At 36.3% G+C, this 91,569-nt stretch carries 82 protein-coding genes, 6 tRNA genes and 1 riboswitch (1 of these 89 cut by a window edge); of the genes, 70 read left to right on the forward strand and 18 right to left on the reverse strand.

The genetic code is table 11. From position 1 onward, the window contains the following. The 23 genes from alr to adhP all read left to right on the forward strand — a co-directional run. Nucleotides 1–688 carry the 3' portion of an alanine racemase gene (gene alr / locus ESZ47_RS07525; RefSeq protein ID WP_148606233.1) on the forward strand. 425 nt of this gene lie to the left of the window's left edge, so the window shows 688 of its 1,113 coding nt (coding positions 426–1,113); its start codon lies off the left edge, out of view; it ends in the stop codon at nucleotides 686–688. A 9-nt stretch (nucleotides 689–697) separates the two neighbouring features. Then, the gene (locus ESZ47_RS07530) at nucleotides 698–1,792 is read left to right on the forward strand and encodes an aspartate-semialdehyde dehydrogenase (protein WP_148606235.1); all 1,095 of its coding nucleotides are present in this window, start codon (nucleotides 698–700) and stop codon (nucleotides 1,790–1,792) included. An 87-nt stretch (nucleotides 1,793–1,879) separates the two neighbouring features. Continuing rightward, complete coding sequence (locus ESZ47_RS07535; protein ID WP_148606237.1) at nucleotides 1,880–2,890, forward strand: YdcF family protein; 1,011 nt, start codon at nucleotides 1,880–1,882, stop codon at nucleotides 2,888–2,890. 84 nt (nucleotides 2,891–2,974) lie between these two features. Continuing rightward, nucleotides 2,975–4,756 (forward strand): ABC transporter ATP-binding protein, encoded by a 1,782-nt coding sequence (locus tag ESZ47_RS07540; RefSeq protein WP_148606239.1) that lies wholly within the window; start codon nucleotides 2,975–2,977, stop codon nucleotides 4,754–4,756. Beyond that, nucleotides 4,740–6,539, forward strand: a complete 1,800-nt coding sequence (locus ESZ47_RS07545) for an ABC transporter ATP-binding protein (protein ID WP_148606240.1) — start codon at nucleotides 4,740–4,742, stop codon at nucleotides 6,537–6,539. The genes ESZ47_RS07540 and ESZ47_RS07545 overlap by 17 nt, the downstream gene beginning before the upstream one ends. 189 nt (nucleotides 6,540–6,728) lie before the next feature. Then, a complete protein-coding gene (locus ESZ47_RS07550) occupies nucleotides 6,729–7,466 on the forward strand; it encodes an amino acid ABC transporter ATP-binding protein (protein ID WP_148606242.1) in 738 nt (245 codons plus the stop codon). Nucleotides 7,467–7,552: 86 nt separating this feature from the next. Further along, the gene (locus ESZ47_RS07555) at nucleotides 7,553–8,419 is read left to right on the forward strand and encodes a transporter substrate-binding domain-containing protein (RefSeq protein ID WP_148606244.1); all 867 of its coding nucleotides are present in this window, start codon (nucleotides 7,553–7,555) and stop codon (nucleotides 8,417–8,419) included. Continuing rightward, nucleotides 8,419–9,060, forward strand: coding sequence for an amino acid ABC transporter permease (locus tag ESZ47_RS07560; RefSeq protein ID WP_148606246.1), 642 nt, complete (start codon nucleotides 8,419–8,421; stop codon nucleotides 9,058–9,060). Before ESZ47_RS07555 ends, ESZ47_RS07560 begins: the two co-directional genes overlap by 1 nt. A gap of 10 nt (nucleotides 9,061–9,070) precedes the next feature. Continuing rightward, entirely contained in the window at nucleotides 9,071–9,730 is a 660-nt protein-coding gene (locus ESZ47_RS07565) for an amino acid ABC transporter permease (protein WP_148606248.1), read from the forward strand. A gap of 351 nt (nucleotides 9,731–10,081) precedes the next feature. After that, on the forward strand, nucleotides 10,082–11,719 hold the full coding sequence (locus ESZ47_RS07570) for a peptide ABC transporter substrate-binding protein (RefSeq protein ID WP_148606249.1): 1,638 nt from the start codon (nucleotides 10,082–10,084) through the stop codon (nucleotides 11,717–11,719). Nucleotides 11,720–11,802: 83 nt separating this feature from the next. Beyond that, nucleotides 11,803–12,720 carry an ABC transporter permease gene (locus ESZ47_RS07575; RefSeq protein ID WP_148606251.1) on the forward strand — a complete coding sequence of 306 codons (918 nt, stop codon included), beginning with the start codon at nucleotides 11,803–11,805 and terminating at the stop codon, nucleotides 12,718–12,720. 11 nt (nucleotides 12,721–12,731) lie between these two features. Then, nucleotides 12,732–13,757, forward strand: a complete 1,026-nt coding sequence (locus ESZ47_RS07580) for an ABC transporter permease (protein ID WP_148606253.1) — start codon at nucleotides 12,732–12,734, stop codon at nucleotides 13,755–13,757. 15 nt (nucleotides 13,758–13,772) lie between these two features. Continuing rightward, entirely contained in the window at nucleotides 13,773–14,822 is a 1,050-nt protein-coding gene (locus tag ESZ47_RS07585) for an ABC transporter ATP-binding protein (RefSeq protein ID WP_148606255.1), read from the forward strand. Nucleotides 14,823–14,824: 2 nt separating this feature from the next. Further along, the gene (locus ESZ47_RS07590; protein ID WP_148606257.1) at nucleotides 14,825–15,760 is read left to right on the forward strand and encodes an ABC transporter ATP-binding protein; all 936 of its coding nucleotides are present in this window, start codon (nucleotides 14,825–14,827) and stop codon (nucleotides 15,758–15,760) included. A 101-nt stretch (nucleotides 15,761–15,861) separates the two neighbouring features. Then, nucleotides 15,862–17,754: a M13-type metalloendopeptidase gene (locus tag ESZ47_RS07595; RefSeq protein WP_148606259.1), complete on the forward strand. Its 1,893-nt coding sequence runs from the start codon at nucleotides 15,862–15,864 to the stop codon at nucleotides 17,752–17,754. 89 nt (nucleotides 17,755–17,843) lie between these two features. Continuing rightward, nucleotides 17,844–18,725, forward strand: a complete 882-nt coding sequence (locus ESZ47_RS07600) for a sulfite exporter TauE/SafE family protein (RefSeq protein ID WP_148606261.1) — start codon at nucleotides 17,844–17,846, stop codon at nucleotides 18,723–18,725. A gap of 67 nt (nucleotides 18,726–18,792) precedes the next feature. Then, a tRNA-Tyr gene (locus ESZ47_RS07605) sits at nucleotides 18,793–18,875 on the forward strand. A 37-nt stretch (nucleotides 18,876–18,912) separates the two neighbouring features. After that, nucleotides 18,913–18,984, forward strand: a tRNA-Gln gene (locus ESZ47_RS07610). 77 nt (nucleotides 18,985–19,061) lie between these two features. Next, nucleotides 19,062–20,513, forward strand: a complete 1,452-nt coding sequence (locus ESZ47_RS07615) for a glycosyltransferase (RefSeq protein ID WP_148606262.1) — start codon at nucleotides 19,062–19,064, stop codon at nucleotides 20,511–20,513. Next, entirely contained in the window at nucleotides 20,510–21,340 is an 831-nt protein-coding gene (locus ESZ47_RS07620; RefSeq protein WP_148606264.1) for a glycosyltransferase, read from the forward strand. The genes ESZ47_RS07615 and ESZ47_RS07620 overlap by 4 nt, the downstream gene beginning before the upstream one ends. Nucleotides 21,341–21,425: 85 nt before the next feature. Further along, nucleotides 21,426–22,643 (forward strand): phosphoglycerate kinase, encoded by a 1,218-nt coding sequence (locus tag ESZ47_RS07625; protein WP_148606266.1) that lies wholly within the window; start codon nucleotides 21,426–21,428, stop codon nucleotides 22,641–22,643. A gap of 106 nt (nucleotides 22,644–22,749) precedes the next feature. Next, nucleotides 22,750–24,057, forward strand: coding sequence for an MFS transporter (locus ESZ47_RS07630; RefSeq protein WP_280114213.1), 1,308 nt, complete (start codon nucleotides 22,750–22,752; stop codon nucleotides 24,055–24,057). 172 nt (nucleotides 24,058–24,229) lie between these two features. Next, nucleotides 24,230–25,282, forward strand: coding sequence for an alcohol dehydrogenase AdhP (gene adhP, locus ESZ47_RS07635; RefSeq protein ID WP_148606270.1), 1,053 nt, complete (start codon nucleotides 24,230–24,232; stop codon nucleotides 25,280–25,282). A 47-nt stretch (nucleotides 25,283–25,329) separates the two neighbouring features. Here the strand turns inward: adhP and ESZ47_RS07640 are convergent, their stop codons facing one another. Next, on the reverse strand, nucleotides 25,330–25,662 hold the full coding sequence (locus tag ESZ47_RS07640) for a VOC family protein (RefSeq protein ID WP_148606272.1): 333 nt from the start codon (nucleotides 25,660–25,662) through the stop codon (nucleotides 25,330–25,332). Between the two features lie 93 nt (nucleotides 25,663–25,755). Here ESZ47_RS07640 and ESZ47_RS07645 point away from each other — a divergent pair, with 93 nt between their 5' ends. From ESZ47_RS07645 to ESZ47_RS07665, 5 genes are all read left to right on the forward strand, one after another. Beyond that, entirely contained in the window at nucleotides 25,756–27,312 is a 1,557-nt protein-coding gene (locus ESZ47_RS07645) for an ABC-F family ATP-binding cassette domain-containing protein (protein ID WP_148606274.1), read from the forward strand. Nucleotides 27,313–27,422: 110 nt separating this feature from the next. Beyond that, nucleotides 27,423–27,510: transfer RNA gene (locus ESZ47_RS07650), tRNA-Ser, on the forward strand. A 209-nt stretch (nucleotides 27,511–27,719) separates the two neighbouring features. Next, entirely contained in the window at nucleotides 27,720–28,682 is a 963-nt protein-coding gene (locus ESZ47_RS07655) for a cation:proton antiporter (protein WP_148606276.1), read from the forward strand. 286 nt (nucleotides 28,683–28,968) lie between these two features. Further along, nucleotides 28,969–29,541: a uracil-DNA glycosylase family protein gene (locus tag ESZ47_RS07660; protein WP_148606278.1), complete on the forward strand. Its 573-nt coding sequence runs from the start codon at nucleotides 28,969–28,971 to the stop codon at nucleotides 29,539–29,541. 119 nt (nucleotides 29,542–29,660) lie between these two features. After that, the gene (locus tag ESZ47_RS07665) at nucleotides 29,661–30,830 is read left to right on the forward strand and encodes a DUF2075 domain-containing protein (protein ID WP_148606280.1); all 1,170 of its coding nucleotides are present in this window, start codon (nucleotides 29,661–29,663) and stop codon (nucleotides 30,828–30,830) included. Nucleotides 30,831–30,887: 57 nt separating this feature from the next. Here ESZ47_RS07665 and ESZ47_RS07670 read toward each other — a convergent pair whose 3' ends face one another. Beyond that, nucleotides 30,888–31,433 carry a GNAT family N-acetyltransferase gene (locus tag ESZ47_RS07670; RefSeq protein WP_148606282.1) on the reverse strand — a complete coding sequence of 182 codons (546 nt, stop codon included), beginning with the start codon at nucleotides 31,431–31,433 and terminating at the stop codon, nucleotides 30,888–30,890. Between the two features lie 356 nt (nucleotides 31,434–31,789). On the opposite strand from ESZ47_RS07670, the gene ESZ47_RS07675 reads away from it, so the two are divergent. Beyond that, on the forward strand, nucleotides 31,790–33,424 hold the full coding sequence (locus ESZ47_RS07675; RefSeq protein ID WP_244307575.1) for a leucine-rich repeat protein: 1,635 nt from the start codon (nucleotides 31,790–31,792) through the stop codon (nucleotides 33,422–33,424). A 41-nt stretch (nucleotides 33,425–33,465) separates the two neighbouring features. On the opposite strand, the gene ESZ47_RS07680 is transcribed toward ESZ47_RS07675, so the two are convergent. Beyond that, on the reverse strand, nucleotides 33,466–34,083 hold the full coding sequence (locus ESZ47_RS07680) for a TetR/AcrR family transcriptional regulator (protein WP_148606284.1): 618 nt from the start codon (nucleotides 34,081–34,083) through the stop codon (nucleotides 33,466–33,468). 127 nt (nucleotides 34,084–34,210) lie between these two features. On the opposite strand from ESZ47_RS07680, the gene ESZ47_RS07685 reads away from it, so the two are divergent. Then, on the forward strand, nucleotides 34,211–36,955 hold the full coding sequence (locus tag ESZ47_RS07685) for a YhgE/Pip domain-containing protein (protein WP_148606286.1): 2,745 nt from the start codon (nucleotides 34,211–34,213) through the stop codon (nucleotides 36,953–36,955). 67 nt (nucleotides 36,956–37,022) lie between these two features. Here the strand turns inward: ESZ47_RS07685 and ESZ47_RS07690 are convergent, their stop codons facing one another. After that, on the reverse strand, nucleotides 37,023–37,913 hold the full coding sequence (locus ESZ47_RS07690) for a LysR family transcriptional regulator (RefSeq protein ID WP_148606288.1): 891 nt from the start codon (nucleotides 37,911–37,913) through the stop codon (nucleotides 37,023–37,025). Between the two features lie 122 nt (nucleotides 37,914–38,035). On the opposite strand from ESZ47_RS07690, the gene ESZ47_RS07695 reads away from it, so the two are divergent. From ESZ47_RS07695 to ESZ47_RS07710, 4 genes are all read left to right on the forward strand, one after another. Beyond that, nucleotides 38,036–38,971, forward strand: a complete 936-nt coding sequence (locus ESZ47_RS07695; protein ID WP_148606290.1) for a DMT family transporter — start codon at nucleotides 38,036–38,038, stop codon at nucleotides 38,969–38,971. A 142-nt stretch (nucleotides 38,972–39,113) separates the two neighbouring features. After that, nucleotides 39,114–39,869 carry a helix-turn-helix domain-containing protein gene (locus ESZ47_RS07700; RefSeq protein WP_148606292.1) on the forward strand — a complete coding sequence of 252 codons (756 nt, stop codon included), beginning with the start codon at nucleotides 39,114–39,116 and terminating at the stop codon, nucleotides 39,867–39,869. A gap of 115 nt (nucleotides 39,870–39,984) precedes the next feature. Next, nucleotides 39,985–40,425 carry a hypothetical protein gene (locus tag ESZ47_RS07705; RefSeq protein WP_148606294.1) on the forward strand — a complete coding sequence of 147 codons (441 nt, stop codon included), beginning with the start codon at nucleotides 39,985–39,987 and terminating at the stop codon, nucleotides 40,423–40,425. Nucleotides 40,426–40,591: 166 nt separating this feature from the next. Then, nucleotides 40,592–40,996, forward strand: coding sequence for a helix-turn-helix transcriptional regulator (locus ESZ47_RS07710; protein ID WP_148606296.1), 405 nt, complete (start codon nucleotides 40,592–40,594; stop codon nucleotides 40,994–40,996). Between the two features lie 66 nt (nucleotides 40,997–41,062). Here the strand turns inward: ESZ47_RS07710 and ESZ47_RS07715 are convergent, their stop codons facing one another. The 5 genes from ESZ47_RS07715 to ESZ47_RS07735 all read right to left on the reverse strand — a co-directional run bounded on the left by ESZ47_RS07715 (nucleotide 41,063) and on the right by ESZ47_RS07735 (nucleotide 44,794). Next, nucleotides 41,063–42,070, reverse strand: coding sequence for an anti sigma factor C-terminal domain-containing protein (locus ESZ47_RS07715; protein ID WP_148606298.1), 1,008 nt, complete (start codon nucleotides 42,068–42,070; stop codon nucleotides 41,063–41,065). Beyond that, nucleotides 42,063–42,554 (reverse strand): RNA polymerase sigma factor, encoded by a 492-nt coding sequence (locus ESZ47_RS07720; protein ID WP_148606299.1) that lies wholly within the window; start codon nucleotides 42,552–42,554, stop codon nucleotides 42,063–42,065. Before ESZ47_RS07720 ends, ESZ47_RS07715 begins: the two co-directional genes overlap by 8 nt. A gap of 184 nt (nucleotides 42,555–42,738) precedes the next feature. Beyond that, nucleotides 42,739–43,041 carry a bacteriocin immunity protein gene (locus ESZ47_RS07725; protein ID WP_148606301.1) on the reverse strand — a complete coding sequence of 101 codons (303 nt, stop codon included), beginning with the start codon at nucleotides 43,039–43,041 and terminating at the stop codon, nucleotides 42,739–42,741. Nucleotides 43,042–43,194: 153 nt separating this feature from the next. Beyond that, the gene (locus tag ESZ47_RS07730) at nucleotides 43,195–44,184 is read right to left on the reverse strand and encodes a phosphatase PAP2 family protein (protein WP_148606303.1); all 990 of its coding nucleotides are present in this window, start codon (nucleotides 44,182–44,184) and stop codon (nucleotides 43,195–43,197) included. Between the two features lie 190 nt (nucleotides 44,185–44,374). Then, nucleotides 44,375–44,794 carry a MarR family winged helix-turn-helix transcriptional regulator gene (locus ESZ47_RS07735; RefSeq protein WP_148606305.1) on the reverse strand — a complete coding sequence of 140 codons (420 nt, stop codon included), beginning with the start codon at nucleotides 44,792–44,794 and terminating at the stop codon, nucleotides 44,375–44,377. Nucleotides 44,795–44,998: 204 nt separating this feature from the next. On the opposite strand from ESZ47_RS07735, the gene helD reads away from it, so the two are divergent. The 23 genes from helD to ESZ47_RS07850 all read left to right on the forward strand — a co-directional run bounded on the left by helD (nucleotide 44,999) and on the right by ESZ47_RS07850 (nucleotide 67,634). Next, the gene (gene helD, locus ESZ47_RS07740; protein WP_148606307.1) at nucleotides 44,999–47,365 is read left to right on the forward strand and encodes an RNA polymerase recycling motor HelD; all 2,367 of its coding nucleotides are present in this window, start codon (nucleotides 44,999–45,001) and stop codon (nucleotides 47,363–47,365) included. After that, entirely contained in the window at nucleotides 47,362–48,051 is a 690-nt protein-coding gene (locus tag ESZ47_RS07745; RefSeq protein WP_148606308.1) for a nucleoside/nucleotide kinase family protein, read from the forward strand. The genes helD and ESZ47_RS07745 overlap by 4 nt, the downstream gene beginning before the upstream one ends. A 116-nt stretch (nucleotides 48,052–48,167) precedes the next feature. Next, complete coding sequence (locus ESZ47_RS07750; protein ID WP_148606310.1) at nucleotides 48,168–49,679, forward strand: MDR family MFS transporter; 1,512 nt, start codon at nucleotides 48,168–48,170, stop codon at nucleotides 49,677–49,679. Beyond that, nucleotides 49,676–50,359: a DUF4811 domain-containing protein gene (locus ESZ47_RS07755; RefSeq protein ID WP_148606312.1), complete on the forward strand. Its 684-nt coding sequence runs from the start codon at nucleotides 49,676–49,678 to the stop codon at nucleotides 50,357–50,359. Before ESZ47_RS07750 ends, ESZ47_RS07755 begins: the two co-directional genes overlap by 4 nt. A gap of 172 nt (nucleotides 50,360–50,531) precedes the next feature. Next, nucleotides 50,532–50,732: a cold-shock protein gene (locus ESZ47_RS07760; RefSeq protein WP_148606314.1), complete on the forward strand. Its 201-nt coding sequence runs from the start codon at nucleotides 50,532–50,534 to the stop codon at nucleotides 50,730–50,732. Between the two features lie 103 nt (nucleotides 50,733–50,835). Then, on the forward strand, nucleotides 50,836–51,549 hold the full coding sequence (gene gpmA, locus ESZ47_RS07765) for a 2,3-diphosphoglycerate-dependent phosphoglycerate mutase (RefSeq protein ID WP_148606316.1): 714 nt from the start codon (nucleotides 50,836–50,838) through the stop codon (nucleotides 51,547–51,549). 121 nt (nucleotides 51,550–51,670) lie between these two features. After that, the gene (locus ESZ47_RS07770) at nucleotides 51,671–52,942 is read left to right on the forward strand and encodes a uracil-xanthine permease family protein (RefSeq protein WP_148606318.1); all 1,272 of its coding nucleotides are present in this window, start codon (nucleotides 51,671–51,673) and stop codon (nucleotides 52,940–52,942) included. A gap of 333 nt (nucleotides 52,943–53,275) precedes the next feature. Continuing rightward, complete coding sequence (gene atpB / locus ESZ47_RS07775; RefSeq protein ID WP_148606319.1) at nucleotides 53,276–54,001, forward strand: F0F1 ATP synthase subunit A; 726 nt, start codon at nucleotides 53,276–53,278, stop codon at nucleotides 53,999–54,001. 167 nt (nucleotides 54,002–54,168) lie between these two features. Further along, complete coding sequence (gene atpE, locus ESZ47_RS07780) at nucleotides 54,169–54,396, forward strand: F0F1 ATP synthase subunit C (protein WP_002815630.1); 228 nt, start codon at nucleotides 54,169–54,171, stop codon at nucleotides 54,394–54,396. Nucleotides 54,397–54,422: 26 nt separating this feature from the next. Next, nucleotides 54,423–54,926 carry a F0F1 ATP synthase subunit B gene (gene atpF, locus ESZ47_RS07785; RefSeq protein WP_148606321.1) on the forward strand — a complete coding sequence of 168 codons (504 nt, stop codon included), beginning with the start codon at nucleotides 54,423–54,425 and terminating at the stop codon, nucleotides 54,924–54,926. Nucleotides 54,927–54,937: 11 nt separating this feature from the next. Next, on the forward strand, nucleotides 54,938–55,480 hold the full coding sequence (atpH, locus tag ESZ47_RS07790) for an ATP synthase F1 subunit delta (protein ID WP_148606323.1): 543 nt from the start codon (nucleotides 54,938–54,940) through the stop codon (nucleotides 55,478–55,480). 12 nt (nucleotides 55,481–55,492) lie between these two features. Beyond that, nucleotides 55,493–57,010: a F0F1 ATP synthase subunit alpha gene (gene atpA, locus ESZ47_RS07795; protein ID WP_148606325.1), complete on the forward strand. Its 1,518-nt coding sequence runs from the start codon at nucleotides 55,493–55,495 to the stop codon at nucleotides 57,008–57,010. Nucleotides 57,011–57,024: 14 nt separating this feature from the next. Continuing rightward, nucleotides 57,025–57,933, forward strand: coding sequence for a F0F1 ATP synthase subunit gamma (locus ESZ47_RS07800; protein WP_148606327.1), 909 nt, complete (start codon nucleotides 57,025–57,027; stop codon nucleotides 57,931–57,933). A gap of 147 nt (nucleotides 57,934–58,080) precedes the next feature. Then, on the forward strand, nucleotides 58,081–59,481 hold the full coding sequence (gene atpD, locus ESZ47_RS07805) for a F0F1 ATP synthase subunit beta (RefSeq protein WP_148606329.1): 1,401 nt from the start codon (nucleotides 58,081–58,083) through the stop codon (nucleotides 59,479–59,481). 14 nt (nucleotides 59,482–59,495) lie between these two features. Then, nucleotides 59,496–59,942, forward strand: coding sequence for a F0F1 ATP synthase subunit epsilon (locus ESZ47_RS07810; protein ID WP_148606331.1), 447 nt, complete (start codon nucleotides 59,496–59,498; stop codon nucleotides 59,940–59,942). Nucleotides 59,943–60,286: 344 nt separating this feature from the next. Continuing rightward, nucleotides 60,287–61,330, forward strand: coding sequence for a phosphate/phosphite/phosphonate ABC transporter substrate-binding protein (locus ESZ47_RS07815; protein ID WP_148606333.1), 1,044 nt, complete (start codon nucleotides 60,287–60,289; stop codon nucleotides 61,328–61,330). 84 nt (nucleotides 61,331–61,414) lie between these two features. Then, nucleotides 61,415–62,176, forward strand: coding sequence for a phosphonate ABC transporter ATP-binding protein (gene phnC, locus ESZ47_RS07820; protein WP_148606335.1), 762 nt, complete (start codon nucleotides 61,415–61,417; stop codon nucleotides 62,174–62,176). Next, complete coding sequence (gene phnE, locus ESZ47_RS07825) at nucleotides 62,163–62,984, forward strand: phosphonate ABC transporter, permease protein PhnE (protein WP_148606337.1); 822 nt, start codon at nucleotides 62,163–62,165, stop codon at nucleotides 62,982–62,984. Before phnC ends, phnE (ESZ47_RS07825) begins: the two co-directional genes overlap by 14 nt. A gap of 10 nt (nucleotides 62,985–62,994) precedes the next feature. Beyond that, the gene (gene phnE / locus ESZ47_RS07830; protein ID WP_148606339.1) at nucleotides 62,995–63,804 is read left to right on the forward strand and encodes a phosphonate ABC transporter, permease protein PhnE; all 810 of its coding nucleotides are present in this window, start codon (nucleotides 62,995–62,997) and stop codon (nucleotides 63,802–63,804) included. Between the two features lie 55 nt (nucleotides 63,805–63,859). Then, on the forward strand, nucleotides 63,860–65,365 hold the full coding sequence (locus ESZ47_RS07835) for a bifunctional metallophosphatase/5'-nucleotidase (protein WP_148606340.1): 1,506 nt from the start codon (nucleotides 63,860–63,862) through the stop codon (nucleotides 65,363–65,365). Between the two features lie 203 nt (nucleotides 65,366–65,568). After that, nucleotides 65,569–66,201: a LysM peptidoglycan-binding domain-containing protein gene (locus ESZ47_RS07840; protein WP_148606342.1), complete on the forward strand. Its 633-nt coding sequence runs from the start codon at nucleotides 65,569–65,571 to the stop codon at nucleotides 66,199–66,201. Nucleotides 66,202–66,262: 61 nt separating this feature from the next. Continuing rightward, nucleotides 66,263–67,507, forward strand: coding sequence for an NADH-dependent flavin oxidoreductase (locus ESZ47_RS07845; protein WP_148606343.1), 1,245 nt, complete (start codon nucleotides 66,263–66,265; stop codon nucleotides 67,505–67,507). A gap of 55 nt (nucleotides 67,508–67,562) precedes the next feature. Beyond that, nucleotides 67,563–67,634, forward strand: a tRNA-Glu gene (locus tag ESZ47_RS07850). Between the two features lie 584 nt (nucleotides 67,635–68,218). Here ESZ47_RS07850 and ESZ47_RS07855 read toward each other — a convergent pair. After that, a complete protein-coding gene (locus ESZ47_RS07855; protein ID WP_148606345.1) occupies nucleotides 68,219–69,616 on the reverse strand; it encodes an MDR family MFS transporter in 1,398 nt (465 codons plus the stop codon). A gap of 84 nt (nucleotides 69,617–69,700) precedes the next feature. Next, the gene (locus ESZ47_RS09395; RefSeq protein ID WP_002815612.1) at nucleotides 69,701–69,844 is read right to left on the reverse strand and encodes a hypothetical protein; all 144 of its coding nucleotides are present in this window, start codon (nucleotides 69,842–69,844) and stop codon (nucleotides 69,701–69,703) included. 88 nt (nucleotides 69,845–69,932) lie between these two features. On the opposite strand from ESZ47_RS09395, the gene mutY reads away from it, so the two are divergent. The 4 genes from mutY (at nucleotide 69,933) to ESZ47_RS07875 (ending at nucleotide 72,375) form a co-directional block, all read left to right on the forward strand. Further along, nucleotides 69,933–70,958 carry an A/G-specific adenine glycosylase gene (mutY, locus tag ESZ47_RS07860; protein WP_148606347.1) on the forward strand — a complete coding sequence of 342 codons (1,026 nt, stop codon included), beginning with the start codon at nucleotides 69,933–69,935 and terminating at the stop codon, nucleotides 70,956–70,958. After that, nucleotides 70,945–72,054: an AI-2E family transporter gene (locus tag ESZ47_RS07865; protein WP_148606349.1), complete on the forward strand. Its 1,110-nt coding sequence runs from the start codon at nucleotides 70,945–70,947 to the stop codon at nucleotides 72,052–72,054. The genes mutY and ESZ47_RS07865 overlap by 14 nt, the downstream gene beginning before the upstream one ends. Nucleotides 72,055–72,145: 91 nt before the next feature. After that, a tRNA-Leu gene (locus ESZ47_RS07870) sits at nucleotides 72,146–72,227 on the forward strand. A 75-nt stretch (nucleotides 72,228–72,302) separates the two neighbouring features. Then, nucleotides 72,303–72,375: transfer RNA gene (locus ESZ47_RS07875), tRNA-Thr, on the forward strand. A 66-nt stretch (nucleotides 72,376–72,441) separates the two neighbouring features. On the opposite strand, the gene hflX is transcribed toward ESZ47_RS07875, so the two are convergent. Next, the gene (hflX, locus tag ESZ47_RS07880; RefSeq protein WP_148606351.1) at nucleotides 72,442–73,743 is read right to left on the reverse strand and encodes a GTPase HflX; all 1,302 of its coding nucleotides are present in this window, start codon (nucleotides 73,741–73,743) and stop codon (nucleotides 72,442–72,444) included. Between the two features lie 292 nt (nucleotides 73,744–74,035). Between hflX and trpS the strand changes: the two genes are divergently transcribed. Together trpS and ESZ47_RS07890 are read left to right on the forward strand one after the other, a co-directional pair. Next, the gene (gene trpS / locus ESZ47_RS07885; RefSeq protein WP_148606352.1) at nucleotides 74,036–75,055 is read left to right on the forward strand and encodes a tryptophan--tRNA ligase; all 1,020 of its coding nucleotides are present in this window, start codon (nucleotides 74,036–74,038) and stop codon (nucleotides 75,053–75,055) included. Nucleotides 75,056–75,150: 95 nt separating this feature from the next. Then, a complete protein-coding gene (locus ESZ47_RS07890) occupies nucleotides 75,151–76,479 on the forward strand; it encodes an APC family permease (protein WP_148606354.1) in 1,329 nt (442 codons plus the stop codon). 115 nt (nucleotides 76,480–76,594) lie between these two features. Here ESZ47_RS07890 and ESZ47_RS07895 read toward each other — a convergent pair whose 3' ends face one another. After that, nucleotides 76,595–77,776, reverse strand: a complete 1,182-nt coding sequence (locus ESZ47_RS07895) for an LCP family protein (protein ID WP_148606356.1) — start codon at nucleotides 77,774–77,776, stop codon at nucleotides 76,595–76,597. 357 nt (nucleotides 77,777–78,133) lie between these two features. Between ESZ47_RS07895 and ESZ47_RS07900 the strand changes: the two genes are divergently transcribed. Next, a complete protein-coding gene (locus tag ESZ47_RS07900; RefSeq protein ID WP_244307576.1) occupies nucleotides 78,134–78,817 on the forward strand; it encodes a phospholipid phosphatase in 684 nt (227 codons plus the stop codon). A 17-nt stretch (nucleotides 78,818–78,834) separates the two neighbouring features. Beyond that, a riboswitch (Lysine riboswitch) is annotated at nucleotides 78,835–79,002 on the forward strand. A 72-nt stretch (nucleotides 79,003–79,074) separates the two neighbouring features. Next, on the forward strand, nucleotides 79,075–80,514 hold the full coding sequence (locus tag ESZ47_RS07905; RefSeq protein WP_148606358.1) for an amino acid permease: 1,440 nt from the start codon (nucleotides 79,075–79,077) through the stop codon (nucleotides 80,512–80,514). 50 nt (nucleotides 80,515–80,564) lie between these two features. Here the strand turns inward: ESZ47_RS07905 and ESZ47_RS07910 are convergent, their stop codons facing one another. The 4 genes from ESZ47_RS07910 to rpsD all read right to left on the reverse strand — a co-directional run bounded on the left by ESZ47_RS07910 (nucleotide 80,565) and on the right by rpsD (nucleotide 83,804). Beyond that, on the reverse strand, nucleotides 80,565–81,008 hold the full coding sequence (locus tag ESZ47_RS07910) for a universal stress protein (RefSeq protein WP_148606360.1): 444 nt from the start codon (nucleotides 81,006–81,008) through the stop codon (nucleotides 80,565–80,567). A gap of 386 nt (nucleotides 81,009–81,394) precedes the next feature. Beyond that, nucleotides 81,395–82,681 carry a replication-associated recombination protein A gene (locus ESZ47_RS07920; protein ID WP_148606363.1) on the reverse strand — a complete coding sequence of 429 codons (1,287 nt, stop codon included), beginning with the start codon at nucleotides 82,679–82,681 and terminating at the stop codon, nucleotides 81,395–81,397. 4 nt (nucleotides 82,682–82,685) lie between these two features. Next, a complete protein-coding gene (locus ESZ47_RS07925) occupies nucleotides 82,686–83,060 on the reverse strand; it encodes a YueI family protein (RefSeq protein ID WP_148606364.1) in 375 nt (124 codons plus the stop codon). A 132-nt stretch (nucleotides 83,061–83,192) separates the two neighbouring features. After that, nucleotides 83,193–83,804, reverse strand: a complete 612-nt coding sequence (gene rpsD, locus ESZ47_RS07930; protein WP_148606366.1) for a 30S ribosomal protein S4 — start codon at nucleotides 83,802–83,804, stop codon at nucleotides 83,193–83,195. A 303-nt stretch (nucleotides 83,805–84,107) separates the two neighbouring features. On the opposite strand from rpsD, the gene ezrA reads away from it, so the two are divergent. Then, entirely contained in the window at nucleotides 84,108–85,823 is a 1,716-nt protein-coding gene (ezrA, locus tag ESZ47_RS07935; protein ID WP_148606368.1) for a septation ring formation regulator EzrA, read from the forward strand. A 39-nt stretch (nucleotides 85,824–85,862) separates the two neighbouring features. Here ezrA and ESZ47_RS07940 read toward each other — a convergent pair whose 3' ends face one another. Then, the gene (locus ESZ47_RS07940; protein ID WP_148606370.1) at nucleotides 85,863–87,263 is read right to left on the reverse strand and encodes an APC family permease; all 1,401 of its coding nucleotides are present in this window, start codon (nucleotides 87,261–87,263) and stop codon (nucleotides 85,863–85,865) included. 117 nt (nucleotides 87,264–87,380) lie between these two features. Here ESZ47_RS07940 and ESZ47_RS07945 point away from each other — a divergent pair, with 117 nt between their 5' ends. The 4 genes from ESZ47_RS07945 to ESZ47_RS07960 all read left to right on the forward strand — a co-directional run bounded on the left by ESZ47_RS07945 (nucleotide 87,381) and on the right by ESZ47_RS07960 (nucleotide 91,522). Then, the gene (locus tag ESZ47_RS07945) at nucleotides 87,381–87,971 is read left to right on the forward strand and encodes a nucleoside/nucleotide kinase family protein (protein WP_148606372.1); all 591 of its coding nucleotides are present in this window, start codon (nucleotides 87,381–87,383) and stop codon (nucleotides 87,969–87,971) included. Between the two features lie 274 nt (nucleotides 87,972–88,245). Continuing rightward, nucleotides 88,246–89,439: an aminotransferase class I/II-fold pyridoxal phosphate-dependent enzyme gene (locus ESZ47_RS07950; RefSeq protein ID WP_148606374.1), complete on the forward strand. Its 1,194-nt coding sequence runs from the start codon at nucleotides 88,246–88,248 to the stop codon at nucleotides 89,437–89,439. Then, the gene (locus tag ESZ47_RS07955; RefSeq protein ID WP_148606376.1) at nucleotides 89,436–90,425 is read left to right on the forward strand and encodes a D-2-hydroxyacid dehydrogenase; all 990 of its coding nucleotides are present in this window, start codon (nucleotides 89,436–89,438) and stop codon (nucleotides 90,423–90,425) included. The genes ESZ47_RS07950 and ESZ47_RS07955 overlap by 4 nt, the downstream gene beginning before the upstream one ends. A gap of 32 nt (nucleotides 90,426–90,457) precedes the next feature. Further along, nucleotides 90,458–91,522 carry a PTS sugar transporter subunit IIC gene (locus ESZ47_RS07960; RefSeq protein ID WP_148606378.1) on the forward strand — a complete coding sequence of 355 codons (1,065 nt, stop codon included), beginning with the start codon at nucleotides 90,458–90,460 and terminating at the stop codon, nucleotides 91,520–91,522. Nucleotides 91,523–91,569 lie beyond the last annotated feature (47 nt).

Genomic DNA, 91,569 nt, shown 5'->3' on the forward strand with positions numbered 1-91,569 from the left:
AGATACTTTGGCTGAAGCTATCCAATTTGTTCGTAATCACAATGATAAGTTTGAGTACGTTGGTTTGTCTACACATTTTGCTGAATCAGATTCAGCAGATACACGATATTTTGAAATGCAACTAGAACGCTGGCATCAATTAACCGACGGATTACCTAAGCCTAAGTATTATCATGTGGCTAATTCCGGTGCTACGATGTACCATGCGACTGAAGTACCGCATGAAGTTGTTCGTGTTGGAACTGTTATTTATGGCGTTGAACCTTCTCGTGGTGAATTAGCTGATGGCAAAAATTTGCGACCAGTTATGGCGTTGCGTAGTGAAATTAACTTTGTTAAACGATTGCCTGCAGGCGAGGGAATTAGTTACTCACACAAATATACTACCAGTACAGATGAATGGATAGGAACTGTCCCAATTGGGTATGGCGATGGTTGGGTACGGAAATTGATGGGCTTCAATGTCATTATAGATGGTCAGTATGCGCCGATTGTCGGACAAGTAGCAATGGATCAACTAATGATACGTTTACCTCATGAATATCCAGAAGGAACGACTGTCACCTTGATTGGGAAAGATGGTGGCTTAGAAAACACCATCGAAGATGTTGCACAACATGCGGATTTAGCACCATGGGAAGTGACAACAGGATTACAAGCAAGAATACATCGTGTTTTAGTAAATTAGGAGAAAATAATGACTAAAGAATACATTGTCGCCATTCTTGGCGCAACTGGTGCCGTTGGTACACGACTTATTGAGCAATTGGAACAATCAACAATTCCTGTCAAAAGTATTAAATTGCTAGCTTCATCACGATCGGCCGGGAAAATACTACAATTTCAAGGCCAGAATGTAGTTGTTGAAGAGGCAACGCCAGAAAGCTTTACTGGTGTAGACTTGGTGTTAGCTAGTGGTGGTGGCTCAGTTTCTGCTCGATTTGCCCCTGAAGCAATCAAGCGTGGTGCAGTAGTTGTTGATAATTCTAGTCAGTGGCGTATGAATGACAATGTGCCCTTAGTAGTACCTGAGGTCAATGAGGAAGCGCTAAAAAATCATCAAGGAATTATTGCTAATCCTAATTGTTCGACAATCCAAATGGTGGTTGCTTTAGCACCGATTAAAGCCAAATATGGCTTAACTCGTGTGATTGTTTCAACTTATCAGGCTGCTTCTGGCGCAGGGCAATCCGCTTGGGAAGAATTAGTGGCAGAAACAACTGCACATAATGCAGGGCAAGAAATGCATGCGAATATTCTGCCAGTTAAGAATGCTGAGCATCATTACCCATTGGCGTATAATTTATTACCACAGATTGATGTATTCGAAGATGATGGTTACACGCACGAAGAGTGGAAAATGATTCATGAAACGAAAAAGATTATGTTTGGCGATAAAAATTCTAAAGCCGTAAAGGTTACAGGAACTGCGGTTCGTGTACCTGTACCAATTGGTCATGGAGAAGCAGTATATTTTGAAACAGAGGCAGGCACAGGGGCTACTTCTGGCGACATCCAGTCGATTTTAAGTAAAGCACCGGGTGTTGTTTTGGAAGATAACCCCAAGGAACAGTTGTATCCACAACCAATCAACGCTGAAGGGAAGAGAGAGACATTTGTTGGTCGTGTACGCCCCGATTTGGAAAATGATGATAGTTTCCATATGTGGGTTGTTTCAGACAACTTACTTAAGGGGGCAGCTTGGAATACCGTTCAAATTGCTGAGCGTTTAGTAGCCTTGAATTTAGTCCGTGTGCCAGAAAGTGCAGTAAACAATTTTTCTGAGGATTAGATATATGGAAGAGCGCTATGCGCTTTTTTTGTATAGTGAGAAGTGCTCATATCAGATAGTTGAAATATATCATGTTACAATATCCGTATGATAGCAATTATATTAGTTTTACTCTTAACGATGAGTATAGTGGCGCTTATGTTTTGGCGCCAAATAAAAATAAATCCGGCAAGTTTACGTTTGGGATTATATATGGTGGCACTAGTTATTTTATTGTTTTTGAGTGTGTTGATTATTTTGTACCCTCAAACAGCAGTAGGAACCATCATATATCGGAATACTATGTGGTGCCTTGTACTTAGTAATGTGATGGGATTAATTCTTGTATTGAATTTATCTTACTATAGTTATCATAGTTGGCAGAAATGGCATCATGCCAAATCAAAATTAATATTGTCAGCGATGTTGATTTTATATGTGGCTACTGATTTGGTCGTATTAATTGCAAAAGTATTTTGGTTACCCTCGATAGTACTTGTATCTTTTGTGATTTCTGGTTTAGCAAGCTATGTTTTTTGTCAGTTTTTATGTTTTGTGATTAGTAGCTTGTTTTATGGTCTTGTTATCAAGAAGCCGGCTCGAGGACCACTCGTAGTTTTAGGTGGTGGATTAGTGGATGGCCGTTTTGTAGGTCGTATTGTCGGTAATCGTATCAAAGCAGCTATTGAAGATGCGAATAGCATGGTAGAGTATCCCTTGATTATTTTCTCTGGAGGCCAAGGTCCGGATGAAAAAGTGACCGAAGCCCAAGCTATGCGCGACTTTGCTGTCCAAAAGTATCAAGTGCCGTTGGAGAAAACACTACTAGAAGACCAATCAAGAAATACGTATGAGAATTTAAGGAACACAGATAAATTAATTAATAAATCTTTCACATTTTATACCAGCGAATACCATGTTTTACGTGGTGCCTTGCTTACAAAAAAATTGGGTATTAGTGCACAAGGTCGTGGTGGTCATACGCGATTATCCTATCGGACGGTAGCTTTTATAAGAGAGTTTGCCGGTGTTATGAGTTTATATCAACGAGAACATGTCATTTTCGCTACTATATGGGCTTTAATTAGTTTATTGGTTGTTTTGATTAAATTTATATGAATAAAATAAAAAAACTTATCTAAATATGGTATATTATTTAGATAGATTTAATCTTTTTTGTAATGATATTGTTTGGGAGAAGTTATGACTATTTTTGGAAAATTGATGTGGTTCTTTAAAGAGCATAAGAAGCTTTATATATTAGGACTATCATTTTTGTTTTTTACAGAAGTATCACAGATGGTGTCTCCAGCGCTAATAGGTCATTTTACTGATGTGATTGTCTCCCGACAAATGACTATGAATCAGTTGTTTTTTTATGCAGGAAGCATTTTGTTTTTTGCTATTCTAATGTATATTTTTCGATATATGTGGATAACACATATTTTTCAAGGTTCGGCACTACTTGAAAAGACGTTGCGTCAAAAGCTGTTTGACCACTATTTAAAAATGGATACGACCTTTTACCAACGAAAACGAACTGGAGATTTAATGGCTCATGCAACTAATGACTTATCTGCTGTTCAGCGTGTTGCTTCTGGTGGCGTGCTAATGTTAGTTGATTCGGTTGTTATTATTATTTTTACAGTTATTTCGATGATTATTGTGGTTGATTGGCGCCTAACTTTGATAGGCGTATTACCTTTACCTTTATTGGCGGGAGGTGTATGGTATTTATCGCCAAAAATGCGGCGGGCTTTTACTGCATCGCAGGAAGCATTCTCACGATTATCTAATAAATCACAAGAATCAATTGCTGGAATTAAAGCGATTAAAACATTAGGACAAGAAAATTTAGACGTAGACGCCTTCAATACGGAAGTTCAAAAAACAATTCAAATTAATAAGAAGGTAGCATTTATTGATTCATTATTCGGACCAATGGCTACCGTAGTGATGACTATTAGTTACGTTGTTATGATTACTTATGGTGGTAGTTTGGTACTAAGTGATACAATTTCTATTGGTCAACTAGTGTCGTTTTCAACATATCTTGGTTTGCTTGTTTGGCCAATGTTTGGCTTGGGCCAGTTATTTAATGTTTTAGAACGTGGCAATGCTTCATACATGCGTGTACAAGAAATATTATCTGAGAAATCAGCTATTATTGAAGATGAAAAGGGCTATGAAATTGTTACGCATGGTGATATTGAAATTAATATTGATCAATTTGAGTATCCGGATGATGCTGCCAATGTATTAAATGACGTTTCTTTGAAAATTAGTGCTGGAGATACGCTTGGTATCGTTGGTCGCGTTGGTTCTGGTAAAACAACATTGGTTAAGTTGCTATTACGTCAATTTGATGATTATTCAGGGAAAATTACTTTTGCCAATAAAGATATTAAAGCATATAAATTAAGCGCTTATCGTAAAGCTATAGGATACGTTGCACAAGAAAACTTTTTATTCTCAACTACTGTTAGGGATAACATTCGATTTGCTGACGTTAATAAGACACAAGCAGAGGTTGAGGAAGCTGCTAAAATGGCTGCTTTGCATGAAGATATTTTTAATTTTCCTGAGGGGTATGATACACAGGTTGGTGAACACGGTGTGAGCTTATCAGGGGGGCAAAAGCAAAGGTTAGCTATTGCTCGTGCGCTAATTATTAATCCTGAAATTTTAATTCTAGATGATGCTTTATCGGCTGTTGATGCACGAACCGAAAAGCAAATTCTACGTACTTTGAAAGAGACACGTCAAGAAAAAACAACAATCATTGTGGCACATCGTATTAGTTCAGTGATAAGTGCGAATGAAATTGTTGTGTTTGATAAAGGTAGAATTGTTGAGCGTGGGCAACACGATGAATTAGTGGCACAACAAGGATGGTATGCTCACATGTATGAGCAGCAACAAGTTGCGATAACATTTGAAGAGAATTTATCAGGTAAAGGGGATGGTGATGTCGGAACAGAATAAATCAGTTTGGTCTAAAAGCATACCCGTTAAAGAACAGATACATGTCATTTGGACATTGATTAAAATGGCCAAACCTTTTCGATCAATGTTTGTTTGGGCACTTGCTATTGGCGCTGTTTTTGCGTTATTGCAAGCTGCTGCACCACGTGTCATTTCTTACTATATGAGTAACTATTTGCATCAAACAAGTAACGTACCATTTAAAATTATGATTAGCTTTGCAATCTTAGTTGCGGTTATCCGTATTTTGCAGGCAATTACTGATGCCTTGAATGCTTATTACTTCACGGTAGCTGGTGAATATGCGCTTGAGGATATGCGTATACGTGTATTTAAAAAGTTGCATACTCTGGGCATGAAGTTTTTTGATGAAATGCCAGCTGGTTCATTAGTGACACGGGTGAATAATGATACAGCATCGTTAACTGATTTTTGGCGATTTTTCATGCAATTAACGTTTGCAGCTATGAGTATGATAGGTGCTTATATTGGTATGTGGACAATCAATATGCGAGCCACATTGCTTATGATGATTGTTGTACCGTTTATCATTACCAGTATTATGGTTTATCAGCGATTTTCATCGCGTCTATTTCGCCACATGCGCGAGCGTTTGTCTGCTTTAAACGCTAAGATTGCAGAAAGCGTTACGGGTATTGATGTTATTCAAGAATTTTATCAAGAAGAACGTTTTAAAAAGGAGTTCAGTAAAATTAATGGTGAATATTTTAATGCGCGTTTTAAAATGATTAAGGCTGATGCATTATTATTGGAACCAATGATTGATATGCTACTTGGTGGGGCAACAGTATTAGTTCTATGGTATTTTGGAGAGCTTTCTATACAAACCATTGTATCAGCAGGAACTATTTATGCTTTTACGACCTATTTAAATAATATTTTTAGTCCTTTAGAAAGTATCATGAATTTATTTAGTCCATTCCAGGAAGGATTAGTTTCAGGGTATCGTGTTTTAGGTATCTTAAACAATGATGCATATGCACCCAAGCAGAGTCTAAATGCTGCAGGTGATATTATTAATGGTAAAATTGAGTTTAAGCATGTTAATTTTAGTTATGATGGTACACATCCAATCTTAAAAGATTTGACTTTTACTGCTAATCCGGGAGATACAGTTGCTTTAGTTGGGCATACTGGCTCTGGGAAAAGCTCAACGATTAATACTTTGATGCGTTTTTATGATTTTCAATCTGGAGAAATTTTGATTGATGGGCAAGATATTCGTGATATTTCCATGAATAATTTGCGGAAAAAAATGGGCTTGGTTTTGCAAGACCCATTCATGTTTTATGGTGACATTGCTTTCAATATTCGCATGTATAATAAGCAAATTACAGATGATCAAATCAAATCAGCAGCGGCCTTTGTTGGCGCTGACAAATTTATTGAAAAACTAGATGATGGTTATCATGCGAAGGTTCAAGAAGGTGGGTCGAGTTTTTCAGCTGGTGAAAAGCAATTGGTAAGTTTTGCACGTACTATCGTAGCAGATCCAAAGATATTGATTCTAGACGAAGCAACAGCTAATATCGATACCGAAACAGAAGCAAAAATTCAGCATTCATTGCTTAAGATGCGTCAAAATAGAACAACGATTGCTATTGCGCATCGTCTTTCCACTATTAAAGACGCTAATTTAATTTTGGTACTTGATGAAGGTGAGGTTGTGGAACGTGGAACTCATGACGAATTACTTGCTATGCATGGGAGATATTATGATCTATACAGACTGCAAGGTGTTCAGAATGAGGCTGCTGTATAAGAAAATATGTTGTATGTGAGTTATCCCCTGTCAGAAAACCTTACATATAACTTTGACTAAATTGAATAAGTATGCGTAAAATGGTACTTAGAGACATCTAATTTTTAGAAGATGTTGGAAGCTGGGAAAACCTGCTAATATCCTTTGCGCAATCTAGCGCTTGTGGTTAGGGAAAAGGAGAATTGATTAATGTCAATGATAGAATTTAATAATGTAGAAAAATATTACGGTAAGTTCCATGCTTTAAAGAATATTAATTTGAAAATCGATAAGGGTGAAACCGTGGTACTTATCGGGCCATCAGGTTCAGGAAAATCAACGTTAATTCGTACAATCAATGGATTAGAAGAAATACAAGAGGGCAATCTCTTGGTTAATGGATTTGACTTGCATGATCCTAAGACTGATATCAATCGTATTCGTAAGAATGTTGGTATGGTTTTCCAACATTTCAATCTATACAACAATAAATCTACTTTAGAAAATGTAATGCTTGCGCCACGATTAGTTTTGAAACGGAGTGAAGAAGAAAATAAGGCCACAGCCATGGCTTTGTTGGATAAAGTTGGCTTAGCTGATAAAGCAGCCAATATGCCGTCAGAATTATCTGGTGGACAAAAACAACGTGCTGCTATTGCCCGTTCACTAGCAATGAAGCCAAAGGCTTTACTATTTGATGAACCAACGTCGGCGTTGGATCCAGAAATGGTTGGTGATGTTTTGGATGTTATGCGTGATATTGCAAAAGATTCATCGATGACTATGCTGGTGGTTACGCACGAAATGAGCTTTGCCAAAGCTGTTGCCGATCGTGTTATTTTTATGGCTGACGGTGAAATATTAGAAGATAGTACGACCGAAGAATTCTTTAATAATCCTAAAGAACCGCGTGCGCAACAGTTCTTGAGTCAAGTTGATCACAAATAAAATTTTTAGATTTGGAGGAATGCGTTTTAGGATGTATATAGCAAAGTTTACAATCTTTGTTATATTTCCTTTTGCGCGATGTTACTATGGAAAAAGCTAAAAAAAGACAGTTTGGTATTATAGCTACAATCGTTTTAGCTGCCGTTATTGTCCTTGGTTTATTATGGGCCACAGCTGCTGCTAAACAAAATGAAGAACACCAAGATACTTTACAACGTGTTGAGAAACTAGGTCGAATTGTTTGGGGTGTGAAGTCTGACACAAAATTATTTGGTTTAATGAATACAAAGACAGGTATTTCAGAAGGGTTTGATGTTGATATAGCTAAAGCGTTAACCGTGCAAATATCAAAACAAACAGGCGTACCACTCTCTGCAGAATTTGTACCAGTGTCTTCATCTTCAAAAATACAATTGTTGAAGAATACTAACATTGATGGCACTGTATCAACAATGACAATTACACCTGAGCGTGAAAAAATAATTGATTATACCAATCAATATTTTGATGCTGGACAGTCTATTTTGGTTAAGAAAGATTCAGGTATTAAGTCGATCAAAGATATGAATGCCTCAAAATATACGGTGATTGTGGTTGTTGGTACCACTGCAGCTGAAGAAACCAAAAAGTTTGCACCAAAGGCTAAAATATTAGCAGTGCAAGACTATGCCACTGGTATGCAGGCATTAAAAGCAGGTCAAGGTCAAGCAATGTCGACTGATAATGCTATCTTGTATGGGTTTGCTACGGAGAACCCAGATTATCAAATTGTAGGTGGAACATTTACCCACGGTCCTTATGGTATTGCCTTTGATAATAACCAACGACCAATGGTTAAAGAAACTAATAAGGCGCTAGCAACTATTAAGAAAAACGGCGTCTATAATAAATTAATTAAGAAGTGGTTCAGTGATGTGCCAGGACTTGATTGGCATGAATTGGAGGCGAAATAATGAGTTTACTGCAAAATAATTTCCCAACGTTCCTGCAAGGATTTGGCTATACTTTATTATCAAGTATTATTGCACTAATCATTTCCATGATTTTGGGCACATTCTTTGCTATTTTACAAATTTTGCCACAAAAATGGGCGCAAAAAATTGGTAATGTATATGTGCAAGTATTTCGCAACATTCCATTATTAATTATTACCTTCTTCTTCTTCCTAGTTGTTGCTAAGGTTATCCCAATGAATGGGTTTGCAGCTGGAACTATCGCATTATCATTATATACATCAGCTTTTATTGCTGAAACAGTTCGTGCGGGTATCCTCTCTGTTGATAATGGACAAATGGAAGGGGCGCGTGCAAATGGTCTATCTTTTGGTCAAAGTATGCGTTACATTATCTTACCACAAGCATTCAAAATCGCCTTGCCTTCACTAGGTAATCAGTTTATCAATTTGGTTAAAAATTCATCAATTTTGGCCTTTGTTGGTGGTCTAGACTTAATGTATCAAGGAAATATGGTGGCTGCTACTACATTTGATACATTCACCACGTATATAGTGGTGGCAATCTTTTATCTTGTGATTACATTACCACTAAGTTATTACATGCAAAATCTTGAACGTAGACTAAAACACGCAGCATAAGGAGGACAGTATGGTTACATTAGGAATTTTTGACGCCTTTACACCGCAAAACGTCCAATATTTGTTGGGTGGATTAGGCGTTACAGTTGGCGTATCAGTTATATCGGTTATCTTAAGTTTCATTGCTGGTTCAATAATTGGCATTGTTCAGTTTGAGCGGATTCCATATTTTTCTACATTCGTTGGTACAATTAATAATATTATTCGTAATTTACCATTATTGTTAATTATTTTCTTCGTCTATTTTGCGCTACCCAAACTTGGTATTCACTTACCAATATTCTGGGCGACAGTCGTTGCAATGAGTACATTTGAATCATCGATGCTTGCTGAAATTGTACGCGGTGGTTTAGAATCTATTGATAAGGGACAATTTGAAGGCGCCCGTGCAAATGGACTAACGAATATTCAAACAATGGTTTATATTGTTTTGCCACAAGCGTATAAGAAAATGATTCCACCAATTATTTCACAATTGATTTCATTGGTTAAAGATACAAGCCTTGCAATGGGTATTGTCTTATCAGAAATGACATACCGTGGGCAAATTGTATATGCTCAAAATTCCACTTATATTATTCCGGTTTTGATTGCAATTACATTGGTTTACTTCTTGTTGAATTATGGCCTATCGTTAATTGCTAAGTGGTTTGATCGCCGATTAGCTTAAAGGCATTTATCATTTTTAATAAAAGTATGATTTTTTCTTAGAGAATAAGCTTTACATTTGATGTGAAGCGTTTAATATTATTCTCTATAAACTTAAAAAATCATACTTTTTTTATTTTATTCTTAACCTAATCAATTTATTAATGTAGCAAAAATTAGAAATTTAAAAATAATAATAGGATTTTTAGCATATAAAGTTGCTGTAATGGTCTATTTTGTTAGTATTCCTAACATTTTTTAAAATTGCAACAAAATATTAAACTCTAATATAAATGAGTTGCAAATGAGAAAACGACGTGGTAAACTAAAAATCATTAATACACTAAAAAGTATATCGGGAGGATATATCTTCATGGATACATGGAAAAAATGGGCGATTGGTGCGGCCGTTGTGGTTGTTGCCGGTGCTGGAACGCGCGCAGCTGGTCTCTGGGGCGGTTCAAACGGTTCTGATAAAGATACGCTTAACCTCACATTTCCAACACCGATTCAGACGTTGGACATATCAAAAAATACAGACCAATATTCTGGTACAGTTATTGGTAATACAGGATCTAACCTATTACGCGTCAATGCTAAAGGTAAGACGGTTCCTGATTTGGCAAAATCCGTTAAAGTCTCTAAAGATGGGTTAACTTATACTGCAACACTTAGAAGTGGGTTGAAGTATTCTGATGGTTCAAAATTAACTGCCGAAGATTTTGTGTATTCATGGCAACGTATTGTGAATCCTAAGACTGCTTCTCAATACGCCTATCTATCATCCGGTGTGAAAAACGCTGATGCGATTGTAGCTGGTAAGGAAGATGTAAAAAACCTCGGTGTTAAGGCTGACGGCAATAAGGTTGTCTTTACGTTAGAACGACCATTACCGCAATTTGAATATTTGCTAACTTTTGCTAACTTTATGCCACAAAAGCAAAGCTTTGTCGAAAAGCAGGGTAAGAAGTATGGTACGACATCTGCTAAACAAATCTATTCAGGACCCTATAAGTTTGAGGGGTGGAATGGAACAAATAATAAGTTCAAGATGGTCAAGAACGATAATTATTGGGATGCTAAGAGTGTGAAGACGAAAGAAATTACATGGCAAGTTATTCAAAAGCCGGAAACCGCTGTTCAACTTTATAAGCAGGGTAAGCTAGATCGTACAACCATATCTGATACACCTGAATTATATAAAGCCAACAAAAATAATAAGGATGTTGTAAAACAGCCTGAAGCAACAACAAGTTATATTGAATATAATCAAACTGGTAAGAACAAATTCTTAGCTAACACGAAGATTCGACAGGCTTTGAACTTGGCCACTAATCGTAAGGAATTAACGGATCAAGTTACATCTGGTATTTCTACTGCTGCAACAGGTTTGGCACCAGAAGGATTAGCTAAAACAGCATCTGGTAAAGATTTGGCTGCATATGTTGCACCAGGATATAAATATGATGCAACCGCTGCTGCCAAGCTATTTGCTGAAGGACTAAAGGAAGTTGGTGAAACGAAAATGAGTTTCACCATTACCACAGATGCTGATTCTCCTGCTGGTAAATCAACCTTGGATTACCTTAAGGGTTCTATGGAAAAAGCCTTGCCAGGACTGACGGTTAACGAAAAATTTGTACCATTTAAGCAACGTTTGTCTGACTCACAAACTCAAAACTTTGATGCCGTTGTATCGCTTTGGGGTGGAGACTATCCAGAAGGATCAACATTCTATGATTTGTTTAAAGATGGTGCTTCTTATAACAACGGTCAATTTAAGAATAGCGCTTATACTAAAGCGGTTGAAAAGGCCGAAACTACTGATGCATTGAATGCTTCAGCTAGAGATGAGGATTATAAAGAAGCGGAAGCAGCATTGTATAAAGATGCTAACATTAATCCATTATACTTCCGCTCAAAGTACGCATTATCTCGTTCAAACGTTAAGGATATAATTATTAATACTACTGGTTTGAATATGGACTTGAAGTATGCTTATCGTAAGTAAGCGATTTATGGTAGAATTAACCTATATTTAATCAAAATGAGAATTGACGATTGTCAATTCTTATTTATTAGAAAGATAAGACTATGTTGAAATATATTTTAAAGCGATTAATTCTTTTGATCTTCACGTTATTTTTGGTTATTACGGCGACATTTTTCTTGATGCAAATCATGCCTGGCACGCCTTTTAATAATCCAAAGTTGACACCAGAAATGATTGCGCAATTGAATAAGGCGTATGGGTTGGATTTGCCACTTTGGCATCAATACCTTAATTATATGATTAACGCTACTCATGGTGATTTTGGAACATCGTTCCAGTATCAAAATCAAAGTGTCGGTATGTTGATTGGTCAGCGTCTACCAATCTCTGCTCAACTTGGCGCACAAGCATTAGTCATAGGTGTAATTGCTGGGCTATTCATGGGGGCAATCTCTGCGCGAAATAAAAATAATAAAATTGATGGTACCTTAGGTGTTGTATCAACCTTAGGTATTTCAGTACCAAGTTTTATTTTAGCAATTATTCTCTTGTATTTGTTTGGGTTCAAATGGCCACTATTTCCTGTCTCTGGTTGGGGAGATTCGTTCTCTGAATCTGTGTTACCAACGATTGCGTTAGCTGTTGGCCCTGCAGCAATTGTGACACGTTTTGTTCGTTCAGAGATGATAGAAGCTTTAAGTTCAGATTATGTGCAGTTAGCACGCGCAAAAGGGCTTAGTGAAAAAGAAATTGTTAATAAACATGCTTACCGTAATTCGATGATTCCAGTTTTGACATTAATTGGTCCGATGGCAGCAGGTTTATTGACAGGTTCAACTTTGATTGAAAATATTTTTTCAATTCCAGGTATTGGACAACAGTTTGTTTCGTCTATTCCCACAAAAGATTTTCCAGTAATTATGGGTACCACAATTGTTTATGCCCTAATGTTGATGGTTATGATTTTGATTACGGATATTTTGACGGCTATTGTTGATCCGCGTGTTCGTTTGCAATAAGGAGGCTCATGATGGCTGCAAATACTGAAGATTTTGTCATTGTTGGCGCAAAAAGCTCTGATGCCAACGAACATATTGCTAAACCAGCTTTGTCATTTTGGCAAGATGCTTGGCGCCGCTTAAAATTAAATAAACTAGCAGTAGTATCAATGTGGTTCTTGATATTTATTCTTGGGTTCGCTATTGTGTCAAATATCTTTGTGACACAAAATGATGCGAATTCATTTGATTCTGATAATGTTGGTAAATACAAGAATTTGCCACCTAAATCAGGATTACCTATTCCTGGTTGGAACGGTAAAATAAAAGAGCCTGGCGCAACTGAGTCAACAGATCCATATGCAAATAGTAATGTGAAAAAGAATTATCTATTTGGAACAGACACAATTGGTCGTTCATTAGGAAAAAGAGTTATCGTTGGCCTGAGGATTTCTTTGTTAGTCGCTATTTCAGCTACATTAATTGATTTGCTTATAGGTGTTTCTTATGGCGTTTTTTCCGGTTGGAAAGGTGGCACAATTGATGTTGTGATGCAAAGAATTATTGAAATTATGTCATCTGTCCCCAATCTAATTGTTGTTACAATGATTGGTTTGTTACTTGGAAGTGGTGTGACATCTATTATTATTGCCATAGCTTTGACGGGGTGGTTGAGTATGGCGCGGCAAGTTCGTAATATGACGCTTTCTCTGAAAGAACGTGATTATGTACTAGCTGCAAAATCGTTAGGAGAAAGTTCTACTAAAATTGCTATTAAGCATTTGATACCAAATATGGCTGGAACGATTATTGTTCAAATTATGATGACGGTTCCCAATGCTATTATGTTTGAAGCTGTTTTGTCGGCGATTAATTTGGGGGTCAAGCCACCAACGGCATCGTTAGGATCATTGATTTCTGATGCTCAAAGTATGTTGCAATTTTATCCTTATCAAATTCTAATTCCTTCAGCTGTCTTGGTGTTGATTTCGTTAGCATTTATTCTATTGGGTGATGGACTACGAGATGCATTTGATCCGCGTGCAAGTGAAGATTAAGAGGTACATGTATAAATGAGTAATCCAATTTTAAAAGTTGAAAACTTACACGTCAACTTTAATACCTATGCTGGTACTGTAAAAGCTATTCGTGACGTTTCATTTGATTTGAATGAAGGAGAGACACTTGCAATTGTTGGTGAATCAGGGTCTGGGAAATCAGTGACCACGAAAACTTTAATGGGATTAAATGCTAAAAATGCTAGTATTCCAGATAATAGTCGCTTATTGTTTAAGGATAAAAATTTATTGGCATTGACCGAAGAAGAATGGCAACATGTTCGTGGTAATGAAATTGCTATGATTTTCCAAGATCCAATGACAAGTTTGGATCCAACGATGAAAATTGGTCATCAAATTGCTGAGCCACTAGTGAAACATCGCGGTATAAGCGAAAAAGAGGCTTTGGCACGTGCACTAGAATTAATGAAGGGTGTTGGTATTCCTGATGCTGAAGAGCATATCAATGATTATCCGCACCAGTGGTCGGGTGGTATGCGGCAACGTGCTGTTATTGCTATTGCCTTAGCTGCTGATCCCGAGATTTTAATCGCTGATGAACCGACAACGGCCTTGGATGTTACCATTCAAGCTCAAATTCTAAACTTAATGAAGAAATTACAAAAAGAATCAAATTCTTCAATTATTTTCATAACCCATGATTTGGGTGTTGTTGCCGGCATGGCTGATCGAGTTGCGGTCATGTATGCAGGAAAGATTGTCGAATATGGTACGGTTGATGAGATTTTCTTTAATCCACAACATCCATATACGTGGGGATTGTTAAATTCTATGCCAACAACTGATACTGAAGAAGGCTCATTACAAGCTATTCCTGGTACCCCCCCTGATTTGCTAGAACCTCCCCTTGGAGATGCCTTTGCACCTCGTAACGTATATGCACTAGCAATTGATAGCCGTGAAGAACCACCGTTCTTTAAAGTCAGTGATACACATTATGCTGCAACTTGGTTATTGGATGAACGTGCACCAAAAGTGACACCACCAAAGCAAATTTTGACTCGTTGGGCACATTGGCAAGAATTACAAGGGCAGGAGGCTTAATCATGACTGAAGAAACACCAAAGAAATTGGTTGAGTTGAAAGATTTACAGCTATATTTTAATAAAGGTAAATCAAATGAGGTTCGAGCTATTGATCATGTGAGTTTTGATATCTATGAAGGTGAAGTATTTGGCTTGGTTGGTGAATCGGGTTCTGGGAAAACAACTATTGGCCGTACTATTTTAAAGTTATATGAGCCTACAGATGGGACGATTACTTTTGATGGGAAAGACGTTACTAAATTAAAAGGTAAACAGCTCTCAGAATTTCGTAAGAATTCGCAAATGATTTTTCAAGATCCACAAGCTAGTTTGAACGGGCGTATGAAGGTTCGCGATATTATTGCTGAAGGTATTGATGTGAATCATTTGGCTAAGTCTAATGATGAACGAAACAATAGGGTTCAAGAGCTGTTGGACTTAGTTGGTTTAAATAAAGATCATTCTTCTCGTTATCCACACGAATTCTCTGGTGGACAACGTCAACGTATTGGAATTGCACGAGCCTTGGCTGTGGATCCTAAGTTTATCATTGCTGATGAACCAATATCGGCTTTAGATGTTTCAATTCAGGCACAGGTAGTTAATTTGATGAAAGAATTGCAAAAGAAACATTCATTAACTTACTTGTTTATTGCGCATGATTTGTCGATGGTGAAGTATATTTCAGATCGTATTGGTGTGATGCATTGGGGTAAACTGCTTGAAATTGGTACCGCAGATGCCGTATATAATCATCCTTTGCATCCTTATACAAAAAGTTTGCTATCTGCTATTCCTGTCCCAGATCCAGAAGTAGAAAGTAATCGTCAGCACATTGACTATGATTCAAGTATTGAAACAGATGGCAAAGAGCGTACAATGTTGGAAGTCAATCCTGGACACTTTGTCTTGGCGACTGAAGAAGAAGCTGCTGCTTATAAACTAGAACAACAATAAATAAAAATCGGACATATTTTGTGTTCGATTTTTATTTAATTAAAATTAGTATATAATGTTTATTAATAAATAACGAGAATTAATTAAGAAAGCGTGATTAAATGGTTCGAATTCAAGATGATTTTTTTGAAGCAGTGAATGGTGATTGGGAGAAAAAAGCGATTATCCCAGCAGATAAACCTCGTACAGGCGGTTTTAGCGATTTATCAGATGATATTGAGGAGTGGCTATTAGACACAACAGCGAAATGGCAAGAAGGCCGAAGTTTACCAAACGATAAAGTTTTGAATAACTTTATTAAATATCATCGTTTAGCATCTGATTTTCAAGCACGTAATCAGATTGGCGTAACACCAGTGTTGCCCATTATCAAAAAATATCAATCATTTACATCTTTTTCTGATTTTGCTTCACAAATTTCAGAATTAGAAGATGAAGGTTTCACCAATGCTTTTCCATTTGGCGTAGAACCTGATTTTAAAGATGCCCGCACAAATGTTTTGTGGGCTGGCGGATTGGATATCTTGTTACCAGATACAACTTATTACACGAAAGATCATCCACAAAAAGCAGAGCTATTAGCCAAGTTTCGTGAAGAACAAGAGACTTTGTTACCCAAGTTTGGATTTTCAGAATCTGAGACAACAGATTTAATTGATAAATATCTTTTATTTGATGCGCGAGTAGCTCAAGTGGTTTTGAGTCAGGAAGAAGGACACGAGTATGCAAAATTATACCATCCATATAAATGGTCTGAATTTGTACAATTAGCACCTGAACTACCATTGAACGACATTCTTTCATCATTAATTGGTCAATTGCCCGACATGGTTGTCGTTCCTGAAGAGCGTTTTTGGAAAAATGCTAATCAATTCTACTCAGAAGAAGCTTGGCCACTATTAAAGGCTTATCTTTTAGTGAAGATTACCAACCAATTCACAGCTTATTTGTCTGATGAAATTCGTATTTCAGGTGGTATATACCAAAGAGCCTTAACTGGACTCCCTGAGGCTATGAGTCAAGAAAAATCTGCGTTATATTTAGCCACAGCTCCATACAATCAAGCAATTGGGTTACATTATGCATCGAAAAAATTTTCTCCGGAAGCCAAGGCAGATGTGGAGAAAAAAGTTGCTTCAATGATTGCAGTTTATAAGGATCGACTAAAGTCTGTATCGTGGCTAAAAGAAGGAACTCGTAACAAAGCGATTACAAAATTAAACACGATTGTACCTCATATTGGTTATCCTGAAAAGTTACCAGAGCGTATATACCAAAAAATAGTTTCAGATCATGATACATTATTTGAAGCAGCTGTGAAATTTCGAAAAATAGAAATTACCCATGCTTGGAATCAATGGCATCAATCAGTGGATCGCAGTGAATGGCACATGCCTGCTCACCTAGTAAATGCATATTATGATCCACAGCAGAATCAAATTGTTTTTCCAGCAGCTATTTTACAAAAACCATTTTACAGCTTAGATCAGTCTTCTTCAGCCAATTACGGTGGTATCGGAGCTGTCATTGCACATGAGATTTCTCATGCATTTGATACAAATGGTGCATCGTTTGATGAGTATGGTAGTTTAAATGATTGGTGGACGAAAGAGGATTATGCTGCGTTTAAAGTACGAACTGATAAAATTGTTGAACAGTTCGATGGTATAGATTCTTATGGCGCTAAAGTCAATGGGCATTTAACTGTTTCGGAGAATGTTGCTGACTTAGGTGGTTTGGCCGCTGCGTTGCAAGCAGCAAAAAATGAGGAAGATTTTTCAGCAGATCAATTTTTCGTCAGTTGGGCCACAATTTGGCGTATGAAGGCTCGACCGGAATACATGAAGCTATTAGCAGCGTCTGATCCTCATGGACCTGCTAAACTACGTGTTAACGTGCAGGTGAAGAATTTTAATGCATTCTTTGATGCTTTTCATGTTACTAATGGTGATGGCATGTGGTTAGCTCCTGAATCTCGTGTGCAAATTTGGTGAATAATATACTTCTTAAAACAAAAAAAGCGCAAATATGGCGTTTTTTTTGATACAATAATAAAGATTAATTTTGGAATGAGAGAGCGATATTGTCTGAAAAATTTATATTATATGGCATACAAATATTACTTATTATTGTTATGCTAGTCATGTTGATAGCCATTAGTAAAGTATATTTATTGCAACGTTTACCAATTTTTAAACGATTTGGATTAGGTATGTTGATTGGATTTGTAACAGATTTCGGAGACACACTTGGCATAGGATCATTTGCAACCACCACGGCTGCTTTTCGCTTAACTGGTTATGTTGATGATGATCGAAAGTTGCCGGGAACCTTAAATGCGGTTCATGCTATACCGGTCATGTTTCAAGCGTTGTTTTTTATTACCGCTGTTAAAGTCGATTTAACAACACTTATACCAATGACGACAGCTGCCGTGATAGGAGCTTACATCGGTACACATGTGACTAAAAATTGGCATGCGCCTACTGTTCAACGTGTAATGGCTGGTGCTTTGCTGATTGCAGTTATTATCATGGTTATTCGTATGATTACAACACCCGGAAGCAATAATTCAATGAGTGTTCATGGATTACATGGGTGGTGGCTTTTTTTTGGTATATTATTTAACTTTGGTATAGGTGTACTAATGACAATGGGATTAGGTAATTATGCCCCAGAGCTAATATTTTTTTCTTTGATGGGTGTCAATCCAGCAGTCGCATTTCCTGTAATGATGTTGGATGCGGCTTTAATTATGCCTACAACAGCCTTAAACGTTATCAAAATGAATCGTGTCTCATGGCGTGGTTTTGCTGGTGTCGCTGTTGGTGGAGTCCTAGGCGTTATCGTTGCAGCTAAATTTTTTACCAGTATGGATGTTGATTTATTGAATAAATTAATCGTTGTGGTTGCTTTATGGACAGTATTTGGATTAGTGCGTGACTCAATTAAAAAAAATGTTTGAAAAAATCACGAAAAGGTATTGTCAACTATTCGATTTTCTGGTATTATAATATAGTTGTTTGAGATATGGGAGTGTAGCGAAGTCTGGCTAAACGCGACGGACTGTAACTCCGTTCCTTCGGGTTCGTAGGTTCGAATCCTACCGCTCCCATTGCCGATTTTAGCTAACGGCAAAAGAAATTAGCTATTGCCCCTTCGCCAAGTGGTAAGGCATCGGTTTTTGGTACCGACATGCGCTGGTTCGAATCCAGCAGGGGCAATTTTATTAGAGGAACTTGGAAAAGTTCCTCTTTTTTGTATATAATTATTCATAATCCATAAATATGAGGCGATGGCTATGAACTTTTTTGTGAATAAAGCAATTGGGTATAGTAACAGTGGGGTTGAGCATGCACAATTTTATCGCGCGCAGTGTTTTCGTGAAAAAAAAATACCATTTAAGTTTATTTTTACAGATTTATTACCTCAATTGCATAAACACATGGGGTTGTGGTCGTTGCCAGAACGTGAAGTAATCGGGCTGTACGACTTTTTTCTGAGTGATAATCCCGATGAATATGCTCATAGTGGTTTAAAGCAGACCAATGATTATACAACTGACTCGCTATGGGATTTAACCAATACACAGCGTTTAATTCGGCACCAAACAACAGGAGAATATACTGAAACTATTTTACGTTCGAAAAAATACTCTGAAACGAAAAAAGTCTATCTTGTTAGTGATGATCGTATTCTTTTAAAAAATGGATTGCATGAAATAATGTGGCATTATCGTACTTCTGATGCACGTGATAAGGTAGCTACTAACATTCATGTTAATAATTTTCGTGGTAAGAACTATGTATTTCCGACTAAGGAAGCGCTGATTGATTTTTTTTTCATAGAGATGCAAAACATATTTCAACAAAATGTGTATTTTTTAGATCGTGGTACAGAATCTGAGGAATCACTTGTAAAGTTGAAACAATTAGGATTGTCGCTAAAAATTATTGATATTGTTCATGCAGAGCATTTGGTAACCTATCAAAATGGTCATCCATTATGGAACAATTATTATCAGTATATGTTTAATCATTTGGATACGATAGATTTTGTAGTAACATCAACTAAACTACAAGCAGAAGCCATAATAAAACAACTATCTCAACTAGGCAGAGTTGTTGCGGATAAAGTTTTGGCAATACCTGTTGGTGGCGTAAATAATTTGCAACAACCAAAACATTGGCAAGGAGGCCAAGCAAATTTTGTTACGGCTTCTCGTCTTCACTCTGAGAAGAATATTCTACAAATCATTCAGGCAATTAAACAAATTTGTGAGGACGGATTAGATGCTACATTAGCCATATATGGTTCTGGTAATGAAGAATCGCGTATTCGAGAGTTGATAGATACATTAGCGCTGCAAGATAGGGTGCAGTTAAAAGGATTGAGTCAAAATGTAGTGCATGAATTTCAAAAATATGACGCTTTCGTATCAGCTTCATATTCGGAAGGATTTGGCTTAACTTACATTGAAGCCATTGAGAATTCTTTGCCGATAGCTACTTATGCTAACTTGTATGGCGCAAAAGAGTTGGTGATTGACGGATTCAATGGATATCTAGCATCTTTTGATGGAAATTTATTGCAAGAATCTCAAAATGTTATTCATCTTGCAAATGCTATGAAACAAATTTTTACCGACAAACACTATGATTATTTATCGAAGGGTGCTTATCAACAGGCGCAAAAATATCAGTCAGCTTATATTGCTGATCAATGGGCAAAATTAATTGAGGTGCTAGAGTGAAAATTGAGATTATAAACGCACTCACAGATGTTAATCAAAAAGGGCCTGCATGGCAAATTGAACAGGTGAAGTCCGGAAATAGCGACGAATTATGGTTAGCTACGCCACATGAAGATGCAGTGTATTTGGTTAAAAATCTTGGTCTTGATCCTACGAAAGTATTTGATATCTATGCACAGTCTTATTTAACGGATATAGATGAAACAACTGGTATTTGGTGGGGCGATTTGTCAGTACCTAATGATGCGCAACTAGTCGTTTATCCTGATTGGAGCAAGTATGTTATTAGTCAGGGTCAAGTACTGGCAAAGGTCAGGTGGTTTGGTCATTCAAAACGAATTGTTCAAGCAGTTGTTTGGCAAGATATTGATGGGGAAATAGATTATAAAGATATTTATTTACGTAATGGGAAGCTGTTTGCTAAACAATATTTTAGTGAAGGGCAACTGTTGAATACTAATTTTTACTTTGGTCAAAATAATGTAATGGTTGAAGATTATTATTTTGAAGGACAGCGTAATTTTGTATATGCTCAGCAACAAAAGTATGCTAGTGCTGAAAATTATATCCTGCATACTTTGGCACAATATCCTGAAAATGATTATCGTATAACACAGTTACAACGTGTTCCGAATTTATCAGCAAAGCATACAACACTAACAATAATAGATGATATAGTTGATGAGCAGGGGCGTATTTTGCCTAACCTAGAAAAAATTTTAAAAGATGACACACATAATGTTTCGAGTGTGTTAGTTGATAAAAAAAATTATAGATTATTACGGTTATCAGGGTTGCCTGTTAAAAAAGTACATCGGTTGAATTAATCGTGCAGTTTCTCACACGCGAACAACACAAAGACAAAATTTTGTTTTATAATAGACTTGTAACTATAAAAATTTGGAGGCTATCATGGCTAAATTGACTGTTTCAGATTTGGAACTTTCAGGTAAGAAAGTATTGATGCGCGTTGACTTCAACGTGCCTATCAAGGCAGGCGTTATTGGAAACGATAACCGTATTGTGGCAGCTTTGCCAACAATCAAGTATGTTTTGGAAAACAATGGTCGTGCAATTTTGTTCTCTCATTTGGGACGTATTAAGTCTGAAGACGATAAGAAAGAATTGTCATTAGCACCAGTTGCCGCACGCTTAGGTGAATTATTGGGTAAGGACGTTAAGTTCGTGCCACAAACTCGCGGTGAAGAATTAGAATCAGCAATCAACGCTTTGCAAGATGGTGAAGTTTTGATGGTTGAAAACACACGTTTTGAAGACGTTGTTGATGGTGAAGTAGTTAAGAACGAATCAAAGAACAATCCTGAGTTGGGTAAGTATTGGGCATCATTAGGCGATGATTTGTTCATCAACGATGCCTTTGGTACAGCTCACCGTGCCCACGCTTCAAACGTAGGCATTGCTTCAAATGTTTCACAAGCAGCTGCTGGCTTCTTGATGGAAAAAGAAATCAAGTTCTTGGGTGATGCTGTTGCTAATCCAGTTCGTCCTTTCGTTGCTATTATCGGTGGTGCAAAGGTTTCTGATAAAATTGAAATCGTAAAGTCATTGTTGAATAAAGCTGATAAGGTTATTGTTGGTGGTGGAATGGCCTATACATTCGACGCTGCTAAGGGTAACAAGATTGGTAATTCATTGTTTGAGGCTGATAAAGTTGAATTAGCTAAGGAATTGATGACAGAAGCTGGCGATAAGTTGGTTTTGCCAATCGATTCAATTGCTGCTGACGCATTTTCAAATGATGCAAAGACTGAAGTTGTTGATGCCGAAGCTGGTATTCCTGACGGCTACATGGGTCTAGATATTGGTCCTAAGTCTGTTAAGTTGTTGCAAGACACATTGTCTGACGCAAAGACAGTTGTTTGGAACGGACCTATGGGTGTGTTCGAAATGCCTAACTTTGCTAAGGGAACTTTGGCAATTGGTGAAGAATTGGTTAAGGTTACTGAAAACGGTGGTACAACAATCGTTGGTGGTGGTGATTCAACTGCTGCGGTACAACAATTGGGAGTCGCTGACAAGTTAACACACATCTCAACGGGTGGTGGTGCTTCACTTGAATACCTTGAAGGTAAGGAATTACCTGGTATTGCTTCAATTTCCGAAAAGTAATTTTAAAAGTAGCGCGAAAGCGCTTTTTTTGTGCACTAATTTAAATAATTGTTAAACGTTTAATTGATTATTCATCGTATATATGGTTTAATAATTAACGGACAAAATAACGTTTGCCAGTGAGCAGACATTTTGGAGGAAATATTATATGACAGTTAGTCAGTCCGAAAACGTAGCACAACAGGAACCAGTATCTATAGAGAAGATGACCAGCGAGCAAAAAGTTGTTCTTGGTTCAACAACTCTGGGCTTTACCTTAGATCATATGGATGCAACTTTTTTATCATTTGCATTGGCTCCTATGATTGCTGAACTACATATTACTGGCGCACAAGGTGGTATTATCGCAGCTATGTCGAACTGGGGGGCGCTATTAGGAAGCCTTTTGTTTGGTATTTTAGCGGATCGTATTGGTCGTGTTAAGGTTTTATCTTATACAATTATGTTGGTAACTTTTGCAACAGTTATTTTGGCATTTTTGGACAATACACATACAATTTATGCAGCTCGCTTCTTGTTAGGAATGGGAACTGGTGGTGAGTATGGTGTAAGTATGGCATTAATTGCCGAGAGTTTTAGAGCTAGTCGGGTAGGTCGAATGAGTTCTATTACAGCAATTGGTGGACAGGTTGGTGCTATACTTGCTGCAATTTTGGCAACATTAATTATGCCGTCATTTGGTTGGCGCGGTTTGTTTATGCTAGGATTTTTGCCACTAATCGTTGTGTACATTGTTCGTCGTCATCTAAAGGAAACACCTGAGTTTGAACAGTTACAATCTGAGTACAAGACTGGTAAAAAGAAATTTAACTTTGCAACGATTGCTAACACACCTAAGCGTGCTTACACATCCTTTGTGTTGATTATCATGTTGACGATACAAACAGCTGGTTATTATGGCTTGATGAATTGGCTACCAACCATTATGCGTAAGCAACTAGGTATAACAGAAACTATTACAGCTGGATATGTTAATCTTGGCATGATACCAATTATTCTAGGTATGGCGATAGGAATGTTTACGTTTGGGACAGTTTTGGATCACATCGGACCTCGCAGGGCATTTGCTATATTCTTAGTTGCTTCAGCACTGATGATTTATGTATTTACATTTGCGTATAACATGTGGACGTTAACCATTTTAGGCGCATTAGTTGGATTTTTCTCTAATGGCATGTATGGTGGATTCGGCGCAGTAATTAGTCGATTATATCCTTCAGAAATTAGAGCTACAGCAGCTAATACATTGATGGGTTCAGGACGTGCAATTGGTGCATTTTCATCGGTCGTGATTGGCTGGATTATGGATAACTATAGTGTTGCGACTGTGATGTTAAGCCTATCTCTAATGTATATGGTTAGTCTAATATTCATGTTGACAATCCCTGGTTTTAAAAAACTAGGACGTAATTAATATTTTAATAAATTTTAAAAGAGCATTTATTCATAAATGCTCTTTTTTAGTTTGTTTATGTGAATCGGCTCACGAACAAGGTTTGGTCGAGCTTAAATTATACTTTACAAATACAGTAATAAGGGTTAAAATTAATTGTAAATAAGTTCACATACAAGAAAGAGGTTAAAAAATGAAAGCAGCAGTTGTTCGTAACGTAAATGATGGTTATGTCGATTTAGTTGATGATTGGCAACCACGTGCGTTATCATTTGGGGATGCATTGGTTGATATTGAATATGTTGGTCTTTGCCATACTGATTTACACTGTGCAAATGGTGATTTTGGTGATCCTAATAAAATTGGTGAACGTAATGGCAATTTCAGACGTGTTATCGGACACGAGGGTGTCGGACGTGTTGCTAAATTAGGTGAAGGTGCTGATGCCTATCTTGAAGTCGGTGACCGTGTTTCAATTGCTTGGTTTTACGATGCCTGTGGCGTTTGTGATTACTGCGTATCAGGAAATGAAACATTCTGCCGTAAAGTTCGTAACTCAGGTTATACAATTGATGGTGCGATGTCACAACAAGCTGTTGTAAATGCTAAATATGCTGTCAAGGTTCCCGAAGGTTTGGATCCTGTTGAGGCTACATCTATTACTTGTGCTGGTGTCACAATGTATAAAGCATTAAAAGTTGGTGAAACTAAGCCTGGTGAGTGGGTGTCTGTTCATGGTGCTGGTGGTTTAGGTAATTTGGCCGTTCAATATGCACACAGCGTATTTGGTGCACATGTTGCTGTTATTGATGGTAATGATGATAAGCTAGCAGCTGCGAAGGCTAATGGCGCCGAAGTACTTGTTAACCGTAAGAAGGAAGATGTTGTTGCTAAGGTTAATGAATTAACTGGTGGCGTACACAACGCTCAAGTGACTGCTGTTAATGATGCAGCGTTCTCACAAGCTGTTAATGTATTGCGTCCTATGGGTAAACTTGTCGCTGTTGCTTTGCCACAAGGGGACATGGCTTTGAATATTGCTAAAACAGTTCTTGATGGTATCGAAGTTCGTGGATCTTTAGTTGGTACACGAGCAGATTTGAAAGAGGCATTCCAATTTGGTGCTGAAGGAAAAGTTAAGCCAATTGTTGAAACTGTTGCTTTCCAAGACATGAATGATATCATTGATGAAATGAAGGCTGGTTCAATTACTGGTCGTAAGGTTATCGATTTTACAACACTTTAATAATAAAAAACCTAAACAACCGTCAACGGTTGTTTAGGTTTTTTTATTTATAGATTAGCTTCTAATACAATTGTGTTTCCTTCGGAATCATGTATTGAAAAGGCAATTTTATTGCTGAATCGTTCTTCTGGTTCACCAATGATGGGCACAAAGTTATTGCGCAAATGTTTTCGTAGTTCCGTTTGATGGTCACGAACCAGCATTTCGAGTTTATCTGTAGGTTCACCGGAAACAAAAATAATATCCTCACCATCTATAACCAGATGACGACCACTTTGGTGGCCGGATTGTGGTAAATCAAAAACATCGCGCCAAAAGCGATAAGCTCGGTTAGTATCAGTAGCAGGAATTGTTTTAATGTTCAGTTTACGTGGTTTCATAATAATTATAGTATAGCTGATTTTTATATTTTTTCAACAAAGTTGTTGATATATGTCTAATTTAATCAGCTAAAGTATGGTAAACTTATTGTTATGGCATTATTAGAAATTTCAGGCCTTTCAATGGCCTACGCAGAAAAAACTTTATATGAAGATGCAGCATTTGAACTACAAGCTGGAGAACACATGGGAATTGTTGGCCAAAATGGTGCTGGTAAGTCAACGCTTATCAAAATCATTACAGGACAGGAACTCCCTCTTTCTGGTAAAATTGAATGGCAAAAAGGCTTAAAAGTGGGTTATTTAGATCAGTATGCAGAAATTCCTGAAGGAATGACACTGGTCGATTTTTTGCATACTGCTTATCAAGATTTGTATGATAAGCAAGATCGTATTACAGAACTATACAATGAATATGCAGAGAGTCTATCTGACAAATTGTTAGAACGTGCTGGTCGTATGCAAGAAGAACTTGACGCCGCTGGCTTTTATGATGTGGATACTAAAATTGAACGTGTGATTTCTGGACTTGGTTTGGAAGCCATCGGACGCACTAGAGAATTAGAATCAATGTCTGGCGGACAACGTGCAAAAGTAATTTTAGCTAAATTATTGCTAGAAAATGATGATGTGATCATTTTAGATGAACCAACAAACTATCTTGATGTGGCACATATTGAATGGTTGGAAGACTTTTTGCAGTCTTTTGAAGGTTCAGCAATGATTATCTCGCACGATTTTGACTTTTTAGATAAAGTAACGAATGCTATTATTGATTTATCATTCGGGAAAATAACTAAGTTCCGTGGATCGTTTAAGAAGGCTATGCGTCAAAAGGATGAACGTGCAGAACAGCAATTGCGCCAGTATGAGAAACAACAGGGTGAGATTGAGAAAGCGCAGAAATTTATTGCTAAAAACAAGGCGCGTGCTTCAACATCTAAACAAGCTAAGTCACGAGAAAAAATGCTGGCTAGAATGGACCGTGTTGACCCACCTTCAGAGGTGCTACAAGCTAAATTCAATTTTCCTTATGTCAACTCTCAGTCTGCAAATGCATTAACAGTAAACGAATTATCAGTTGGTTATGTAACGCCCGTATTGGAGCCAGTAACTTTTTCGATGACTTCAGGTCAAAAAGTTGTTTTTAAGGGGTTCAATGGTGCCGGTAAATCAACGTTAATCAAATCGATTTTGGGTGTTATTCCAGCACTTGGTGGTGATGCAGAGTTTTCACCTTCCGCAGTTGTGAATTATTTTGATCAGGATTTAGAATGGGATAATGATCAAAAAACACCATTGCAAGAAATGCAGGATCGTTTTCCTAAATTAGAGCCGAAAGCTTTACGTACACGTTTAGCTGCCGCTGGTATTAACGCTGAAAATGCACAAAAACCATTGAAGCAACTATCTGGTGGTGAACAAACTAAAGTTAAATTGGCTATTATGGAAATGAAACCAAGTAATTTCTTAATTTTAGATGAGCCAACAAATCATCTTGATGAAGGTACCAAAAATGCGTTACGTGCAGCGATTGATAAATTTCCAGGAAATGTTATTATCGTTTCACACGAAACTAGCTTCACAAAGGGCTTAGGAGATAAAGAGTTAAACGTTGCCGCTTTGAGTTATAAAGAAGAGGCAGAATAGTATCGTTAGATACAGTAATTAGTATGACAATTAACCAGTTTGTATACGGGTTTGTCGGAATTTTGGGTATTGCTATTCGGACGAAATTCTGGTATATTAGTTATTGTTATGGAGAAGTACTCAAGCGGCTGAAGAGGCGCCCTTGCTAAGGGTGTAGACGTGTTAAAGCGTGCGAGGGTTCGAATCCCTTCTTCTCCATTTAGCATTTCATGGCGTTGCATAAGGTTTCAAAACCTTAATGTAACGTTTTTTTTATTAGAAAATAATACTGATAATTGCTGTTCTAAATCTAAGTATGATAGAATTAAATCAGTTAAATATTGAAACGGTTGAGTGTAAGCTTCAAGAGTAGTTAGTCGGGGAACTAGCTGTTTTTGAAGTTTTTTTATGCATTAAAAGGAGAAATAATGAGTTATTTATTAATTATATTATTAATTATTAGTACAAAGATTTTGGGTAAGATAGGTATTCACTTTGGTTTATCTGAGGTTGTTGGGCAATTATTGGCTGGTGTTTTTTTAGGTGCAAGTCTACTGAATTTGGTTCAACCTACGTCTACTATGCATTGGATTGCTGAGACAGGTGTTTTTTTGCTCATGCTTAATTCTGGTTTAGAATCGAATCTTAAAGAAATGAAAAAATACGTAAAGTCTTCATCTTTGATTGCGATTATGGGTGTTATAGTACCAATGATTACTTTTCCAGTAGTTTTTTTTCTACTCAGCTACTCTAGTGTAGTTTCTTTGTTTGCTGGAATTGTATTTTCGGCTACGTCTATCTCAATTACATTGGCGGTTTTAGCCGAACAAAAAAAGTTGGCTACAGCAATGGGCACCATTATAGTTTCTGCTGCGATACTAGACGATATTATAGCATTATTAGCCGTAACGATTTTTTCGGTTTTTGTAGGTGGCGGAACATTGGGAATCAGTAGTTTGTTACCATTGATGGGTTTTATTATTGGAATGCTTCTTAAAAAATTTAATTTCTCGGATAATGTAGTTGCAGTGACTACAAGAGTAGGAAATTTATTCTTTTATCCTGTGTTCTTTGGATCTATTGGGTTGGGAATCGATATACAAAAATTAGACGGTAAAGTAATGCCGATTATTATTTTCAGTATATTGGCAATACTTACAAAATTTAGTGGTTCTTTATTCGGTGCCAGACTTTCTGGTTTGAGTAGGGAAATTGCCAATGCCATTGGTGCGGGCATGATTTCTAGGGGGGAAATGGCACTTGTTATTGTTCAAATTGGTATTTCCGCAAATCTGATTAACGATATCACATCGGCGGAGTTCGTTGTTACAGTCATTATTTCAACTATAGTAGCACCCATTATGATGAAACCATTGTTCGCTAAAGTTTGACTTTCTTGTCATCTAGCTGAGTAGCAAAAACTAGAATATAATCGTTAGATTTGCTAGTAGAAAATCAGAAAAAGAAAAAATACGGCGGTCCAAAATATACATAATGTATATATATATTTATCCAATAAACAGACTGCGAATCTAAATACTGATTATAGGCTGCAAAGATCCATTATGAAATAATGATATACTTAAGGATGAAGGACGCGCTATCCGTAAACATATGCGCTGTGTCAGAATTACTAAAAAGTTTAAATAGAGCATTTCTTGAAGAGGAGGGTTAAAATTGACAATACTAGATGACATGATCAGTGATCCTATAAATATCGAGTATACGAAAAAAGGCTGGAAACCAATATTCACAGCACCCAAAACAGCAAAAATTGTAATCATTGGTCAAGCACCAGGATTGCGTGTTCAAAATACTGGTATTATGTGGAATGATGCCTCTGGGGACCGATTGCGTCAATGGTTAGATGTTAGTCGTGAACAGTTCTATAATTCTGGTGATTTTGGTGTTATTCCGATGGACTTTTACTATCCTGGAAAGGGAAAATCAGGTGATATACCGCCTAGAAAAAACGTGGCTATGAAATGGCACCCTAAATTACTGCAACAGATGCCTAACAAGCAGTTAACTATTTTAGTTGGATCTTATGCACAAAAATACTATCTGGATTTACCAAGTCCAGTTAAAATTACTGACGTCATATATGATTATCAGGATTATTTACCGCAATATTTTCCAATTGTTCATCCATCCCCAAGAAATAATATTTGGTTAAAGAAAAATTCATGGTTTGAACATGATGTTGTACCAGCGTTGCGAAAAATGGTTACTCAAATCCTTAAAAACTAGTCACGGTGGGGTTAGAAGTGCTTACTGAATCGTTATTTTAATAATGGCTTTTTTGTTATTGTCATTGTGTCAATTACGGCTTGAATTTATGTATAATAAAATTCATAGGAGAATTAACAATGAATGCAATTTTAAAGGATCAATTTATGATTGATCAGCTATCTGAACATCAAAAACAAGCCATTATAGATATAAATCAATATATTAATGAGGGTATTTCTGGTAACAAGCATGCTGTAGCGGTTATTCAAGGTGCTGCTGGAACTGGTAAATCAGTGGTTTTGATGAACTTAGTCACCAAATATATGACTGATAGTCGCTATAAGACAGCGCTAGTCGTCAATCACCCTGAACTTTTTAAAGCTTACCAAGATTTGGCAAGAGATATTCCTGGTATTAAAGAAAAGAGTATTTTACGTCCAACGGCTTTAATCAATCGTGCACAAAAAAATCATTGGAAATATGATGTCATCTTTGTAGATGAGGCACATTTATTATATTCAAAATCAGAACCGTATGCTCATTATCGTGGTGAAAATCAACTTACGGATCTTATGAACTTAGCTAAAGTTGTAGTGGTTGTGTATGATTTTGCGCAAGTATTTCAATCTAAGATGTATTGGTCTAAAAAATTATTGCGTCAAACAATTTCCGACCATCCTTATAAACAGTTTGATATGGATTTTCAGTATCGAATGGTAGCAAGCCCTGAACAGGTTGATTGGATGGATAACTTCACGTCAGAAAAAGTATTGACACCATTTCCAAACAACAGCAAGTTTGATTTTAAAGTATTTTCGACTGCAGGAAGTCTTTATGAGGCCATTAAAAAGAAGAATCATGAAGTAGGTTTAAGTCGAGTGGTTGCAACATCAGGATTTCCACGCATTGATGGTAGACACAACGTCGAAATGGATACTTTTTCTTTACCTTGGGATGAATGGGACCCACAACGAACACATTGGGCTAAGCGAGAATCATCAATTACACAAGTTGGAACGATTTACACATTACAGGGTTTTGATTTGAATTATGTGGGGATGATTATTGGACCATCGTTTGGTTACGATCCAAAAACGGACAGTATGACAATTATTCCTGAAAAATACTCACACAAAGAGATTTTTAAAAAACGTAAGGACATTAAGTTTTCTACTAAGGAGTATAAGGATTTCATTGCTAACGTTTTGAATGTATTAATTAAGCGTGGTAAGTATGGTATGTACCTAACAGCTTATGATGATGCATTACGTGAACGTCTAGTTGATTTATACCAAAATAAAAAGTAAACCAAATAAATTAAAAAACACCTGGACATTTTAAATGTCCAGGTGTTTTAAATTACATTAATGTTCAGAGTGGCTGTTATACCAATCTTTTTGAAAAAGAGCATAATGGTCAATGTCAACCCACTGTCCATTGTAAAAGACTTCATTCTTTAGTGTTCCTTCTTTAACGAAGCCGTTTTTTTGATACGACTTGATTGCTATCGTATTAAATGAATAAACACTGAGTTTGATTTTATGCATATTGAGATTATTAAATCCGTAATCCAATATGAGTTGTATTGCCTCTGAACCATAGCCTTGAGAACGGTCTTCTTTTTTGGGGAATCCTATTGCTAGCTCACAATTATGATTACGGATACTGAGGTCGAATAGCGCAACAAAACCGATAAGTGCATTATCTGAGGTTTTTCTGACAGTGAACTCAACATTTTCATTACTATTGGATGAACGTCTGAAAATATTTTCCCAATCTTCAGCAGTATAAGGATGAATCATATCATCTGATAGCGGGTTGACAAATTCATCATCCCATTGCCAATTAGCTAATTTTTGACCATCTCCTTCATGATAATGTGATAACTTAACTTTTTCGCCTATAAACATATTTTCATCTCTTTTCTTTAAATGTTCTGTTATAAAAAATTTACCGCAACAAATAAAGATTTATAAATCTTAAGTTAGTCCTTGAGCAATCGTTTGCTTCCCCATATCATCTTTTATCATGGATAATTTGTTGAAAGTATAAGAATTATTATTACCAATTAATATATTATAATATATCAAAATTTGCAACAAATATAAAAATTGTTATTTTTATTACAAACAAAATATTTTATCACAGAAATGTTACGAACTATAATGAAGGTGAAATCGAACAGAGGCATTGAAAAAGGGATCTCGACTTCGTGAGGAGGTTATAAATACAGAAGAGAATAGGATAAGCAGAGGAGGAATGGGAAATGTTTTATAGTAGTCAAGTAGTATACGATCACGGTCAGTTAGATAGATACATGCGAGATAAAAAAGTTTTTCTGATTACCATACTATTAAGTCTAAGTTGTATCGTTAGTGGTATCTTTTTTAATAAAGTAACCGTTTATGCAGATGATGTTCCGAATACCGCATTAAAAATAGAAAATAATGTGTTATATGGATTTTCGGATGGGCAGTCGCAGCACAGAGGAGCTAATGTTGTGATTCCTAGCAATGTAACGAGTATTGCTGATACGGCGTTCTATAATCAAGAAATTAGTAGTGTGGACTTTACTTCAGCAACTAACCTAAAGTCCATTGGTGATTTTGCATTTGCAAAAAATCAACTTACCTCTGTTCAGTATCCTAAACTAGATGATAATAATTTAGGTTGGTATATTTTTTATGATAATAACATTACTTCTTTGACTTTTGCAAATGGTGTTACACATATTAATGATGGTGCTTTTGCCAATAACCCAACATTGAAGAGTGTAACGTTTCCAAAAACAATTACATCGATTGGAGATTGGGTGTTTGCTGGAGACAACTTGCGTGTTGTCGACCTGACAACAATTCAAAATACAAACAGTTTAAGCGTTGGTTCTGGTGCCTTCTATGGTAATCAATCATTCAAAGTATCAGTCTTACCAAACGATGTGTTAGACAGCAGTGGTCACCATCCCATTCGTTGGTATGGGTATGAAGCGTTTGGCGGTGGTAATACTGGTCAAGCAGCTACTGTCGCTACACAATATGCGTTGAAACATCAACACTACAGCGCTGGAACACCTGGTACGATAGGTAATGCGGATGATTTTACTTACGATAGTAATGACCACACAATAATTACTGGTGTGAAGTCCGGTACGTCAACACTTGGAAAAACCATAGTTATTCCATCTGATGTCACTAAAATTGCTAACAATGCTTTTGAATCACTAGGTATCATGAGTGTTGACTTTTCTAAGGCTACAAATTTAAAAGAAATTGGAAACTTCGCCTTTTATGATAATCAAATTTCAAATACACTGAATCTACCAAATAGCTTAAATAATAATATATCAGGCATCGGCTGGTATGCTTTTGCTTCAAATAATATTGCTAATGTTATTTTTCCTAATAATGATTTAAAGTCGTTAAATGATTTTGTTTTTGCGGATAATAAACTAACAGGTGTTGATCTACCTGATACACTACAAACGATTGGAGACGGTACTTTTATTGACAATCAAATTACAGATGTGAATTTACCAGTTAATATTCAACGTGTTGGTTCTGGGTGCTTTGCTGGCAATTCGTTTAGTGACAGCCGTGCACAAGAATTGACAACGATGGTTATGAATACGAAATCGGAGAAGGATATTTCAGCTATTTTGTATCCATTTGGCATGACCACTTCACAAAAATACAGTCAGCTAAAAAACCAATTTTCTGAGATGAGCGATGGTACGTGGCAATATTTTGGCAGTGATGGTCTACCAGTAACTGGCCTACAAGTGATTGATGGTCACACTTATTACTTTAATTCAGATGGCACACAAGTTAAGGGAGGTTCAGTGGAGCTGAAAGATGGTCGTATCCACTACTTTGATGCAAATAGTGGAGATATGTTAAATTAAAACACAAAAAAGATGCTATTCANNATAGCATCTTTTTTGTGTCACTTTAATTGATAAGTAACAAGTATACGGCTATGAATTAAAATCTCGGCAATTTCTGCAGGAGATTCAGGATCATTTTTTTCTAACCAGTGACCAATGATGCTAATTAGTGAACTGATTAACAAGTCGTGGGTATAGTCACTTGGCATAACTTCTGTACCATCTTTAAATATTTTCTCATAATTTTTACCAATTTGATTGTCAATCAAATTTCTCAATTTATAAACAAATTGTGAATCGCCATTTTTGGAAAGTAGTGTTTTAAGCGTAAAACGATTTTTATCTAAAAAATCAAATGATTGTATAAAGCTACGATAGGGCGAGTAAGTATCTAATTCTGCTGACAATTTATGATTACTCGTGTCATCTAACCAAGAAATAGTTTTATCCATATTGATTTGCATGAGACGTTCAATATTGCTTAATAAATAAGATTCAATTTTTTCTAAGACATCGTATTTATCTAAATAGTAGATATAAAAAGTACCTCGACTTAATTTTGCTGTGCGAGTGATATTAGAAACTGTGAGATTATTAAACCCTTTTTCATTGACTAGTTGTATAAATGAATCTATGATACGTTGTTGGGTTTGTTTATTTTTTTCCTGTCTATTCATTCTTTCTTCCTTCCTTCATAAAATTAGACAACAAGGTTGCCTTTTGTACATTGATTTTTGCTTAACCAATGCTAATATAAACTATAGATTTAAAAAAAGCAACACGTTGTCAAAAAAGGGGAAGATTATGCTCAGCATTGAATGGAAAAAAATTTGGAAAAATAAATTTATGGTTATTGTTCTGATTGCTATTGTTTTAATTCCTTCGATATATGCAGTTGGATTTTTAAAATCAATGTGGGATCCTTATGGTAAAATTAAAGATTTACCAGTGGCAGTGGTTAATGAAGATCAATCTGTTAAGTATGCAGGACAGAAGTTAGCAGTAGGCTCTAAACTGAAAGATAATTTGGTAGATTCCGATGCGATGAAATTCAGTTTTCCATCTAAAAGAGAAGCCCAAAAAGGATTGTCTGATGGTAAATACTACATGGTTATGACTATTCCTAAGAATTTTTCAGAGCATGCAACAACATTGTTAGATGCTCATCCGAAGCAGATGCTCATTCATTATACAACCAGCTCAGGACACAGTTTCATTGCTGGAAAATTTTCAAAATCAGCGGCTGAAAGTATTACCAATTCCATTTCTACACAGGTTACCAAAACTTATGCAGAAACGTTGTTTAAACAAATTAAGACTTTAGGCAATGGCATGGGAACGGCTGGTAATGGGAATAAAAAATTAGTTAGTGGTACTGAAAAACTACAATCTGGAAATCAAACAATCACCAGTAATCTACAAACTTTAGCATCAAGTAGTTTGACTTTTAGCAATGGTACGGACATATTAACAGACGGGTTAGCGCAATACTTTGATGGTGTTAATCAGCTTGATGCAGGAAGTTTAAAACTCACAGATGGTTTAGAGCAGTTGAGTGGGAAAATTCCTGCACTGAGTAGCGGCGTTTTGCAATTATCAGAGGGCTCATCCAATTTAAGTAGTGGTTTAGGACAATATACATCTGGCGTTGGACAGCTCAACACCGGAGTAAGTACATTAAATTCAGGAGCTGAAAAGCTAGCAAGTGGTAGTAATAGTTTGGCTGCTGGTATAAATAAATTATCAGATGGATCAGCATCTCTGAATAATGGTGTGAGCGCCTATACGAGCGGGACAGATAAGGCGTACCAAGGCAGCCAAAAAGTTTCAGATGGTTTAGCGCAAATGAATACTGCTTTAAACAGTAATGATGCTAAAACAAAAATGACGCAATTACAGACTGGATTACAAAGTTTTCAAGAAGGTCTAAATCAATTGCAGACGTCATTAGATAATAATCAAAATTCAGTTCAAATTACTCAGCTGACAAGTACTATGAGTAATTTGGCTAAAAATGTAGCCACAATTAGTAATTACGTTGCAGGGACACAAGGCAAAATAGAATCTGTTGCTAAATCACAAAATTTGTCTGATACACAGGTTAGTGCTTTAGAATCAGCATTGTTACCAACAAATGAGATTAATGATGCTTTGAAATCATCTACTTCAAATTTGACCGATTTACAAAGCAATTTAACAGCTTTAATGAAGTCTAGTGACACAAATATATCTCAATTAAAGTCAGCTGTGAATACATTGTCTAATAGTTATGGTACTAGTAGTGATAGTAAAACATTATACGGCGCAATCAGTGGCATGATAGCTTCGTTTAATCAAGTTGGAAATTCAACGGCTCAGCTGAATAATGGGGCGTCTCAATTAACCAATGGTCTATCACAATTAAGTGGGCAATCTCAACAGTTAGTAAATGGTTCTATACAATTGCAAGAAGGTCTTGAACAATTAAATGCAAATGTACCATCATTAACTAGTGGTATTGAGAGCTTAGCTGCTGGAAGTGCTAAATTAAATGAAGGAACACAAAAGTTATCTCAGAATGGTACCAAATTAAATGAAGGATCTCAAAAGCTAGCGAATGGCATATCATCATTAAATACTAATATGCCTACTTTGGGATCAGCAGTTTCACAACTGTCATCAGGAAGTGCACAATTAACAACGGGATTAGATAAGTTATCTGCGAATAATAATAAGTTGTTGAATGGTTCGCATCAATTAGCTAATGGTGCAACTAAGATTTCAGATGGTAGTGTCAAGTTAGCCGAAGGTTCTTCAAAACTTAGCGATGGGCTTACTAAGGTGAGAGATGGTAATGCTACGCTTGCGGATAAATTAGGTCAAGCTAATGAAAAGGTGAATAAGATTCATGCTAATAAATTAACGTATAAGCAATTAGCAACACCGGCAAGTACTAAGCATATAGAAAAAGATACAGTCCCAAATAACGGTACAGCAATGGCACCTTATATGTTATCTGTCGCCTTATTTGTTGGAGCTGTTGCCTTTAACTTAATGTTTGACTTAGTAACGCCATTGAAATATCCTAAAAAAGCGATTAGTTGGTGGGCAAGTAAGATGTCTGTACTATATCCATTCGCATTTTTACAAGCTGCAATTATGTATTTTGTTGCTATTAGTATGATTGGTATTAAACCAGTACAATATGGTACAACTTTCGGTGTCTTAATACTCGTTTCTTTTACTTTTATTAGTGTTGTGACGGCACTTAATTTGTGGTTTGGTAAAGTTGGTTCGTTCCTAGCGATGATTTTAATGGTCATTCAATTGGGTGGATCAGCTGGCACTTACCCTATTCAATTATCAAATAGTTTTTTTGAGGGAATTCATCCATATTTACCAATGACTTATTCAGTCAATGCATTGCGTGAAACACTTATGATTGGTGGATCAGCGCAGAATGACGTCATAGTGATGTTTGGTATATTTGTTGTATTTACATTGATTATGATTGGATTTTATATGTTTAAGCAATTAAAAATTAAAAAAATTAATTATGTTCATAATTAATTTGAGATGATTGAAAAAATGCTCAATCCCATTAACTGGGGTTGAGCATTTTTTGTTAGTTTAGTTGCTAATTTAGTCTATTATGAACTAAATGAAGTATTTCTGTATTATGTGCAAATAAGGATACATGTCTAGTGAAGTTATCATCTAACTGCGTCATGGTTAGTGTACCAATATTTTGAGTAACTTTATTGAGTGCTATGGACATAGGTAGGATGGTGACGTAATCAGAATTAGAAATCATTGCTATGGTAGACTCACTATAATCAATTTCGATGATTTTAGGTAGTGGAATTTTTAGTTGTTGATATATTTGAATAATTTTTTGATGAATCGGGCAATATTTGGGATACATAATGATTTTTAAATAAGCTAAATCCGCAGCATTCACAGTAGAGGTATCGAACAAATTTTTCATAATCGTATTATCTTGTGAATAAACCAAGTAATATGGTTCTGAAAATAATCTTATTTCCTTAACATCTCCAGTAAAATCTTCCTTGAATTCAGAATCTATTAAAATTAAGTCTAATCTTTTTTCATTAAAGGGTTGAATAAGGTCAAAAATCCTATTCGTTATAACAACTTGTTTTAAATCAGATAAAAAATTGGCAAAGAAGGAAGGATACATATAAGATGAGATACTATCTAAAGAGCCTACTTTAATATCTGATATTTGTATAGTATTTTCTGATATTAAATAAGTTATTTGCTCAAACTTATTGATAAAATGTTGTGCTTCAATATAAAGTTTATGACCTACTGAAGTCAGTTCCATACCTTGTGAACTTCTAATAAAAAGCTGTTTGCCATAGTAAGTTTCAAGTTGTTTGATTTTTTTACTAATCGCTGGTTGTGTCATTAACAAAGAGCCGCTACTTTTATTAATACTTTTTAATTCACATACTTTAACAAAAACATATAAGAGTTCGATATTAAAAGAATTATTATTTATCATACACACCTCGTATCCATTATTATACTAAACATATGCAAATATGTTATAACCATTCATTCTAAATTATTTATTCTTTTTTTGAAATCACAATGTTAATATTTTAACAAATAGGAGAAATAAAAATGTCTAAAAAATATTTATGTGGATTAGTTTTGTGTTTAGTTTCAGTATTGTCTTGGGGAGGAATGTTTCCAGTGATGGCGCCAGCTCTTAAAATTATTGACCCATTTTACTTCACAATATTACGTTATGGCAGTGTTGCAATTATTTTTGCTGTTATTTTGTTTTTTGTTGAAGGACCCAAGTCTTTTCAAACAGAAGGACATGCTGCAAGGTTGTGGATATTTGGGACAGCCGCTTTTGCTGGATTTAGTTTTTTTGTGTTTCTTGGTCAACAGACCGCTGGGCAGTCTGGATCAATTATCGCTTCAGTTATGATGGCGATTCAACCATTGCTAGGTGTACTAGTAGGTTGGATATACCGAGGGAAAAAGCCAACAACTGCTTCTCTTATTTCCATGTTTATTGCTGCCATAGGTGTGTTTATGGTGGTAACAAAGGGGCGCATCAGTATTTTATTTTCAGGACATAATACCGTTTTAGCGGTAGTATTCATTCTGTTGGGGGCACTGTGTTGGGTCATATATACAGCGGGGGGTGATGATTTTCCAGAGTGGTCAATTTTACGCTATTCAACAATAACAACAATTTTAGGTGTATGTTCAGTTATTATTGTATTAGCAATGGCTACGATTTTTGGTTGGTTAAAAGTGCCAACATCAGCACAAGTTACTAATGTTCAAAGTGCACTGATTTATATGATTACGATAGCAGGTGTGGTTGCTGTATTTGCTTGGAATATGGGGAATCGTATCATTGGATCAATAAATGGTATCTTATTTATGAATTTAGTACCAATTACTTCATTTGTTATTACTATTACAAATGGTTATAGAGTATCTACTTTTGAAATTGTAGGGTGCCTAATTACAATCAGTGCATTAGTGGGAAACAATATACATAAGCGATATACTACAAAACTAAAGACTGAAAAATAATAAAATAAAAAACATTACTACTCACATAGTGGTAATGTTTTTTACTTGGTAAGTATTATAATACCAAGATGTTAAAGAATACTTGCTCGACGGGTATCTTGCTATTTCGTATACTTAAGTTTGTTAAGAAAGGGGAAGTTGCATGGAACTTGGTCAAAAATTAAAAGAATGTAGGATAGCCTTAAACAAAACACAGAAACAAATGGCAACAGAATTACATGTTACAAGGCAGACAGTATCTCATTGGGAAAATAATGATACGTATCCTAGTTTGGACATGTTGGTTACTTTAAGTGATTATTTAGGTTTTTCTTTGGATACAACTTTAAAAGAAGAGGGAACAGATATGATTGACAGTATTAATAAGGAGCTAACTGTAGGGAAAAAATACAAAAAATTTGTTCGGAGACTAGGTATTGTAGCAATTATTTTTATACTTTTTGTTGCTGTCTTAACGTATGGTCGAGCAGCGCAAAATCAATTAATTGATCGATTTAATCCGTTTTTAAAGGAAACTTATGGCTATGCGTTGTTGCCAGAAAAAATAACCACTAAAAAAATTCAGGGAACAGAACCAATTACAGATGAAAACGGCAAAATTAAGACAAAAAAAGTTACTATTAATATGCCACAACCAGTAGACGCTTATGTATATAGTGACATTTTTGGTGCAGGAGAGTGGCTGAAATTTCAAGTTGGGACTATTCCTAAAGGATACAACTATGCCATTGTGCTACATAAGGGATCATATGTAAAACGGGCTAAATTAATTACTAAAGATCAAGTACCGTCCGTGTACCGAGGCAATATAGGGAATGCAGATCAGTATTTGAAATACAATAAAAAGAATTCTGGACCACGGGGTAATATTAATCCATTTTCAAATAATGGTGTATAAAATATATTTTTTAAAGCTCTTTGTAATTAAAGAGTTTTTTTTGTATGATATTTCTTATTATTAAAGATAAAGGTATACTATTATTATTCAGTTTTTATCAGAAAGGTATCAGACAATGAGTGAGAATGAAAAAATAGAATTTCAAACATTAGCAAGCATTCTTAAAAAGCTTGACATTAGTAAAGCGACATATTATAGAAGAGCAAAAGCTTGGAATATTAATCCTAGTCAACGCGAGTTTACACCAGAAGAGCTTAAAAACCTTGATTCAATGCCCGAAAGTAGCGACAATGATCATTCTGATGTTGCCTCAGAAAGCATCAAGACTTTATCAGAACAACTCAAGACAAAAGATGAGCAAATCAAACAACTTCATAAATTACTTGATCAGCAACAAACCCTATCTCTGGATTTACAACATAAAATCGATGTCAAAGAACAACAATATTTGGAAGTTTCAGATACGTCTGATTTTGTATCAGAAATTGATGATTTAAAAGAAGCATTACAAAAAGAAAAATCGAAAGGGATCTTTAAAAAAATATTCGGAAAATAAACGCAATTAGTTAAAAGCTTGGTATGGCAGCTTTATCTCACTGTTAAGCAATCTATTTTTGCGCACTTAGCTGTTGCATATTGCTGAATTTAATATTTAATTGCTATCGTTTTATTGAATTGTGTTGAATAATTGACGTATTAAATAGCGTTAGGAGAACATATTAATGGAAATACAGTTTCCGCTACAATTAAAAAAGCTACGCACTAAGTTAGAGATGTCTCAAGAAGATGTTGCTGGAAAATTGTACATTTCACGGCAAGCTGTTTCACGCTGGGAGGCTGGGGATGCGACACCGGATATGAGTAATTTAATCAAATTATCTGAAATTTTTGACTGCTCGCTTGATATGCTTGTTTTGGGCATTGAGCCTACTCAAGACAATATTGAAGATAAAATAGATAAAGATGAATTTGTATTTGATCCTCGCAAAGGAAAATATATACGCCGTCGACGTGAAAAAATGAATTTTTGGGAATTTTTAGCGCATTATTGGTGGATATTAATTATTTTTTTCGCAATTTTTGGAAATACGATTTCTGATGTTATTGAGGCTTTAAAGGGCTTTTAGTTGATTAACCACTCTTTAATATCTTAATAAATCGAGGTTCAACTTAATTTTGTACATCATGAACAGCTACTTCAAAGGTTCTTCAAATGGCACAATTGGTGTCGTTGCGCCTACATTACTAGCAAAAACAAAATTTAAATCATCTAAATTTTTCAGGTTTTCAGATTTGCCACTAACAATGACACCGTTAAACTTTGCTTTCTTTAAGTTAGAAGATAATTGTGCTTTGATTGAAGAGATATAGTTTTGATTTAAATTACGTGATTCGAAGTCTAAAGAACTCGAATCTGTTAATGCTTGTTTCAAACCGTTGTATCCAATATAGTTATGATTTTTCGAACTACCTTCTATTAAGGTGCCACGCCCATCAGTACTGGCATTTAAACCAATATAGCGACCAACACCTGCCATTGTGTCTATGTTATTGTTGCCAAAACCTAGCCAATAATAGTTAATCATGATATTGTCTGGTATTATCTTTCTGATTTCATCATAAGAATAGGAGTTATCAAATGTTAAAGCTACCTCGGCTAATGTATTATTCATCGCAGAAAGTTTTTTTGCTTCGTGGGTGGCTGGTGTATATGATATCAGCTTTTTTGATTTTTTATATATTGTAGAAGGCGAACGGCTAAAAAATATAGGCTCTTTTTCTTGCGTTTTATTATTTTTAGCAATGATTGAAGATCCTGTATTGTAAACGTCAATATCATTGCCAGAAGAAAGCTGGATTCCAGAAACACTGAATTGTGCTGATTTTTTGGGGTAGTGAATGTGATATCCATCAATATTTTTAATGCGGGTTTCAGTCAAGGTAGCCTTTGTCCATCCGACACTTTGGATTGATTGACTAGTTGTAAAAATATTTGGAGAAAAAGCTATTTTTTCAATATTTAATTTTTGATCTTGTAGTTTTGATTGCTTATTCATGGTATGGGCTATAAAAAAGTTGGCACTAAGCAAAATCATAATTAAGATAATAATGGTAGAAAAAGCACTAATCATTATTCCTCTGAGGTTGTTTTTTGCTTTGGTTCTTTTTATTAAATTTTCAAATTTTTGATTTTCATTCATAGGTATATTGCTCCAATAATTTTTTTAGATGTATTCTTGTTCTAAATAAATCAATTTTTATTTTAGGTTGGCTACAATTTAGTTGTTTGGCAATTAATTGAATACTACATTTCTTATCATATTTTAAGTAAAGTAGTTGTAATTGGTAAGGACTTAATTGCTTGAGGATCTCATAAGGTAAGCTACGCTGAGTTGATTTTGCATAATGCATGTTTGATTTTTTTGAGTTGTTGTAGATTTCATGCAAAATATTATTATATCTTTGATTACGTCTATATTTATCGTAAAATTTTAATAAAGCGACTTTATAAATCCATGGACGTAATTTATTTTCTTCTAAAACAATATTGGCTTCTATCAATTTAACAAGTACATCTTGAACAATATCTTCTGCATCTTGCGGTTTAGCCCCTTTTTTAATTAAAAATCGAACAACTTCGTGCGCAACACTAAGAATTATGTTTTCATATTGAGTAATCTCCATTATCTTCTCCTGTTATATATATAACGAATAAGGAAGCAATTGGTTACAGAAAATTATTTAGTAATTTTGGTTAGTTTTTTTGAAGTAATTAGGCATTAAAAAAGCAACCAATAAATGTGTACTGTAGTAACAGTAATGATTTATAATTGGTTGCTTTAATCTGGAGGAAGGGGAACTTTAGTATTTAGAACCAAATAGGTAGCATTAAGGCTGTCGCTGTTATACCATCATAAATAGTAGCATCTTTTTTAATTTGATTATGTAAGGTGATTGCCGCTTGAGGTAATTGCTTTTTGGTTCCCCAATAATACAGTGCAAGTGATTTGACCATTTTAGAAGACACTAGTCGAGTATCTTGTGTTTTGTTAAGTTCGCTGGCGTAATTAAAAATCATATTCCTTAAATTTTCATCTTGTTTAACATCTGGATCTGAAAAGGCCGCACTCATTTGATCTAACATTATTTCGACTTTTTTATTAACGCTCATCTGCCATAGTTCCTCTTAATTAAGAAATGTATTTGTTATTTAAAGTCATTATTACGCTGGGTCGAATATTTGTCAAATGACAAAATAACAGACGAGTATTTTGTCATTAAAAAAACGCTATGATGGTATATCATAGCGTTTTTATTTTATTATTTAATTCAATGTTGATTGTGATTCAACAAAGTGTGCTGTTAATAAACGACTAGCTAAGAAAATTATTGTGCCAACGATGAGACTTGATACAGTGACATCGCTCAGCCAATGCGCACCAATACGTACACGACTTAAACCAGTTAAAATACCCATTGCGATACCAAATATTGTCATTTTCTTTTGTAAACTAATATTGCCTCGAGGAACGAAGAAAGTTAAGTATAAGAATAACCAACCAGACATTGTGTGTCCAGAAGGGAAGGAGTTGTGACCATTAGCACCATTCAAATGATACCAAGGTGTGAACTCACTCATTGTTTGGCCAGACACAGTTGTCATTTCATACGGGCGGAAACGACCCCATAATGTCTTCATTTCACCTATTGTTGTTTGAGCAATAAAAACAACGACAATACCAATGAGAGCAGCATTTAACAAATAATTAATATCTGAATCACTTTTACTACTAATCCAATTGAAGAAGATAAAAGACAGCAGGATAGTTAAAGCGAGAGCTAGACCCCATCGGAGTGGTTCAGGGTAGTTTACAACTGCTGAAGTATTGTTTGCTACGCCCATTGGAATACCTTTGGAAATGTTATTGAGCATAGAATAGGTATAGCTTAGCATGTCTTGTAGTACAGCTAGCATCTGATTAAATGCAAAGACTAATGCACCAACAGTCATGATATATCTTACGATATTTTCTTGAACACGGCGCCAAATGGTCCACGCAATAATTTCAAAGGCAGAAAATAAAACGATACCTGCCCCTTGATCAGCATAATTCTGAAAAATATTGCCAAATATTGAATTTTGATTCATGATTGCTGAAGTTATATTTTTATCAAAAAAAGTTGCAATTAACAAACTTATTAATCCGATCACTAACAGAATGATCAGTGTTTTTTTCTCACCAGTTGTTGTTTCAAAAGTATCTTTATCATCATGCATCAAATTTACGTTATTAGTAGACCCGGTCCATTGCATATTGTTTATCCTCCAAATTGTTATCTTTAGTTTATTGCTCGAATATTGATATAGCGTCAAGATTATGTAAAGACCTATTAAAATTTTTAATTCATGACAACTTTGAAATATGTCAATAAAAAAGAATGCTTTTTAGCATTCTTTTTTTATTGATGTGAACAGTGATTTTTGATGAAAGTCAATTTTTTTTTCATATCTTTTGGTTGATTTTAAACATAATTTGGTGCAAAGTTTGTTGTTCTTCAATAGATAAAACTGAAATAGCATTCAAGAAGACTTGATCAAACAGTTGATGATTTTTTTCACAATTTTCTTTCACTTTTTGATCAAGTTCTAAAAAAGACATGCGTTTATCTGTTTGAGATGGTCGCTTAACAAGATATTTTTCATCGACAAAACGGTGGATAATTCGGGTAGCAGCTGGTTTAGATATTTTAGCTTTATCAGCAAAGCTGGTTACTGTTGGATCTTCTAGAGAATATAGAAGATCAATATAATATTCATCGTTTGCAGATAAGTTTTGAAAAAGATTGCTATTATCTAATTTTTGTTGATACTGCCACAACACTTTATCGTGTAATTCTGAAAAAATGTGACCTATAGGTTTCATAATGTTTCCTCCAAGATACGGTTAACAAAAGTACTTACCTTCATTAAATACATCCATAATCATTTAACTTGTCAACTGATTATACTGTATTTTTTATGAATAGGTACGTTTATCTAATATAATTTTTCCGTATTCGTTTTACTGTTCATTTGAAACTTCTAAGCGTATAATTATTACATTGAAATCAAGAGAGTGAGATGCATTTTGAACGAAAAAATTAAACAAGTTGAAACGCAGTACTTGAACAAAACCCTCAAGAAGATGAATCAATCGCTGATTGATACCGAAGCTGAGATAAAACGTACGAATAAAAATATTCATGATGTTTCCAAAAGTTGGGGTGATGTACGGCTGAAAACAGACACTTACTCTGGCATTGTTGAAACGGCTATGTCAGTACGTCAACAACAACAAATGCTTGCTGAGCGTGAGAATTCAAAAACACGAGCAGAGGTACGATTAGAAACATTAACAAAACAAATTAAAAAACCATATTTTGCGCGTATAGATTTTAGTGAATCTGTTAGTGAAAGTGGCGAAGCAGAGACAATTTATATTGGACTCGGCTCTTTTAATGATGATGATAATAATTATTATGTGTATGATTGGCGTGCACCAGTAGCTTCAATTTATTATGATGGTGGTATTGGGGATGTTGAGTATTTAACGCCGGATGGTTCACAAAGGGCTCATGTGACCCTGAAACGACAATTTCAAATTGAAGATGGTGTTATTGTGACACTTTTTGATACCGAAGAAGCGATTGGTGATGCGATGTTGATGAACGCTTTAAATGGTGAATCATCAACAAAAATGAAGTCAATTGTTACAACTATTCAAAAAGAGCAGAATAAAATCATTCGTAATACAAATGCTGATTTGTTATTTGTTCAAGGCGCAGCCGGTTCAGGTAAAACAGCAGCGGTTTTGCAACGCATTGCTTATTTGCTTTACCGTTACCGAGGAAAGCTGACTAGTGGACAAGTAATTTTATTTAGTCCAAATCAGCTATTTAATGACTATATTGACCAAGTTTTGCCAGAATTAGGTGAGCAAAATATGGTTCAGATGACATTTTACCAATACGCTTCACGTCGTCTACCCAAAATTGCTGTTGAAACGTTACAGGAACGTTTTGAAATTGATACGGCAGATAGCAAAATGTCACTTCTTAAGGGAAGTTTGATGATGTTTAAGGCTGTTGAAGCTTATGCTGACAGCTTGAATCGTAATGGTATGAAATTACGTAGTATTGTATTTCGCAATGAACCGCTTATTCCTAAAGAACGTATTGCCGAAATTTACTACCAATATAATGAAAATTACAAGCTTAGTCAGCGTTTAGAAGCAACACGTGATACGCTGATGAGGATATTGAGCAGTCGCCTGGGTACGGAAATGCGTAAAGACTGGGTAGACCTTGAAATTGAAAATCTATCTAAACAAGAATACGATGAGATAGTTGGGGCAGGGCGTGTACGAATGGGTGATGATGAGGAAGCAGATGCTGCTGCCATTACACGTCGTACACAACTTGGACAAGGGGAAAGAGAACGTGAATTTTCTAGTGAAAAAGCTGAGCGAAAGTTTTTGGCAAAACAAATAGTTACACGAGCGCTTAAGCCTATAGCGCGTCAAATTCGACGTGGTAGTTTTTTGAATATTAACGCACAATTTGTCGATTTTATGCGCCAAGCACACAAATATATTGATTTGTCAGTTTATGGTATTTCTAATGAAGCTTGGCAGGAACATGTTGAACAATTGATTGCTCATTTGAAAGATCATCAATTATCGCTAGCCGATACAACAATTTATCTTTATCTTTATGATTTAATTACAGGTAAACATGGAGAACGTGACATTCGCTTTTTGTTCATTGATGAAATTCAAGATTATACCCCTTTCCAATTAGCATTTTTGAAATTTAGTTTTCCATTAGCAAAATTCACGGTATTAGGTGATTTAAATCAGGCGATTTTTACAAAGGATAATGCAACAAATTTAAGAGAAGATTTTGCAACATTATTTAATCCTGAACGAGTTGAAAATGTCCAATTAACACAAACTTATCGTTCAACGCAACAAATCACTGATTTTACAAAGGATATTTTAATTGACGGTCAAAATATTGATGCATTTAATCGCAAAGGTGAGAAGCCGCTAGTTCGTATTGGTCAAAATGAAGCCGAGTTGTTGAAATCGTTAAAAACACAATTGCAAAATAATGTGAGAGAACAAGAATCAACAGCTATTATTACGAAGACATTGGCTGATGCTAAAGCGTTAATGCAAAAATTGGGAGATAAAACAGTTACGCTGATTCAATCCGAAAATCAACGTTTAGCTACTGGCACAATAATCGTGCCATCATATCTTGCTAAAGGGCTAGAATTCGACGCTGTAATTATCTGGCATGCAGATGCTACGAGATATTATGATGATAGTGAACGGCGTTTATTATACACAGTTGCTTCAAGAGCCATGCATCGTTTGACACTTGTTGCAGAAAAGCAATTAACACCACTACTAAATAATGTTTCAAAAGAACTTTATGAGGTTCATAGATGATTGATTTGTGTCAATTAATTGAAAAAAAGTATACAGCGCCCTTTATGGCTATTGGTATTTCGGGATCGGTGGCTGTTGGTAAAAGTACCTTTGCAGATAATCTAGCCAGCGAACTAAATCAACATGGTTTAATCACAACGGTGATTAGCACTGATGATTTTTTAATGTCTAATCACGAATTAAATAAGTATAATTTGTTTGATCAAAAGGGTTTTCCACAAACGTATCATATAGATCAATTGATACAAGTAATAAAAAAATTTCGTGCTGGGGAAAAGTCAGTTAATATACCAGTTTATACACAGGAACTAGCTGATATTCATCCAAATAAAATGCAAAAAATTAGTTTACCACATATTTTAATTGTAGAAGGCGTTACGGCCTTACAGCTGCCAGCAGAACAGTTGGATTTAAAGATATATATAGAGGCTGACTTAAAAAATATTAAAAAATGGTATTTATCTCGTACGCTTGAAGTAACGGCATTAGCTAAAAATGATCCTTCCAGTTGGCGGTATAAGTATGCCAATATGCCGTTAGATGAGTTTACAGATGTAGCGATGCAAGTTTGGGAACAAACTAACCAGAAAAATCTTGACGAGTATATTCTGCCTACAAAGTATCACGCTGATGCAGTAGTGTATCTGGATAAACAGCATCAGGTGCTTGAAATTGAATTAAAATAAATAATAATTGTCAACTATGTTGACAATTATTATTTTAAGCGTAAAATAAGCACTTGAAGTTAAATAGTAGCAAATTCTTTTCTGTAAATAACAGAAAAGAATGAAAGGATTTACACATGTCAGATACAATTACAGATACACATGGTAAAAGCGTTAACCGCTTAGCCATGATGCTTGTCTTATTAGTTGGTGTTTTTGCCGTGATGTTAATGCAAACATCACTTGGTACGGCACAACCAGCTCTTATGAAAGCTTTTGATGTCAATGCTTCTACTGTACAGTGGCTTACAACAATCTTTTTGATGGCAAACGGTATTATGGTGCCAGTTTCAGCCTTCTTAACGACTAGAATTCCAACGAAAACGCTGTACTTATCGGCTTTGATTCTGTTTACCGTGGGTACTTTTACAGCCTTCATAACACCAACAAATGCTTTTTGGTTATTGATGGTTGCCCGCGTTTTACAAGCGATGGCTGTTGGTGTTTTGATGCCATTGATGCAAGTTGTTTCACTAACATTATTTGATGCGGAATCTCGTGGAAAGGCCATGGGTCTTGGTGGTTTAGTGGTTGGTATGGCACCTGCTATTGGACCTACGTTATCGGGATGGATTTTAGAAAAAGATCATACTTTCCTAGGTTTTACATTACAAAATTCATGGCGTTCAATTTTTTTGATTGATTTACCAGTTGTGATTATTGTCATTATTGCATCTTTCTTTGTATTCCATGATGTTTTACCAACAAGAAATATATCTCTTAATGTGCGTTCATTAATCGAATCAACATTTGGGTTTGGATTATTATTGTTTGGATTTGCAATGGTGTCAACACATGGCTGGAGTGACTTTGGTTGGGTTATCGCACCATTAGTAATTGGTATTTTGATTATTGCAGAGTTTATGTGGCATCAAACGAAAATGGAAAAGCCATTTTTGGATATGTCGGTGTTTAAAAATAAGCAGTTTACGATTACAACAATGCTGGTTTCTTTGGCTATGATGTCAATGATTGGTGTTGAGATGATTTTACCAATTTTTTTGCAAAATATTCGCGGAATGACACCCCTGCATTCAGGATTAACATTATTGCCTGGTGCATTGATGATGGGACTTGTTTCACCAATAGCTGGTGCATTTTATGATAAACATGGCGCTAAACGTTTAGCTATTACCGGCTTTTCAATCTTAATTATAGGTACGTTGCCATTATTTTATATGACAGCAGATACTCCGTCTCTTTATATCACGGCATTGTATACACTACGTATGTTTGGTATTGCGATGACGATGATGCCACTGACAGCTTCAGCAATGGGGGCTTTGTCTCCAGAAACAGCGGCACAAGGAACGGCAGCTAACAACACAATGCGTCAAATTGCTTCATCACTAGGAACAGCAATTTTAGCGTCAGTCATGCAATCTGTAACAGATGCTAACAAGCCATCATCAGCTCTCAAAGGACAAAATCCATTAGAATGGGCACAAAAAACAATTGATGCGACGTTAAATGGTTTCCATGCATCATTTTTGTTAGCTTCATGCTTTGCAATTCTAGGTGTTTTGATTGCATTTACTTTACATAGTGGAAAAGTCAACACACCGTCGAAGATGGAGGCATCAAAATGATTATTTTAATTATGGCAATCTTTGCTATTTTGGCTTTCTTGGCAAATATGATGTTAGAAAACCGAATAATTCGTATTACAACAACGGCTGTTATGTTTGTGGGACTAATCATTTCGGTAATTGGTATCATAGCAAATATGCATGATCACTATGGTATGAAACAAGTAACTACAACTGAAAAAAAGCAAATATATACGGCAGGTGGCGCTAATCAAGGCTTTGGAATATTACTTTATCAAGGAATTGGTTCCAACGGTGAAGAAAATGTTTATATTTACAAACATTCTGCTAAGACTACGAAAAACTATGTAGCAAAGCCTAATCTTAAGACAACATCTTCAAGACAAAGTATTTCGGGTAATAAGGCGTATAAAATAACAAAAACTACGCGATGGGTTTATAAAAATAATACGTACAAACTTTTGTTTGGCATTGCTGACAATAATAAGACTGTTAAGCATAGACATACAACATATCAGGTACCGGAAACTTGGGTGGCTTTAACAACAACTCAAGCAAAATCATTATCTGCTAAAATGGCTCCAAAAAATGATGCGGAAAAGATTGCTGCTGCCGAGAAGCAAAAACAATTATCAGCATTAGCTCAAACTAATCCTGATAAAGCAGCACAACTACAAGTTCAAGCTATTAAGGCTGCTTTGAATATAAAAGGGGTTTAATTAACGATTATAATTAGTATGCTTAATACTTGCTAATTTTTATAAGTGTGGTACACTATAAGAGTAATAAAAGTTTTTGATTTTGATTTGTTTTTCTCGGAAGGCGCTCAGTACCAATTATTTAAATTACGAACAAATACACTTGGTGAGCACACCAAAGGAGAAACATATCATGGAAAAAGGCACAGTAAAGTGGTTTAACGGAGAAAAGGGTTACGGATTCATCACACGTGAAAGCGGCGAAGATGTATTCGCACATTTCTCAGCAATTCAAGGTGACGGCTTCAAGACTCTTGACGAAGGTCAAGCAGTTACATTTGAAGTTGAAACTTCAGACCGCGGTTTGCAAGCAACTAACATCGTTAAGGGTTAATTCCTTTCCAAACACACAACTTCGGTTGTGTGTTTTTTTGTATCATTAAAACGTGGTATAATATAGCTGTTATATTAAACACAAACTAAGGAGTTTAGCACATATGGCTAAGTTAGTATTAATTCGTCACGGACAAAGTGAATGGAATGCATTAAACTTGTTTAATGGTTGGATTGACACAAAGTTGTCTGACAAAGGCGTTGCTCAAGCTAAAGAAGCTGGTGACCTTTTGGCTGCTGAAGGTATTCAATTCGATCAAGCATATACATCAGTATTGACACGTGCAATCCAAACATTACATTTTGCTTTGGAAGAAGCTGGACAATTATTTATTCCGGAGGCAAAGTCATGGCGCTTGAACGAACGTCATTATGGTGCTTTGCAAGGTCAGAACAAAGCCGAAGCCGCTGAAAAGTGGGGCGATGAACAAGTTCATATCTGGCGTCGTTCATACGATGTTCTACCACCATTGTTGGACTCATATGACGAAACAATGACAGTTCAGGGGAAGACATATCCAGCCTTTGATCGTCGTTATGCTGATGTGCCTGAGGGAGAATTACCATTAGGGGAAAACTTGAAGATTACTTTGGAACGTGTGTTACCTTTCTGGGAATCAGACATTGCAAAAGATTTGAAAGCCGGCAAGAACGTTGTTATTGCTGCCCACGGAAATTCATTGCGTGCATTGGTTAAGCATTTAGAAAATATCTCTGATGATGATATTTTAAATGTTGAAATTGCTAATGGACAACCATTGGTATATGACTTGGCTGATGATTTGTCAGTTGTATCAAAAAAGACACTTACAAAGTAACTAAGTAATAAAAGATGTACGATATCATGGTTGATGTCATACATCTTTTTCTTTAATATTACAACATTATTTTTGAATTTTGTTTATAATAAAATGAGTATATTTTATAGGAGAACCCCGTATGTCACAAAATCAAAATAATGCGATTTATGATCTTCATGATAAACCACCGTTTTTTACATGGTTAGGACTATCATTACAGCACTTATTTTCAATGTTTGGTGCTACAGTGCTAGTTCCGCTTTTAGTTGGATTAAATCCAGGTGTGGCCTTGTTTACCTCAGGCGTTGGTACATTACTTCACTTACTTATCACACGTGGTAAGGTACCGGCATACATGGGATCAAGCTTTGCTTTTATTATTCCCATGGCGTCTTTGTTAAAAACGATAGGTTATCCAGCTGTTGCACAAGGAATTATTTCAGTTGGTGTTGTATATCTTATTGTGGCATTTATTATTACTTTTACAGGTACTAATTGGATTGAGTATATTTTTCCAGCTGAAGTTGTTGGCCCTATTATCATGGTTATTGGTTTGAGTTTGGCTGGCTCTGCAGCAACTTCAGCCACTGCTTTAAATGGTCATTATGACGTTCGGGTATTTACAGTGGCTTTAGTAACCTTGTTAGCAACGATTGCTTTTAACATGTTTTTAAAAGGATTTTTAGGCCTCTTGCCAGTTTTGTTGGGTATTATTTTTGGTTATATTGTTGCTTTGATTGTCGGTTTGGTAGATTTGAGCCCAGTTTCTGCAGCACATTGGTTCCAATTACCTACCTTTGAAACTTTTATTGGAAAAGATGGTTTCGTTTTTTATCCAGCTGCTGTGTTGAGTATGGCACCTTTAGCATTGGTGACTTTGTCTGAGCATCTAGGACATTTAATGGTTCTATCAAAGATTACTGGCACAGACTTTTTTGAAAATCCAGGTTTGAAGCGTACCTTAACGGGGGATGGTACAGCTTCTGTTGTGGCTGGATTAATTGGTGGACCGGCAGTAACATCTTATGGTGAGAATATTGGTGTGATGCAGTTAAGTCGTGTCTATTCAGTTTGGGTTATTGGCGGGGCAGCCCTTTTTGCAGTTATTTTTAGTTTTGTGGGTAAGCTTTCGGCGTTAATCTCAACTATTCCAGGCGCTGTTACTGGGGGTGTAGGCTTTATGCTTTATGGTGTTATTGCTGCCGCAGGTTTACAAGTGATAGTGGATAATAAGGTTGATTATAGTAAAAAACGTAATTTGATGATAGCAGCCCCTATTTTAGTAGTTGGGATTGGAAACTTTCATTTGCAACTCAGTACACAAGTTGATTTTTCAGGTGTGGCAATTGCCACAGTATTAGGAATTATTCTTAATTTGATTTTGCCGAAAGTAGCGGCTAGTGAAAAATAAAATACATCAAACTAAAAGCAGAATTTTTGAGTTCTGCTTTTTAAAAATGAAATTTTGCTAATTTGGTAAAGATTTTAAATTTTATGCTACGAATATCTATTGTAAACGTATACATTTTAAACTAAATAAAAATCATGAAAAACGTTAGTATTCTTATATTTGGGGCGAAATAACTTAAGTAACAACGTTTATCTTCGATAAAATAAAAAGTTTGTGAAAAACATCGCGGTAAACAGTTGAAATTCAAAATGAAAGGCGTATCATATATTCTATGTTATGACGAATAGCCGATTTCGACCATTTCGCCAAATTATATGAGAAAGGAGAAGGCGCATGGATGACCCAACGGCAACGTTTAAGTTTCTTGGTCTAACCTTTGATTGGACAACGATTATTTCAACGTTGCTGGCTATGGCAATTGTTATCATTGTTTCAATTGTATTGACCCGGAAACTTAGTGTAAAGCCTAACAAACGGCAAAATGCAATTGAATATTTGTTAGATTTTACCAATGGAATCGTAGACGGGCAACTAACAAAGAAGCAAGCACGCCAATTTGGTTTGTTTGCATTTACATTATTTTTCTTTATTGTTGTCTCAAACGAAATGGGCTTGTTGCTACAATTTAAACTTGGCGATGGTGTGACTTATATTAAGTCACCAACTGCTGATCCAATTGTAACGATGACGCTTGCAATTATGTCGTTAATGGTTGCTCACGGTATGGGTGTTCAAGAACTTGGATTTAAAGGTTATATTAAGAACATGTTCTTCACCCCATATTCATGGATGCTTCCGTTGAATATTATTGAACAATTAGCCAATTTCTTGACGTTGTCACTGCGTTTGTTTGGTAACATATTCGCCGGAGAAATGTTACTAACGCTCGTGGCTAACAGTTTGGCCTGGCCTGGGCACTTTAATGGGCTCTGGTCAGTGCTAGCATTGCCGATTGAAATGGTCTGGCAAGGCTTTTCACTCTTCATTGGTGGTATCCAGGCATATGTGTTTGTCATCTTGACTGGTGTATTCATCTCACAGTTGTCGGGTAATGAATAAGAGTGTCCTAGCAAATGAGATTTGTGTTACAGAAGCACTGTTTAAGATAATGATTCTATAACACGAGTTGGTTTGCTCACAAAACGCGAGAGCGTATCATCTAAATAGTATAAATGCATACGTTTGAAGTAAGTCATTCGTATGCGCTACGAATAAGGAGAAATCTAATGGATTTGCACAATCTTGGTGTAATCGCAGCAGGTCTTGCAGCTGCTGGAGCTGCCGTTGGTGGTGGTATTGGTAACGGTGTTTTGATTTCACAGTTCTTGGCAGGCATGAGCCGTCAACCAGAACTTGAAGGCCGTTTGTTGTCACGTATGTTCTTGGGTGTTGCGTTGGTTGAAGTTATGCCAATTTTGTCAATTGTCTTCGCCTTCATGTTGATGGGCAAGTAATCACACAATAGTAGCGGAGGAAAATCATGTTGGGAACAACAACATTAGCAGCGCTTCCACTTGGAAATATGCTGTTTATTATCATTGCCTTCCTCTTGTTGATGCTCATTTTGAAGAAGGTGGCCTACGGACCATTGACAAAAGTTCTTGATGAACGTGCTGATAAAATTTCTTCTGACATTGACGGTGCTGAGGCAGCTCGTCAAGAGGCAGAAGAATTAGCATCGCAACGTCAAGCTGAATTGGCTGAGACACGTCAAAATGCCACAAAAGTGGTTAGTGATGCTAAAGCAAGTGCACAAAAGCAAAGTGACTTAATTGTTGCAGCTGCTAATGATCGTGCTGCTTCAGTTAGCCAACAAGCTCAGACTGATGCACAAAAGCTCAAGGAAGACGCAATTTCTGGTGCAAAAAACGATGTTGCAGCCCTTTCAGTGGCAATTGCTTCAAAGTTAATGCAAAAAGAATTATCGTTAAATGATCAACAAGCATTAATTGATGCTTACATTTCAGATTTAGAAACTAAATAAGGAGTATTGGGATGGCAAAAAATATTAAAGATATTGCTGACCAATACGCCAAAGCAATTTTTGAACTTGCTGGCGATCAGGATAACGTTAACGAAGTTTTACAAGATTTACGTGCAATTAAAACAGTACTTAATGAAAATAAAAATTTTGTTACTGTTGTATCATCAGCAGATGTTACAATTACGTCACGTGACGACTTGTTAAAAACGTTAACAAGTGACAGCACAGATTCTGTTAAAAATCTTGTTAAGCTGTTACAAGCCAATAATCGTTTAGATGTTTTGTTACTTGTGGTTGATGAATTCATCAGCTACTATAATGAAGCGAACGGAATTGTAGATGTTAAGGCAACTACAGCTGTATCACTCGATGATGGACGTTTAAATAAATTGGCCTCGGTTTTCGCATCAAAGACAGGTGCAAAACAAGTTAATATTGAGAACGTTGTTGATGAAAGCATCCTTGGTGGTGTTATCTTGCAATCACAATCAACTTTGATTGATGGTAGCTTGCAGACGAAAATTGCCAAAATGAAGGCACAATTATTAGGTTAGTGAGGAAGAATAATGGCTATTCAAGCTGAAGAAATTTCTGCTTTAATTAAGCAACAGCTCGAAAAGTTCGACACAACGCTAACTGTAGAAGAAGTGGGAACTGTTACCTATGTTGGTGATGGTGTGGCCCGTGCAACTGGCTTGGCTAATGCCTTGGCTGGTGAACTTGTCGAATTTGCTAATGGCACTTACGGCATGGCCCAAAACCTCGAATCAAGCGAAGTTGGAATCATCATTCTTGGTGGTTTTGATGACATTCGCGAAGGTGACACAGTAAAGCGTACTGGCCGTATCATGGAAGTGCCAGTTGGCGAACAATTAATTGGACGCGTTGTTAACGCCTTAGGTCAACCAATCGATGGATTGGGTGAAATTAAGACAGAGAAAACACGCCCTGTAGAAGTAAAAGCGCCTGGTGTTATGGAACGTAAATCAGTTTTCGAACCATTACAAACAGGTATTAAAGCGATTGATGCCCTCGTTCCAATTGGACGTGGACAACGTGAGTTAATTATTGGTGACCGTAAGACTGGTAAAACATCTTTGGCCATCGATACAATTTTGAACCAAAAAGATCAAAACATGATTGTTATCTATGTTGCCATTGGCCAAAAAAATTCAACTGTGCGCGCACAAGTTGAAACTTTGCGTCAAATGGGTGCGATGGATTATACAATCGTTGTTAATGCTGGGCCTTCAGAGCCAGCACCAATGTTGTACTTAGCTCCTTATGTTGGCGCAGCCATGGGTGAGGAATTTATGTACAACGGTAAACACGTTTTGATCGTGTATGATGATTTGTCAAAGCAAGCTACGGCTTACCGTGAGTTATCATTGATTCTTCGCCGTCCGCCAGGACGTGAGGCCTATCCAGGTGATGTCTTCTACTTACACTCACGTTTGCTAGAACGTGCAGCTAAGTTGAGTGACGAACTAGGTGGTGGTTCAATGACTGCTTTGCCATTTATCGAAACGCAGGCCGGTGATGTTTCTGCGTATATTCCAACAAACGTAATTTCTATTACTGATGGTCAGGTGTTCTTGGATGCCGATCAATTCTATGCTGGTGTTCGTCCCGCTATTGATGCTGGAACTTCTGTTTCTCGTGTCGGTGGTGACGCACAAATTAAGGCTATGAAAAAAGTTGCTGGGACTTTGCGTTTGGACTTGGCATCATTCCGTGAGTTAGAAAGTTTCGCACAATTCGGTTCAGATTTGGATTCAGCAACACAAGCAAAGCTTGCTCGTGGCCGTCGTACAGTTGAAGTTTTGAAACAACCATTGCATAAGCCTATGCCAGTGCAACATCAAGTCGTTGTATTGTACGCCTTGACCCATGGTTACCTAGATGATGTAGCTGTTTCAGACATTGAAAGATTCCAAGATGAGCTAATTGCTTATGTTGATGCAAATGCTTCTGACTTATTCAAAACAATTGTTGAAACAAAGAACTTACCTGAAGAGGCTGATTTAAATGCAGCAATCGAAGCCTTCAAGGCTGGATTCGCTGGATCTGAATCAGCAGAATAAATGGAGGCGCTGTGATGGCTTCTTTGCAAGATATTCAGCGTCGTATTTCATCTACTAAAAAAACGCGTCAAATTACGAGTGCCATGCAAATGGTCTCAACAGCAAAATTAAGTCAAATTCAAAAGTATAGTACAGGATATGGCGAATATGCAGCACGTCTAGAGGCTGTTGTTGAACATTTAGTGTCAGCACATCTTTTTGATAACGCAGATGCTGATCATATTCCACTAATTGCACAACGACCAATTAAAAAAACAGGTATTTTGGTGGTAACCTCAGACCGTGGTTTAGTTGGATCGTATAATGCTAATGTCATTAAACAAACCAATGATTTAATGAAAAAATTGAATTTAGATACAAGTAATACAGTTATTTTGGCTGTTGGTGGCAATGGTGCCGATTTCTATCGTAAACGTGGGTTTGAAGTTATTTTAGAACACCGCGGTGTTTCAGATGTTCCAACTTTTAATGAAATTCGTTCAGTAGTTAAAACAGTTACAAGTCTTTATGAAAATGAGGTGTTTGATGCACTTCATGTTGTTTATAATCATTTTGTGAACCGTTTGACTAGTGAATATAGAGATGTTCAATTATTGCCATTAACTGGTGAGACCTTGAATGCAATGGGTGGAACTGAAGAACAAAAGGCAGAACTTTCCGTTCAGTCTACATATGAAATTGAGCCTGACACAACGGCAGTATTAAATGTTGTTTTGCCACAATTTGCGCAAAGTTTAGTGTATGAAGCGGTGCTTGATGCAAAAACAGCGGAACATGCTGCTTCATCTACAGCGATGAAGGGGGCGACTGACAATGCCAAAGACCTTATTGGTCGTTTAGAGTTGCAGTTTAACCGTGCACGTCAAGCAGCGATTACGACTGAAATTACTGAAATTACTGGTGGTATGGCAGCGTTAGAGTAAGTTAACGGCCGTACATCTTATAATAAAAATATGCACATTTATTTGTGTAGGAATGTATTTGGTATAGTAAAACAAATAATTATCAAGCCCATTTATTTGGATATTTGTTTTGTTTACCATGTATGTAAAAATTGAAAGGAAACGACAATGAGTACTGGAAAAGTCGTACAAGTGATTGGTCCGGTCGTCGATATTGCATTTGAATCAGGACAAGAAGTTCCTGATATCAATAACGCCCTTGTAATTGATAAGGGCGATGGGCAATCATTGACAGTTGAAGTATCTTTGGCTTTAGGTGACGGCGTTGTCCGCACGATTGCCATGGACTCAACAGACGGGCTCCAACGAGGCATGGGAGTAGTTGACACTGGTAATCCTATTGAGGTTCCAGTTGGTGAAGCTACACTTGGTCGTGTCTTTAACGTATTGGGTGAACCTGTAGATAATAACGGTGCAATTGCTTCTGATGTTCGTCGTAGCTCAATTCATCGTGAAGCACCCAAATACGATGAGTTGACAAGTTCAACAGAGATATTGGAAACAGGTATCAAGGTTATTGACCTACTTGCTCCGTATGTTCGTGGTGGAAAAATTGGTTTGTTTGGTGGTGCTGGTGTTGGTAAAACAGTTCTAATTCAGGAATTGATTCACAACATTGCGCAGGGCCACAATGGTATTTCAGTCTTTACTGGTGTCGGAGAGCGTACCCGTGAAGGTAATGATATGTACCATGAAATGGAAGAATCAGGCGTTTTGAAACAAACAGCCATGGTTTATGGTCAGATGAATGAACCACCAGGGGCACGTATGCGTGTTGCCTTGACAGGTTTGACAATGGCTGAAAACTTCCGTGATAATGAAGGTAAGGACGTGTTGTTGTTTATCGATAACATTTTCCGTTTCACTCAGGCTGGTTCTGAAGTTTCGGCTTTGTTAGGACGTATTCCATCAGCCGTTGGTTATCAGCCAACATTGGCAACAGAAATGGGCCAATTGCAGGAACGAATTACTTCAACTAAGAAGGGTTCAGTTACTTCAATTCAAGCCGTTTATGTGCCTGCCGATGATTATACTGATCCAGCGCCTGCTACAACATTTGCGCATTTGGATGCAACAACTAACTTGGAACGTGCGTTGACACAACAAGGTATTTATCCTGCGGTTGATCCTTTAGCATCAACTTCATCAGCTTTGGATCCACAAATTGTTGGTCAAGAGCATTATGAAGTTGCTACTGAAGTACAACGTACGTTACAACGTTACCGTGAATTGCAAGATATCATTTCAATTTTGGGTATGGATGAATTGTCAGATGAAGAAAAAACGACTGTTAATCGTGCACGTCGTATTCAATTCTTCTTGTCACAACCATTCTCTGTTGCTGAGACTTTCACTGGTATTAATGGTGAATATGTACCGGTCGCTGAAACTGTGCGTTCATTCAAAGAAATTTTGGATGGTAAGTATGATGACTTGCCAGAAGATGCATTCCGTAACGTTGGTGCGATTGAACAAGTCGTTGAAAAAGCCAAAACAATGGCCCAATAAGGGGGTATTGACATATGGCAGATGAAACAACAACTGCAACAAATGGTATTACTGTTCAAATCGTGACACCTGTTGGTGAAGTTTACAATGAAAGTGGCATAGATATTGCTGTTGTCAATACTCAAGGTGGTCAAGTTGGTATTATGGCAAAGCATGTTCCAGTATTAGCAGCGTTAACAATTGATGAGCTAATTGTAAAACGTGGTAATGATAGAGAATCATTAGCTGTGAATGGTGGTATTGCTGAATTCTCTAACGATACATTGACAGTCGTAGCCGATAGTGCTGAAACTTCAGACGTAATTGATGTATCACGTGCTCAAAGCGCTAAGGAACGTGCGGAAGCACGTTTAGCTCATGCACAAGATGATCATAACGATGCTGAATTACGTCGTGCACGAATCGCTTTGATGCGTGCCGTTAACCGAATTCACGTTGCTGCTTTGAAGTCAGGCAAATAAAATAAAAACTCTTGAGATAATTATCTCAAGGGTTTTTTGTATAAAAAAGAAATTGTAAATTTTAAAAGTAGTATGTCTTTTTATTTAAATACAAACGTTCGGTTTTATATTTTATTTTCAGTCTATTGTTCGTTTATAACGAACAATTTTTATAAAAATGAGTAAATACTTAATTAAAAAATAGTGAAAAAAAGTATTTTTTTGGTAAAGTAGTATATGGACAAATAATATAACTTTTTTACATACTTTTGACAAAAAAAATATATTGTTTGTGTAGACTGGATTAAGTAACAAGTTGTTACTAAAACGAGAGAGGCCAATACTGGCAACAGGAGAACTGAATCATGAAACAAACTGCTAAGCAAGTTGTTCGTTTAGGTATGCTTTTAGCTATTGCTTTGATTGCATCTGCAACATTTAACATTAAGAATGTTCATGCTGATAGTAAGACAATTAATAATTTGAAGATTTACTTTGTTCCTTCAAAACAACCGGATCAAATTGTGACTGCCACTAAGCCCCTTAAAGGTTTATTGAAAGCTCAGTTGAAAAAACAAGGATACAATGTTAAGAATGTTGATATCAAGGTTGGTACAAGCTACGAAGCAGCTGGAGAAGCTTTGTCATCAGGAACTGCTGATATTGGATTTATTCCCGGTGGAACTTATGTCATGTATGACGATGGTGCTGAAGTATTGCTTACAGCAACAAGAGCAGGATTGAATAAAGATTTCACATCAGCAAAAAAGTGGAATGATGGAAAAGCAACTGAAGCAACGGATAAACAAGCTTCAACTTATCGCTCATTATTTATTGCTGGTCCATCGGCCAAAGGCCAAGAATTAGCCAAGAAAATTAATGCTGGTAAGAAATTGAGTTGGAAAGATGTTAATTCAGCTAAATGGGGATTGTCATCAACAACTTCATCAGCCGGATATATTTATCCATCATTATGGTTGAATAAGAACTATAAGAAGACAGTAACTGATTTGTCTAATACTGTACAAGTTGATTCATACGGTTCAGGAATGGCTCGACTTGCTTCAGGTCAGATTGATATTTTGCCAGTCTATGCAGATGCACGTCGTGACTTTGCTGATGCTTGGACAAAAGACTATAAACAAGAAAAGTCAATTTGGGCAGAAACGAATGTTATTGGTGTATCACAACCAATTTATAACGATACAATTTCAGTTTCAAAGAAATCTAAAATAATGACAAAGCAGTTTAAGAGCGCTTTGTCAAAGTCATTTATTAAATTAGCAAAGACAGACGAAGGTAAAAAAGTGATTGCCATTTACTCTCACGAAGGCTATGTTAAGGCAAAGTCATCTAATTATGATGGTGAACGTGAAGCGCAAAAAGTATTAAAAGAATCAACAAAGTAATGATAAGCGGCTTGATAGCTGCTTTTTGTTGCTTATGGTGCCAAATAAAGGCGCCAATACATAAACTATTGTAGGAAGAAAAATATGATTAAATTTGAACATGTTTCAAAAGTTTATCCCAACGGCGTGAAGGGGTTACAAGATATTAATTTAGAGATTGAAGACGGGGAATTTGTTGGTATTATTGGTATGTCTGGCGCTGGAAAGTCAACCTTTATCCGCACAATTAATCGTTTGAATAGCATTACTGAAGGTAAGTTGACAGTTGATAATATAGAAATTTCACACTTGAAAGGTAAGGAATTGCGCCGTTTTCGACGTAAAGTAGGTATGATTTTTCAATCATATAATTTGGTGCCACGTATTAGTGTTATTCGGAATGTGATGAGTTCTTTAGTACCTGATATGTCAATGTGGCGAGTTGCTTTGGGATTGTTTTCCAAAGAAGATAAAATTCGCGCTCTAGAAGCATTGGATCGTGTTTCAATGTTAGATAAGTCTTTTGTTAGAACTGATCAATTATCTGGTGGGCAACAACAACGTGTTTCATTAGCACGTACATTAGCGCAAAATCCCTCTGTATTACTTGCTGATGAGCCAGTGGCAGCTTTAGACCCTGTAACTGCGCGTGAAGTAATGGATGACTTCAAGCGTATCAACGAAGAATTAGGTCAAACAGTTTTAATTAATATTCATCATGTTGATTTAGCTTTAGATTATGCGAAAAGAATTATTGGTATTCGAGCCGGGCGTGTTGTTTATGATGGTCCAGTAGCGGGCGTTACGCAAGAGATATTAGATCAGATTTACGCAAAAAGCGAAGGTGAAAATAATGAGGTGGTATGATAAATTATTTAAACCTAAAAAATTTACTTTAACTAATGGTAAAACAGTTAGTCAGAAGTTCACGAGAGCACCGCTAATTCTATTACTGTTATTAGTGGTTCTGATTATTTCTGTAGTTGTGACCGGTTTTAGTTTACCTACATTATTTACTAACTTTACTCAGTTTTGGATTGTTTTTGCTGATTTATTTCCACCTAAGTGGTCATATTTTCCTTCAGTATGGCAACCATTAATTGATACAATAAAAATGTCATTCTTTGGATCATTTTTTGGCGCATTATGTGCTTTACCTTTAGCTATTTTATCTGCAAATAATGTGACAAACAGTAGAGTTGTTAATTTAGTAGCTCGTTTTGTTTTGACAATTATGCGGACTTTACCAACATTAGTTGCGGCATTAATTGCAACATATATCTTTGGTTTAGGTACATTCGCTGGTACTGTGGCAATTTTTATATTTAGTATGTCTTTTGTTGGTAAGCAGCTTTTTGAGTATATTGAAACTGTTAATATGGGTGCTTATGAAGCATTAATTGCCACTGGTGCTAATGCTCCACGTTCTTTTGTAACAACAATTTTTCCACAAATATTGCCTACATACTTATCCACTTCGCTATTTGCTTTTGAAGGAAATGTTCGTTATGCTGCAATTTTGGGGTACGTAGGTGCTGGTGGTATTGGTATGATTTTAAATCAAAAAATTGGCTGGCGTGAATTTCAAAGTGTTGGTATGATTTTGGTATCACTATTTGTAGCAGTTGTTCTCATTGAAACATTGAGTCAACAATTAAGAAAATACTTGAGTTGAGGAGAACAATATGAATAAGAAACTAGAAGATGTTCTACTGACACAACCCAAAAGAGCGAAATACTATATTACTGCAGCAGTGCTTGTATTGGCCATGTTGATTTGGTCTTCATCTGCACTAAATCAAATGCATGTAACATCCAAAGGGTTAAGCATAGGCTGGAATATATTAGAAGGTATCATCACACCTGATACTACGCTGTTATTTGGTGGTGGTGATAGTGGTGTAGCTTACCTAATCTTACAAACTATTTCAATTGCCTTTTTAGGTACAATTGTTGGTGCATTTATTGCAGTGCCACTATCATTTATTTCTGCTACAAATATTGTCCCAAAGCCAATTGTGGTTATTACACGGTTTGTCATTATGGCCATCAGAACAGTACCTTCACTGGTCTATGGTTTGATGTTTATTAGAGTAACTGGGCCGGGACCATTTGCTGGTGTAATGACTTTAGCAGTCGTTTCTATTGGTATGATTTCTAAGTTATTTATTGAAACGATTGAAGATTTAGATTCAGGCATTTTAGAATCATTAGATGCAGCAGGTAGTACACTGTTCCAAAAAATTCGTTATGGTGTACTTCCTCAGTTGAGTTCTGATTTTATTTCTATTTTAGCGTACCGTTTTGATATGAATTTGCGTGAAGCCACTATTTTGGGATTAGTCGGTGCTGGTGGTATTGGTGCGCCAATGATTTTTGCGATGAGCGGATACGAATGGCATAAGGTCGGTGCAATACTTATTGGATTATTTATTTTAATTTTTGTGATTGAATACCTATCTGATAAGTTACGTCAATATTTATTACATGGTTAACTTGATGTAGTACTGATATAGTCAGTGCTACTTTTTTTAAAAAAGGACAACTATTATGAAACATTTTAAAATATATTACACTTCTGATGTACATGGTTATTTGTGGCCAACCGATTATATTCAGAAGACAGAACAAAATCAGGGTCTAATCAATGTCGCTGAAAATTACAAAAAAGATGGCAATACGCTTATTATTGATGGTGGAGATATGTATCAGGGATCCCCACTTATGCAATATTTAAAAAAGAATGACGAAGGCGATCCTGTTTCAACTATGATGAATATGGCAGGTTATGACTATGTTACATTGGGGAACCACGATTTTAATGATGGGTTCGATGTTTTGAAAGAAAGATTATCGCACTTGAATGCCACGGTAATTGCAGAAAATGTTACTGATGAACAGGGGAATTCATTATATCCGGCTCAAATCAAGACACTAGCTGACGGTACAAAAATTGGTTTGATTGGACTAGTCACAGACTATATTAATATTTGGGAAGACCCTATGCATTTGTCAGGGATTAAGATTGAATCACCACTAATAAAAGCAGTTAAAACAATTGAACATTTAAGAAAAGAAGCTGATATTGTGATTGGTATTTATCATGGTGGATTTGAACGAGACTTAGCTACTGGAACAGTAGTGAGTCATACGACTGAAAACATTGCGTGGCAACTGACTGAAAAATTGGATTTAGACATTTTGTTAACAGCGCATCAACATGCTGCAGTTGAACCACAATTCATTAATGATACTTTAACGCTACAATTACGTAATCAAGCAACATCGTATGCCGAAATTGATGGAGAATTTACTGATGATAATTGGCATTTTTCAGCACAAATAAATTCTGCAGGAGAAAAGAGTAATACTGACATGAAATCAATATTACAACCAATCAATAACAAAGTAGAAAAATGGTTAGATCAGCCGTTAGCTAGGCTGTCGAATCCTGTAGCTATCGAAAAACCAATTAATTTAGCCCAATATGGCAATGATTTTTTACGTTTGGTTGCAAAGGTGCAGTTAGTTGCTTCAGGAGCTCAAATAACATTGCAGGGGCTTAATAATAATCCTTCATATTTACCTCAGGAAATGACATTACGGTCAATTTTACAAAATTATCCATTTGATAATAGTTTAGTGGTTAAGAGAGTTAATGGTAAAGATTTACGATCAGCCTTGGAGCATACTGCTCGTTATTTTGTTATAAATGATGGTCAATTAGCATTGAACCCTGATTGGTTGAGTCCTAAGGTTGAACATTATAATTACGATTTAGTGTATGGCTTAACGTATACGATTAATGTCAACCATCCATTTGGAAAGCGTATCACTGAGTTCAAGTATAATGGTAAAAATATTGCAGACACTGACGAAATTACTGTAGCCATGAATAATTATAGGGCAGTTGGTGGTGGAGATTTTCCAGAATATGCAAAAGCACAAACTATGTGGTCAGGAGACCAATCAATTCAAGATATGATTATAGCTTATATAGGTCAATATAAGGAGTTGCCAACGGAGCCTAAATTGCAGTTAAGTGTAACATATTAAAATGAATCTAAATATTAAGATTTTTATAAGACATTATAGAATATAAATGTATAGTAAATAATAGTATGTAATATTCTTGATATGTTACAGACGTTTGCTTATTATATTAAGCGACTAAACTAATACTCGTAAGTTAATTACATGCGATACATCAATTCGGTTGTATCCATTTCCAACAGATAATTTAGGAGTACAAACACTATATGTTTAATATTACAAAGACGTTGACAATCGCTGCTGGTTTTGCCGGTGCCTTAGCATTTGGAGGAGCACATGCAAGTGCTGATACAACAGATTATGTTGTTCAATCAGGTGACACACTGAACAAAATATCAGCAAAGTACAATGTATCAGTTGATACTATTGCTTCACAAAATAATATTTCAAATGTCAATTTAATCATGGTTGGTCAGAAGTTGAGTTTTGGGACATCAACGTCAACATCAACAAGTACACAAACAGTTGCTACAGATAATACTGCATCAACAAACACAACAGATACAGCAGCATCAACACAAGAAACATCTTCAACTACGAATGTAGTAGCATCAGCACAAGTTGCATCAACTACTACTACACAAACGACTTCAACATCATCATCTTCAGAAACAGATGCTTTGAATGCTTTGATTGCTCGTGAATCAAGTGGAAATGTCAATGCTACAAATGGTGATTATTATGGTCTTGGACAATTGTCTAGTCAAGCACGTGCCATCTATGGTGGTAATACGGCAGATTATAATGACCAATTGAACGCTATGAAGGCTTATATTGCAGCGCGTTATGGTACTGCTGTAAATGCTTTGGCACATTCAAACTCAACTGGTTGGTATTAATTCGTTAGTTTTATAGAAATAAAAATCGCCTAATGGCGATTTTTTTCGTTATAATAAGTTTATGCAAATAGATTACGATTTTTTAGACTCATACACATTTTCAAAGAAAAAAATGATTGTTAGAAATCATGCCGTAATGGCCCCTACTACATTAAGGAGTTCTCTCGAGGATGGTAGTGTTTCTGACAATGAAATTAAATATTACCAAATGCGTTCTTCAGGCCCTGGTATGGTTATTGTTGAAGCTGCTCATGTCAACCCGTTAGGGAAAGGATGGGAGGGCGGACTTTCTATTGCTGACGACGATAAAATAGCAGGATTATCTCGTTTGGCTAGAACTATTCAATCAGGTGGTGCTAAAGCAATTTTACAAATATTTGCCGCTGGAAGACAAACAAACCAAAAAATTTTACGAGGACTTGAGCCTGTTTCAGCATCAGCTCAGCCATATCCACATGGTAATCATGATATACCTCGTGCACTGACTCATGCTGAAATTGCACAAACCATTGATGACTTCGCATTAGCAACTAAGCGAGCTATTCTGGCAGGATTTGATGGCGTTGAAATTCATGGGGCCAATCTGTACCTTTTACAGCAATTTTTTTCACCGGAGAGCAATAGACGGCAAGATATTTGGGGTGGTTCTGTAGAAAAAAGGATGCGATTTGGTTTGGCGGTTACAGCTAAAGTAGCAGATACTATCAAAAAATATGCAGATCGTCCATTTTTATTAGGCTATAGACAATCACCTGAAGAATCAACCAAACCGGGTATAAGTTTAAATGATTCACTATTGTTTATGCAAAAGCTAGTTAAATTACCGATTGACTATCTTCATTTATCATTGAAAGATGCTTTTCAAACACCATTCCGAGATACGGAAGACAAGCAATCAATCATTAATCACTATACTAAAGTTTTACCAGCTGATATACCATTAATGGTAGCTGGATTAGTTAAACGACCTGAGCAAGTTGAGGAGTTATTAGACGAAGGCGTTACGTTTGTTGCAATGGGGCGCGCATTAATTATAGAGCCTAATTGGGTGCAAAAGGTAAAGATAAATGATGAAAAATCAATTCATTATGCCATATCACCAGTTGATTTTGAATTGTTAGGTATACCCGACCCTCTGAAACAGTGGCTCATGACACGTTTTAAAAATGGATTCCCAGTGACAACGGATATCGAATTCGATCCCAAAGAACCCTGGAAATACTATAAAAATACACCGATTCAACCGAAAAAGCCAATTGATCCAACAAAATTAATGACACTAAAAAAAAGGGTTGACGACCGTTAGTATTCTTGATATACTAATATAGTTGTTTGGTTAAAGCAAATGACAAATTGATCATGGCTCGTTGGTCAAGTGGTTAAGACGCCGCCCTTTCACGGCAGAATCGAGAGTTCGATTCTCTCACGAGCTATTAAAAGTCACAACTTCGGTTGTGGCTTTTTTTGTGCATAAAAAAAGCGTTAAGAAACGCTTAGGAATGCTTATGATTTACAGTAGATTTAATAGCGTCATTTATAATTTGGTCAAAATACTTTTGATCAAAGTTGCCAAAATCAGTTCGTATTGATCTGCTAGGAGAAGTAATGTTAATTCATCAAAGTTAAAATATTATTGTTTGATTCTAATAAGGTATTGGGTGTTCCCAGAACAGTCTGGGTAGCTGTTCTAGAGACCATTACTGCATTTGATTCACGAGTAATACCGATTTGTGTGATGGTAACAATAAATTTAAGGACGAAATCTGGATCTGATTCTGCAATTGCTGAATCAATATTTGTTAAAGAATGAACGTTAAATGCTGTGGAGAAGAACTCTTCCGAACCAGAAATAATAATTTGCGCAAGAAATTAAATTACTATCTTACCATTTAAATCTAGTGTAGCCTAACATAGATTGGCCCCCATGTTATTAGTACTGAAGAAACTTTAGTTCATAATTAAGACGGCCTTAACTTTTAATGGTTAGCATCAGGACTAATAATATTTTTTTGAAGGTTTATACGTCACGCACCTTCACTTTTAGTAATGTGGTTAGGATTGCCGCTACTAGCATTAAAATAGCTGCAGTAAGGAAAGTAATTTGGATACCATGTAGATCAACTAGTGTTGTACTTAGTTGTGAATGTTTTTGACTGTAATTAACTGCACTTTTAGTCATGATTGTGACTAGTGTAGCTGTACCAAATGAGGCGGCTAATTGCCTAATAGTGGTAAACATAGCAGAACCATCTGGAATAAGAGTTAGTGGCAAGGCATTAAATGCTTCAGTTTGAATTGGCATAATAACTAATACTAATCCAAGCTGGCGAATAAATTGCCCCAGAACAGCAAGCCACAATGAACTTGCTAGTGTTAGAGAGGCTAAAACAAATGTTCCGATTGCAGTAACAATAATACCAATTTGAGTTAGGTATTTGGCACCGTATTTATCGTATAAACGTCCACTCCACGGTGAAAGAAAAGCGGTAATCAATGCCCCTGGGAACAAGACTAATCCCGACTGAAAGGCTGTTGTACCACGAACGTTTTGCATATACAGTGGTAGCATAAGCGCGCCACCGTACATGGCCATCATTAACACAACATTAATTAAAATAGAAACGTTGAATTGGCGATATTTAAACACTGACATATTTAATAGTGGAGTGTTAGTAGTATATTGATGCCAAATGAATAGTGCAGTAACGATAATTCCAACTAGTACAAATCCCCATACTGTAAATTCATTCCAGGGATTTGCTCCGGCATTAGAAAAACCATATAGCAAAGAACCTAGTCCGATGCTAGAAAGTACAACACCCAGAAAATCAAATCGTAATTTTTTTTGTTGACCAATGTTTTTGAGTAAGAAGTAAGCTAATATGAAATTAGCAATAATTAGAGGAGCAACAAGATAAAACAAGAAGCGCCAATTGAGGTTAGTTACGACAAGTCCTGATAAACTAGGACCCAAAGCTGGTGCAAAATTAAGTGCTAAACCGATTGTTCCCATAGCAGAACCACGTTTACTAGGTGTAAATAAATTCATGACCACTACGTTCATTAAAGGGCCAAATACACCAGCTCCTATGGCCTGAATCATACGCCCGATAATTAAAATAGAAAAGGTTGGTGCAAAACCAGCTATGATTGTACCAATAGCAAAGAAACCAGCAGCCGTCAAATATAAGGTGCGTGTTGTCAGTCGTTGGATCAGAAAAGCTGTTAATGGTACCATGACACCATTAACTAGCATATAGCCGTTTGTCATCCATTGGCCTAAGTTAGTTGAGATATTAAATTCATGCATAATATCTGGTAAAGCGACATTCATTAATGTTTGGTTTAAAAATCCTAAAAATGTACCAATGACTAGAATAGTTAAAATTGTTTTTTGTTTTTTCGTTATATTCAATGTGAGAACCTCCTTTATAATTTTTTATGAATAAATGCAAACAAAAAACCAGTATAAATACTGGTTTTTGAAAGTCAAATACAATTACTTTGTAGAAGGCAATTCTTCTGACTTACCTTTTGCCCATTGTTGCAATTTTGCAATAGCAGCTTGGCGTTGTTTCTTAGCAGCGCTATGACTAACTTTGCGGGCACGTGCAAATGAGTTAAGTGGCTTTTTTAATACCATGATTGTGCTCCTTTTTAATTCAATGATTTCATACAAATAATAATTATACGGCAAAATTTAACTGATTACAAGTGTTACAATAGATATTATGGAAACTTGGAATGAACAAACAATTAAAAAATTTCGTAAAACATTACTTGACTGGTATGATGATGAAGGACGATTTCATTTGCCATGGCGTGTAAATCATGAACCATATCGTGTATTGGTTTCAGAAATCATGTTACAACAAACACGTGTAGATACTGTGATTCCTTATTTTGAACGTTTTATGAAACAATTACCGACGGTTGAAGATTTAGCTAAGGCACCGGAAGAAGTCGTCCTCAAATTATGGGAAGGATTGGGATACTATTCTCGGGCACGTAACTTACAAAAAGCAGCACAATTTGTTGTTAATGAATTACATGGAAGTTGGCCTGAAAGTAGTGAAGATTTACAATCATTGCCAGGTGTTGGTCCTTATACAGCGGCAGCCATTAGTTCAATTAGCTTTGGAGAAACTGTACCAGCTGTTGATGGTAATCAATATCGGGTCTTTAGTCGATTGCTAAAAATTGATGCAGATATCGCTGATACAAAATCACGAAAAATATTTTACGATATTATTGCACCTATTGTTGACCCGGAAAGACCAGGTGATTTTAATCAAGCCATAATGGATTTGGGTTCAAGTTACATGACTACTAAAAATCCAAACAGTGCTCAATCACCAGTTCGTCAGTTTAATGCGGCCTATCGTGATGGTGTTGAAGATCAATATCCTGTTAAAACTAAAAAGCAAAGACCTATAAAACAATTGTTTATGGCTTCCGTAGTCAAAAAAAATGGTCAATTATTATTTGAAAAAAGACCTAATAATGGCTTATTAGCTGGATTTTGGACATTTCCTTTGAAACAAATTGACAGTGTGGAAGATTTAGTAGGTGAACAGCTTAATATCAAGCCCGTGGTTCATATATTTACGCATCGTCGTTGGGAAATTTGGTTGGTTGAGCAAAAAGCAGACAATCTCCAAGACAACCAGCGTTATCTTAGTCCTGAAGAATGGCAATCCCTCAGTTTGCCAAAGGTACAACATAAATTATTGGAGAAACTGTATGATACCGAATAATAGATATAAAAATATTTTCTTTTGGACGATTGAGCTATTAGCTTTGTCACTATTAATTTTGATAGTTTCTCGGTTTGATTTTTTGATGAAACCAATTTCTGTATTTATTTCGACGGTGTTTGTTCCGCTAATTGTTGCTGGATTTTTATACTATGTATTGAAACCGATTGTGGCGCTCTTAGAAAAGGTCACAATTAAAGGTCATAAAATACCACATAAATTAGCTGTAATTGTGACCTTTATGTTGTTTTTAGGTATGATTGCCGGTGCTTTAGTCTTGTTGATTCCTACGCTAGTAGCAGAAATTACAAACTTAATTACATCCTTGCCAGACTTTGCAAAAACAGTACAAGCTTTTGCCACGGACTCATTGCAAAGTAAGTGGTTATCGAATTTAAATTTAGCCATTGATGTTGATGAAGTTAAAAGCGCAATTGGTAAGTATTCGGCATCATTTTTAACAGTTACAGCTGGTACGTTAGGCAGTGTTGTTTCAATGATAACTTCAGTTACTATCAATGTTATTACTATTCCAGTAGTCTTATTTTATATGTTAAGTGATGGTGAGCGATTGGTACCAGCAATTCAAAAGCTGTTTCCGGCACGCTTTGCTGACAATGTAAAAGAGCTGACAACTAAAATGGATAAAACCATTGAAAAATATATTTCTGGACAGGCTATTGAAATGTTATTTGTCGGCATTACAATGGCAATTGGATATTTGATTATCGGTCAACCATATGCTTGGTTATTTGGTGTTATTGCAGGTATTACTAATATCGTACCTTATATTGGTCCGTGGATTGGGGTTATACCATCGTTGATAGTGGCCAGTACACAATCATGGAAACAAGTATTATTGGTGTTAATTGTGATGACAGTAGTGCAACAACTAGATGGTAATTTTATTTATCCAAATGTGATTGGTAAAACATTAAAGATTCACCCCTTAACTATTATGATTCTTTTGATGGTTGCTGGTAATTTATGGGGGATTGTTGGTATGATTTTGATCATACCAACATATGCAGTCGCTCGCACAGTTATTAAATTTGCCGTTGAAATGCGTGCTTTAACCAGAGATCAGCATGAATAATGATTTTTTAACTAAGTTAATCAATTAAATGTGTATTACCCCTTGACTCATTTTACTTTTTCCAGTAAAATTAAATGGTTGTGTAATACATGCGGGTGTGGCGGAACTGGCAGACGCGCTGGATTTAGGTTCCAGTGGAGTAATCCGTGCAGGTTCGATTCCTGTCACCCGTATAATATGGTCGCCGCCATATTTATATGTTAGAGTATCTGGTATTATTTACTTGTAGTACTTGAGTACTTTGATTTGCCGACCTAGCTCAGTTGATAGAGCATCTCACTAGTAATGAGGGGGTCGCCGGTTTGAGCCCGGCGGTCGGCATCGTTATAGAAAGAGTCCTACTTAGGACTCTTTTTATTTTTTAAATGATTAAAAAAGCATGGACACTTAGGAATCCACACTAGTTGTGTTAACAATATATTGCTGGAAAAGATTACGTTCAAATTTAGATAATTCTACAGTCAACCAGCTACCAGTTTCGTCATATTCTTCAGTTATAAATTTATGTTGGGCTGCTAACTGTGCTACGACGTCATTTTTGTCAAAAGAAATGTGCAAGGTCACAATTTTGCTATCTTTAAAAATATGCTTAACAATTAAATCAATAAGAGCATCTTGTGACTCTGAATTTAGTGCTGAAACGGTAATTGTATGATCGCCAGAAATTTCCGGATAATGCAATGATGCTTTATCTGCCTTATTGTAGACTGTTATAACAGGTTTATCGGTGATGCCGATTTCTGTTAGTGTTTTTTCGGTTGTTGCCATCATATTTTGATAATGTTCATCCGAAACATCAACTACATGTAGGATTAAGTCTGCATGTGCGGCTTCTTGTAGCGTTGATTTGAATGCCGCAACCAAATTATGAGGAAGTTTTGATACAAAACCAACAGTGTCACTTAATAAAAACTGCCTTTTATCTGGTAATGTTAATTGACGAACGGTAGTGTTTAGTGTAGCAAACAGCATATCTTTTTCAAAAACTTGTTTACTTTCATCTGTTTCTGAACCAATACCAAATCGAGACAGCAAACGATTCATTAATGTTGATTTACCGGCATTCGTATAACCTACTAGGGCAACATTAGGTAAGTTATTATTACGTCGCTGCATAGCACGTGTGTGTTCACTTTTATCTAATTCAGTTAACTCTTGACGAACATGTACCATCTGCGAGGTAATACGTTGACGAGACTGTTCGAGTTTTGTTTCACCAGAACCACGGGAGGTGAAACCAGCGCCACCTGTACCGGTTTGTTGATCAAGGGAGATAGACATACTTGTGCGCAAACGTGGTAGTTGATATTGTAAACGTGCTAATTGAACTTGTAGTTTTGCTACTTTAGTTTGTGCACGTTGCGCGAAAATTTCGAGAATTAAGCCTGTACGATCAACAACAGTTGCTTCTGTCATTTTTTCTAGGTTTCGAATTTGAGAAGGTGATAGTTCGTCATTCACGACAATTAAATCAACCTCATAAGTTTTTACTGCGTTTCCAAGTTCTTCAACTTTACCTTTACCAAAGTAAGTGCCAGGATTAGGTCGTTCTAATTTTTGTGTAAATGTTTCAACTGGTTCTAGGTTGTTTGCTTTTGCTAAATTGGCTAATTCTTCAAGTTCATAATCTAGATTTCCTTGACTAGTTGTTAAACCAATCAAAAATACTTTGCGAGGGTCTTCTTGCATAAAAATGCCTCCAATCAAATTGCGAGACTGGGGGCATTTAACGTGTTTAGGACGAAAAGTGCAAACCAATCTCAAGAAAAGTTCATAAAAACAACGGACTGCTTTTATTCACTGCATCTTAAAATTTGTTTACCAAGTTCTCGTACCTCTTTTTTCTTAATAGTGCTAGTGTATAAGTTTTATTTGTAATTGTCAATAAGAAGGTTGTTTAGTTTGTGATAATTTGTTCAACTTTGTCGGTAGATTTAACGTATAATATAATAAGTTAACTAATTAATAGAAGGTCTTGAATATGTCAAAAGAAATTTATTTAACTGGTGATCGTCCAACTGGTAAACTGCATATTGGTCACTATGTTGGGTCACTAAAAAATCGTGTTGCAATGCAGAATTCAGGAGATTATTCACCATTTGTGATGATTGCTGATACACAAGCATTTACAGATAATGCCCGTAATCCAGAAAAAATTCGGCAATCATTAACCGAGGTTGCATTGGATTATTTGGCTGTTGGTATTGATCCAGACAAAACCACTATTTTTGTGCAATCACAAATTAAAGGTTTGTTTGAATTAACAGAATATTTTATGAATTTGGTTAGTGTAGCTCGGTTGCAACGAAACCCAACAGTTAAGACAGAAATTAAACAAAAAGGTTTTGATGAAGGTATTCCGGCAGGTTTTTTAACATACCCTGTGTCACAAGCAGCGGATATTACTATTTTTCGGGCAACAAAAGTACCGGTTGGTGATGACCAAGAGCCAATGTTAGAACAGACTCGTGAACTAGTTCGTTCGTTTAATAATGCATATAAAACCGATGTTTTGGTTGAACCAGTCGGTGTGTTTCCACCAAAAGGACAGGGGCGTTTACCAGGATTGGATGGCAATGCAAAGATGTCAAAGTCGTTAAATAATGGTATTTTTTTGAGTGATGATGCTGATACGTTGGCTAAAAAAGTTAAGTCAATGTATACAGATCCTTTGCACGTTAATATTGCCGATCCTGGTCATGTTGAAGGAAATGTTGTATTTACTTATTTAGATATTTTTGACTCAGATAAGCAACGCGTACAAGACTTAAAAGATCAGTATACTGCTGGTGGTTTGGGAGATATGAAAATCAAAAGGCATTTGATTGATGTTATGGAAGCAGAAATGGCACCTATTCGTCAACGTCGTGCAGAATATGCCAAAGACATTCCAGCAGTTTTGAAAATGTTGCAAGAAGGTTCTGCAAGAGCCAATGCCGTGGCCGAAGAAACAATGAAAGATGTTCGTCGTGTGATGGGGCTTAACTATTTTGGCCAGTAGAAGCTCGGAATTATCCGAACTTTTTTATTTTTTAACGATACGGTAGATAGTTAATTAATAAATATGTTATTAAATTTATTTATTTTGGAGAAATGATGGGAAATAATGAAGAAAAATTAAACCGTGGTTTTGGTTTATCGGCATCATTAGCATTGGTTGTTGGCACAATTATTGGATCAGGAATTTTTTTCAAGCAAGGGAGCGTCTTAGCGTCAGCAGGGAGCACCACTTCGGCAATGATGGCCTGGATCGCAGGTGGTATTTTAACTCTAGCTTCAGGTATTAGCGTAGCTGAAATTGGTTCACAGATGGATCAAACTGGTGGTATTTATATATATATTGAAAAAATTTATGGTAAAATCTGGGGATTTCTAGCTGGATGGATGCAGGTTATCTTTTATGGTCCAGCGATGATGAGTTCTATTGCTGCGTATTTTGGTATTTTATTTGTTGATTTATTTGGTTTATCCAAGACTTTTGCCATACCTGCAGCAATCATTGGATTATCTTTTGTTGGTATTATCAATTCTGTGCCTAATCGATTTAGCGCTGGATTCCAGATTTTAACGACTACAATAAAGATGCTACCTATCATTGCATTAATTATTTTTGGTCTATTCTTCGGACAACATGATGCCATTGGCCAGACGGTCTCAGGGATTACTGGTGGTCAAGGTGGTTTTGGTGTAGCTATATTAGCAACATTATTTGCCTATGATGGTTGGGTTACATTAGCTAATATTAGTGGTGAAATTAAAAATCCACAAAAAGTGTTACCTAAAGCTATTGTTTTTGGTATTTTAATTGTCATTGTGGCTTATGTTGGCGTGAGTTTTGGTGTATACCAAAGTTTATCCGCAAATAACATAGTTAAGTTTGGTCAAAATACAACTTTATATATGGCTACTAATGCATTTGGTGTGATTGGTGGCCGATTGTTAAGTGTGGCCGTGTTGATTTCGTTACTAGGCACATTGAATGGTAAGGTTGTTTCGTTTCCACGGGTGCTATTTGCAATGGCAAATGACGGATTATTTCCTTTTGCCCAACAATTTTCAAAAATAAATATGCGCTCACGTACACCTAATAAGGCGATTTGGTTTATGATTTCTCTTGGCATTTTGATGATTATTTTCACTAATCCAGATAGACTAACAGATATCGCTATTTTCACTACTTTTTTATTTTACATATTAGTATTTATTGGTGTCTTTAAATTGCGTAAACAGGATCCTTTGGGTGAACGTCGTGGTTTTTCTATGCCTTTGTATCCTTGGTTACCGCTACTGGCAATAGGAGGTTCGTTGTATGTTGAAATCTCAGAAATTTTACATGATTTATCTGGTGTAGCTATATCAATTGTTATTGTCGCTATCGGTTACCCTGTTTATAAGTTCTTATCTCGTCGTACTGATAACAATTGATACATATAAAGACAATCACTACAACTTATAAACTACATTTATCGAACATTTATATCATGATATTTTGAAAAATTGTAGGAGATTTCAAATTAAAAAACACCAGTACTGGTGTTTTTTAATTTGAAGAACTCTCTTCCGTATCGGTTGATTCATCATTGTCTGGCCTTAAATAATCTGCTATTGTTTGCAATGAACTTGGTATATCACCACCATAAGCTGATCCAGTAGTGGCATGCTTTAGTCCCAGTGCTTTACGTGCTAAATTAGTAACACGTTGCTTTTCCTTTTGCGTAACTACCTCGTACGAAACATTATTACCATCAGAATCGGGGTAACTAGTGCTGACACCCTGAATGTGTTCTGTGATAATATTTTTAGCCGCACTTGTATATTTACTTGCAATAGTAGTTAAATCTCCAAATGATAAATCTGTTTGGACATTAGAACTCATGGTGTTCATGAACTTAGTATTCAGTAGGCTTGAAACGTTAGCTGATTTTTTAATTAATGCCTCTAAAACTAAACGTTGGCGCTTTTGGCGACCATAATCACCTTCAGGATCATCATAGCGCATACGTGAAAAGGCTAATGCAGCATCGCCTGTCATAATATGTTTTGTTGCTGACCAAGTAACCCCGTTATCATCAGAATGTTCGTAACCAGTGCTACCTTTATGAAAACGGTATAGGTTGTCACCGTAATCATGAGCTGTTTCTTGACTGTAGGTGAAATCAAGAGGTGATTTAACAGAAATTCCACCAACTTGAGTGACCATTTTTTCTAAACCAGACATATTCACTAGAGCGTAAAAATCGATAGGAACATTTAGGTATGATTCAACAGTCTTTATTGCAGTAGCTGTCGATCCGTAAGCATAGGCTGCGTTTATTTTTTGTGGGAAAGTACTTTCATAGCCAGGAATAGATACCATGGCATCACGAGGGATAGAAATCATGGTAGTTTTTTTACTCTTGGGATTAACTTGGAGTAACATCATCGAATCTGTACGTCCTTTATAAGTGCGCCCAAGTTCACCGGTGTCTGTTCCAAATAAAAGAATTGATAGTGGTTTACCACTTTTAACAATGGTTGATACGTTACGTGACTTAGTAACACCACTGCTTTTATAAGTTTTATCAATAGCTGACTTAGTATTATTAATTGCTAACCAAGCAAAAGTACCTGTTACAATAACAAGAAGGCCAATAAGGATTAAAATAATGTTTCGTAACTTGTGATTACTTGGTTGGTAGCGATCAATGCGAGAATTAACTTTAGTATTTTTATTTTTTTTCATGGTGGTCTCTCGATATTTTTGGCCAAATTGGAATAATAATTATAAATTATATGATTATGTTGTTTAAGGATGCAACGTATAGCGACTAATTTGCCATGATTTCAGTTTGAATCCACGACCAAAATGTTGATAAAAATCAACTATCTCTAAGCATAACGTCTCAAGTTAAATTCAAGATTAAATAAAGCGCAGTAGTTTTTTATTAATATATCCCATATAATGCTACAATTATTAAGAGCTATAAGCAAACAAGTTTGTAGAAATTTAATAATTGGGAGCATGTGCTTACCAACTTATTTTGAAATCAAATTGATTTGTCTATGTAAAATTATTTCAAGATGCGAAACAAAGTTCAATTTGAAAAATAAGCATGCACAATTTAGAACGATGTTAATTCCACCAGACAAAGTTAGAAAAAGATTAATTATTATTTTTGGCATAGCCTTTATATTTTTAGCCATTCAGGTTCGGTTTCATACGATATTTATACAAGTAATTGATGCAGCCAGTGATTTTGTGGTGCATGGTATTTTAGCTACAAAAGTGCCTCTTTTTTTTAGTTTAGGTCATTTTTTTGCTAATTATTGGGTAGTAATCTTGATGATTTTAGTCGTGGTATCCTTCCTGTCCTTCATCAATTATCAAGTTGCTGCCTGGTGGTTTGGGATAATGCAGGTTCTTGGTATGTTGGTTACTTGGCTAATAACATTTATCTTACGTATCCATTGGCAAGATGGGCCGCAATTAGGAGAAACTATACCCAGTTTATTGTTAATGTGGTGGATGCAGATATTACTGATCGTTATTATTATCGTTTCACACCTCGTCAAGTCAAGAAACATTCAAATTGTTTTTTGTATACTTTTGGTTTCTTTTTGGTCAATTATAATGCTCGATCGAATATTTTCGTACAATATGGCATTTACCAGTGGATTAGGAGCTATGACATTTGGTTATTCTTGGTGGCAATTTAGTGCCAAACAGTACTATGAACATGCCAAGCACTGGCAGAAGGTATTGAAAATTGACGGTCGTGTGTAAGTATGTTATCATTTTCTTATTGTCAAAGAGGTTGCAACCAACATGAGTCACATAATTGAGTCCGCCAGGACATTGAAGTTATGTAAAAGGGGAGGTTGCCGAAAAGGTTAGCTGGCAAGATAACCTTTGGGCTAGTGATTAATAGTTACTAGACTGTCGCAAGTTTGCGGTGCGCTTTGAAAAGTGATTATATAATGACTTTTTAAACCTCTTCCTATTTGTTCAGGAGAGGTTTTTTATTTTGAAAAGGAGATATTATGTCTGAACGTAGAGGGCAGATACAACGTAATTTAAAGACACGTCATGTGTCGATGATTGCATTAGGTGGGTCGATTGGTACTGGGTTGTTTGTTGCTTCAGGAGCTACTGTTGCTCAAGCAGGCCCATTAGGTGCTATTGTAGCTTATTTAGCAATAGGTGTAATGGTTTATTTTCTAATGACATCATTAGGAGAAATGGCAACATATTCACCAACGTCCGGTTCATTTTCTGACTATGCTGGCAAATATGTTGACCCGGCTTTGGGATTTGCTATGGGTTGGAACTATTGGTTTAATTGGGCAATCACGTTAGCAGTTGATATCGTGGCTGTTGGTTTGGTGGCTGAATTTTGGTTTCCTCACACACCGGGTTGGATATTCTCTGCAGTGGCCTTATTACTTATATTCTTAATTAACATTTTTTCCGTTGGTACTTTTGGAGAAGCTGAATTTTGGTTATCTATGATTAAAGTCGTAACTATTATAGCTTTCTTAGTCATTGGATTGGCAACCATTTTTGGTATTATTCATTCTGATGTTAATGTAATGAAAAATCTTTCAGTTGGTAATCATGGATTTGTTGGCGGACCGCAAGCAATTCTATCTGTATTTGTTGTTGCTGGTTTTTCATTTCAAGGAACAGAATTAATTGGAATTACTGCTGGAGAGGCTAAAGACCCAGATAAGTCTGTACCAAAAGCTATTAATCAAGTATTCTGGCGTATTCTATTGTTCTACATATTAGCAATTTTTGTTATTTCGGCCTTAGTTTACTACCGAGATCCGCGTTTGTTAAGTTCATCAACAGAAAATATTGCTGTTTCACCGTTTACTATTGTCTTTAAAAACGCTGGTATTGCTTTTGCGGCTAGTCTAATGAATGCAGTTATCCTTACTTCAATTGTTTCTTCGGCTAACTCTGGTTCATATGCTTCTACACGTATGCTATATGCTATGGCACGAAAGGGTGATGCGCCTAAAATTTTCAGTAAATTATCTAAGAGAGGTGTGCCGGTTGCAGCCTTACTATTGACCACTGCTATTGGTTTATTAGCTTTTATTGCTAATACAAAAGGTGGTTCTGTTGCCTATACTTGGCTGGTGAATGCTTCTGGTTTGACTGGTTTTATTGCATGGGTTGGCATTGCTGTTTCTCATTATCGTTTCCGTCGCGCATATGTTGCCCAAGGGAAAAACTTATCAGATTTGAAATACAAGGCAAAATGGTTTCCGTTTGGACCTTTGTTTGCTCTTGTAGTTTCGATAGGGGTTATTATTGGTCAAGATCCTGCGAGTTTTACCAATCTTAATTGGGAAAAGATTTTTGTGACATATTTGTCAGTACCATTGTTTGTGATTTTGTATCTATGGTACAAAATTAGAAATAAAACAAAGGTCATTGATTTGAAAGATGTAGATTTGGATCAATATAAATAATGCATACAAAAAAAGTCACTACTTCAGTAGTGACTTTTTTGTATGCATTATTATCCGCGAACAACTAATACATCTACCTTAGCAGTTCTGGTTACGAATTCAGTAACTGAACCAATAACGAGACGTTCAACGGCATTTAATCCAGTTGCGCCGATAACGATCAAATCAGCATTAACCTCATTGGGTACATCCTTAGCAATTAATGATTTTGGAGAGCCATATTCAATTAAATAATCAACATTTTTAACACCAGCTTCAGTTGCTTGTGACTTATACTTTTCTAGACTCTTACGAGTTTCATCTGAAACAGCTTCAACCATTGTATCATCGAAGCTAGCTACATTTTGAAATGCACGGGTATCGATAACGTTTAAAATTGATAAAACACCTTGTTCACCAGCGTCTAGTGTCAATTCAATTGCGCGAGTTAATGCAGCTTCAGATTCTTTTGAGCCATCCATTGGTACTAAAATCTTGTGATAATTTGCTGTCATAATAATATCCCTTCTTGCAACATGCAATGTGTTCTTCTGTACCTCCAGTATAGCGCTTTCACGTATAAAATAACAGTATATCGTAAACTGTTTTGATAATTTATTTAGTTATATAAAAAACGCCCACAAATGTGGACGCACGGGCCATGCCCGGAACACTCAATTGATACCGTTAACCGCTACGCAGATTTTCCTCGAAATTATCGAGGTGGATGGTTCATCAGGATTGTCAGATTACCGAATGAGAGGGCATACCTTCTAAGTCTTGAATTCCCAACCGAAAAGAAAGATTGTAAGGAAAAAGCTGATGATGTAGCAATACGTATATCTGAGGAATTCATATAGTATTATAACGCGAAAATCCGGTAACTTAAAGTCTTGACTTTTTAGTTTAAATCCTTTTGCTGTCGTTTCTTTAATGTTTTATAGACGTCGGCTAGTTGTTGTTCTACTTTTGAGTTACCCTTGGGTTTAAAATATTTAGTGTTTTTCATTTTATTTGGTAAATATTGCTGTGCAACCCAGTCATTGTCAAAATCATGAGGATAAATGTAATCAATGCCATGATTTAAATCAACAGCACCTTTATAATGTGAATCTTTCAAATGATTGGGGATATCAAAAGTTTTACCATTACGAATATCTTGAATTGCTGCATCTATTGCCGTGTAAGCTGCATTAGATTTTGGTGAAAGCGAGAGTTCAATAATGGCATTTGCTAATGGAATACGTGCTTCAGGAAATCCCAATGTTTGTGCTGCTTGAATTGCTGTTATGGCTCGTTGTGCAACTGCAGGATTTGCTAAACCGATGTCTTCATAGGCGATAACTGTCAATCGACGTGCCAAAATTGGTAAGTCACCTGATTCTATAATTCGTGCAGCGTAATGTAGTGCTGCATCTGTATCGGACCCACGAATTGATTTCTGTAATGCAGAGATAACGTCATAGTGTGCATCGCCATCTTTATCGGCGGATAGTGCTTTTCGTTGAACAGTTTCTTCAATAATGGGAAGGGAAATATGAATGATTTCAGATTCATTTGGTTTGGTTGACAAAACAGCTAATTCCAAACCATTTAATGCACTACGTAAATCACCATTGGTTGCTCGAGATAGCTGCAATAATGCGTTCTCATCTATGGATATATTGTACTGACCAAGCCCTTTTTTACTGTCGTTCAGGGCGCGATTCACTGCATGAATAATATCATCTGTGCTAAGACTGTTGACTTCAAATATTTGTGTTCTAGATCGAATTGCTGGTGTGACGTTGATATAAGGATTTTCTGTGGTTGCACCAATTAAAATAATTGCACCAGATTCTAAATGAGGTAATAAGAAGTCTTGTTTTACTTTATTTAATCGGTGAATTTCATCAAGTAATAGTACTACCGTACCTGACATTTTAGCTTCTTCTGCAACAATTTGTAAATCTTTTTGACTATCAGTAGCTGCATTTAACATACGAAAAGCATACTTAGATGAACCAGCTATAGCACTAGCAATTGATGTTTTACCAGTCCCTGGTGGACCGTATAAAATCATTGAACTTAGGCGCTGGGCAGTAACCATACGCCAAATAATTTTTCCTTTACCGACAAGATGCTGTTGTCCGACAATTTCTTCAATTTTAGTTGGGCGCATGCGGTACGCTAGCGGTTCTTGTGACATAAATTTATCCTAAGTAAATATTATCAACATTGATAGCTGTATCAGCAGCCAAAACAATAGCGATGGGGTCATCTTGATGAGCAGATTTGTTTGCATCGGAAAGTAATGTGAAAGTATGCTTGCTTTGTGTTGCTAAGCCGACATACGTTGTAAAGTAATCACCCACCAGCTGTTGGTCAATTAAAACTTTACCGATACTATGTGATTTAAGTGCGGTAGCAAATTTTGATTGAATGTCTGATTTTCCTAATTGAGAAACTTTAATTGCAACAATGACGCGTTCACGAAAAGTACCAAGATAGCGATTCTGTTCGTCTGGATTAATTTTTGGTGTACCGTTTCCTAGTTGTTCTTGTTGTAAGCGTTCATTAACGTCCATGATTTTCTCCAATATATTTAATAATTCTATTATACGTTATCTTACTCAATTTTATAGGATAAGGCCATTGTGAAATAAATAAAAAAGCCACCTATGCAAGGTGGCTTTTTAACCAATAAGAGATTAACAATATTAACCCAAGTGGTTGTAGTATTCGACGATTAAGGCTTCGTTGATGTCTGCATCTAATTCTTCACGTTCTGGCAAACGAACTAATGAACCTTCAAGCTTATCAGTATCGATTGATACGAATTGTGGACGCGCCACAACTGATTCGATAGCAGCTTGGATAGGCAAAATATTCTTTGACTTTTCGCGAACTGATACAACTTGACCAGGCTGTACGCTGTATGAAGGAATATCAACGCGCTTACCATCAACTAAGATGTGACCATGGTTAACCAATTGACGTGCTTGTTGGCGTGTTGTTGCTAAACCAAGACGATAAACAATTGAATCCAAACGTTGTTCCAACAAGATCATGAAGTTAGTACCATGAGTACCCTTACGGATCTTACCAGCTTTGTTAAACAAAGCCTTGAATTGACGTTCAGTTAAACCGTATGTGAAGCGTAACTTTTGCTTTTCACGCAATTGCATTCCATATTCAGAAATCTTAGCGCGACGACCGGCACCGTGATCACCAGGTGCGTAAGCACGACGTGACAATTCTTTACCAGTACCAGACAATGAAACACCCAAGCGACGTGAGATACGCCACTTTGGACCTGTATAACGTGACATGTATATGTCCTCCAAAATGTATTATGCTGTACATTTGAGGGTAAGCACCAGATGCGTGCAGCGTTTATCTTGACGTTTCTCAGAACCAGTAGCTTGGCCTTACTAACGATTTGGAACGCTGTTGACGCGCTTCTCTACTTACTGCTACTCAATTAACAACTTATTACATAATATCAGAACCATGAATGAATAGCAAATTATTAAGAAAATTGTAAACGATTTGAGATTTGGCAAATCTCCTTTAATTAAACTGTATAAGTGCTAAGATGGAAAGTGAAAATTAAAAGGTTGGAAACTACCCATATGTTTAACTTTACAGTTTTAGCAATTATATTACTTTTAGTTGTTGTCGCTTATTTAGCAATATTTGTGATGCAACGAACTACGGTCAAAAAAGTCAGTGACTTAAGAGCACGCAAAGATCAACTTGAATCTTTGAAAGTTCGAGAAGAGCTGGTTGAAGGTAGAAAATTACCTTTAACTGGTCAGTCTTTGAAAAACTATCAAAAGTTTGAGAGTGCTTTTAACGATGTCCAAAATAATAAATTTTTAAAAATCGATCAACAAGCTAACTTGGTATTGTTTGAAGCTCGAGGAATCAATTTTATTAAAACACGTAATGAACTAGAGCGGTTGCAAGATATGGTGGATGATACAGAATCTACTATTAAAGATGTGAGAGCCGGCTTGCTGGATTTAAAAAAGACAGACGAAGAACATCGTGAGGCTATTAATGATCTCAAGAAAAAATATGAAGGTTTACGTAAACGACTTTTGGCGGAAAACTTTAAGTTCGGACCAGCTAACCCGGCGTTGGATAAATTTCTAAGTCAGCTTGAGGCTGACTACGATGAGTTCGCAGAATTAACAGAAAATGGCGATCACGCAACTGCTTCAGATATTTATGAACAGCTTGCCATGGAAACAACGCAAATGGAAAAAATGATGACTGATATTCCTGCGTTATTTGATCAATTAAACATTAAATATGTTGACCAACTCAATGAATTGGCACAGGGACACACAAAGCTGGTAGATTCAGGATACGTATTTCCAAATGATAGTGTAGAACAAGAATTACAAGCTATCGATGGACAACGCCAACAAGTTTTGAACTTACTAGCAGATTTGAAACTCAAAGAAGTCGCAGAGCAAACCGGTTATATCGAACAGCGCATTGAGACGATGTACGACACGATGGAAACTGAAGTTACAGCACGTAAACATGTGACTAAAAATGCTGGAAGGCTATCTTCTGATCTATTGAGACTTCGTGAACAAAACCAGACATTGTCGATTGAACTAGACAGATTAGGGCAAAGTTTCCAATTTAACCACAAAGAATTAGAAATACGACGTACATTGCTTGAACAAATAAATATGGCAGAAGAGCAGATTAATCATAATGATGATTTGCTTGAATCAAAAGAAATATCATATAGTGAATTACGCATTCAGCAGGAAAAATTGTTAAAACAGTTTGAAGAAATTGAAACGCAGCAAGTTGAAATTTGGGATAAAATTTCTGGATTAGAAAAGGCAGAACGCTCAGCACGACAATTGGGTGGTCAGTACCAAAAAGAAATTGAAGCTATCAAGCATGCAGTAGAGCGTATGAACTTACCTGGGTTGCCCAGTGTATATTTGGAGTACTTCTTTGCTGTTTCAAATGAACTTAAGCGTTTAGCTAAATCACTTAATACCAACTTAATTGATATGGATGAAGTACAGCGCCAATTGAACATTGTGTCGGCTGACATTGATACTTTGAGAGGTAAAACAGAAGAAGTAGTTGACCAAGCTGCGTTGACGGAACAACTGTTACAGTATGCCAATAGATTCCGTGCTACGAACGAACGTGTTGCAGCTGCAAGTGAACAGGCTAGAATGTTTTATGAAAGAGATTATAATTTTAAGCAGGCCATGGATGTTCTCGGGGAGGCATTAAACAGTGCTGAACCAGGTGTGTATGAAAGATTGGTTGATTCATATATGCGGCGTAAGTCGCCATTAGTATGATAAAAAAAGCATCGCTTACATTGGAGCGGTGCTTTTTATTTAAGATAATTTAGAATGTTTTATACCGTAAGTAAAGTACCAGATAATACCTACTAATAGCCACAATCCAAACATTTTCATTGTTTCTACAGATAACTGTGTAATAAAGAATAGGCTGATTACACCAGCAATAAACGGTACTACTGGGTATCCTGGAACTTTGAAACCATCATGAGATAAATCTTTTCGACGACGAAGAATGAGAATTCCAAAATTAATAAAAGCAAAGGCTGTCAACGTACCAGCGTTAATCAAACTAGCCAATGTACTCAATGGAATTAAACCAGCAAATATGACTTCAATAGCAACTGCTAAAATAAGTGCGTTGACTGGTAAATGGGAGCCAGCTGAAATTTTACCTAAGCTATGAGGAAGTAAGCCGTCACGGCCAAAGGAATAAGTTAAGCGTGAGGATGCGTAAATCAATGCTAAGATGGCTGTGAACATACCAACTAATGCACCGACAGTAATAATAATAGAAAATTGAGTCTGATGTACAACTTGAAGAGCGAATGCTGCTGGATCATCGACGCCTAAGTCTTTATAGTTGACGATACCTGTTAATACAACTGAGAACAGTGTATATAACAGTGCTGAAATGATAACAGTACCCACAATACCTTTAGCCATTGTTTTTTGTGGGTTCTTAACTTCTGCAGCATGTGCAGCGATCGTATCAAATCCTAAAAAGGCGAAAATGATGCTAGCTGTGGCTGCCCAGATACCGTTTAGGCCAAAAAGGCCACCATGAAATTCTTTCGGGTAGAACGGTACATAATTACTGGTTTTGATGAAAAATGATCCACCAACAATAAATAAGACTAAAATAGCGATTTTAATAAAAACAGCGCCATTTTCAACTTTTTTAGAGGTGTTTAGACCACGAGACAGTATTATGGCAACAAATAGAATAATCAAGACGGCGAATAAGTTGATAACACCACCTTCCATTGGCCCAGCTGACAAAAATTTCGGCATATGAATGCCAAAAATAGTCAAAAGGTTTCCGAGATAGGCTGAAAATCCAGTGGCTATAGCCGATACTGCTAAAAAGTACTCAACAATTAATGACCAACCAAGTAACCAACCAATAATTTCACCGTATATAGCACCACCATAAGAGTAGGCAGAGCCAGCAACCGGCATGGCGGCTGAAAATTCAGCAAAAGCCATGCCAGATAAACCAGAAAAAATAGCGGCAATTAGAAAGGCAACGGCGACAGCTGGACCTGCATGATTAGCAGCTTCGTGACCAGGTAAAATAAATATCCCAGTACCAATAACTGTTCCAACCCCTAGACCAATCAAATCACGTGTAGTTAAGACACGTGACATATGAGAATCTGCTTCGAGATAATTTTCAACAGACTCTCGTTTAAAAGCCCTTTCAAGAAGTGACATAATAGTTCTCCCATTTTTTAATAATTTATTTATAATAGTTATTCTATCAATTTCAAGGGTACTTGTCGAACGTTACTATAGTTTTTACGATACAATATTAAATAAGGAAATTGAAAGATGAAAAATAATAAAGTTTTTGTAATTACTGGTGCGACTGGTGTTGGTAAAACGACAATTGCTCGCTATTTGCAAGATACGTATCGTATGCCACGAGTGCTTACACACACAACTCGCGTGCCACGCGAACGAGAAGAAAATGGAGTTGCCTATTATTTCGAAACGGACAGTAGTTTTGAAGAAAATCATTATCTGGAACGCGTACAGTATGCTGGGCATAAATACGGTTCCTCATATGAAGCTTTGGAACGTGCTTGGAAAAAGAATGCTTACGTAACGATTGTTCTCGACACAGCAGGTGCGATCACTTATGCGCGGGAACTAGGTGATCAGGCTGTGATTGTTTTTGTGACGGTGACGCATCCAGATATGTTGATTGATCGAGTACAGGTACGTGGGGATGATCCTCTGATTGTCAAACAAAGAATAGATTCGCCAGAATTTTTAAGAGATGTTACGTTACCTCGTGAGCTGAAAAATGTTGCTTATGAACTGGCAAATGATGATTGGGCAAAGACTAAGGTACATTTGGACTTATTAGTTAGTGATATTATGAGCGGCCGTAGTTTACCGAAAAAAGATAAAATGTGATTTTGATAATAAAAAATTTGACAAATCAATGAATTAATATTAAAATTAATCTCATAAAAAAGAAAAGGTTTTAACACATGTCACGTTTAATGAACAAAACTACAGCAAATTTTTACTTTAAGTATTTTGGTTAATTGTCCAAATACTTGAGGCATTTTGCGTAGGTATTCGGATTTAAAATTCTGAATGCCCAGTGAGTTCATATATAGTTGAGCAAACGCACATTCAGAATTTTCTGAGTGTGCGTTTTGTGTTAATTATAGGAGAAAAAATTATGCCTGAAGTAAAGCCTGCGCTATTGAACAATCTCAATCGTCATCTTGGTTTGGTCGGACCATCAGCTATTCGCGCTTTTGATATCGAAGTTAGCAGCATTCCTGATATTATAAAATTAACATTAGGAGAGCCTGACTTTAATGTACCTGATCATATTAAAAAAGCTGCGATTCAGTCTATTGAAACGAACGATTCACATTATGCTGCCTCGAATGGTACCAGCAAATTACGTGAGTCCGCAGCGGGATTTTTAGCTGATCGCTATGATGTTCATTATGACGCTGAAAGTGAAGTCGTTGTGACGATTGGCGCAACAGAAGCAATTTATGACACACTCACAACGATATTGAATCCAGGTGATAAAATTATACTTCCTACCCCGATATTTCCGCTATATATTGCCGTTGGATTGGTAGATGGTGCGCAACCTATTTTTGTTGATACCTCTACTAATGATTTTGTTTTAAGTCCTGAAATGCTAAAGGCAGCCATTGCTGAACATGGGGATGATATTAAAGCTGTCGTATTAAACTTTCCTTCTAATCCAACAGGTGTTACTTATAATGAAGAGCAAATTAAAGCTATTGCTGATGTTTTGCGTGGTACCAATATTATCGTCATATCTGACGAAATATATTCAGAACTATCTTATGAAAATACACATGTATCGATGGCCAAATATTTGCCGGAGCAGACAATTTTGTTAAATGGTGTATCTAAATCACATGCTATGACAGGATACCGCATTGGCATATTGGCTGGTCCGGCACAGTTGGTCCAAAAAATAGCTATGATACATCAATTTGCAACAACTACTGCTTCTAACCCAGCAATGGCGGCGGCAGCCGAAGCATTAGGAACTGAGGATGGGCGTCAAGATACGTTGAATATGAAGGTAGAGTATATGCAACGTCGTGATTATGTATACGAAAAAATGACGGAACTTGGTTTTAAAGTGGCTAAGCCAGATGGGGCATTTTATATTTTTGCAAAAATTCCTGCAGGGTATAGTCAAGATGATTTTGTATTTGCCCGTGATTTGGCTCAAAAAAATGGTTTAGCATTGATTCCGGGATCTTCATTTGGCCCTGGCGGTGAGGGATATGTTCGATTGAGTTATGCAGCATCTATTGAAAAGTTGCAACAAGCGATGCAACGACTAAGTACTTATATGAAAGAAAATGCCAAATGACTAAAATTTTGATGATGAGTGTTCGCGACGATGAAGAAAAAGCCATTCATGAATATGCTCAGAAAAATCAAGTTGAGATAGTGATTTCTCGTCAAGATTTTCATCCGGAAACACTGCCTGATTTAACGAATATAGATGGACTCGTTATCCAGCAAACCGCTAAAATTGGCGGAAATCAGCAATTTTATAATCAACTTACTAAAGATATTCAACAAATAGCTACACGCACTGCTGGTTATGACATGATTGAAGTGGAGTTAGCTAAAAAAGCAGGTCTGAAAATCACCAATGTACCTGCCTATTCACCTAGATCTGTCGCTGAAATGGCGTTGATGCAAATATTGAGATTGCTTAGACACACACCTGAATTTGATACAAGAATTGCTAATAATGATTTTCGATGGTCAGGTCTACAAGCTAGAGAAATTCATTCGGTTACCGTTGGGATTATAGGTGTGGGAAGAATTGGTGGCACTTTAGCACGATTACTAAATAGTTTGGGTGCTAAAGTCTTGGGTTACGATGTGAATTATAATAAATCTCTATCTGATGTCATTACTTATGTTAGCAAAGATGAGTTATTAGCGCGAAGCGATGTGATTACTTTACACGTTGACCTTAATGAGACCTCTATTAATTTAATCTCTAAGATAGATTTTGACAAAATGAAGCCGGGGATGCTGTTGATAAATGCCTCTCGTGGTCCAGTTGTTAACACAGATGATTTAATCAGAGCCATAGAGCATAAACAATTAGCAGGTGTTGCCTTAGATACTGTGGAAAATGAGTCTGGTATTTTTAATCGTAATCTTCGTGAGAGTGTTGTTTCGGATAGACGTATTCATAAGTTATTATCGATGTCAAATGTTATGGTAACACCACATGTTGGTTTTTTTACGAACATCGCTGTTAAAAATATGGTTGATATTTCACTGGATGATACCTTAATGGTACTGAATAATCAAAAATCACCACATGAAATTTAAAAAACGCTTCGGCGTATACGTAGGAAAATATTATGCAAAGAATCAAACACAGTTCAGCTGAAACAATAAAAAAATTTATCGTTGATATTTTGAACGGTACGAGCTTAGGTATAGTTTTAACGTTAATACCGAGCGCATTAGTTAGTCAATTGCTTCTATTATTTGCTGGTAATGCTATTGCGTCTAAAGTTGCTTTCATGACAACTTTGATTCAAAGTACTTTACCATTAGTCTCTGGATTTGCGGTTGGTCAGATTTTAAAATTAACAGTGATTGATTCAGGTGCTATTGCGCTTGCTATGTTTGTTTCTTCTGGAGTGGTGAAATCTACATCGAATAGCGGCGATATGGTCATTGCTGGTAGTGGGATTATATTAAATATTTTGTTAGTAGCCTTTTTAGCTACAATATTAGTGAAATTAACAGAACGCTCATTTGGTCATTTTAAAATATTACTTCAACCGCTTGTCGTTACCGTAATCGCTGGTGGTATTGGTTTGTCTACACTAAATCCAATAAGTACTGTTCAAATGTGGATTGGTGATGCTGTTTCTTATGCTACTAATTGGACACCTGTATTAATGGGGGCGGTATTAGGTGCCGCATTTGCTTTTTTGATTGTCTCACCATTATCTTCTGTAGGAATAGCCATGGCTATTGGTTTGACTGGCATTGGTTCAGGTGCCGCTAATGCAGGAATTACAGTTGCTAGCTTTACACTAGCGTTGATGGGAGCTAAGGTGAATCCAATTGGTGGTACGCTAGCGCATTTCATTGGGTCACCTAAAATTCAAATGGCAAATATGTTACTTAAACCGAAGTTATTCATACCTACTACTCTGGCTGCCTCGACTATGGGCGCGATAGCTACATTATTCAAAATCAAAGGTACTCCTTTCTCAGCTGGATTTGGTTTCTCAGGATTAATTGGTCCGTTAACTGCTTATACTGAATCAGATAAAGCTTCAATTACGGTAGTATTCATTATATTAGTTTTTGTTATCTTCCCAATACTTTTAGCGATGATGATGAAATGGCTATTTATGACTAAGTTAAAGATGATTCGTGCTGAAGATTTAAAACTAACATTACAATAGTGTTTTTCGACAAATGCAACCTTCTTCTTGGTTGCATTTTTTAAATT

Source organism: Leuconostoc litchii, assembly GCF_008107645.1.
GTDB lineage: Bacteria > Bacillota > Bacilli > Lactobacillales > Lactobacillaceae > Leuconostoc > Leuconostoc litchii.

Excerpts from the sequence above, each read along its gene's own strand:
- ESZ47_RS07530 (WP_148606235.1), top strand. The coding sequence starts at position 698 with ATGACTAAAGAATACATTGTCGCCATTCTTGGCGCAACTGGTGCCGTT.
- ESZ47_RS07535 (WP_148606237.1), top strand. The coding sequence starts at position 1,880 with ATGATAGCAATTATATTAGTTTTACTCTTAACGATGAGTATAGTGGCG.
- ESZ47_RS07540 (WP_148606239.1), top strand. The coding sequence starts at position 2,975 with ATGACTATTTTTGGAAAATTGATGTGGTTCTTTAAAGAGCATAAGAAG.
- ESZ47_RS07545 (WP_148606240.1), top strand. The coding sequence starts at position 4,740 with ATGTCGGAACAGAATAAATCAGTTTGGTCTAAAAGCATACCCGTTAAA.
- ESZ47_RS07550 (WP_148606242.1), top strand. The coding sequence starts at position 6,729 with ATGTCAATGATAGAATTTAATAATGTAGAAAAATATTACGGTAAGTTC.
- ESZ47_RS07555 (WP_148606244.1), top strand. The coding sequence starts at position 7,553 with ATGGAAAAAGCTAAAAAAAGACAGTTTGGTATTATAGCTACAATCGTT.
- ESZ47_RS07560 (WP_148606246.1), top strand. The coding sequence starts at position 8,419 with ATGAGTTTACTGCAAAATAATTTCCCAACGTTCCTGCAAGGATTTGGC.
- ESZ47_RS07565 (WP_148606248.1), top strand. The coding sequence starts at position 9,071 with ATGGTTACATTAGGAATTTTTGACGCCTTTACACCGCAAAACGTCCAA.
- ESZ47_RS07570 (WP_148606249.1), top strand. The coding sequence starts at position 10,082 with ATGGATACATGGAAAAAATGGGCGATTGGTGCGGCCGTTGTGGTTGTT.
- ESZ47_RS07575 (WP_148606251.1), top strand. The coding sequence starts at position 11,803 with ATGTTGAAATATATTTTAAAGCGATTAATTCTTTTGATCTTCACGTTA.
- ESZ47_RS07580 (WP_148606253.1), top strand. The coding sequence starts at position 12,732 with ATGGCTGCAAATACTGAAGATTTTGTCATTGTTGGCGCAAAAAGCTCT.
- ESZ47_RS07585 (WP_148606255.1), top strand. The coding sequence starts at position 13,773 with ATGAGTAATCCAATTTTAAAAGTTGAAAACTTACACGTCAACTTTAAT.
- ESZ47_RS07590 (WP_148606257.1), top strand. The coding sequence starts at position 14,825 with ATGACTGAAGAAACACCAAAGAAATTGGTTGAGTTGAAAGATTTACAG.
- ESZ47_RS07595 (WP_148606259.1), top strand. The coding sequence starts at position 15,862 with ATGGTTCGAATTCAAGATGATTTTTTTGAAGCAGTGAATGGTGATTGG.
- ESZ47_RS07615 (WP_148606262.1), top strand. The coding sequence starts at position 19,062 with ATGAACTTTTTTGTGAATAAAGCAATTGGGTATAGTAACAGTGGGGTT.
- ESZ47_RS07625 (WP_148606266.1), top strand. The coding sequence starts at position 21,426 with ATGGCTAAATTGACTGTTTCAGATTTGGAACTTTCAGGTAAGAAAGTA.
- adhP (WP_148606270.1), top strand. The coding sequence starts at position 24,230 with ATGAAAGCAGCAGTTGTTCGTAACGTAAATGATGGTTATGTCGATTTA.
- ESZ47_RS07640 (WP_148606272.1), bottom strand. The coding sequence starts at position 25,662 with ATGAAACCACGTAAACTGAACATTAAAACAATTCCTGCTACTGATACT.
- ESZ47_RS07645 (WP_148606274.1), top strand. The coding sequence starts at position 25,756 with ATGGCATTATTAGAAATTTCAGGCCTTTCAATGGCCTACGCAGAAAAA.
- ESZ47_RS07655 (WP_148606276.1), top strand. The coding sequence starts at position 27,720 with ATGAGTTATTTATTAATTATATTATTAATTATTAGTACAAAGATTTTG.
- ESZ47_RS07665 (WP_148606280.1), top strand. The coding sequence starts at position 29,661 with ATGAATGCAATTTTAAAGGATCAATTTATGATTGATCAGCTATCTGAA.
- ESZ47_RS07670 (WP_148606282.1), bottom strand. The coding sequence starts at position 31,433 with ATGTTTATAGGCGAAAAAGTTAAGTTATCACATTATCATGAAGGAGAT.
- ESZ47_RS07675 (WP_244307575.1), top strand. The coding sequence starts at position 31,790 with ATGTTTTATAGTAGTCAAGTAGTATACGATCACGGTCAGTTAGATAGA.
- ESZ47_RS07680 (WP_148606284.1), bottom strand. The coding sequence starts at position 34,083 with ATGAATAGACAGGAAAAAAATAAACAAACCCAACAACGTATCATAGAT.
- ESZ47_RS07685 (WP_148606286.1), top strand. The coding sequence starts at position 34,211 with ATGCTCAGCATTGAATGGAAAAAAATTTGGAAAAATAAATTTATGGTT.
- ESZ47_RS07690 (WP_148606288.1), bottom strand. The coding sequence starts at position 37,913 with ATGATAAATAATAATTCTTTTAATATCGAACTCTTATATGTTTTTGTT.
- ESZ47_RS07695 (WP_148606290.1), top strand. The coding sequence starts at position 38,036 with ATGTCTAAAAAATATTTATGTGGATTAGTTTTGTGTTTAGTTTCAGTA.
- ESZ47_RS07700 (WP_148606292.1), top strand. The coding sequence starts at position 39,114 with ATGGAACTTGGTCAAAAATTAAAAGAATGTAGGATAGCCTTAAACAAA.
- ESZ47_RS07705 (WP_148606294.1), top strand. The coding sequence starts at position 39,985 with ATGAGTGAGAATGAAAAAATAGAATTTCAAACATTAGCAAGCATTCTT.
- ESZ47_RS07710 (WP_148606296.1), top strand. The coding sequence starts at position 40,592 with ATGGAAATACAGTTTCCGCTACAATTAAAAAAGCTACGCACTAAGTTA.
- ESZ47_RS07715 (WP_148606298.1), bottom strand. The coding sequence starts at position 42,070 with ATGAATGAAAATCAAAAATTTGAAAATTTAATAAAAAGAACCAAAGCA.
- ESZ47_RS07720 (WP_148606299.1), bottom strand. The coding sequence starts at position 42,554 with ATGGAGATTACTCAATATGAAAACATAATTCTTAGTGTTGCGCACGAA.
- ESZ47_RS07725 (WP_148606301.1), bottom strand. The coding sequence starts at position 43,041 with ATGAGCGTTAATAAAAAAGTCGAAATAATGTTAGATCAAATGAGTGCG.
- ESZ47_RS07730 (WP_148606303.1), bottom strand. The coding sequence starts at position 44,184 with ATGCAATGGACCGGGTCTACTAATAACGTAAATTTGATGCATGATGAT.
- ESZ47_RS07735 (WP_148606305.1), bottom strand. The coding sequence starts at position 44,794 with ATGAAACCTATAGGTCACATTTTTTCAGAATTACACGATAAAGTGTTG.
- ESZ47_RS07745 (WP_148606308.1), top strand. The coding sequence starts at position 47,362 with ATGATTGATTTGTGTCAATTAATTGAAAAAAAGTATACAGCGCCCTTT.
- ESZ47_RS07750 (WP_148606310.1), top strand. The coding sequence starts at position 48,168 with ATGTCAGATACAATTACAGATACACATGGTAAAAGCGTTAACCGCTTA.
- ESZ47_RS07755 (WP_148606312.1), top strand. The coding sequence starts at position 49,676 with ATGATTATTTTAATTATGGCAATCTTTGCTATTTTGGCTTTCTTGGCA.
- ESZ47_RS07760 (WP_148606314.1), top strand. The coding sequence starts at position 50,532 with ATGGAAAAAGGCACAGTAAAGTGGTTTAACGGAGAAAAGGGTTACGGA.
- gpmA (WP_148606316.1), top strand. The coding sequence starts at position 50,836 with ATGGCTAAGTTAGTATTAATTCGTCACGGACAAAGTGAATGGAATGCA.
- ESZ47_RS07770 (WP_148606318.1), top strand. The coding sequence starts at position 51,671 with ATGTCACAAAATCAAAATAATGCGATTTATGATCTTCATGATAAACCA.
- atpB (WP_148606319.1), top strand. The coding sequence starts at position 53,276 with ATGGATGACCCAACGGCAACGTTTAAGTTTCTTGGTCTAACCTTTGAT.
- atpE (WP_002815630.1), top strand. The coding sequence starts at position 54,169 with ATGGATTTGCACAATCTTGGTGTAATCGCAGCAGGTCTTGCAGCTGCT.
- atpF (WP_148606321.1), top strand. The coding sequence starts at position 54,423 with ATGTTGGGAACAACAACATTAGCAGCGCTTCCACTTGGAAATATGCTG.
- atpH (WP_148606323.1), top strand. The coding sequence starts at position 54,938 with ATGGCAAAAAATATTAAAGATATTGCTGACCAATACGCCAAAGCAATT.
- atpA (WP_148606325.1), top strand. The coding sequence starts at position 55,493 with ATGGCTATTCAAGCTGAAGAAATTTCTGCTTTAATTAAGCAACAGCTC.
- ESZ47_RS07800 (WP_148606327.1), top strand. The coding sequence starts at position 57,025 with ATGGCTTCTTTGCAAGATATTCAGCGTCGTATTTCATCTACTAAAAAA.
- atpD (WP_148606329.1), top strand. The coding sequence starts at position 58,081 with ATGAGTACTGGAAAAGTCGTACAAGTGATTGGTCCGGTCGTCGATATT.
- ESZ47_RS07810 (WP_148606331.1), top strand. The coding sequence starts at position 59,496 with ATGGCAGATGAAACAACAACTGCAACAAATGGTATTACTGTTCAAATC.
- ESZ47_RS07815 (WP_148606333.1), top strand. The coding sequence starts at position 60,287 with ATGAAACAAACTGCTAAGCAAGTTGTTCGTTTAGGTATGCTTTTAGCT.
- phnC (WP_148606335.1), top strand. The coding sequence starts at position 61,415 with ATGATTAAATTTGAACATGTTTCAAAAGTTTATCCCAACGGCGTGAAG.
- phnE (WP_148606337.1), top strand. The coding sequence starts at position 62,163 with ATGAGGTGGTATGATAAATTATTTAAACCTAAAAAATTTACTTTAACT.
- phnE (WP_148606339.1), top strand. The coding sequence starts at position 62,995 with ATGAATAAGAAACTAGAAGATGTTCTACTGACACAACCCAAAAGAGCG.
- ESZ47_RS07835 (WP_148606340.1), top strand. The coding sequence starts at position 63,860 with ATGAAACATTTTAAAATATATTACACTTCTGATGTACATGGTTATTTG.
- ESZ47_RS07840 (WP_148606342.1), top strand. The coding sequence starts at position 65,569 with ATGTTTAATATTACAAAGACGTTGACAATCGCTGCTGGTTTTGCCGGT.
- ESZ47_RS07845 (WP_148606343.1), top strand. The coding sequence starts at position 66,263 with ATGCAAATAGATTACGATTTTTTAGACTCATACACATTTTCAAAGAAA.
- ESZ47_RS09395 (WP_002815612.1), bottom strand. The coding sequence starts at position 69,844 with ATGGTATTAAAAAAGCCACTTAACTCATTTGCACGTGCCCGCAAAGTT.
- mutY (WP_148606347.1), top strand. The coding sequence starts at position 69,933 with ATGGAAACTTGGAATGAACAAACAATTAAAAAATTTCGTAAAACATTA.
- ESZ47_RS07865 (WP_148606349.1), top strand. The coding sequence starts at position 70,945 with ATGATACCGAATAATAGATATAAAAATATTTTCTTTTGGACGATTGAG.
- hflX (WP_148606351.1), bottom strand. The coding sequence starts at position 73,743 with ATGCAAGAAGACCCTCGCAAAGTATTTTTGATTGGTTTAACAACTAGT.
- trpS (WP_148606352.1), top strand. The coding sequence starts at position 74,036 with ATGTCAAAAGAAATTTATTTAACTGGTGATCGTCCAACTGGTAAACTG.
- ESZ47_RS07890 (WP_148606354.1), top strand. The coding sequence starts at position 75,151 with ATGGGAAATAATGAAGAAAAATTAAACCGTGGTTTTGGTTTATCGGCA.
- ESZ47_RS07895 (WP_148606356.1), bottom strand. The coding sequence starts at position 77,776 with ATGAAAAAAAATAAAAATACTAAAGTTAATTCTCGCATTGATCGCTAC.
- ESZ47_RS07905 (WP_148606358.1), top strand. The coding sequence starts at position 79,075 with ATGTCTGAACGTAGAGGGCAGATACAACGTAATTTAAAGACACGTCAT.
- ESZ47_RS07910 (WP_148606360.1), bottom strand. The coding sequence starts at position 81,008 with ATGACAGCAAATTATCACAAGATTTTAGTACCAATGGATGGCTCAAAA.
- ESZ47_RS07920 (WP_148606363.1), bottom strand. The coding sequence starts at position 82,681 with ATGTCACAAGAACCGCTAGCGTACCGCATGCGCCCAACTAAAATTGAA.
- ESZ47_RS07925 (WP_148606364.1), bottom strand. The coding sequence starts at position 83,060 with ATGGACGTTAATGAACGCTTACAACAAGAACAACTAGGAAACGGTACA.
- rpsD (WP_148606366.1), bottom strand. The coding sequence starts at position 83,804 with ATGTCACGTTATACAGGTCCAAAGTGGCGTATCTCACGTCGCTTGGGT.
- ezrA (WP_148606368.1), top strand. The coding sequence starts at position 84,108 with ATGTTTAACTTTACAGTTTTAGCAATTATATTACTTTTAGTTGTTGTC.
- ESZ47_RS07940 (WP_148606370.1), bottom strand. The coding sequence starts at position 87,263 with ATGTCACTTCTTGAAAGGGCTTTTAAACGAGAGTCTGTTGAAAATTAT.
- ESZ47_RS07945 (WP_148606372.1), top strand. The coding sequence starts at position 87,381 with ATGAAAAATAATAAAGTTTTTGTAATTACTGGTGCGACTGGTGTTGGT.
- ESZ47_RS07950 (WP_148606374.1), top strand. The coding sequence starts at position 88,246 with ATGCCTGAAGTAAAGCCTGCGCTATTGAACAATCTCAATCGTCATCTT.
- ESZ47_RS07955 (WP_148606376.1), top strand. The coding sequence starts at position 89,436 with ATGACTAAAATTTTGATGATGAGTGTTCGCGACGATGAAGAAAAAGCC.
- ESZ47_RS07960 (WP_148606378.1), top strand. The coding sequence starts at position 90,458 with ATGCAAAGAATCAAACACAGTTCAGCTGAAACAATAAAAAAATTTATC.